This window comes from Mycobacterium sp. DBP42 (assembly GCF_005924235.1).
GTDB lineage: Bacteria > Actinomycetota > Actinomycetes > Mycobacteriales > Mycobacteriaceae > Mycobacterium > Mycobacterium syngnathidarum.
The window spans coordinates 56,776-170,892 of sequence record NZ_VCMY01000004.1; the positions used below are offsets into that span (position 1 = coordinate 56,776).

107 protein-coding genes, 1 other RNA gene and 2 pseudogenes (2 of these 110 cut by a window edge) are annotated in these 114,117 nt (G+C 67.6%); 67 read left to right on the forward strand and 43 right to left on the reverse strand.

What is annotated here, in order from left to right:
* On the forward strand, positions 1 to 805 hold the final stretch of the coding sequence (locus E0T84_RS06245) for a SulP family inorganic anion transporter (RefSeq protein ID WP_371725702.1). Its footprint begins 1,427 nt before the window's first position; only the last 805 of its 2,232 coding nucleotides appear in the window; the start codon falls outside the window, past its left edge; its stop codon occupies positions 803 to 805.
* A gap of 31 nt (positions 806 to 836) precedes the next feature.
* Here E0T84_RS06245 and E0T84_RS06250 read toward each other — a convergent pair whose 3' ends face one another.
* The 3 genes from E0T84_RS06250 to E0T84_RS06260 all read right to left on the reverse strand — a co-directional run bounded on the left by E0T84_RS06250 (position 837) and on the right by E0T84_RS06260 (position 3,412).
* Positions 837 to 1,610, reverse strand: coding sequence for a response regulator transcription factor (locus E0T84_RS06250; RefSeq protein WP_075909576.1), 774 nt, complete (start codon positions 1,608 to 1,610; stop codon positions 837 to 839).
* A 384-nt stretch (positions 1,611 to 1,994) separates the two neighbouring features.
* Positions 1,995 to 2,498, reverse strand: coding sequence for a hypothetical protein (locus E0T84_RS06255; protein WP_070188116.1), 504 nt, complete (start codon positions 2,496 to 2,498; stop codon positions 1,995 to 1,997).
* Positions 2,499 to 2,584: 86 nt separating this feature from the next.
* Positions 2,585 to 3,412 (reverse strand): oxygenase MpaB family protein, encoded by an 828-nt coding sequence (locus tag E0T84_RS06260; protein WP_138744052.1) that lies wholly within the window; start codon positions 3,410 to 3,412, stop codon positions 2,585 to 2,587.
* A 36-nt stretch (positions 3,413 to 3,448) separates the two neighbouring features.
* Here E0T84_RS06260 and E0T84_RS06265 point away from each other — a divergent pair, with 36 nt between their 5' ends.
* Positions 3,449 to 4,408 (forward strand): cobalamin biosynthesis protein, encoded by a 960-nt coding sequence (locus E0T84_RS06265; protein ID WP_138744053.1) that lies wholly within the window; start codon positions 3,449 to 3,451, stop codon positions 4,406 to 4,408.
* On the opposite strand, the gene E0T84_RS06270 is transcribed toward E0T84_RS06265, so the two are convergent.
* The 3 genes from E0T84_RS06270 to E0T84_RS06280 are packed head-to-tail and all read right to left on the reverse strand — an operon-like array spanning position 4,362 to position 6,382.
* Positions 4,362 to 5,192 carry an SURF1 family protein gene (locus E0T84_RS06270; RefSeq protein WP_070943361.1) on the reverse strand — a complete coding sequence of 277 codons (831 nt, stop codon included), beginning with the start codon at positions 5,190 to 5,192 and terminating at the stop codon, positions 4,362 to 4,364. The two genes, E0T84_RS06265 and E0T84_RS06270, sit on opposite strands and share 47 nt — an antisense overlap.
* A 4-nt stretch (positions 5,193 to 5,196) precedes the next feature.
* Positions 5,197 to 5,754 carry a low molecular weight protein-tyrosine-phosphatase gene (locus E0T84_RS06275; RefSeq protein WP_138744054.1) on the reverse strand — a complete coding sequence of 186 codons (558 nt, stop codon included), beginning with the start codon at positions 5,752 to 5,754 and terminating at the stop codon, positions 5,197 to 5,199.
* The gene (locus E0T84_RS06280; RefSeq protein WP_138744055.1) at positions 5,705 to 6,382 is read right to left on the reverse strand and encodes an HAD-IA family hydrolase; all 678 of its coding nucleotides are present in this window, start codon (positions 6,380 to 6,382) and stop codon (positions 5,705 to 5,707) included. Before E0T84_RS06280 ends, E0T84_RS06275 begins: the two co-directional genes overlap by 50 nt.
* 146 nt (positions 6,383 to 6,528) lie before the next feature.
* On the opposite strand from E0T84_RS06280, the gene cobC reads away from it, so the two are divergent.
* From cobC to E0T84_RS06300, 4 genes are read left to right on the forward strand one after another with little or no spacing between them, the layout of a single operon-like run.
* Positions 6,529 to 7,491, forward strand: coding sequence for an Rv2231c family pyridoxal phosphate-dependent protein CobC (gene cobC / locus E0T84_RS06285; protein ID WP_249383592.1), 963 nt, complete (start codon positions 6,529 to 6,531; stop codon positions 7,489 to 7,491).
* On the forward strand, positions 7,488 to 8,618 hold the full coding sequence (locus tag E0T84_RS06290; protein ID WP_070188122.1) for a Nif3-like dinuclear metal center hexameric protein: 1,131 nt from the start codon (positions 7,488 to 7,490) through the stop codon (positions 8,616 to 8,618). The genes cobC and E0T84_RS06290 overlap by 4 nt, the downstream gene beginning before the upstream one ends.
* A gap of 51 nt (positions 8,619 to 8,669) precedes the next feature.
* Entirely contained in the window at positions 8,670 to 9,398 is a 729-nt protein-coding gene (locus tag E0T84_RS06295) for a zinc ribbon domain-containing protein (RefSeq protein ID WP_070188123.1), read from the forward strand.
* Positions 9,395 to 10,468 (forward strand): bifunctional RNase H/acid phosphatase, encoded by a 1,074-nt coding sequence (locus E0T84_RS06300; RefSeq protein WP_070188124.1) that lies wholly within the window; start codon positions 9,395 to 9,397, stop codon positions 10,466 to 10,468. The genes E0T84_RS06295 and E0T84_RS06300 overlap by 4 nt, the downstream gene beginning before the upstream one ends.
* Position 10,469: 1 nt before the next feature.
* On the opposite strand, the gene E0T84_RS06305 is transcribed toward E0T84_RS06300, so the two are convergent.
* Entirely contained in the window at positions 10,470 to 11,051 is a 582-nt protein-coding gene (locus E0T84_RS06305; protein WP_070188125.1) for a helix-turn-helix domain-containing protein, read from the reverse strand.
* Positions 11,052 to 11,098: 47 nt separating this feature from the next.
* Between E0T84_RS06305 and E0T84_RS32670 the strand changes: the two genes are divergently transcribed.
* Positions 11,099 to 12,652 (forward strand): SAM-dependent methyltransferase, encoded by a 1,554-nt coding sequence (locus E0T84_RS32670; protein WP_070188133.1) that lies wholly within the window; start codon positions 11,099 to 11,101, stop codon positions 12,650 to 12,652.
* 37 nt (positions 12,653 to 12,689) lie between these two features.
* Positions 12,690 to 13,979 (forward strand): DUF222 domain-containing protein, encoded by a 1,290-nt coding sequence (locus tag E0T84_RS06315; protein ID WP_075909577.1) that lies wholly within the window; start codon positions 12,690 to 12,692, stop codon positions 13,977 to 13,979.
* A gap of 9 nt (positions 13,980 to 13,988) precedes the next feature.
* On the opposite strand, the gene E0T84_RS06320 is transcribed toward E0T84_RS06315, so the two are convergent.
* Both E0T84_RS06320 and E0T84_RS06325 read right to left on the reverse strand, forming a co-directional pair.
* Positions 13,989 to 14,408, reverse strand: a complete 420-nt coding sequence (locus E0T84_RS06320) for a VOC family protein (RefSeq protein ID WP_070943356.1) — start codon at positions 14,406 to 14,408, stop codon at positions 13,989 to 13,991.
* 9 nt (positions 14,409 to 14,417) lie between these two features.
* Positions 14,418 to 14,870 carry a helix-turn-helix transcriptional regulator gene (locus tag E0T84_RS06325; protein WP_070188128.1) on the reverse strand — a complete coding sequence of 151 codons (453 nt, stop codon included), beginning with the start codon at positions 14,868 to 14,870 and terminating at the stop codon, positions 14,418 to 14,420.
* A 29-nt stretch (positions 14,871 to 14,899) separates the two neighbouring features.
* Between E0T84_RS06325 and rnpB the strand changes: the two genes are divergently transcribed.
* Positions 14,900 to 15,294, forward strand: an RNA gene (gene rnpB / locus E0T84_RS06330) — RNase P RNA component class A.
* A 16-nt stretch (positions 15,295 to 15,310) separates the two neighbouring features.
* On the opposite strand, the gene E0T84_RS06335 is transcribed toward rnpB, so the two are convergent.
* Positions 15,311 to 16,801, reverse strand: coding sequence for a CYTH and CHAD domain-containing protein (locus E0T84_RS06335; RefSeq protein WP_138744056.1), 1,491 nt, complete (start codon positions 16,799 to 16,801; stop codon positions 15,311 to 15,313).
* A 160-nt stretch (positions 16,802 to 16,961) separates the two neighbouring features.
* Between E0T84_RS06335 and E0T84_RS06340 the strand changes: the two genes are divergently transcribed.
* Positions 16,962 to 17,660: a TetR/AcrR family transcriptional regulator gene (locus E0T84_RS06340; RefSeq protein WP_070943354.1), complete on the forward strand. Its 699-nt coding sequence runs from the start codon at positions 16,962 to 16,964 to the stop codon at positions 17,658 to 17,660.
* 10 nt (positions 17,661 to 17,670) lie between these two features.
* A complete protein-coding gene (locus tag E0T84_RS06345; RefSeq protein ID WP_070943551.1) occupies positions 17,671 to 18,456 on the forward strand; it encodes an enoyl-CoA hydratase/isomerase family protein in 786 nt (261 codons plus the stop codon).
* Here the strand turns inward: E0T84_RS06345 and E0T84_RS06350 are convergent.
* On the reverse strand, positions 18,453 to 19,316 hold the full coding sequence (locus tag E0T84_RS06350) for an oxidoreductase (RefSeq protein ID WP_070943353.1): 864 nt from the start codon (positions 19,314 to 19,316) through the stop codon (positions 18,453 to 18,455). The genes E0T84_RS06345 and E0T84_RS06350 overlap by 4 nt on opposite strands.
* Positions 19,317 to 19,404: 88 nt before the next feature.
* Between E0T84_RS06350 and E0T84_RS06355 the strand changes: the two genes are divergently transcribed.
* Positions 19,405 to 19,836, forward strand: coding sequence for a MarR family winged helix-turn-helix transcriptional regulator (locus E0T84_RS06355; RefSeq protein ID WP_070943352.1), 432 nt, complete (start codon positions 19,405 to 19,407; stop codon positions 19,834 to 19,836).
* 14 nt (positions 19,837 to 19,850) lie between these two features.
* On the opposite strand, the gene panB is transcribed toward E0T84_RS06355, so the two are convergent.
* Positions 19,851 to 20,708, reverse strand: coding sequence for a 3-methyl-2-oxobutanoate hydroxymethyltransferase (panB, locus tag E0T84_RS06360; protein ID WP_070943550.1), 858 nt, complete (start codon positions 20,706 to 20,708; stop codon positions 19,851 to 19,853).
* Between the two features lie 161 nt (positions 20,709 to 20,869).
* Here panB and E0T84_RS06365 point away from each other — a divergent pair, with 161 nt between their 5' ends.
* From E0T84_RS06365 to E0T84_RS06395, 7 genes are all read left to right on the forward strand, one after another.
* Entirely contained in the window at positions 20,870 to 22,261 is a 1,392-nt protein-coding gene (locus E0T84_RS06365; protein WP_070943351.1) for a wax ester/triacylglycerol synthase family O-acyltransferase, read from the forward strand.
* 65 nt (positions 22,262 to 22,326) lie between these two features.
* Positions 22,327 to 23,844, forward strand: a complete 1,518-nt coding sequence (locus tag E0T84_RS06370; RefSeq protein WP_207549519.1) for an alpha/beta hydrolase — start codon at positions 22,327 to 22,329, stop codon at positions 23,842 to 23,844.
* A gap of 89 nt (positions 23,845 to 23,933) precedes the next feature.
* Positions 23,934 to 25,445 carry an alpha/beta hydrolase gene (locus E0T84_RS06375; protein WP_138744157.1) on the forward strand — a complete coding sequence of 504 codons (1,512 nt, stop codon included), beginning with the start codon at positions 23,934 to 23,936 and terminating at the stop codon, positions 25,443 to 25,445.
* A 52-nt stretch (positions 25,446 to 25,497) separates the two neighbouring features.
* Positions 25,498 to 26,838, forward strand: coding sequence for a type I glutamate--ammonia ligase (gene glnA, locus E0T84_RS06380; RefSeq protein ID WP_070943349.1), 1,341 nt, complete (start codon positions 25,498 to 25,500; stop codon positions 26,836 to 26,838).
* A gap of 35 nt (positions 26,839 to 26,873) precedes the next feature.
* Positions 26,874 to 29,879 carry a bifunctional [glutamine synthetase] adenylyltransferase/[glutamine synthetase]-adenylyl-L-tyrosine phosphorylase gene (locus E0T84_RS06385; RefSeq protein WP_138744057.1) on the forward strand — a complete coding sequence of 1,002 codons (3,006 nt, stop codon included), beginning with the start codon at positions 26,874 to 26,876 and terminating at the stop codon, positions 29,877 to 29,879.
* Positions 29,880 to 29,967: 88 nt separating this feature from the next.
* On the forward strand, positions 29,968 to 30,597 hold the full coding sequence (locus tag E0T84_RS06390; RefSeq protein WP_138744058.1) for a PaaI family thioesterase: 630 nt from the start codon (positions 29,968 to 29,970) through the stop codon (positions 30,595 to 30,597).
* Positions 30,594 to 31,451 carry a TIGR03619 family F420-dependent LLM class oxidoreductase gene (locus E0T84_RS06395; RefSeq protein ID WP_070943347.1) on the forward strand — a complete coding sequence of 286 codons (858 nt, stop codon included), beginning with the start codon at positions 30,594 to 30,596 and terminating at the stop codon, positions 31,449 to 31,451. Before E0T84_RS06390 ends, E0T84_RS06395 begins: the two co-directional genes overlap by 4 nt.
* Here the strand turns inward: E0T84_RS06395 and E0T84_RS06400 are convergent.
* From E0T84_RS06400 to glnA (E0T84_RS06410), 3 genes are all read right to left on the reverse strand, one after another.
* Entirely contained in the window at positions 31,448 to 31,864 is a 417-nt protein-coding gene (locus E0T84_RS06400; protein ID WP_070943346.1) for a DoxX family protein, read from the reverse strand. The two genes, E0T84_RS06395 and E0T84_RS06400, sit on opposite strands and share 4 nt — an antisense overlap.
* A 31-nt stretch (positions 31,865 to 31,895) precedes the next feature.
* Positions 31,896 to 32,327 carry a D-aminoacyl-tRNA deacylase gene (gene dtd / locus E0T84_RS06405; protein ID WP_070943547.1) on the reverse strand — a complete coding sequence of 144 codons (432 nt, stop codon included), beginning with the start codon at positions 32,325 to 32,327 and terminating at the stop codon, positions 31,896 to 31,898.
* A 91-nt stretch (positions 32,328 to 32,418) separates the two neighbouring features.
* Positions 32,419 to 33,855, reverse strand: a complete 1,437-nt coding sequence (gene glnA, locus E0T84_RS06410) for a type I glutamate--ammonia ligase (RefSeq protein WP_138744059.1) — start codon at positions 33,853 to 33,855, stop codon at positions 32,419 to 32,421.
* A gap of 155 nt (positions 33,856 to 34,010) precedes the next feature.
* On the opposite strand from glnA (E0T84_RS06410), the gene E0T84_RS06415 reads away from it, so the two are divergent.
* A complete protein-coding gene (locus tag E0T84_RS06415; RefSeq protein WP_171054930.1) occupies positions 34,011 to 34,496 on the forward strand; it encodes an RDD family protein in 486 nt (161 codons plus the stop codon).
* A 7-nt stretch (positions 34,497 to 34,503) separates the two neighbouring features.
* Here the strand turns inward: E0T84_RS06415 and E0T84_RS06420 are convergent, their stop codons facing one another.
* Genes E0T84_RS06420 through lipB form a run of 3 tightly spaced genes read right to left on the reverse strand, consistent with a single transcriptional unit; the run spans position 34,504 to position 36,887 of the window.
* Positions 34,504 to 35,256: a DUF4191 domain-containing protein gene (locus E0T84_RS06420; protein ID WP_070943344.1), complete on the reverse strand. Its 753-nt coding sequence runs from the start codon at positions 35,254 to 35,256 to the stop codon at positions 34,504 to 34,506.
* Positions 35,257 to 35,260: 4 nt separating this feature from the next.
* On the reverse strand, positions 35,261 to 36,205 hold the full coding sequence (gene lipA / locus E0T84_RS06425) for a lipoyl synthase (protein WP_138744060.1): 945 nt from the start codon (positions 36,203 to 36,205) through the stop codon (positions 35,261 to 35,263).
* A gap of 4 nt (positions 36,206 to 36,209) precedes the next feature.
* On the reverse strand, positions 36,210 to 36,887 hold the full coding sequence (gene lipB, locus E0T84_RS06430) for a lipoyl(octanoyl) transferase LipB (RefSeq protein ID WP_070943342.1): 678 nt from the start codon (positions 36,885 to 36,887) through the stop codon (positions 36,210 to 36,212).
* 68 nt (positions 36,888 to 36,955) lie between these two features.
* Here lipB and E0T84_RS06435 point away from each other — a divergent pair, with 68 nt between their 5' ends.
* Entirely contained in the window at positions 36,956 to 37,447 is a 492-nt protein-coding gene (locus E0T84_RS06435; protein ID WP_138744061.1) for an STM3941 family protein, read from the forward strand.
* Here the strand turns inward: E0T84_RS06435 and E0T84_RS06440 are convergent.
* Both E0T84_RS06440 and sucB read right to left on the reverse strand, forming a co-directional pair.
* A complete protein-coding gene (locus tag E0T84_RS06440; RefSeq protein WP_138744062.1) occupies positions 37,444 to 38,349 on the reverse strand; it encodes a TIGR01777 family oxidoreductase in 906 nt (301 codons plus the stop codon). The genes E0T84_RS06435 and E0T84_RS06440 overlap by 4 nt on opposite strands.
* Before the next feature lie 25 nt (positions 38,350 to 38,374).
* Positions 38,375 to 40,120 carry a 2-oxoglutarate dehydrogenase, E2 component, dihydrolipoamide succinyltransferase gene (sucB, locus tag E0T84_RS06445; protein WP_138744063.1) on the reverse strand — a complete coding sequence of 582 codons (1,746 nt, stop codon included), beginning with the start codon at positions 40,118 to 40,120 and terminating at the stop codon, positions 38,375 to 38,377.
* A 216-nt stretch (positions 40,121 to 40,336) separates the two neighbouring features.
* On the opposite strand from sucB, the gene E0T84_RS06450 reads away from it, so the two are divergent.
* Both E0T84_RS06450 and E0T84_RS06455 read left to right on the forward strand, forming a co-directional pair.
* Entirely contained in the window at positions 40,337 to 40,690 is a 354-nt protein-coding gene (locus E0T84_RS06450) for an oxidoreductase (protein ID WP_138744064.1), read from the forward strand.
* A gap of 68 nt (positions 40,691 to 40,758) precedes the next feature.
* Positions 40,759 to 42,495 (forward strand): SDR family oxidoreductase, encoded by a 1,737-nt coding sequence (locus E0T84_RS06455; RefSeq protein ID WP_138744065.1) that lies wholly within the window; start codon positions 40,759 to 40,761, stop codon positions 42,493 to 42,495.
* A gap of 3 nt (positions 42,496 to 42,498) precedes the next feature.
* On the opposite strand, the gene E0T84_RS06460 is transcribed toward E0T84_RS06455, so the two are convergent.
* From E0T84_RS06460 to E0T84_RS06470, 3 genes are read right to left on the reverse strand one after another with little or no spacing between them, the layout of a single operon-like run.
* Complete coding sequence (locus E0T84_RS06460; protein ID WP_138744066.1) at positions 42,499 to 43,428, reverse strand: lytic transglycosylase domain-containing protein; 930 nt, start codon at positions 43,426 to 43,428, stop codon at positions 42,499 to 42,501.
* A gap of 26 nt (positions 43,429 to 43,454) precedes the next feature.
* On the reverse strand, positions 43,455 to 44,975 hold the full coding sequence (locus E0T84_RS06465) for a leucyl aminopeptidase (RefSeq protein WP_070943336.1): 1,521 nt from the start codon (positions 44,973 to 44,975) through the stop codon (positions 43,455 to 43,457).
* Between the two features lie 29 nt (positions 44,976 to 45,004).
* Entirely contained in the window at positions 45,005 to 46,087 is a 1,083-nt protein-coding gene (locus tag E0T84_RS06470; protein ID WP_138744067.1) for an adenylate/guanylate cyclase domain-containing protein, read from the reverse strand.
* Between the two features lie 66 nt (positions 46,088 to 46,153).
* Here E0T84_RS06470 and gcvT point away from each other — a divergent pair, with 66 nt between their 5' ends.
* Positions 46,154 to 47,260 (forward strand): glycine cleavage system aminomethyltransferase GcvT, encoded by a 1,107-nt coding sequence (gene gcvT / locus E0T84_RS06475; RefSeq protein WP_138744068.1) that lies wholly within the window; start codon positions 46,154 to 46,156, stop codon positions 47,258 to 47,260.
* A gap of 22 nt (positions 47,261 to 47,282) precedes the next feature.
* Entirely contained in the window at positions 47,283 to 48,389 is a 1,107-nt protein-coding gene (locus E0T84_RS06480; protein WP_070943333.1) for a branched-chain amino acid aminotransferase, read from the forward strand.
* A gap of 145 nt (positions 48,390 to 48,534) precedes the next feature.
* Here the strand turns inward: E0T84_RS06480 and E0T84_RS06485 are convergent, their stop codons facing one another.
* From E0T84_RS06485 to E0T84_RS06500, 4 genes are read right to left on the reverse strand one after another with little or no spacing between them, the layout of a single operon-like run.
* Positions 48,535 to 49,260: an adenosylcobinamide-GDP ribazoletransferase gene (locus E0T84_RS06485; protein WP_070943332.1), complete on the reverse strand. Its 726-nt coding sequence runs from the start codon at positions 49,258 to 49,260 to the stop codon at positions 48,535 to 48,537.
* Positions 49,257 to 50,327: a nicotinate-nucleotide--dimethylbenzimidazole phosphoribosyltransferase gene (gene cobT, locus E0T84_RS06490; protein WP_138744069.1), complete on the reverse strand. Its 1,071-nt coding sequence runs from the start codon at positions 50,325 to 50,327 to the stop codon at positions 49,257 to 49,259. Before cobT ends, E0T84_RS06485 begins: the two co-directional genes overlap by 4 nt.
* Positions 50,324 to 50,866 (reverse strand): bifunctional adenosylcobinamide kinase/adenosylcobinamide-phosphate guanylyltransferase, encoded by a 543-nt coding sequence (locus E0T84_RS06495; RefSeq protein WP_138744070.1) that lies wholly within the window; start codon positions 50,864 to 50,866, stop codon positions 50,324 to 50,326. Before E0T84_RS06495 ends, cobT begins: the two co-directional genes overlap by 4 nt.
* Positions 50,867 to 50,889: 23 nt before the next feature.
* A complete protein-coding gene (locus E0T84_RS06500; protein ID WP_070943329.1) occupies positions 50,890 to 51,579 on the reverse strand; it encodes a DUF3043 domain-containing protein in 690 nt (229 codons plus the stop codon).
* A 152-nt stretch (positions 51,580 to 51,731) separates the two neighbouring features.
* On the opposite strand from E0T84_RS06500, the gene E0T84_RS06505 reads away from it, so the two are divergent.
* The gene (locus E0T84_RS06505) at positions 51,732 to 52,085 is read left to right on the forward strand and encodes an iron-sulfur cluster assembly accessory protein (RefSeq protein WP_070185333.1); all 354 of its coding nucleotides are present in this window, start codon (positions 51,732 to 51,734) and stop codon (positions 52,083 to 52,085) included.
* Positions 52,086 to 52,105: 20 nt separating this feature from the next.
* Here the strand turns inward: E0T84_RS06505 and E0T84_RS06510 are convergent, their stop codons facing one another.
* Entirely contained in the window at positions 52,106 to 52,732 is a 627-nt protein-coding gene (locus E0T84_RS06510; protein WP_138744071.1) for a hypothetical protein, read from the reverse strand.
* 172 nt (positions 52,733 to 52,904) lie between these two features.
* Between E0T84_RS06510 and E0T84_RS06515 the strand changes: the two genes are divergently transcribed.
* The gene (locus E0T84_RS06515) at positions 52,905 to 53,879 is read left to right on the forward strand and encodes a carbohydrate kinase family protein (RefSeq protein ID WP_138744072.1); all 975 of its coding nucleotides are present in this window, start codon (positions 52,905 to 52,907) and stop codon (positions 53,877 to 53,879) included.
* Between the two features lie 30 nt (positions 53,880 to 53,909).
* On the opposite strand, the gene asnB is transcribed toward E0T84_RS06515, so the two are convergent.
* Positions 53,910 to 55,877, reverse strand: a complete 1,968-nt coding sequence (asnB, locus tag E0T84_RS06520) for an asparagine synthase (glutamine-hydrolyzing) (RefSeq protein ID WP_138744073.1) — start codon at positions 55,875 to 55,877, stop codon at positions 53,910 to 53,912.
* Between the two features lie 190 nt (positions 55,878 to 56,067).
* On the opposite strand from asnB, the gene E0T84_RS06525 reads away from it, so the two are divergent.
* The 4 genes from E0T84_RS06525 to E0T84_RS06540 all read left to right on the forward strand — a co-directional run bounded on the left by E0T84_RS06525 (position 56,068) and on the right by E0T84_RS06540 (position 59,181).
* Entirely contained in the window at positions 56,068 to 57,105 is a 1,038-nt protein-coding gene (locus E0T84_RS06525; protein WP_070185329.1) for a cytochrome c oxidase subunit II, read from the forward strand.
* Between the two features lie 12 nt (positions 57,106 to 57,117).
* Positions 57,118 to 57,537, forward strand: a complete 420-nt coding sequence (locus E0T84_RS06530) for a cytochrome c oxidase subunit 4 (protein ID WP_070185328.1) — start codon at positions 57,118 to 57,120, stop codon at positions 57,535 to 57,537.
* Positions 57,538 to 57,721: 184 nt separating this feature from the next.
* Entirely contained in the window at positions 57,722 to 58,600 is an 879-nt protein-coding gene (locus tag E0T84_RS06535) for an MmpS family transport accessory protein (RefSeq protein ID WP_070185327.1), read from the forward strand.
* A complete protein-coding gene (locus tag E0T84_RS06540) occupies positions 58,600 to 59,181 on the forward strand; it encodes a DUF2561 family protein (protein WP_070943325.1) in 582 nt (193 codons plus the stop codon). Before E0T84_RS06535 ends, E0T84_RS06540 begins: the two co-directional genes overlap by 1 nt.
* A 224-nt stretch (positions 59,182 to 59,405) precedes the next feature.
* Here E0T84_RS06540 and E0T84_RS06545 read toward each other — a convergent pair whose 3' ends face one another.
* The 4 genes from E0T84_RS06545 to E0T84_RS06560 are packed head-to-tail and all read right to left on the reverse strand — an operon-like array spanning position 59,406 to position 63,659.
* Complete coding sequence (locus E0T84_RS06545; RefSeq protein ID WP_070185326.1) at positions 59,406 to 61,043, reverse strand: cytochrome bc complex cytochrome b subunit; 1,638 nt, start codon at positions 61,041 to 61,043, stop codon at positions 59,406 to 59,408.
* A complete protein-coding gene (locus E0T84_RS06550; RefSeq protein WP_070185325.1) occupies positions 61,040 to 62,206 on the reverse strand; it encodes a ubiquinol-cytochrome c reductase iron-sulfur subunit in 1,167 nt (388 codons plus the stop codon). Before E0T84_RS06550 ends, E0T84_RS06545 begins: the two co-directional genes overlap by 4 nt.
* On the reverse strand, positions 62,203 to 63,036 hold the full coding sequence (locus E0T84_RS06555) for a c-type cytochrome (protein ID WP_070185338.1): 834 nt from the start codon (positions 63,034 to 63,036) through the stop codon (positions 62,203 to 62,205). Before E0T84_RS06555 ends, E0T84_RS06550 begins: the two co-directional genes overlap by 4 nt.
* A gap of 11 nt (positions 63,037 to 63,047) precedes the next feature.
* A complete protein-coding gene (locus E0T84_RS06560) occupies positions 63,048 to 63,659 on the reverse strand; it encodes a heme-copper oxidase subunit III (protein WP_003885537.1) in 612 nt (203 codons plus the stop codon).
* 123 nt (positions 63,660 to 63,782) lie between these two features.
* On the opposite strand from E0T84_RS06560, the gene trpD reads away from it, so the two are divergent.
* A complete protein-coding gene (trpD, locus tag E0T84_RS06565; protein WP_075909582.1) occupies positions 63,783 to 64,889 on the forward strand; it encodes an anthranilate phosphoribosyltransferase in 1,107 nt (368 codons plus the stop codon).
* Here the strand turns inward: trpD and E0T84_RS06570 are convergent.
* Positions 64,827 to 66,653 (reverse strand): annotated as a pseudogene (locus E0T84_RS06570) (DEDD exonuclease domain-containing protein); the annotation flags it as partial. The gene trpD and the pseudogene E0T84_RS06570 overlap by 63 nt on opposite strands.
* A 134-nt stretch (positions 66,654 to 66,787) precedes the next feature.
* Between E0T84_RS06570 and E0T84_RS06575 the strand changes: the two are divergent.
* From E0T84_RS06575 to pimB, 4 genes are all read left to right on the forward strand, one after another.
* A complete protein-coding gene (locus E0T84_RS06575; RefSeq protein ID WP_070185323.1) occupies positions 66,788 to 67,054 on the forward strand; it encodes a hypothetical protein in 267 nt (88 codons plus the stop codon).
* 152 nt (positions 67,055 to 67,206) lie between these two features.
* Positions 67,207 to 68,343, forward strand: a complete 1,137-nt coding sequence (ripC, locus tag E0T84_RS06580; RefSeq protein ID WP_070185322.1) for a peptidoglycan hydrolase RipC — start codon at positions 67,207 to 67,209, stop codon at positions 68,341 to 68,343.
* 53 nt (positions 68,344 to 68,396) lie between these two features.
* Complete coding sequence (locus E0T84_RS06585) at positions 68,397 to 69,194, forward strand: peptidase (protein ID WP_171054940.1); 798 nt, start codon at positions 68,397 to 68,399, stop codon at positions 69,192 to 69,194.
* Positions 69,195 to 69,242: 48 nt separating this feature from the next.
* Positions 69,243 to 70,385, forward strand: a complete 1,143-nt coding sequence (pimB, locus tag E0T84_RS06590; protein ID WP_138744075.1) for a GDP-mannose-dependent alpha-(1-6)-phosphatidylinositol monomannoside mannosyltransferase — start codon at positions 69,243 to 69,245, stop codon at positions 70,383 to 70,385.
* A 10-nt stretch (positions 70,386 to 70,395) separates the two neighbouring features.
* Here the strand turns inward: pimB and E0T84_RS06595 are convergent, their stop codons facing one another.
* The gene (locus E0T84_RS06595) at positions 70,396 to 72,213 is read right to left on the reverse strand and encodes a long-chain fatty acid--CoA ligase (RefSeq protein ID WP_070185320.1); all 1,818 of its coding nucleotides are present in this window, start codon (positions 72,211 to 72,213) and stop codon (positions 70,396 to 70,398) included.
* Between the two features lie 94 nt (positions 72,214 to 72,307).
* Here E0T84_RS06595 and E0T84_RS06600 point away from each other — a divergent pair, with 94 nt between their 5' ends.
* From E0T84_RS06600 to E0T84_RS06620, 5 genes are all read left to right on the forward strand, one after another.
* The gene (locus E0T84_RS06600) at positions 72,308 to 72,697 is read left to right on the forward strand and encodes a polyketide cyclase / dehydrase and lipid transport (protein ID WP_138744076.1); all 390 of its coding nucleotides are present in this window, start codon (positions 72,308 to 72,310) and stop codon (positions 72,695 to 72,697) included.
* 78 nt (positions 72,698 to 72,775) lie between these two features.
* Positions 72,776 to 73,213 (forward strand): SRPBCC family protein, encoded by a 438-nt coding sequence (locus tag E0T84_RS06605; protein ID WP_070185318.1) that lies wholly within the window; start codon positions 72,776 to 72,778, stop codon positions 73,211 to 73,213.
* Entirely contained in the window at positions 73,210 to 74,484 is a 1,275-nt protein-coding gene (locus tag E0T84_RS06610; RefSeq protein WP_110764911.1) for an ArsA family ATPase, read from the forward strand. The genes E0T84_RS06605 and E0T84_RS06610 overlap by 4 nt, the downstream gene beginning before the upstream one ends.
* Positions 74,481 to 74,894 (forward strand): hypothetical protein, encoded by a 414-nt coding sequence (locus tag E0T84_RS06615; RefSeq protein WP_070185336.1) that lies wholly within the window; start codon positions 74,481 to 74,483, stop codon positions 74,892 to 74,894. Before E0T84_RS06610 ends, E0T84_RS06615 begins: the two co-directional genes overlap by 4 nt.
* 125 nt (positions 74,895 to 75,019) lie before the next feature.
* Positions 75,020 to 75,763 (forward strand): 1-acyl-sn-glycerol-3-phosphate acyltransferase, encoded by a 744-nt coding sequence (locus E0T84_RS06620; RefSeq protein ID WP_070185317.1) that lies wholly within the window; start codon positions 75,020 to 75,022, stop codon positions 75,761 to 75,763.
* Here the strand turns inward: E0T84_RS06620 and E0T84_RS06625 are convergent.
* A complete protein-coding gene (locus tag E0T84_RS06625; RefSeq protein WP_138744077.1) occupies positions 75,760 to 77,073 on the reverse strand; it encodes a glycosyltransferase 87 family protein in 1,314 nt (437 codons plus the stop codon). The genes E0T84_RS06620 and E0T84_RS06625 overlap by 4 nt on opposite strands.
* An 83-nt stretch (positions 77,074 to 77,156) precedes the next feature.
* Between E0T84_RS06625 and E0T84_RS06630 the strand changes: the two genes are divergently transcribed.
* The 4 genes from E0T84_RS06630 to E0T84_RS06645 are packed head-to-tail and all read left to right on the forward strand — an operon-like array spanning position 77,157 to position 80,452.
* Positions 77,157 to 78,008 (forward strand): hypothetical protein, encoded by an 852-nt coding sequence (locus E0T84_RS06630; protein ID WP_070185315.1) that lies wholly within the window; start codon positions 77,157 to 77,159, stop codon positions 78,006 to 78,008.
* Positions 78,008 to 78,520 carry a polyadenylate-specific 3'-exoribonuclease AS gene (locus E0T84_RS06635; protein WP_070185314.1) on the forward strand — a complete coding sequence of 171 codons (513 nt, stop codon included), beginning with the start codon at positions 78,008 to 78,010 and terminating at the stop codon, positions 78,518 to 78,520. The genes E0T84_RS06630 and E0T84_RS06635 overlap by 1 nt, the downstream gene beginning before the upstream one ends.
* 40 nt (positions 78,521 to 78,560) lie before the next feature.
* Entirely contained in the window at positions 78,561 to 79,958 is a 1,398-nt protein-coding gene (locus tag E0T84_RS06640; RefSeq protein WP_070185313.1) for a class II 3-deoxy-7-phosphoheptulonate synthase, read from the forward strand.
* 29 nt (positions 79,959 to 79,987) lie between these two features.
* Complete coding sequence (locus tag E0T84_RS06645; protein ID WP_070185312.1) at positions 79,988 to 80,452, forward strand: hypothetical protein; 465 nt, start codon at positions 79,988 to 79,990, stop codon at positions 80,450 to 80,452.
* Here E0T84_RS06645 and E0T84_RS06650 read toward each other — a convergent pair whose 3' ends face one another.
* Positions 80,453 to 81,706 (reverse strand): protein kinase, encoded by a 1,254-nt coding sequence (locus E0T84_RS06650; RefSeq protein ID WP_070185311.1) that lies wholly within the window; start codon positions 81,704 to 81,706, stop codon positions 80,453 to 80,455.
* A 36-nt stretch (positions 81,707 to 81,742) separates the two neighbouring features.
* Here E0T84_RS06650 and E0T84_RS06655 point away from each other — a divergent pair, with 36 nt between their 5' ends.
* Positions 81,743 to 82,147 carry an Rv2175c family DNA-binding protein gene (locus E0T84_RS06655; protein ID WP_070185310.1) on the forward strand — a complete coding sequence of 135 codons (405 nt, stop codon included), beginning with the start codon at positions 81,743 to 81,745 and terminating at the stop codon, positions 82,145 to 82,147.
* Here E0T84_RS06655 and E0T84_RS06660 read toward each other — a convergent pair.
* The 4 genes from E0T84_RS06660 to E0T84_RS06675 form a co-directional block, all read right to left on the reverse strand.
* Complete coding sequence (locus E0T84_RS06660; protein WP_070185309.1) at positions 82,136 to 83,665, reverse strand: alpha-(1->6)-mannopyranosyltransferase A; 1,530 nt, start codon at positions 83,663 to 83,665, stop codon at positions 82,136 to 82,138. The two genes, E0T84_RS06655 and E0T84_RS06660, sit on opposite strands and share 12 nt — an antisense overlap.
* 31 nt (positions 83,666 to 83,696) lie before the next feature.
* Positions 83,697 to 84,785: a bifunctional (2E,6E)-farnesyl/geranyl diphosphate synthase gene (gene idsA2, locus E0T84_RS06665; protein ID WP_070185308.1), complete on the reverse strand. Its 1,089-nt coding sequence runs from the start codon at positions 84,783 to 84,785 to the stop codon at positions 83,697 to 83,699.
* A 114-nt stretch (positions 84,786 to 84,899) separates the two neighbouring features.
* Positions 84,900 to 85,616: a DUF3153 domain-containing protein gene (locus E0T84_RS06670; RefSeq protein WP_070185307.1), complete on the reverse strand. Its 717-nt coding sequence runs from the start codon at positions 85,614 to 85,616 to the stop codon at positions 84,900 to 84,902.
* 11 nt (positions 85,617 to 85,627) lie between these two features.
* A complete protein-coding gene (locus E0T84_RS06675; protein ID WP_070943541.1) occupies positions 85,628 to 86,248 on the reverse strand; it encodes an N-acetyltransferase in 621 nt (206 codons plus the stop codon).
* 227 nt (positions 86,249 to 86,475) lie between these two features.
* On the opposite strand from E0T84_RS06675, the gene E0T84_RS06680 reads away from it, so the two are divergent.
* From E0T84_RS06680 to E0T84_RS06780, 20 genes and pseudogenes are all read left to right on the forward strand, one after another.
* Positions 86,476 to 86,877 carry a DUF3040 domain-containing protein gene (locus E0T84_RS06680; protein ID WP_070185306.1) on the forward strand — a complete coding sequence of 134 codons (402 nt, stop codon included), beginning with the start codon at positions 86,476 to 86,478 and terminating at the stop codon, positions 86,875 to 86,877.
* 445 nt (positions 86,878 to 87,322) lie between these two features.
* The gene (gene mraZ / locus E0T84_RS06685; RefSeq protein ID WP_029108782.1) at positions 87,323 to 87,754 is read left to right on the forward strand and encodes a division/cell wall cluster transcriptional repressor MraZ; all 432 of its coding nucleotides are present in this window, start codon (positions 87,323 to 87,325) and stop codon (positions 87,752 to 87,754) included.
* A complete protein-coding gene (gene rsmH / locus E0T84_RS06690; RefSeq protein WP_234998179.1) occupies positions 87,729 to 88,907 on the forward strand; it encodes a 16S rRNA (cytosine(1402)-N(4))-methyltransferase RsmH in 1,179 nt (392 codons plus the stop codon). Before mraZ ends, rsmH begins: the two co-directional genes overlap by 26 nt.
* Positions 88,904 to 90,031: a hypothetical protein gene (locus tag E0T84_RS06695; protein ID WP_138744078.1), complete on the forward strand. Its 1,128-nt coding sequence runs from the start codon at positions 88,904 to 88,906 to the stop codon at positions 90,029 to 90,031. Before rsmH ends, E0T84_RS06695 begins: the two co-directional genes overlap by 4 nt.
* Positions 90,028 to 91,956, forward strand: a complete 1,929-nt coding sequence (locus E0T84_RS06700) for a penicillin-binding protein 2 (protein ID WP_138744079.1) — start codon at positions 90,028 to 90,030, stop codon at positions 91,954 to 91,956. The genes E0T84_RS06695 and E0T84_RS06700 overlap by 4 nt, the downstream gene beginning before the upstream one ends.
* Before the next feature lie 52 nt (positions 91,957 to 92,008).
* Positions 92,009 to 93,550 carry a UDP-N-acetylmuramoyl-L-alanyl-D-glutamate--2,6-diaminopimelate ligase gene (locus E0T84_RS06705; protein WP_138744080.1) on the forward strand — a complete coding sequence of 514 codons (1,542 nt, stop codon included), beginning with the start codon at positions 92,009 to 92,011 and terminating at the stop codon, positions 93,548 to 93,550.
* Positions 93,547 to 95,088: a UDP-N-acetylmuramoyl-tripeptide--D-alanyl-D-alanine ligase gene (murF, locus tag E0T84_RS06710; protein WP_070184802.1), complete on the forward strand. Its 1,542-nt coding sequence runs from the start codon at positions 93,547 to 93,549 to the stop codon at positions 95,086 to 95,088. Before E0T84_RS06705 ends, murF begins: the two co-directional genes overlap by 4 nt.
* On the forward strand, positions 95,085 to 96,164 hold the full coding sequence (gene mraY / locus E0T84_RS06715) for a phospho-N-acetylmuramoyl-pentapeptide-transferase (RefSeq protein ID WP_070184801.1): 1,080 nt from the start codon (positions 95,085 to 95,087) through the stop codon (positions 96,162 to 96,164). The genes murF and mraY overlap by 4 nt, the downstream gene beginning before the upstream one ends.
* Before the next feature lie 61 nt (positions 96,165 to 96,225).
* A complete protein-coding gene (murD, locus tag E0T84_RS06720; RefSeq protein ID WP_138744158.1) occupies positions 96,226 to 97,680 on the forward strand; it encodes a UDP-N-acetylmuramoyl-L-alanine--D-glutamate ligase in 1,455 nt (484 codons plus the stop codon).
* A gap of 14 nt (positions 97,681 to 97,694) precedes the next feature.
* Positions 97,695 to 99,323 (forward strand): putative lipid II flippase FtsW, encoded by a 1,629-nt coding sequence (gene ftsW, locus E0T84_RS06725; protein ID WP_249383594.1) that lies wholly within the window; start codon positions 97,695 to 97,697, stop codon positions 99,321 to 99,323.
* Complete coding sequence (murG, locus tag E0T84_RS06730; protein ID WP_138744081.1) at positions 99,320 to 100,510, forward strand: undecaprenyldiphospho-muramoylpentapeptide beta-N-acetylglucosaminyltransferase; 1,191 nt, start codon at positions 99,320 to 99,322, stop codon at positions 100,508 to 100,510. The genes ftsW and murG overlap by 4 nt, the downstream gene beginning before the upstream one ends.
* 38 nt (positions 100,511 to 100,548) lie before the next feature.
* Entirely contained in the window at positions 100,549 to 101,967 is a 1,419-nt protein-coding gene (murC, locus tag E0T84_RS06735) for a UDP-N-acetylmuramate--L-alanine ligase (protein ID WP_371725703.1), read from the forward strand.
* A gap of 89 nt (positions 101,968 to 102,056) precedes the next feature.
* Positions 102,057 to 102,875: pseudogene (locus E0T84_RS06740) on the forward strand (cell division protein FtsQ/DivIB); the annotation flags it as partial.
* Between the two features lie 200 nt (positions 102,876 to 103,075).
* Positions 103,076 to 104,236, forward strand: coding sequence for a cell division protein FtsZ (gene ftsZ, locus E0T84_RS06750; protein ID WP_070184797.1), 1,161 nt, complete (start codon positions 103,076 to 103,078; stop codon positions 104,234 to 104,236).
* A gap of 31 nt (positions 104,237 to 104,267) precedes the next feature.
* Positions 104,268 to 104,978, forward strand: coding sequence for a peptidoglycan editing factor PgeF (gene pgeF, locus E0T84_RS06755; protein ID WP_138744084.1), 711 nt, complete (start codon positions 104,268 to 104,270; stop codon positions 104,976 to 104,978).
* Positions 104,979 to 105,011: 33 nt separating this feature from the next.
* On the forward strand, positions 105,012 to 105,845 hold the full coding sequence (locus E0T84_RS06760) for a YggS family pyridoxal phosphate-dependent enzyme (RefSeq protein ID WP_138744085.1): 834 nt from the start codon (positions 105,012 to 105,014) through the stop codon (positions 105,843 to 105,845).
* A complete protein-coding gene (locus E0T84_RS06765) occupies positions 105,842 to 106,483 on the forward strand; it encodes a cell division protein SepF (RefSeq protein WP_138744086.1) in 642 nt (213 codons plus the stop codon). The genes E0T84_RS06760 and E0T84_RS06765 overlap by 4 nt, the downstream gene beginning before the upstream one ends.
* A gap of 170 nt (positions 106,484 to 106,653) precedes the next feature.
* Positions 106,654 to 106,944: a YggT family protein gene (locus E0T84_RS06770; RefSeq protein WP_019344110.1), complete on the forward strand. Its 291-nt coding sequence runs from the start codon at positions 106,654 to 106,656 to the stop codon at positions 106,942 to 106,944.
* A gap of 207 nt (positions 106,945 to 107,151) precedes the next feature.
* Positions 107,152 to 107,979 carry a DivIVA domain-containing protein gene (locus tag E0T84_RS06775; protein ID WP_070943308.1) on the forward strand — a complete coding sequence of 276 codons (828 nt, stop codon included), beginning with the start codon at positions 107,152 to 107,154 and terminating at the stop codon, positions 107,977 to 107,979.
* A gap of 71 nt (positions 107,980 to 108,050) precedes the next feature.
* Positions 108,051 to 108,425: a hypothetical protein gene (locus E0T84_RS06780; RefSeq protein WP_070188797.1), complete on the forward strand. Its 375-nt coding sequence runs from the start codon at positions 108,051 to 108,053 to the stop codon at positions 108,423 to 108,425.
* On the opposite strand, the gene E0T84_RS06785 is transcribed toward E0T84_RS06780, so the two are convergent.
* Together E0T84_RS06785 and E0T84_RS06790 are read right to left on the reverse strand one after the other, a co-directional pair.
* Complete coding sequence (locus E0T84_RS06785; protein WP_138744087.1) at positions 108,422 to 109,102, reverse strand: phosphoribosyltransferase; 681 nt, start codon at positions 109,100 to 109,102, stop codon at positions 108,422 to 108,424. The genes E0T84_RS06780 and E0T84_RS06785 overlap by 4 nt on opposite strands.
* 44 nt (positions 109,103 to 109,146) lie before the next feature.
* Positions 109,147 to 109,869 (reverse strand): type 1 glutamine amidotransferase, encoded by a 723-nt coding sequence (locus E0T84_RS06790; RefSeq protein WP_138744088.1) that lies wholly within the window; start codon positions 109,867 to 109,869, stop codon positions 109,147 to 109,149.
* 236 nt (positions 109,870 to 110,105) lie between these two features.
* On the opposite strand from E0T84_RS06790, the gene E0T84_RS06795 reads away from it, so the two are divergent.
* Positions 110,106 to 114,117 carry the 5' portion of a bifunctional nitrate reductase/sulfite reductase flavoprotein subunit alpha gene (locus tag E0T84_RS06795; protein WP_138744089.1) on the forward strand. Its footprint extends 50 nt past the window's final position, so the window shows 4,012 of its 4,062 coding nt (coding positions 1-4,012); it begins with the start codon at positions 110,106 to 110,108; its stop codon lies off the right edge, out of view.

Below are 114,117 nucleotides of genomic sequence, written 5' to 3' on the forward strand. Positions count from 1 at the left end.
GCAACGCCAACAAGTCGCGTCCGGCGGCAGCGTCGACATCCACGACGTCGGCGCGGTCGAGATGGACAGCGCGGTCGCCGGGCCGCCGATGCGCGGTTTCACCCCCATCGACAAACGCACCGGTGTGGTGCCCTGGAGTTCCTGGCAGCCGCAGCTGCGGCCGTCGGTGCTGCACGGGCTGGCGGTCTACCACCGCCGCACGGCGCCCTTCATCCGGCCGCACATGAAAGAGCTCGAGCACGAACAGCGTCCCGAGACGTTGTTCATCACCTGTGCCGACTCGCGGATCGTGCCCAACGTCATCACCAGCAGCGGCCCCGGCGACCTCTTCACGGTCCGCAACGTCGGCAACTTCATCCCGGCCGGGCGCCAGGACGTGTCGGTAGACGCGGCGATCGCATTCGCGGTGAAGGTCCTCGACGTGTCGTCGATCGTGGTGTGCGGACACTCCAGTTGTGGTGCCATGAACGCGGTATTGCGCGATGGCCCAGGCCAATCCACCGGCGATGAAGCGCTTGACGCCTGGCTGGAGTATGCCGGGCCGGCGCTGGCTGCCTTCGGCGGCGGCCGTCATCCGATCGCGAAATCGGCAGCCGCCGAGGGATTCGACACCGTCGATCAGCTGAGCATGGTGAACGTGGCGCTGCAAGTGCAGACGCTGGCCGAACATCCGCTGTTGCGCGAGCGCTACCAGCAGGGTCGGCTCGACATCATCGGGCTTTTCTACGACATCCCGAGCGCGGGGGTGCTCCGGGTGACGCCGACCGAGGTGTGCACCTTCGAGCTCGGCCACGCACAGTCGTAGCGGTGCGCTCGGATCGTCTTGTCGCGCTTCGTCACTCCTTCGGCCGCAGCATGTATCCGATGCCACGCACGGTGTGAATCATCGGCTCGTGGCCCTCATCGACCTTCTTGCGCAGGTATGAGATGTAGAGGTCGACGATGCTCGTCTTGCCGCCGAAACCGTAGTTCCAAACCCGCTCGAGTATCTCGGCGCGCGGCAGGGCCCGCCGCGGATTGCGCATCAGGTACCGCAGCAGTTCGAACTCGGTGACGGTCAGCGTCAGTTTCACACCGGCGCGCGTCACCTCGTGGGTGGCTCCGTCGAGCACGATGTCGCCGACCCGCAGCACCTCGTCGACGGGCGGTTCGGTATGGCTGGACCGGCGCAGCAAACTCCGCAGCCGGGCGATGAGCTCCTCCAGGCTGAAGGGTTTGGTCATGTAATCGTCCGCGCCGGCGGTCAAGCCGGTTACCCGGTCCACCACCGAATCACGCGCAGTGAGGAACAACGTCGGGGTATATGGCTCGGCCGCCCGTACCTGTTGCAGGATCTGCATTCCGTCGATGTCAGGCAGCATGATGTCCAGCACGATGGCATCGGGCTTGCTGTCGTTGAACATGGCCACCGCATCGCCGCCGTTGTGTGCGACGTCGACGGTCCAGCCTTCGTAACACAGGGCCATCTTGACCAGGTTCGTCAGCGCCGGTTCGTCGTCGACCACCAACACCCGGATCGGTGAACCGTCAGCACGATGCATTCGGGGTAGCTGACCGAGCATCGCTTGCCGGGGTGCTTGTTCACGAGGGGACACCGACATCGCCGCCATAATTCCCATTGTCCAAATACATAGTTTGGTGTCACATGGTTCATACCATATTCATATTGGGCCGGAACGGTGTGGCGGCTCCTTCTGCCCCAAACTCATGTCGATATTTCAATGTTGAAATGTTTGCGCCCTGAAAGGGTTGTCATAGTCGAACTCTGCGTTTTGTGGGCCAAAGATGTTGGAGTGCAACGAAACTAGACACCTTCGGTGGCGTGCGGACGGTAGTGGCGCCTGGCTGATGCCGTCGATGTTCGTCCGCGCCCGAAATAGTTCACAATGCAAGCGGATTGCCGCTATTGGCTGCCAGGCGAATTGTCGGCGATAGGGAAGAGGGGCTCGATTCATATTCTCTGTGCACCGCTCAGGCGGCTTTTCGTTCGAATCCTAAGACCACACCGGCTTCGCGCGTTTCAGCGCGAGTTGCTGGCCGCGCATGGCGGTATCGCCCCAGCACGACGGGCTGTCCTCGGAAAACTTCATGTTGACGAAACCCGTGAGATCCCGCCTGATGACGTACTTGAACGGAACCGGGGCGGTTTTCGGCGCGAGGCCGCCGGGTTCGCACTGCATGCCGGGGTTGACGCGCTCACCGACCCACGCGCCCTGGTGCCGATCAGCGGCGGAATCCCACGCCAGATCGAGCTGCCATTCGCCCTCGCGTGCAGGCGACTGCACGCGCAGGCATCGTGGCCCGCAGCTCGACAGTGTCCAGTCGTAGGGCTCGGGTGCGGCGTCGCCCGAGGTTTCGGTGACGGTGTAGACGCCCGGGCGGGGCAGCGGCGGAGCCGGAAGCTCAGGAGACGCTGCCGGCGGGGCGGATGACCTGAGGCCGCCGAGCGCAAATCCGATTGCCAGCGAAACGGCAACCAGGACAATGGCGTCTTTCAACGGGACCTCCGCGTCGGATCATATCCACGGAGTCGCCGATACTCGGCAGTACACCTGATTTCAGGCTCCGAGGCCGCTGTCCCCGGTCAGATCACTCGTTTGCCCAAGCGGTCCCGGATCCGCATGTCCCACAAGTAGAGCTGATAGCCGAACAACCACAGCTCGTGTGGGATCACCCGATCCGCGGCCCGCAAGCCCCTCAACAGCCACTCGAAACGCCGCTGCTGATCGGCTGTCCAGGTCATTCGCATATGGCTGCGGAACTCGGCGGGCAGGAAGCCGGTGGTGGCAAACAGGTTGAAGCGTCCGGCCAGCAGGCGGATCGGTGCGGGCAGGAACGCCATCGCGGCGACCCCGTGCAGGTGCTCACGCACCGGTGGGTCGATTCGCAGATCCTGCAGTGACTGCTTCCAATACGCGTCGAAGGCGTTGCGGTCCTGCGGCCACATCTCGTCGCGCACCTGCAAGGTGGTGCCCAGCGTGCGGGCATCGTCGTAGACCGCATCGGCGGATTCCTCGTCGAGCGGGCCGTAGAGGAACTCGTGCATGTCGACGTAGTAGCGGTACAGGCAGGCGGCCACCCACAGCTGCAGCTTGGGGTCGAAAGCGTTGTAGGACAACGGGCTTGACTCTCGCGAACGGACCAGCGCATGCACCTTGTCGATCTGGGTGCGCAGCATCGCCCGGTCCTCGTCGGTGCCCATGGTGGCCGCGGCCAGGTACGTGCCGGTGGTTCGGGCCCGTTTGAACGGATGCTTGTAGACGTTGCCGCTGTCCACCGGGCTCTCCAGGACGCCGTAACCGACGCCGGGGGCGGACAACTGCATGATCACGTTGGCCGCCGGCAGCAGGGCCGCCGCCGGGTTCAGCAGATCGGTGACCCGGCGCGGGCGTCGTGGCGGACCCAGCCTCATGAATTCGAGTAGACCACCTTGTGAGACGCTGCCGGGGTGTTTGCGCCGAGAAGTCGTGCCGGGGCCGCCGGTATTGCCGTCGGATTCCTGGCCGACCTGCTGCTCGGTGATCCGCGGCGCGGGCATCCGGTGGCCGGATTCGGCGCCGGCGCAGCACGGTTGGAGAAGCTCACCTACGCCGACAACCGTGGGTCGGGCGCCCTGCACACCGGGGTGCTGCTCGGCGGACTCGCCGGACTCGGTTGGGCCGTGGGCCGCGGTGACCGGGTCTGGGGGACGGCGGCGGCCACCTATGTCGCGCTCGGCGGCACCTCACTGAACCGGGTCGGAAATCGGATGGCGACACTGCTCGCCGCCGACGATGTGGCCGGAGCACGTGCCCTGTTGCCCTCCCTGTGCGGGCGGGATCCCGCCGCGCTGGACGTCTCGGGTCTGACCCGGGCCACGGTGGAATCGCTGGCCGAGAACACTTCGGACGCTCAGGTGGCGCCGCTGTTCTGGGCGGCGGTAGCCGGGGTTCCCGGCGTAATGGTGTACCGGGGTGCCAACACATTGGATGCGATGATCGGGCATCGCTCGCCGAGGTATCGCTACTTCGGCTGGGCTGCAGCCAGATTCGACGATGTGCTGAATTACCTGCCGGCCCGGCTGACCGGGGTGCTCACGGTGCTGTGCGCACCGGTGGTGGGCGGGTCACCGGGCGCGGCGCTGCGCGCCTGGCGACGCGATGCGTCCCGCCATCCCAGTCCGAATGCCGGGGTGGCCGAGGCGTCGTTCGCCGGGGCGCTGGGGGTACGGCTCGGCGGACCGACGCAGTACGCGCATCAGCTGGAGATCCGGCCGACCCTGGGCGACGGGCGCATCCCAGAGGTGGCCGATGTGGCCAGGGCGGTGCGGCTGTCGCGCGCGGTGCAGGCCGCGTCGGCGGCGGTGGCGGTGTTGCTGGCGGTCAGCGGCGCTTTCCGTAGCGGTCGGCGATCTTCTCTTCGGTGGTGAGTTCCCGGGCCGGTTCTTCCGACGAAGCCTGCGCGGCCGCGCGTTCGCGCCGCCGCTGCTGTAGCTCGGCGTAGACGAAGTAGCCCAGCCCCAGCGGGGCCACGATCCCGAAAGCGATCCACTGGATGCCGTAGGACAGGAACGGCCCGGCGTCGAGGTGCGGAAGGGAGATCTCTCCGAGCCCGCCGGGTTGATCGGCCACCAGCTGCAGATACGACCCGGTCAGGTCGACGCCGGTGAGCGAGGCGATCTGCTCGGGGTTGATCGAATACACCTGCTGCGCGCCGTCGTCGCCCCGAAACGGCTCCTTGCCCGGCAGGCGGGCTTCCGGATCACGCAACCGTGCGGTGATCGTCACCTGGCCGGTCGGGGCGGCCGCGTACTGCGGCACCTTGTTCCCGTCGACCGGCGTGATGAAGCCGCGATTGACCAGTACCGTCGGCCCGCCGTCGACGGCGAACGGAGTGAGCACTTCGAAGGCGGGTTCACCGTCGACCACCCGCAGGCGAACCAGCACCTCCGCCTCGGGCAGGTAATGACCGGTGGCGGTGACGCGTTGCCATTGGGAGTCGGGGGCGGCTGAATCCTGCTGCGGCAGAAGTGTGGTGACCGGAACCGGCTCGGCCTGCAGCGAATGGCTGATCTGGCTGTTCTCCCGCGAGGTCTTGGTGTTCTTGCCCAACTGCCACGGCGCCAGCACGGTGAAACAGAGGTAGGCGAAAGCGGCCACCACGATGAACAGGGCCACCCACTGAGGCCGCAGCAGGAACGTCAATCGGTGCATCAGACTACGATTTCTCGAGAACTCCGCGGCGCGTCAACGCCTCGTCGACCCAGGCGTGCAGCCCGGGCAGGGACGCCTCGATCACGGTGAACACGTCCTCGAAATCGGCCCTGTCGCCGTAGTACGGATCCTCGACGTCGAGGGCGTGCGCGCCCGAGCGCGGGTCGAACGACCGCAGCATCCGCAGCCGGTCGCCCGTCACACCCAGATCGGTCAGCATGCGCATGTGGTTGCGGCCGAGCGCGACGACCAGGTCGGCGCCGAGATGGTCTTCGCAGACCTGGGCCGCGACGTGCTCGCTGGGATAGCCGCGCTCGCGCAACACCAGGCAGGCCCGCTTGTCGGCGCCGTCTCCGGCATGCCAGCCGCCGGTGCCGGCGCTGCTCACCCGCACGACGCCGGCCAGGCCGCGCTCGCTGATCTGATGGGCGAACATCTTCTCGGCCATCGGGGACCGGCAGATGTTGCCCGAGCACACGAACGTGATGTGCAGAACGGGCTCGGTGGGCACCTCAGACACCCAGCACCTCCCGAAGTGCCGCAACGGTGTCGACGTGGGCATGCGCGGCGATGGCCGTGGGCCCGGTGAAATCGCTGGCGCCGTAGCCCCAGCCCACGACGACGGTGTCGATGCCGTGTCGGGCGGCCCCCTCGACGTCGTGCATCCGGTCACCGACCATCAGGACGCGTTCCGGAAGAGGCTGCAGTTGGGCCAGCGCATAGGCGACCACGTCGGCCTTGGCCGCACGGACGCCGTCCGGACTGGCTCCGGCGATCACCTCGAAGTAGCCGTCCAGGCCGAAATGCTCAAGGATGCGACGCGCGGTGGGCTCGGCCTTCGAGGTCGCCACAGCCAACCGCACCCCGGCGGCCTGCAGATCGGCCAGCACCCCCTCGACACCATCGAAAAGGCTGTTCATCGCCCATCCGCGGCTCGTGTAGTCGGCGCGGTAGGCCGCGATCGCGGCATCGGCGTCGAAGCTCGTCGCACCCAGGCTCATGGACTGCAGCGTTTCGTGCATCGGCGGACCGACGATGCGTCCGGCCAGGTCACCGTCGGGGACGCCGGCACCCACGTGGGTCAGCGCGTGGCGGAAGCTCGACACGATCCCGGCCGCCGAATCGGTCAGCGTGCCGTCGAGGTCGAACAGCACCAGCTGCGGTCGGGTGAGTTCCAGCGTGTCAGTCACGTGCCCATTCTCCCGTATGCCGCGGGCAGTCCTCCGGACGCCCAGCTGAGTGGTTCGACCACTAGGGTCGTGCTGTGCTGTGCCCACCCCACGGCCGGACCCGTTCCGGCGCCCGCTACCACGGCGACCAGGCCGCTTTGGCGGGCATGCTGGACTTCGCGGTCAACGTGCGCCCGGGCGGTCCGCCTGCCTGGCTGACCGACCGGCTGGCCGCCCGGCTGCCAGACCTGGGCAGCTACCCGAGCCAGGCCGATGAGCGCCGGGCAACCGGCGCGGTCGCCGCGCGCCATGGCCGTAGTGCCGAGGAGGTGGCGCTGCTGGCAGGCGGGGCCGAAGGCTTCGCGTTGCTGCCCGGATTGCGACCGCGGCTGGCCGCCCTGATCGCCCCGTCCTTCACGGAACCGGAAGCGGTGTTGGCCGCGGCCGGGGTGCCGATCCAGCACGTGGTGTTGCCGTCGCCGTTCACCCTGGCCGGGGCGGACGTGCCCGACGATGCGGACCTGGTGGTGATCGGCAACCCGACCAACCCGACCGGCGTGCTGCACCGCCGCACGGACATTCTGGCGTTGCGCAGGCCGGGCCGACTGCTCGTCGTGGACGAAGCGTTCGCCGACGGCATCCCCGGTGAAGCCGAATCGCTGGCCTCCGATCCGCTGCCCGACGTGGTGGTGCTGCGCAGCCTGACCAAGACCTGGGCGCTGGCCGGGCTGCGGGTCGGATACGCCCTCGGCGCGCCCGAGGTGTTGGCCCGGCTCACCGCCCCGCGCCCGCACTGGCCACTGGGCACGTTGCAATTGGAAGCCATCGCCGCGGCAGGCAGTCCTGAGGCCGTCGTCGAGGCCGGCGCCCGGGCCCAGAGCCTCGCCCGACTCCGGTCCGCGATGACCGCCGGGTTGGCGGGGCTCGGTCTGAGCGTGGTGGCCGGCGATGCGCCATTTGTCCTGTTCACCGTGCCGGACGCGGAGTTGATGCGAAAACATCTGGAAAGCAAGGGTATTGCGGTACGCCGTTGCGATACTTTCGTGGGCCTGCCGGAAAATTACCTGCGTGCCGCGGTGCGGCCGGAATGGCCCGCACTCATCGACGCCATGACGGAGGTACTGCAATGAGCGCGCGAGCCGGCGTGCCGTTGGCGGACGTGATCGCCACCCTGGACGCGGCATACCCGCCGCATCTGGCCCACGACTGGGACTCGGTGGGGCTGGTGTGTGGCGATCCCGGTGAACCGGTCGAATCGGTGACGATCGCCGTCGACGCGACTGAAGCCGTGGTCGACGAGGTGCCCGAGCGCGGCCTGCTGCTGGCCCACCACCCGCTGCTGCTGCGCGGCGTGGACAGCGTGGCGGCCGACACCGCCAAGGGTGCCCTGATCCACCGGCTGATCCGCACCGGCCGGGCCTTGTTCACCGCGCACACCAACGCCGACGCGGCCTCGCCCGGTGTATCCGATGCGCTGGCCGAGGCATTGGGTCTGAACGTCGACGCGGTGCTGTCGCCGGCGGCGACCGGTCCCGAACTGGACAAATGGGTTGTGTTCGTGCCGGCCTCGGACACTGCGACGGTGCGTGAGGCGTTGTTCGGCGCCGGCGCCGGGCGCATCGGCGACTACTCGCACTGCAGTTGGAGTGTGGGCGGAACCGGGCAGTTCCTGCCGCACGACGGGGCCGCCCCGGCCATCGGCGAGGTGGGCACGGTCGAGCAGGTGGCGGAGGACCGGGTGGAAGTGATCGCGCCCTCGCGGCTGCGTGCGGCCGTCCTGTCTGCCCTGCGCGCCGCACATCCCTATGAGGAACCCGCCTTCGACATCTTCGCCCTGGCGCCCATTCCCGGTGACGTGGGCATCGGCCGGATCGGCGAGCTCGACCGACCGGTCCCGTTGTCGGCCTTCGCATCCCAGGTCCGGGCCGCCCTGCCGGCCACCTCGTGGGGAGTGCGGACCTCGGGCGACCCCGACGCCTTGGTGTCGCGGGTCGCGGTGTGTGGGGGAGCGGGTGATTCACTGCTGGGCGCGGTGGCTCGCGCCGACGTACAGGCATATGTCACATCGGATTTGCGGCATCACCCGGCCGACGAGCACCGGCGGGCTTCTTCGGTCGCGCTCATCGACGTGGCGCACTGGGCCACCGAGTACCCCTGGTGTGCCCAGGCCGCCGAGATCCTGCGCGGGCAGTTCGGCGACGCCCTGGAGGTGCGGGTGTCTTCGCTGCGCACCGACCCGTGGAACGTCGAGTGCTGACGCCGCGAACGCAATGAACGCAAGTAAACACAGCTACATGAAAGTCAGGGCATGAAAGCCGAAGTAAAACAACAACGTTCGCTTCTCGCGCTGACCGAGGTCGATGCCGAGCTTGGGCGCCTCGCGCACCGCGCGAAGAATCTGCCCGAACAGAAGGAAGTCGACGAGGCGCAGGCCGCGCATGCTGCGGCCAGTGACGGTGTGGGCGTTCTCGGTATCGGGCTGGAGGATCTGGACGCTCAGGTGGCCAAGCTCGAGAGTGAGATCGACTCGGTACGCCAGCGCGAGGACCGTGACCGTGCGTTGATCGACGGCGGCACGGTGGGCGCCAAACAGGTCGCAGATATCCAGCATGAACTGGAAACGTTGCAGCGCAGGCAGTCCAACCTGGAGGACTCCCTGCTGGAACTGATGGAACGTCGCGAGGAACTGGCGGGCCGGCAGGCTGAGGCGCTGCAACGTATCGACGATCTACAGACCACCCTGTCCGCCGCGCAGCAGGCCCGCGATGCCGCCCTGGTCGAGATCGACCAGGCCAAGCACCAGGCCGTCACTCGGCGCGAGGGCTTGGTGAGTGTGATCGATCCTGAGCTCGTCGCCCTCTACGAACGCCTGCGGGCCCGCGGCGGCGCCGGGGCCGGGCTGCTCCAGGGCCGGCGTTGCGGGGCCTGCCGTATCGAAATCGACCGCGGTGAGAGCGCCCGGATCGCCGCGGCCGCAGAAGACGACGTGGTGCGCTGTCCTGAGTGCGGGGCAATTCTCTTGCGGATCAAGCAGTGAAAGTTTTCGTCGAAGCCGATGGCGGTTCCCGCGGCAACCCGGGACCGGCGGGCTACGGCGCAGTCGTGCTCGATGCCGGGCACGACGCAGTGCTGGCCGAGCGAAAGGAAGCGATCGGCCGCGCGACCAACAACGTCGCCGAATACCGTGGCCTGATAGCAGGTTTGGAGGCCGCAGCCGAGCTGGGCGCCACCGAGGTGGCGGTGTCGATGGACTCCAAGCTGGTCGTGGAACAGATGTCGGGACGGTGGAAAGTCAAGCATCCCGATCTGATTCCATTGCAGCGCCGGGCAGCTGAACTGGCCGCCGGCTTCCATCGGGTCAGCTACTCGTGGATCCCGCGGGAACGCAACAGCCATGCCGACCGCCTGGCGAACGAGGCCATGGATGCTGCTGCCGGGATCGTCGGGGACGGGCCCAAGGCCGAACTGTCGGCGCCCGGGTGGACCGGTGCCACCGGCGCGCCCACCCGGTTGTTGCTGTTGCGGCACGGCCAGACCGAATTGTCAGTCACCCGGCGGTATTCGGGCCGTGGCAACCCGGTACTGACCGAAGAGGGGCGCAGACAGGCCGATGCGGCCGCGCGTTATCTGGGTGCACGTGGCGGCATCGCGGCGGTGGTCAGCTCGCCGCTGGGGCGGGCATACGAGACGGCCACGGCCGCGGCCAACGTGCTCGGTGTCGATGTCCGCGTCGACGACGACCTGATCGAGACCGACTTCGGCGAGTGGGAGGGGCTGACCTTCGCCGAAGCGGCGCAACGCGATCCGGAACTGCACCGGCGCTGGTTGCGCGACACCAGCGTTGAGCCGCCCGGCGGCGAGAGCTTCGACGCGGTGGCCGGTCGGGTCCGCCGGGCGCGCAACCGGATCATCGCCGAGTACGGTCCGGCAACGGTTTTGGTGGTCTCCCACGTGACGCCGATCAAGACCGTCCTGCGGCTGGCACTCGATGCCGGCGAGGGCATCCTGTACCGGCTGCATCTGGATCTGGCGTCACTGTCGATCGCCGAGTTCTATGCCGACGGCGGATCTTCGGTGCGGCTGGTGAACCAGACCGCCTACCTGTAGTTCAGGCGTGCAGATGTAATTGCTCGCCGTGCGGGCCGAAGATGGTGATCGCCTCGACCGGGCCGTCGACCACTCCGAACCAGTGCGGTGTCCAGGTCGAGAACTCCACGGCCTCGCCGGGATTCACCACAAAATCCTGGTCGCCCAGGATCAGCCGGAGCTGTCCGGACAGCACGTACATCCAGTCGCGGCCTTCGTGGACGGGGAATTCGGCCGGTGGTTTGCGGCGTTGGGCACTGATGCGGATCTTGTAGGCGTGCAGGCCGGCCGCCGGGCCCTGCCGGGTCAACGGCCAGTAGGTGATGTTGTGGTGGGTGTGCGAGGCGCCGGTGACCCGGGGGTCCTCGGCTTGCGGTGTCCGCAGGAGCTCGTCGGTGGTCACCGACAGTGCGGCCGCCAACCGGGGCAGGTGATCCAGGGCCAGTCGGCGCTTGCCCGACTCCAGCCGGCTCAGTGTCGAGACGTCGATCTGTGCGCGGCGCGCGACGTCCTCCAGAGTGAGTCCGCGTTGTGCCCGCATCTCGCGTAGCCGGCTGCGGACCAGGGCGTCGATGTCGTCGGCTTGGGCAGCGTTTGCCTCCATGGCAAATCAGCTTGGCACTTTGCCATGTATTGGGCAAGCTCGACGGCATGGAGAACATCTGGGATTGCGTCATCGTCGGCGGCGGTGCAGCCGGCCTGAGTGCGGCGCTGGTGCTGGGCCGGGCCCGGCGGCGCGTGCTGCTCGTCGACTCGGGGAATCAGAGCAACCTCGCCGCACACGGAATCGGCGGCCTGCTGGGCAGCGACGGGCGCCCGCCCGCCGATCTCTATGGGGTGGGCCGCGCCGAGCTGGCCGCGTACCCCACGGTGGAGGTACGCACCGGCGAAGTCGTCGGCGGTGAGCCGGGATTCACCCTGGAGCTCGCCGACGGAACTCGTGAGCAGGCCAGGACGGTGTTGCTGGCCACCGGGATGGAGTACCGGGGGCCGAACATCGACGGACTCGAAGAGCTCTGGGGCCGTTCGGTTTTCCACTGCCCGTTCTGCCATGGCTGGGAGGTGCGAGATGCGCCGGTCGCCGTGGTCGCCCAGGGAGACCGTGCCGTGCACTCGGCGTTGATGATGCGCGGCTGGACCGAGGATCTGGTGGTACTCACCAATGGGGACAGCGGGCTGGACGAGGCGCAGGTCAAGCAATTGGACGCGGTCGGCATCGGTGTCGACGAGCGTCCGATCGCCCGATTCGTCGCGCACGACGGCGAGCTGACGGCCATCACATTCACCGACGGCACCCGGCTGGCCAGGCGTGGCGCGCTCGTGGCCGCCACACTGCACCAACGCTCACCGCTGGCCGCGCGCCTCGGCGCCGTTTCGGCTCCGGGCCCGATCGCAGCCGACGCGCTCGTCGTCGACGGGTTCGCCCGCACCTCGGTGCCCGGATTGTTCGCCGCGGGCGACCTCAGCGCCCAGATGCCTCAAGTGGCCGCCGCGGTCGCATCCGGCAGCCAAGCCGGCGCCGCCGTGGTGCAGTACCTGCTCGGTGAAGATGTCGGTCTCCCGGTGCCGCCGTGGCCCAGTCAAACGACCGTCACCGCCCAGTACTGGGAACGGCACTACGGGCAGCGCGGACGCATCTGGAGCGGACGCGTCAACGCCCAGCTGGCCAAGATCGCTGCGGATCTGCCCGCGGGCCGGGCGCTGGATCTCGGTTGCGGTGAGGGCGGCGACTCCGTCTGGCTGGCCGAACAGGGCTGGCAGGTCACGGGAGTCGACGTCTCCGACACCGCGCTGTCGCGCGCTTCTGCCGAAGCGCGGGAGCGGGGGGTGGCCGACCGCATCACGTTCGAGCGCCACGACCTGTCCGAGAGCCTGCCCGACGGGCCCTTCGATCTGGTGTCGGCGCAGTTTCTGCAATCGCCGATCTTCATGGACCGCGCCGACATGTTGCGTCGGGCGGCCGACGTGGTGGCGCCCGGTGGCCGGCTCGTCGTCGTCGATCACGGTGCCGCGCCCCCGTGGGCCCCGGAACATGTCCGGAAGTTCCCGTTCCCCAGCGCCGACGACGTAGTCGCCTCGCTGAACCTCGATGAAGCGCAATGGGAACGAGTCCGGGTAGGTACCGATGAGCGCGATGCGACCGGACCGGACGGGCAGCGCGGCACCCTGATCGACAACGTGATGGTGCTGCGGCGGTTGGCCTGAAATCGACCTGTCACACCCCGGTGGCATAATCGCATGTATGTTCGATATGATGGCGTTGGCGCAGGTCAACCCGCATGATGACGAGGCGGAGCTGCACCGGCGCATCGAGGAACTCGAACGGGCGAAGTCGGCGGCGGCAGCCGGCCAGGCCCGGTGTGCGGCCTTGTTGGAGGAGAAGCGCCGGGCCGCCGAGGCGGCGGCGGGCGTGCCGAGGGCAAAGCGGGGCCGTGGGGTGGCGTCGGAGGTCGCGCTCGCCCGCCATGATTCGCCGACGTGCGGCAATCGGCACCTTGGGTTCGCCAAGGCGCTGGTGCACGAGATGCCGCATACGTTGGCGGCGCTGGAGTCCGGGGTGCTCTCGGAATGGCGGGCGACCCTGATTGTGAAGGAGTCGGCCTGCCTGACGGTTGAGGACCGGGGCACGCTGGATGCCGAGATGTGCGCCGACGTCACCAGGCTCGACGGTATGGGGAACAAGCGGATCGAGGCGGAAGCCAAGAAGATCGCCTACCGACTGGATCCGCAGGCCGTCGTCGACCGGGCAGCGAAGGCGGCAGAGGATCGCGATGTCTGGATCCGGCCGGCACCGGACTGCATGGCCCGGCTGACGGTGTTGTTGCCGATGCCGAAGGGTGTCGGCGTGTACGCGGCGCTGAAGCGGACCGCCGACACCACCTTTGACGGCCGGACCCGCGGCCAGGTGATGGCCGACACCGTGGCGGAGCGGGTGACCGGCCGGCCCGCCGACGTGCCCGAGCCGGTGGCGGTCAACTTGCTGATGTCGGACCAGACCCTGTTCGGGGACGATGAGAACCCGGCCGTGGTCGAAGGTTACGGCCCCGTGCCTGCGAGCGTCGCCCGCAACCTCGTCAGTGACGCGGTGGCCGACGAGCAGTCGCGGGCGACGCTGCGCCGGCTCTTCCGGCACCCGAAGTCCGGTGCGCTGGCGGCGATGGAGTCGAGGTCGCGGCTGTTTCCTTCTGGGCTGGCCCAATTCATCGGACTGCGGGACCAGACTTGCCGGACCCCATACTGCGATGCGCCGATCCGCCATCACGACCACGCGCAGCCTCATGCCGGCGGCGGTCCGACCAGTGCGCTCAACGGTCTCGGTGAGTGCGAACGCTGCAACTACGTCAAAGAATCACCCGGGTGGGCGGTCACCACGAGCGACGAGAACGGTGTACACACAGCTGAATTCGTCACCCCGACCGGGGCGGTCTACCGATCGACCGCCCCGCCGCCGCCTGGGCCCATCGAGAGGTACGAAAGCGTGACCGAGCTGCGGGTCGCGATCGAATTCGCGCGGTGTGCACCTGCCGCGTAGCGCGGTAGCTCAGTCGGTGCGCTGGGTCAACCGCACGCTGTTGCCCGACGGGTCACGGAAACCGGAGTCGATGCCGTAGGGCATCTGGTTGGGCGGTTCGCTGAATTCGACGCCGCGGGCGGTCAGCTCCTCAAAGGTCTTCTGGCAGTCGTCGGTGGTCAGAAACACCGTGCCGGCGAAGCCTTTTGCGGTCAGGTCTTGGACTTGCTTGCGGGTCTGCGCATCCATCACCGGCTCGCCGGGCACGGCCATCAACACGATGCCCACGTCGTCCTGCCCTGGCGGGCCGACCGTCACCCACCGGAAGTCGCCCATCTCCTCCAGGAACGAAACATCTTCGCGCACTTCCATTCCCACCTTCTCGGTCCAGAACTTCAATGCGACTTCCTGATCGTGGACCCACAGGTGCGTGTAAGCGATTCTCATCATGAGCTGACGCTACGTCCGCTCCGGCCCGGCCGTCTTCTCCGTTTGTGCTGTCTTGGCACGGCCGGTGTGAGGCCGTCGGGTGTCGCGCGCCAGAATGCAGCTGGGCACCGGGGCGCGCAGCATGGCCGGCGGCAAGCCGGCCCGGTAGGCAGCCGGCGGCTTGCCATAGACCCGCGCGAAGTTCGTGGTGAAGGAACCGACGCTGTGCAGGCCGACCATCACGCAGATGTCGGCGACCGAACGGTCGGTGTTGCGCAGCAGCGCCGCGGCCCGCTCCAGGCGCCGGCTCTGTAGGTAGGCCCGCGGGGACTCGCCGAACGTGCGGGTGAACATGCGGCTGAAGTGGGCCCGGGACAATCCGGCGGCCGCCGCCAGGTCCTCGACGGTGATCGGGTCCGCATAACGGGCGTCCGCCAGGTCCTTCGCGCGGAGCAAATATCGTGCCGGTGGCACCTGTGCCATGAAAATAAGGGTACGGTGATCAGCGCGAACGAGTTGGCTGGGCGGCCGCGGCACCGGTGAGAACCGGGGTTCGAGGAAAGTCCGGACTTCACAGAGCAGGGTGATTGCTAACGGCAATCCGAGGTGACTCGCGGGAAAGTGCCACAGAAAACAGACCGCCAGAAATGGTAAGGGTGAAACGGTGCGGTAAGAGCGCACCAGCACCCCGGGTGACCGGGGTGGCTAGGCAAACCCCACCCGAAGCAAGGCCAAGAAGGCCGCAACCTGGTTGCGGTCGCGCAGGCGCCTGAGGGCTGCTCGCCCGAGCCTGCGGGTAGGCCGCTTGAGGCACCCGGCGACGGTGTGTCCAGATGGATGGTCGCCACTGGCCCTCCCGGAAACGGGAGAGCCGGCACAGAATCCGGCTTACAGGCCAACTCGTTCGCCCCAGCCCCAACCGCCTAGTGGGCCTTGCGAACCGCTTTGTCCAGTTTCTTGAGTGCGTCCTGCAGCATGGCCCGCGACTGCTGGGCGGTGTCGTGCTCCTGCTGATACAGCAGCCCGTAGGTGAAGGTGTCCTCGCCGGCGGCATGTGCGGCGTCGGCCTGGGTGCTCAGGTGCGCCTTGCTCACCACGCTGTCCTGATGGTCGCCGAGCAAGGACTGGATGTTCTTGGCGCGTTCGGACACCTTGTCGGCACCGGTAGCTGCTGCGGTGTACCGAAGTCGCTTGGCGCCCTTGCGAATTCGGTGCAGCGCCTCGTCCTTTTCGGTGGCGCCGGCCTCGTCGGCAGTCACCTTGGCCGCGGCCTTGGCGGCCTTACGAACCCGCTTGTACGCGGAGTCGATGTTGGCCGTGGGCTTCTCGCCGTCTGCGGGCTCCGGCGGCTCGGCCCGCACCAACTCTTCTAGCGCATCCAGCAGCCGGAAGTAGCGCTGTGAGCGCATCGCCAGCAGCGAACGACGCCAACCCGCCGTGTAGCGACGGTTGGCGCCTTCGACCAGGCGCTGGCGCACCGGCCCGCGGACCAACTCGGGGTCCATCTCGTCGAGCGCACTCTGATACCGCTCGGCCAACACCTCGGCATCACGGGCCACGCCCAGCACCGCGGCCAACGCCCGCAGCTCGTCGAGTACCCAGCCGTCGTCGTCGAGCCCGAAGGCCTGCTTCGACTCCTGCAGCAGGCTACGGATCTTGCGGGTGGTCACCCGCATTTGATGCACCGAGTCGTAGGCGTCCGCGCGCACCGCACGGTCCCACACCAGCAGCTCCTCGATCTGTTCGGCGATGGCCCGGTGTATCGGATCGGCCGGGGGAGCAGGCGGCGCAACGGTATCGGTTCCGAGCACCTTGGCCAGCTTCGAGGCATGCCCGGCCGGTTCCGCGCCGGCATCGGCCAGCCGGTTCGCCAGCCGATCCATCAGGTCGTCGGGAACATCGGCGGCGAGCAACTCCAGCTCCCATTCCCGCCAGCTCTGTTCGTCGCCGTCAATCGCCGAAGCGGTCACCCGGTCATCGCAGAACTCGGCGAGCGCGGTGCCGTCGGAGCCATGCAGCACCTGCACACTGCGCCGGGTGCTGATCCGTGCGACGGGCGAGACCGGACGGTCGCGCACGATGGCAAGCACGACGTCGCGCAGATCCTCGGGCACGGTGTCGGTTGCCGTGCCCAGCGGTGCGCGTATCTCGGTGCGGGTGTCGGCCCCGGCCGGAAGCTTCAGGTGCCAGCCCGCGTCCGAGCCGCCGGTGCGGCGCCGCAACGTGATGCGGTGCGCGGCAAGATCACGATCCGGGGTGTCGAAATACACCGCGTCGAGGCATTGGGTTTCGGTGCGGGCCACCTCGGCGACGGCCGAAAGCCCTTCGAACGACGGCGAGACGGTGTCCTCGGTGACAGCGAACTTCCGCTCGATTTCGGTGTACCTCGCGGTCTTCGATTTGCCGGGGGCCATAGTCACCTTCGCTGTGCACCGGAGGCGGGAGATCGGATGGCACCAGCGTGCCATATTCGGGTGGCAGCCACGACCGGTGCCTGGTCACAGCCGCATCAAGACTTGCCGCACGGCACGGCGCTGTCAGCCATGTCCCCGGACGTCTCTTAGTGTTGCTGACATGGCGGCTGAGACGACCCCGGCGAGCGCCGCCGGCGCGCGTGGACGCCCGCGGCTGGAGCGGCCACGCCGACCGGGCTCCACCGCCCGCGAGCAGATCCTCGATGCCGCTGCCGAACTGTTCACCACCCACGGCTATGCCAGCACATCGACCCGGCGTATCGCCGATGAAGTCGGGGTGCGCCAGGCCTCGCTGTATCACCATTTCGCCACCAAGGACGACATCCTCGACGCGCTGCTGACCGGCACCGTCGACGATGCCCTGCAGCTGGGCGTCGAATTGCTCGACGGCACGGGGCGCGCGACGCTGCGTCTGCACACACTCGCGGTCGCCGATGCCCACCAGTTGTGTGCCAGCCGCTGGAACTTGGGTGCCCTGTATCTGCTGCCCGAGCTGCGCACCGGCCGGTTCGAACCGTTCCGACGCCGCCGTGCCGAGCTACGCGAGGTGTATCGCAAGCTGTCGGCGGCGGTGATCGCCGAATGCGCAGGCCCGCCCGATGCCGCTGACCTTCCGTTCCGGTTGGTGGAATCGGTGGTCAACAGCCGCTCGGACGACGTCGAGGGCACGCCGGAGCGGCCCTGGGTGATCGGGGAGGGTGCGCTGCGAATCCTCGGGTTCGACGGCGACTTCGGCCCGCTGGTGGCCGCTACCGCGACCCGGCTGGGCGTGCGGCCCCCCGAAACCCCGGCCCGATAGAGTGCGGGCCGTGACCGAGCCCACGTATGAAGCCATCTCGTTCGAGCAGTCCGACGCCGTCGCGCGCATCACCCTGAACCGCCCGGACGCCGCGAATGGCATGAACGACATCATGACTCGCGAACTGGCCGACGCCGCCCGGCGCTGCGACACGCCAGGGATCAAGGCCGTGGTGCTGACCGGTGCGGGCCGGTTCTTCTGCGCAGGCGGGGACCTGAAATCCTTCGCCACCGCGCCCGACCGGGGACGGTTCATCAAGGGCGTCGCCGATGACCTGCATCAGGCCATCTCGTCGTTCGCCCGGATGAACGCCGTGCTGATCACCGCCGTCAACGGCACCGCGGCCGGCGCCGGATTCAGCCTCGCTGTGGTCGGTGACCTGGTCCTGGCCGCCGAACCGGCCACATTCACCATGGCCTACACCAAGGTCGGCCTGAGCCCCGACGGCAGTGCCTCCTATCACCTGCCGCGGCTGGTCGGCCTGCGCCGGGCACAGGAACTCATCCTGACCAACCGCACACTCTCGGCAGCCGACGCGATGGACTGGGGATTGGTCACCGAAGTGCTCGCGGCCGACGAGCTCGACGCCCGGGCCACGAAATTGGCCGAGCAGGTGGCGGCAGGCTCCGGTGGATCCAACGGAGCGGTCAAGTCGCTGCTGGTGTCGTCCTTCAAGAACAGCCTCGAAGAGCAAATGGCGGCCGAAGCCCGGTTCATCGCCGAGCGGGCCAACTCGGCCGACGGCCGCGAAGGCGTCGACGCGTTCCTGGCCAAGCGCAAGCCCGACTTCGCCTAGATCGCGAGGTCCGCCGGGAGCTCGATATCGGCGGCGGCGAGGTTCTCCTCCAGGTGTGCGATCGAGGACGTACCCGGTATCAGCAACACGTTCGGCGCCACGTTCAACGTCCACGCCAACGCGATCTGCGCCGGTGTGCGGCCCAGTTCGGCGGCGACCCGCCGGATCTCCGGGTGACCCAGGACCGGATTGTCCAGCGCGAATGCCGAACCCAACGGGAAGAACGGCACGAAGGCGATGTCCCGTTCGACGCACAGGTCGAGCACTGGCTGCGAGGTGCGATCGGCGAGGTTGTAGGCGTTCTGCACACAGACGACCTCGGTGCGCTCGAGCGCGGTTTCCAGGTGCTCGCGAGAGACGTTGCTCAGCCCGATACCGGCGATGAGGCCTTCGTCGCGGGCGGCGATCATGGTGTCCAGTTGCCGATCGAACAGCTCCCGGTCGACCTCGCCGGGGGCCCCGGCGTCGGCCCCGAACACGCGCAGATTCACAACGGCGAGCCGGTCCACGTCCAGGGTGCGCAGATTCGCTTCCAAGTCGCGGCGTAGATCATCGGGCTGTTGGGCCGGAAGCCAGTTGGCCGCCTCGTCGCGCTTGCCGCCGACCTTGCTCACCAGGGCCAGGTTCTCCGGATAGGGGTACAGCGCCTCGCGGATGAGTTCGTTGGCGACATTCGGGCCGTAGAGCTGAGCGGTGTCGATGTGGTCGACCCCGAGTTCGACCGCGCGCTGCAGCACCGCGATGGCCGCGTCGTGGTCGCGTGGCGGCCCGAACACCCCGGGTCCGGGCAACTGCATCGCACCGAATCCGATCCGCCGGACCGGGTGCGCGCCTAGTGAGTACGTCTGTGGGGAGGTCATGAACGAGCTTTCATTAGATCTCTAACTATATGAGATCGAACTATATGAGCGCTGATATCCTCTGTCAACCAATTGGAGGAGAACCGTCGTGAACGACGAACAACGGACCGCGGCAGAACTGGCCGACGCCTTCGGCCGTGCCGCCAAATCCGTTGTCCGCGCATTCGATGAGCGCCTCGGCGACCGCGGCGTGTCGACTCCGCGGTCCAAGCTGCTCGCCGAGATCGAAAGGCTGCAACCGGTCCGTTCGGCCGATGTGGCCCGGGCGGTCGGCATCACTCAGGCCACCGCGTCAACCCTCGTCGAGGCACTGGTGCGAGAAGGATTGGTAACCCGTGCGCCCGACGAAAATGACCGTCGGGCAGTACGGTTGACGACCACAGACCAGGGTCGGGAGCAAGCGCGCCGCTGGCGGGCCGACTACACCGCCGCTGCGCACGAGATGTTCGCCGGCCTCGGCGAAGACGACAAACGAGCGCTCACCGAGTTACTCGTCAAACTCGGTGACGCGCTCGCCTGAGGCCGAAGCCGAGATCAGTAGGAATGCTCCTCGGCCGGGAACACCCCGGTCGCGACGTCGTGCGCGTACTGCGATGCCGCGCGGTGCAGCTCGCCACCCACGTCACCGAAACGCTTGACGAACTTGGCGGTCTTGCCGCTGGTGAGCCCGGCCATGTCCTGCCAAACCAGCACCTGCGCATCGCAATTCGGGCCGGCGCCGATACCGACCGTGGGGATCGTCAGCTTGCCGGTGATCTGGGTGGCCAGCTCGGCGGGCACCATCTCCAACACCACCGCGATGGCACCGGCCTCCTGCACGGCGATCGCATCGTGGATCGTCTGCTCGGCGGCGTCGCCGCGGCCCTGAACCCGGAACCCGCCCAGGCCGTTCACGCTCTGCGGGGTGAAGCCGATGTGTGCGACCACCGGGATGCCGGCGGCCGACAGCATCGCGATCTGATCGGCCATCCGCTCACCGCCCTCCAGCTTGACCGCCTGCGCACCCGTCTCCTTCATGAACCGGGTGGCCGTGGCGAGGGCCTGCTGCGGGCTGGACTCGTAGCTACCGAACGGCAGGTCGGCGACCACCAGGGCGTGCGGGGCACCCTTGACGACCGCCCGGGCCAACGGGATCAGCTCGTCGATCGAGATCGGCACGGTCGTGTCGTAGCCGTACACGACATTTGCCGCCGAGTCGCCGACGAGCAGCACCGGGATCTCGGCCTCGTCGAAGACCCGCGCACTGGAGTAGTCGTAACAGGTGAGCATGGCCCACTTGTGGCCTTCGGACTTCCATTTCTGCAGCGTCAGGGTGCGGACCTTGGTGCGCGGCTTGGATACCACGGACTCGGCAGCCGAATCGGAAGCACCATAAACAGACTGTTCAGACATCATCGTCCCTTGTGATGGTCGGTTCGATCCTCGAGGCCGCTTCGGCGGTCCCCGGGTTCGTTGGACATCTGCCAGTCTGCCACCGCCGGGAATGAAGGCAAAAGCGACGTTCGAGTGGATTTCCTCACAGTTTGAAGGCGGCGCCTCTTAACATCAGCGGCATGCAACGGCTCAGCGGACTCGACGCCAGCTTCCTGTATCTCGAAACGGCCGCGCAGCCCATGCACGTGTGCTCGGTGCTCGAACTGGACACCTCGACCATGCCGGGCGGATACACCTTCGACCGGATGCGTGACGAACTCTCACTGCGTATCAAGGCGATGCCGCACTTCCGGGAGAAACTGGCCGACAGCCGGTTCAACCTCGACCACCCGGTCTGGGTGGAAGACAAGGACTTTGACGTCAACCGGCACCTGCACCGGATCGGGCTTCCGGCCCCGGGAGGGCGCGCCGAACTGTCCGAGATCTGCGGCCACATCGCGTCGCTCCCGCTGGACCGCACCAGGCCGCTGTGGGAAATGTGGATCATCGAGAACGTCGCAGGCACCGACGCGCACGAGGGCGGTCGGCTGGCGCTGATGACCAAGATCCACCACGCCGGCGTCGACGGCGTGACCGGGGCCAACCTGATGTCGCAGTTGTGCACCACCGAAGCCGACGCGCCGCCGCCCGATCCGGTGACCGGCGTCGGCGACGCCTCGGGAGCCGAGATCGCGATCAGCGGCGCCCTCAAGTTCGCGTCCCGCCCGCTCAAGTTCGCCAACGTGCTGCCCGCCACCGCGACATCCGTCATCGACACGGTGCGCCGAGCCGTCAACGGCAACGCGATGGCGGCCCCGTTCAACGCCCCCAAAACCGCGTTCAACACCAACATCACCGGCCAGCGCAGCGTCGCATTCGCCCAGTTGGACCTCGACGACATCAAGACCGTCAAGAACCATTTCGGCGTCAAGGTCAACGATGTGGTGATGGCGCTCGTTTCCGGCGTGCTGCGCACCTTCCTGCACGACCGCGGTGAACTCCCGGAGAGCTCGCTTGTCGCGATGGTGCCGGTATCGGTGCACGGCCGTTCCGACCGGCCCGGACGCAATCAGGTGTCGGGGATGTTCTCCAAACTCGAAACCAACATCGACGATCCGGCCCAGCGGCTCCTGGCCATCGCCGCGTCGAATTCGGTTGCCAAACAACACAGTTCCGCGATCAGTGCGACGCTGCTCCAGGATTGGACGCAGTTCGCGGCACCGGCGGTGTTCGGAGCGGCGATGCGGGTGTACGCGGCCAGCCGACTGTCCGGGGCCAAGCCGGTCCACAACCTCGTCATCTCCAACGTGCCCGGGCCTCAGGACCCGCTGTACCTGTTGGGCTGTGAGGTCAAGGCCATGTACCCGCTGGGCCCCATTTTTCACGGATCGGGTCTGAACATCACCGTGATGTCGCTGACCGGGATGCTCGACGTCGGCATCATGTCCTGCCCGGAATTGCTGCCTGACCTGTGGGACATGGCCGACGATTTCCACGTTGCGCTCGACGAGCTCCTGGCCGCTACCCGATAGCGTCCCAGCGCGTCGCGACCGGGCGCGGCCTGCGGCGATGTCGCGTCATGGCAGCATGGTCAGCCATGAAGTTCAGCATGAGGTTCGGCGCGCTGCTGGCGTTGACGGCGATTGCCGCGGCGGGCTGCACCCAGGTGGTCGACGGCGAAGCCAAGATCGCGGTCCCGCGCCCCGGCACGCCGCTGCAATGGCTGCCGTGCAACGCCGGTTCGGGGGACCACGTGCAAATCCCCGACAACGCCGAATGCGGCATGTTGTCGGTGCCCGTCGACTACTCCAAGCCTGACGGCGAAGTCGCGAGGCTGGCCATGATCCGGTTCCCGGCCGCGGGCCAGAAGATCGGCTCGCTGGTGATCAATCCCGGCGGCCCCGGCGAGTCCGGGGTCGATTCCGCCGTCTCCCTGCTGTCGGGCCTGCCGCAGTCGGTCAAGGACCGCTTCGACATCGTCGGGTTCGACCCGCGCGGAGTCGGATCGTCGACGCCCGCTGTGTGGTGTAACTCCGACGAGGACAACGACCGGCTGCGCGCCGACCCGACGGTCGAATACACCCCTGAAGGTGTCGAGCACCTGGAAAACGAGACCAAGAAGTTCGTCGAGCGCTGCGTCGAGAAGATGGGCAAGGAGTTCCTGGAGAACGTCGGCACCGAGAACGTCGCCAAGGATCTGGACGCGATCCGGGTCGCACTCGGCGACGACAAGTTGACCTACCTGGGTTATTCCTACGGCACCCGCATCGGCGCCACCTACGCCGAGCAGTTCCCGGACAAGGTCCGCGCGATGATTCTCGACGGAGCCGTCGACCCCAATGCGGACCCGGTGGAAGAGGACATCCGTCAGGCCGCGGCGTTCCAGAAGGCCTTCGACGACTACGCCACCGACTGCACCACCAAGAACCCCGACTGCCCGCTGGGCACGGATCCGGCCAAGGCCGTCGAGGTGTACAAGAGCCTGGTCGACCCGTTGGTGGAACATCCGGCGAAGACGCGTGATCCGCGCGGGCTCAGTTACAGCGACGCCACCGTGGGCACCATCCTGCCCCTGTACTCGCCGAATCTGTGGCGGCACCTGACCGAGGGCCTGACCGGGCTTCAGAACGGCAACGGCGACGTGATGCTGGCCCTGGCCGACCTTTACATGGGCCGAGATGCCAAGGGGCACTACAACAATTCGACCGATGTGCGCGTCGCGGTGAACTGCGTCGACAAGCCCGCCATCACCGACCGTGCCACCGTCGTCGAAGAGGACCGCCGGGCCCGCGAGGTGGCGCCGTTCATGAGCTACGGCGAATTCACCGGGCACGCACCCTTGGGCACCTGCGCTTTCTGGCCGGTGCCGCCCACCAGTAAGCCGCACGAGATCTCGGTGAAGGGCCTGCCCCCGACATTGATCGTCTCGACCACCAACGACCCGGCCACGCCGTACCAGGCCGGTGTCGACCTGGCCCGCCAACTCGGCGGCACGCTGGTGACCTTCGAAGGCACCCAGCACACCGTGGTGTTCCAGGGCAACAAGTGCGTCGACGACATCGCCGCGACCTACCTCGTCGACGTGACGGTGCCGGCGCCGGGGACTCGCTGCTGACCGGTCCGGCCCGCCAAGGTCACCGGATGATCTCCGGCCGATTGCCGCTCGGCCTCGGGCACAGACCCGGCGCGGTGCGCCGTGCGACCATGACTGCCGTGTGGTGGGCGGGCAGGGCAGGACGTGTGTTGGCGGTGGCGCTGTTCGGCCTGTCCGCCGTGGCCTGCCCCGTCGCGCAGGCCGCTCCGGAATCGGGGCCGGAATGGGGAAGCTGCGCCAACTGGGTGCAGAATCCGGCCGCGATCCCGACCGCGCAATGCGGCACTGTGGCGGTGCCCGTGGATTGGAGTTCCCCGGATCCGCAAGGTGCCCAAGCGCAGTTGGCAGTGATCCGGATTCCGGCCGGCGGTGAGCGGATCGGCGCGCTGTTCATCAACCCGGGCGGCCCTGGTGCCTCGGCGGTGAACACCGTCGCCGGTATGGGGGCCGCGTTGGCCGGCTCCCCGCTCACCGACCACTTCGATCTTGTCGGCTTCGACCCGCGCGGGGTCGGGCACTCCACCCCGCAGTTGCGCTGCCGCACCGATGCCGAGATCGACGCGTACCGCCGTGAGCCGATGGCCGATTACAGCCCGGCCGGAGTCGCCCACATCGAAAACCTTTACCGCCAGTTCGCCCAGCAGTGCCTGGACCGTATGGGCGCACCGTTTTTGGCCAACGTCGGCACCGCCTCGGCGGTACGGGACATGGACGCGGTGCGGGCCGCGCTGGGGGAGGAGCAGATCAACTATCTGGGCTTCTCTTACGGCACCGAACTGGGCGGGGCGTACGCCGAACAATTCGGCGACCGGGTGCGCACGATGGTGCTCGACGGGGCGATCGACCCCAGCCTCGATCCGATCACCAAGAACATCCGTCAGCTCGCGGGCTTCCAGAAGGCATTCGACACCTATGCCGCGGACTGTGCGAAATCGGCCGACTGCCCACTGGGCACCGATCCCGCCCAGTTCGTCGGCCGGTTCCAGCGCCTGGTCGACCCGTTGGTGACGACGCCGCACCCGACCTCGGGCCCGCGCGGCCTCGGCTACGCCGACGCCATCACCGGTACCGGCAACGCCCTCTACTCGGCTCGGTACTGGCCGTATTTGACCAGCGGGCTGCTCGGTCTGGCTCGTGGCACCGACGCCGGCGACCTGCTGCTGCTCGCCGACGACTATTGGCGCCGCGACCAATCCGGGCATTACTCGAACATGCAGGACGCCTTCACCGCGATCCGGTGCGTCGACACGCCGTTCCCCACCGACCCGGCGGTGTGGGCCGACGCCGACCGGCGGCTGCGGGCCGCGGCGCCGTTCATGGCCTACGGGGAGTTCACCGGATACGCACCCCGCGACGTATGCGCCCTGTGGCCGGTGCCCGCGACGTCGGCGCCACACCCGGTCACCGGCCCCGGACCGGGCAAGGTCGTCGTGGTGTCCACCACCGGCGACCCGGCCACGCCCTATCAGGCGGGCGTCGACCTGGCCCGGCAAATGGGTGCGGCGCTGATCTCCTTCACCGGAACCCAACACACCGTGGTGTTCAACGGGGATGCCTGCGTGGACACCGCGGTCCTGGATTTCTTCGTCAACCAGACCTCGCCGGGCAACCTTTCCTGCTAACTCCTTCCAGGCTCGTAACACAGAATTAACAGCCGATGCCTACGCTGCGCTCATGGACCGCCAGAAGGAATTCGTGCTGCGCACCCTGGAGGAACGCGATATCCGGTTCGTTCGGTTGTGGTTCACCGACGTGCTCGGCTACCTCAAGTCGGTAGCGATCGCGCCCGCCGAACTCGAAGGCGCTTTCGAAGAGGGCATCGGTTTCGACGGATCGTCGATCGAGGGCTTCGCCCGTGTGTCGGAGTCCGACACCGTCGCCCGGCCCGATCCGTCGACCTTCCAGGTGCTGCCCTGGACCACCAGCGCCGGCAAGCACTACTCGGCACGCATGTTCTGCGACATCACGATGCCGGACGGCTCGCCGTCGTGGGCGGACTCCCGGCACGTGCTGCGTCGCCAGCTGGCCAAGGCCAGCGATCTGGGCTTCACCTGCTACGTGCATCCCGAGATCGAGTTCTTCCTGCTCGAGGCCGGGCCAGACGACGGATCGGTGCCGATTCCGGCCGACAACAGCGGTTACTTCGACCAGGCGATCCACGATTCGGCCCCCAACTTCCGCCGCCACGCCATCGAGGCCCTCGAACAGATGGGCATCTCGGTGGAGTTCAGCCACCACGAGGGCGCACCCGGCCAGCAGGAGATCGACCTGCGCTACGCCGACGCGCTGTCGATGGCCGACAACGTGATGACCTTCCGCTACCTGGTCAAGGAAGTCGCCCTGGCCGACGGCGTGCGTGCATCGTTCATGCCCAAGCCGTTCGCCGAACATCCCGGCTCGGCCATGCACACCCACATGAGCCTGTTCGAGGGCGACACCAACGCCTTCCACAGCCCCGACGACCCGCTGCAGCTGTCCGACGTGGCCAAGTCCTTCATCGCCGGCATCCTGGAGCACGCCAGCGAGATCAGCGCCGTCACCAACCAGTGGGTGAACTCCTACAAGCGGCTGGTGCACGGCGGTGAAGCGCCCACCGCGGCCTCGTGGGGCGCCGCCAACCGCTCAGCTCTGGTGCGGGTACCGATGTACACCCCGCGCAAGGCGTCGTCGCGGCGCGTCGAGGTCCGCAGCCCCGACTCGGCATGCAACCCCTACCTCAGCTTCGCGGTGCTGCTGGCGGCCGGCCTGCGTGGCGTGGAGAAGGGTTACGTGCTGGGTCCGCAGGCCGAGGACAACGTCTGGAGCCTGACGGCCGAGGAGCGGCGTGCCATGGGGTACCGCGAGTTGCCGACCAGCCTGGGCAACGCGCTGGAGTCCATGGAGAACTCCGAGCTCGTCGCGGAAGCGTTGGGGGAGCACGTATTCGACTACTTCCTGCGCAACAAGCGCGCCGAGTGGGAGAACTACCGCAGTCACGTCACCCCCTATGAGCTGAAGACCTACCTGTCGCTGTAGTCGGCGCCGGTCCCGGCCATTGGTGCGCTACCGTCGTGAACGTGCCAAAGCCTGCAACCGATCGCCCGAAACTGCCCAGCGTCGGTCGGCTCGGTCTGGTGCATCCCCAGGCATCGGCCCACCTCGAACAGCTCGGCTGGAACACCGACGCGCACGTCGAACTGCTGTGGTCACTGTCGCGGGCACCCGACGCCGACGTGGCGCTGCTGGCCATGGTGCGGCTGACCGACGCGCTCGGGGCTGACGCGGACGAGCTCAACCGTCGACTGCTCACCGTCCGGCCTCTGCGAGGCCGGCTGTTCGGCATACTCGGATCCTCCCTGGCCCTCGGTGACCACCTCATCGCCCACCCGCAGTCGTGGCGCCTGCTGGACGGAGACGTCGTACTTCCCGGTGTCGCGGAGCTGCACAACATCTTCACCGCCGCCGCTCGCGATGCTGAGATCGACAGGGGCACAAGCAGTGCCGTGCCGGCCCTGCGAGATCTCTACCGCGACCACCTTTTGGTGCTGGCCGCGCTCGACGTGGCCTCCACGGTCGAGAACGAGCCGGTGCTGCCCTTCGTCGAAGTCGCCGCACATCTGTCCGACCTGGCCGACGCGGCACTGGGGGCCGCGCTGACGGTGGCCACCAGGGCCGTCTGCGAGGACGGGGTCGAGCCTCGCCTGGCGGTGATCGCCATGGGCAAATGCGGTGCGCGCGAGCTCAACTACGTCAGCGACGTCGACGTCATCTTCGTGGGCGAGGCCATCCCCGAGGGCGACGGTGACGACAACCTGGCCACCGCGACCCGGGTCGCCGGCGAGATGATGCAGTGCGCCGGTGAAGCCTTCTTCGAGGTCGATGCCGCGCTGCGTCCGGAAGGTAAACGCGGCCAACTGGTCCGGACCCTGGATTCCCACATCGCCTACTACCAGCGTTGGGCGAAAACCTGGGAGTTCCAAGCACTGCTCAAGGCGCGTCCCGCTGCCGGTGACGCCGAACTCGGCAAGGACTACATCGACGCCCTGATGCCCATGGTGTGGACCGCCTGCGAGCGTGAGGATTTCGTCCCCGAGGTGCAGGCCATGCGTCGGCGCGTCGAGGAACTCGTCCCGGCCGGGGTGCGGGCCCGTGAGCTCAAACTGGGTACCGGCGGCCTGCGCGACGTCGAATTCGCCGTCCAGCTCCTGCAACTGGTGCACGGACGCAACGACGATTCGCTGCATGTGGCCTCCACTGTCGACGCGCTGGCGGCGCTCGGCGAGGGCGGTTACGTCGGGCGCGACGACACCGCCAACCTGACCGCGTCCTACGAATTCCTGCGGCTGTTGGAACATCGCCTGCAGCTGCAGCGGCTCAAGCGCACCCACATGCTGCCCGACGACAGCGATGACGAGGCGTACCGCTGGCTGGCCCGGGCCGCGCACGTCCGTCCCGATGGCCGGCACGACGCGCAGGGCGTGCTGCGTGAGGAACTCAAGCGGCAGAGCATGCGGGTGTCGCGCCTGCACGCCAAGCTCTTCTACCAACCCCTGCTGGAATCGGTGGGCCAGCCCGCGGTCGGCATCGGCGCCGGCATGAGCACCAAGGCTGCCGAACGTCAGCTCGCCGCACTGGGTTACGAGGGCCCGCAGAGCGCACTGACCCACCTGGCCGCGCTCACCGCCCAGAGCGGGCGGCGTGGCACCGTGCAGCAGGTACTGCTGCCGACCCTGTTGGACTGGCTGTCGGACACCCCCGACCCGGATGCCGGCCTGCTGGCCTACCGCCGGATCAGCGAGGAACTGGCCGAGCAACGCTGGTACCTGTCGACCCTGCGCGACGAGGGTGCGGTGGCCAAGCGGTTGATGCGGGTGCTCGGAACTTCGGCCTACATCCCGGAACTGCTGATGCGCGCCCCCGAGGTGATCCAGCTGTACGCCGACGGCCCCAACGGGCCGAAACTACTCGACGGCGATCCCGACAGCGTGGCTCGAGCCCTGGTGGCGTCGGCCGGCCGGCACGCGGATCCGGTGCGCGGCATCGCGGCTGCCCGCACATTGCGGCGCCGGGAGCTGGCCCGCATCGCCTCGGCCGACGTGCTGGGCCTGCTCGACGTGACCGACGTGTGCAAGGCACTGACCTCGGTGTGGGTGGCGGTGCTGCAAGCCGCCCTGGACGCCGTGATCCGGGCCAACACTCCCGAATCCGGTGTGCCCGCGCGCATCGCGGTCATCGGGATGGGCCGCCTCGGCGGCGGCGAACTCGGATACGGCTCCGACGCCGACGTGATGTTCGTCTGCGAGCCCAGCTCCGGAGTCGAGGATTCGGCGGCGGTGCGCTGGTCGGTGAGCATCGCCGAACAGGTCAGGGCCCTGCTGGGGACACCGAGCGCCGATCCACCGCTTGAGGTAGACACCGGGCTGCGTCCCGAGGGGCGCAACGGACCCCTGGTGCGCACGCTGGCGTCGTATGCCGCCTACTACGAGCAGTGGGCTCAGCCGTGGGAGATCCAGGCGCTGCTGCGCGCCCACCGCGTGGCCGGCGATCTGGATCTCGGCGATCGGTTTCTGGTCATGGCCGACAAGACCCGTTACCCCTCGGGCGGGGTATCGGCGGAGGCGGTCCAGGAGATCCGTCGCATCAAGGCCCGCGTGGACGCCGAACGTCTGCCGCGCGGCGCCGACCCCAACACCCACACCAAGCTGGGGCGCGGCGGACTGGCCGACATCGAGTGGACCGTGCAGCTGCTGCAGCTGCGCTACGCGCACACCGTGCCCGCCCTGCACAACACCTCGACACTGCAGACCCTCGACGCGATCGGCGCTGCCGAGCTGGTCGCCGAAAGCGACGTGGAGCTGCTGCGCGACGCCTGGCTGACGGCCACGCGGGCACGCAACGCCCTGGTGCTGGTGCGCGGCAAGCCCACCGATCAATTGCCCGGGCCGGGCCGCCAACTCAACGCGGTCGCGCTGGCAGCCGGATGGGGCAGCGATGACGGCGGAGAGTTCCTGGACAACTATCTGCGGGTGACCCGGCGGGCCAAGGGCGTGGTCCGCAATATCTTCGGCGGAGAGTAGCCGGCCGGGCGGAACCAGGCCCCGCCTGCATGACGTCGCAGTGGGTGGTGTTAATAAGGGCATATAACCAAATTCACTGGGAGTCCGGATGAAGCACACGTTCGACGTCATCACCGCGGCCGAGCATGATCGGCTCGAAGCGCTCTACGAGCCGTTCGCCCGGGCGATGCGCGAACTCGTGGACGCCGGTGTGCGCACCGAGGTGGACCCGCAGACCATCGCCGAAGCCACTGCCGCCGTCGAGGCCATCACCGCCTCACTGCGCCGCGAACAGCGCGACGGGCCACACGCCATGCTGCATGCCGAGACGAACCGCCCGGTGGTGTGGGCCAACCCGGTCGTCGGATTGCGCAACGCGCTGGCCCCGCCGCTGGTGATCGAGCATGCCGAGGACGGCAGCTGCTGGAGTGAGTTCGTGCTCGGCGCGGCCTACGAGGGCCCGCTGGGATGGGTACACGGCGGTATCTGCGCACTGGTGCTCGACCACATCCTCGGCGAGGTGGCCAGCGGCGGACTCAACGAGCCGCGCTACACCGGGACCATCACGTGCCGCTACAACCGCGGCACGCCGCTGGGGCCGCTGCGCGCCGAGGCCTATATCGACCGGACCGAAGGTGTCAAAACCTTTGCGCGGGGCCATATCAGCGACGGTGACGGGATCACCGTCGAGGCCGAAGGCGTCTTCATCACCCCGGCCTGGGCCCGGGATGCCGGATGAAGTTCTACGTCAGCATGGCCTTCATGGACACCCGTGAGGCCGTCGAAGTAGCCAGGGCCGCAGATGAACTCGGCTATGACGGGATGGGCATCCCGGACCATGTGGTGAACCTGGAGACGCTGTCCACGCCGTACCCCTACACCAAGGACGGGAAGCGACGCTGGGAGGCTTTTACCGACTGGCCCGACCCGTGGGTGATGATCGGCGCACTGGCGCTGGTCACCACCCGGTGCAAGTTCGTCACCACGGTCTACCTGCCCGCGATGCGCGACCCGTACTCGGCTGCGAAAGCCATTGGCACCGCGGCTTATCTGGCCGACGGGCGGCTGGAACTGGGCATCGGGGTGGGCTGGTGCGAGGAAGAGTTCGAGCTGCTGGGCCAGCAGTTCGCCCGGCGCGGCAAGCGCACCGACGAAATGCTCGAGTTGATGAAGAAGCTCTGGGAGCCGGGCTGGACCGAGTTTTCCGGTGAGTTCTACTCCACCCCGCGCCTGGAAATGGAGCCCACCCCGCCGCCGATCCCGATATATGTCGGCGGCCTGTCCGACATCGCATTGCGCCGCGCGGCGCGCCACGACGGCTGGATCGGCGATCTGATCTCCACCGAGGCCGCACTGCAGCGGGTGAACCGGCTGCGTGAGCTGCGTGCCGAAAAAGGTTTGACGATGGATGATTTCACCATCATCACCCCACTCACCGACGCCTTCACGCCCGAACACTACGCACGCGCGGAAGCCGGCGGCATCCACGGCATCGTCACCATGCCGTGGATGTTCTACTCCGGCCCCGACGCCACCCTGGCCGAGAAGATCGACGGACTCAAGCGCTTCCGCAAAGACCTCGCGCTGGACTAAGTCTTACTCTTGCCGCGCACCGCATCCAACGCATAGGCGCCGCCGCCGATTGCCGCGAGCAGCAGGAAACCGAAGCAATACAGCACGGCGAGTTCGCCGCCGTTCTCGATCGGGAACAGGCCCTTGGGCTGGTGCTGGGTGAAGTAGGCGAACGCCATCTGGCCCGCGGCGACGATCGCCGCGATCCGGGTGAACAGCCCCACCATGATGAGCAGGCCGAGCACCAGTTCGAGAACGCCTGCGTACCAGTACGGCCAGGTGCCGACCGGCACGGCGCCGCTTCCCGAATCGACGGGCCAGGCAAAAAGTTTGGATGTCCCGTGGATGGTGAACAGGAGACCGAACACGACGCGGAACAAACTGATGACAGCGGGCGAGATCGAGGTCAGTCGGGTGTCCAGATTGGTCGTCATGGGCCGACAATACTCGTCGTTCGCCGAAAACTCACAGCTCCAGCAACACCGTTACCGGCCCGTCATTGACCAGTTCCACTTGCATATCCGCACCGAAAACCCCCGTTTCCACCACCGCGCCCAATGTTTTGAGTGCGTCGGCAAATTCGGCGACCAGCGGTTCGGCGACAGCACCCGGCGCCGCCGCGTTCCACGACGGGCGCCTGCCCTTGTCGGTGTTGGCGTACAAGGTGAACTGACTGATCACCAGGATCGGGGCCGCGACGTCTGACGCGGATTTCTCACCGTCGAGAATCCTCAACTGCCAGAGCTTTTCGGCCATCCGCTTGGCCTTGGCGGCGTCATCGCCATGCGTCGCCCCGACCAGGGCGAGCAGCCCCTGCGGGTTCGGTTTGATGGCGCCCACCACTTCGCCGTCGACCGTAACGCTGGCAGATGTCACCCGCTGCACCAGAACACGCATGCGATCCATTGTGCGGATCGACGGTGAGCAGACACAAAGCTGCCCCTCCTCCGCGGAAAAGGGGCAGCTTTGTGTCTGCTCGCGCTACGACTTAGACGTCGTAGTAGAGCGAGAACTCGTACGGGTGAGGCCGGATCTGGATCGGCATGATCTCGTTCTCCCGCTTGTAGGAGATCCAGGTCTCGATCAGGTCCTCGGTGAACACGCCACCCTCGGTGAGGTACTCGTGATCCTCTTCGAGCTTGTCGATGACCGCGGCCAGCGAGGTCGGGGCCTGCGGGATGTTGGCAGCCTCGTCCGGCGGCAGCTCGTAGAGGTCCTTGTCGACCGGAGCCAGCGGCTCGATCTTCTTCTTGATGCCGTCGATACCGGCCATCAGCATGGCCGCGAACGCCAGGTACGGGTTGCCCGAGCTGTCCGGGCAGCGGAACTCGAGGCGCTTGGCCTTCGGGTTGTTGCCGGTGATCGGGATACGGACACAGGCCGAGCGGTTGCGCTGGCTGTACACCAGGTTGATCGGGGCCTCGTAGCCCGGCACCAGACGCTTGTAGGAGTTCACCGTCGGGTTGGTGAAGGCCAGCAGCGACGGGGCGTGGTGCAGGATGCCGCCGATGTAGTGGCGGGCAGTGTCGGACAGGCCCGCGTACCCGGACTCGTCGTGGAACAGCGGCTTGCCGTCCTTCCACAGCGACTGGTGGGCGTGCATGCCCGAACCGTTGTCACCGAACAGCGGCTTGGGCATGAAGGTCACGGTCTTGCCGTTCTGCCACGCGGTGTTCTTGATGATGTACTTGAACAACAGCACATCGTCGGCAGCGTGCAGCAGGGTGTTGAACTTGTAGTTGATCTCGGCCTGGCCGGCGGTGCCAACCTCGTGGTGGCCGCGCTCGAGGGTGAACCCGGCGTTGATCAGGTTGGTCGACATCTCGTCGCGCAGATCCACGTAGTGGTCGTAGGGAGCGACGGGGAAGTAGCCGCCCTTGGGGCGAACCTTGTAACCGAGGTTGGGGGAGCCGTTGGCCTCGGCGGGCTCGCCGGTGTTCCACCACGCGGACTCGGAATCGACCTCGTAGAAGGTGCCGTTCATCCGGGAGTCGAACGAAACCGAGTCGAAGATGTAGAACTCGGCCTCGGCGCCGAAGTAACAGGTATCGGCGATACCGGTGCTGGCCAGGTAGTTCTCCGCCTTGCGGGCCACGTTGCGCGGGTCGCGGGAGTATGCCTCGCGGGTGAACGGATCGTGCACGAAGAAGTTCAGGTTCAGCGTCTTGGCGGCGCGGAACGGGTCGATGCGCGCGGTGTCGGGATCCGGTAGCAGCATCATGTCGGATTCGTGGATCGACTGGAAGCCGCGGACCGACGAACCGTCGAACGCGAGGCCGTCCTCGAAGACGCTCTGGTCGAACGCCGACGCCGGGATCGAGAAGTGCTGGACGACGCCGGGCAGATCGCAGAAGCGAATGTCGACGTACTCGACGTTCTCGTCCTTGATCAGCTTGAAGATGTCGTCGGACGTCTTTTCTGCCACTGAGTGTTCTCCTTTACTGGTAACCCGCGGGTTGACGCTAAGGACACGATGTTGCGCAGTCGTCAACCATATGTTGCGCGCAAGTTACGCGATGACCGTTCTTTGTGACGTGAGCTACTGACTGTCGCGCGACCGGCTCCGCCTATTCTGGCCCTATGGCGCGCACGATGGGAACTTGGCTGTCCGGACCCGGACCTTTCGATGCCGGGGACGGCGAAGACGGCCACGACAGCCAGGGCAAATACCCTGGTGAGCGCCTTGGCTTGCCCGAGAGCGGGCCTGGCTCGCTGGCCCGGATGGGCCGGCGACTGGGCGCGCTGTGCATCGACTGGCTGGTCGCCTACGGGCTGGCCGGCTTGGTGATGGCCCTGGGCTTCATCTCGTTGCCGATGCTGTCCACCGCCGTGCTGGTGATCTGGATGGTGCTGGGCACGGTCGCGGTGCGGCTGTTTTCGTTCACGCCGGGGCAGCTCGCGGTCGGCCTGGCCGTCGCGCCCGCCGACGGGCGCGACCGGATCGGCATCGTGCGGGCATTCCTGCGGGTGGTGTTGATCGCGTTGGTCATCCCGCCGCTGGTTTCCGACAGCGATTTGCGAGGTCTGCACGACCGGCTGACGTTCACCGCGGTGCTGCGGCGCTAGCGCTGAGTCAGCGCCGCCGCACGGTTCGCTGCACGCCGCGCATCTTGGCGCCGGCGGGCATCGGGCCCTTGGGCATCCCGGCCGGACCGGTCTTGGTGCCGAGCGCAGCCAGCCGGGACTCGATGGAGTCCATCTGCTTGACCGTGATGTTGGCCGGCAGCTTGTTCAGGTGCCGCTCGAGCTTGGACAAGGGCACTTCGTCCTCGCCGTTGCCGACCACGATGTCGTAGATCGGGATGTCGCCGACCAGGCGTGCCGTGCGCTTCTTCTCCTGAGCCAGCAGCGGCTTGACCCGATTGGCCGAGCCTTCAGCGACGAAGATCACACCGGGCCGGCCGATCACGCGGTGCACCGCGTCGAAATGGCCGGTTGCCGCGACGCCGGGGGTGACGCGCCACTTGCCGCGCAGGTTGTCCAGCGCCCAGGCGGCCGCACCCGTCTGGCCCTCGGCCTTCGTGTACACCGACTTCTGGGCGCGGCGGCCGAAGATGATGAAGGCGACCAGTGCGCCCAACACCACACCCAGCGGGATCATTGTGTACATCGTGAACCCGCCGATGAGCAGGCCGGCGACCACCGCAGCGGCCACGATCAGCACGAACGCGCCGATCATGTACGGCAGGAGGCGCTTGTCCTCTTTGCGTTGGATCTGGAATGCCTGCCAGAGCTGACTGCGCCGCTGCTTGGAGGCCGCCTTACGGGCAGCCTTCGCCTCGGCCTTTGCCGCTTTGGTCTCTGCGGCACCGCGGGTTTTCGCCATTACATCAGGATACGGGGGGCCGATCGGCAAACCGAACCCGTGCGGCCTGGGCATAGAGCCTGCCCGCGCGGTAGGACGAACGCACCAGCGGTCCGGCCAGTACGCCGGCGAAGCCGAGGCCCTCGGCATAGCTCGACAGCTCGACGAACTCGTCGGGATGCACCCAGCGTTCCACCGGGTGGTGACGTGGGGACGGACGCAGGTACTGGGTGATCGTGACGATGTCGCACCCGGCGTCGTGCAGGTCGCGCAGCGCGGTCTGCACCTCCTCGATGGTCTCGCCCATCCCGAGGATCAGGTTGGACTTGGTGACCAGACCGAAGTCGCGCGCGGACGTGATCACCGCCAGACTCCGGTCGTAACGGAAGGCCGGCCGGATCCGCTTGAAGATGCGCGGCACCGTTTCGACGTTGTGCGCGAACACTTCTGGGCGCGACTCGAACACTTCGGCCAACTGCTCGGGGTCGCCGTTGAAGTCCGGGGCCAACAGCTCCACACCGGTGTTCGGGTTCAGCGCATGGATCTGACGAACCGTCTCGGCGTACAGCCACGCCCCGCCGTCGGGCAGGTCATCGCGGGCCACCCCGGTCACCGTCGAATACTTCAATCCCATCGCCTGCACACTCTCGGCCACCCGGCGTGGCTCGTCCCGGTCCAGGTCGGCCGGCTTGCCGGTGTCGATCTGACAGAAGTCGCACCGCCGCGTGCACTGCTCGCCGCCGATCAGGAACGTGGCCTCCCGGTCCTCCCAGCATTCGAAGATGTTGGGGCAGCCGGCCTCCTCGCACACTGTGTGCAGGCCTTCGCGCCGCACCAGGCCCTTGAGCTCGGTGTACTCCGGACCCATCTTGGCCCTGGTCTTGATCCACGGTGGTTTGCGTTCGATGGGCGTCTGCGCGTTGCGCACTTCCAGACGCAGCAGCTTCCGACCTTCAGGCACCACAGTCACGAGTTCATCCTACGTTCAGGGCCACTTCCAGCCGTCCGTCCAGCGCATCGCCCACGGCGGCGGCGACTCGGTCGGTGACGTCCTCCACGGTGACGCGGCGGCCCAATTCGGCGGTCAGCGAGGTCACGCCGGCGTCGGCGATGCCGCACGGCACGATCGCGGAGAACGCCGACAGATCGCAGTCACAGTTCAGCGCGAACCCGTGCAGCGTCGTCGCCCGGGCCACCCGGATCCCGATCGCCCCCACCTTGCGGGCCGGCCGGAGCTCGTCGCCGGGAACCCATACGCCCGAGCGTCCCTCGACCCGATCGGTCTGCAGGCCCAGATCCGCGCACACGTTGATGAGCGCTTGTTCAAGGCGCCGAACGAAATTCACCACATCCAACGGCTCGGCCAGCCCGACGATCGGATAGCCCACCAGCTGTCCGGGGCCGTGCCAGGTGATCTTGCCGCCACGATCGGTATCGACGACGGGGGTGCCGTCCATGGGGCGTTCATGCGGTTCGGTGCGCTTGCCTGCGGTGTAGACGGCCGGGTGTTGCAGCAGCAGCAGGGTGTCGGGTCCACCGGCCACCCGGGCGTCGGCCACCTCACGCTGTAGGTCCCAGGCGGCTTCGTAATCGAGTGTGCCCAGGCGTCGCACCTCAAGGGGAGCAGCGGCTGAGCGGATGGATGCCGCCATGGCAGCCACGCTACTCGTGCCCAGGATTGCCGTCCGGTGCAGGGGTTGACGCCGAATAAGGTCGGATGATGCCGACGTTCTCTGCCCGATATTCGCCGTGGCGATTGTTGATGCTGACGGTGCTCGGCGTACTGATGAGCGCAATATCGGCTTGGATGGCAGGGTCGGCCGAGGCCTCCCTGCTACACAAGGCTGCCGGTGTCTGCGGCACCCTGCTCTTTCTTGGCGCAGCGGTCCTCGCCGCGGTCCGGTTGTTCGACCGCCGTGAGCAACTGCGGGTAGCACCCGACGGCATCTACTACAAGCAGTGGTCAGAAGCGGTGATCCCGTGGGGCGAGATCGTCAACGTGACGGTGTGGAAGTACCGCAGTCAGAAACTGATCATGCTGCACCTGGCCGACCCGCAACGGTTCCCGTCGACGACGCTGCTGGGCCGGTTGAGTCGGGCCAACCGGAGGCTGGCCGGCGGTGACATCGCGATATCGCTCACCCCGATGGACCGTGGGTTTGACGACGCGATGGCTGTGATCGAGGACTACCGGGCCACGTCCGGTCGCTAGTCGCGGGGCGCGGTGGCGTAAGCCAATGCCTCGCCCACGGTCTTGTGGTGGAAGTTGAAGCCGGCCCGTTCCAGTGCGGCGGGGATGGCGCGCTGGCCCACCAGCAGTCCCTCGTCGGCGATCTCGCCCAACAGGGTGCGCAGCGCGAAGCCAGGAACCATCACCGGGGTGGGCCGGTTGAGCGCACGTCCCAGTGCCGCGGTGAACTCGGCGTTGGTCACCGGGGCCGGTCCGGTGAGATTGACCGGGCCGGAAAGGTTTTCGTTCGACATCGCGAACAACACCGCGCGGACCTCGTCCTCCAGGCTGATCCACGGGATGTACTGCCTGCCGTTGCCCAGCCGGGCGCCGAGTCCCAGCGAGAACAACGGCTTCAGCCGGTTCACCATGCCCCCGGACGGCGCCATCACCAGCCCGGTGCGCAGCAACACCACCCGTGACCCGGCAGCTATGGCGGGCGCGGTCGCCGCTTCCCAATCCGCGCACAAACCGGCCAGGAAACCCCGTCCCTCGGGTGCGGACTCGTCGGTCACCCGGTCTCTGGTGTCGCCGTAGTAACCGACCGCGCTGGCATTGATCAGCACCGGCACGCCGGCGTCGGCCACAGCGCCGGCGAGTACCTCGGTGGGCCCGATCCGGCTGTCGCGCAGGCTCTGCTTGAAGGCGCCCGACCACCGCTTCTCTCCGACGCCGACGCCGCAGAGATTCACCACCGCGTCGACGCCGTGCAGCGCCCCGGCGTCGAACTCTCCGGTGTCGGGGTTCCAGAACAGCTCGTCGCCGTTCGATGGTGCTCTGCGCACGATCCGGAGTACCCGGCGATCGGCGGCGCGCAGCGTGGACACCAGCGCCGAACCGATCAGACCGGATGATCCCGCTATCGCGATGACGGCATCCGCCACAGTGGGGAGCCCCTCCTAACGGCCCTTACAGCCCGAGGTCGGCCTCGAATGCACCTTCTTCGAGCCTGCGCTTGATGGTGGTCACGAACCGGCCGGCGTCGGCACCATCGATCAATCGATGGTCGTAGGTCAGCGGCAGGTAGCACACCGACCGGACACCGATCGACTCGTTGCCGTACTCGTCGGAGATCACTCGAGGCCGCTTGACGATCGCGCCCGTGCCCAGCATCGCTGCCTGCGGCGGCACCAGGATCGGGGTGTCGAACAGCGCGCCCTGGCTGCCGATATTGGTGATCGTGAATGTGCCACCGGCCAATTCGTCAGGCTTGAGGTTGCCCGACCGGGCCCGTGCCGCGATGTCGGAGATGGCGCGAGCCAATCCGCCGAGCGACAGGTCACCGGCGTTGTGGATCACCGGCGACAACAGGCCCTGCTCGGTGTCGACCGCGAAGCCCAGGTGCTCGGCGTCGTAGTAGGTGATCTCCTTGGTGTCCTCGTTGTAGCTGGCGTTGACATTCGGGTGGATCTTGAGCGCGTCGATCACTGCGCGCGCGATGAACGGAAGGTACGTGAGGTTGACGCCCTCGCGCTCGGCGAAGTCCGTCTTGGCCCGGGCCCGCAGCGCCACGATCTTGGTCATGTCGACCTCGTGGGTCTGGGTCAGCTGAGCGGTCGCCTGCAACGATTCGCGGGTCTTCTTCGCGGTGATCTGGCGAATCCGGTTGGCCTTCTGCGTGGTTCCGCGCAGGTGGGCCAGGGCCGGAGCCGGGGCTGCCGAGGCAGCCGGTGCGGCCGCCGCGGGCGCTGCCGGTGCGGCAGAAGCGGCCGGCGCCGGCGGGGCCTTCTTGGCTTCCGCCGCGGCGAGCACGTCCTGCTTGCGGATGCGACCGCCGACACCGGTGCCCTTCACCGAGGCAAGGTCAACACCGTTCTCCGAGGCCAACTTTCGCACCAGCGGGGTGACGTACGGCGAGCCGTCCCCAGCGGCGGCGGACGGTGCCGGGGCAGCTGCGGGCGCGGGCGCCGACTCGGGCTTGGGCTCTGGTTTGGGCTCTGGCTTCGGTTCCGGTTTCGGTTCGGGCTTGGGTTCCGGCTTGGCCTCGGGAGCCGGCGCTGCCGGAGCCGGGGCGGCTGCGGGGGCGGCGGAGGCGTCGCCGATCTTGGCCAGTTCGCCGCCGACGGCCACGGTGTCGTCCTCCTCGGCGGTGATCTCCAGCAGGGTGCCGGCCACCGGGGACGGGATCTCGGTGTCGACCTTGTCGGTGGACACCTCGACGAGCGGCTCGTCGACGCCCACGGAGTCACCGACCTTCTTGAGCCACCGGGTGACGGTGCCCTCGGTGACCGACTCGCCCAGTTCGGGCATCACGACGGTGGTGGCCGGCCCGGACGCGGCGGCCGGGGCCGGCTCCGCGGGCGCTGCGGGTTCCGCGGCGGCGGTCTCGGCCGGGGCGGCCGACGGCTCGGTGGCCTGAGGTTCGGGCTCGGCTGCGGCTTGCGGTTCCGAGGACGGCGCTTCCGAGGCTTGTTCGCCGGATTCGCCGATCACCGCGAGCTCGCCGCCGATCTCGACGGTGTCGTCCTCCTGAGCGACGATCTTCGTCAGCACGCCTGCGGCGGGGGACGGGATCTCGGTGTCGACCTTGTCCGTGGACACCTCCAGCAGCGGCTCGTCGAGTTCGACGGTGTCGCCCTCCTGTTTAAGCCAGCGGGTGACAGTCCCCTCGGTGACGCTCTCACCTAGCGCGGGCATCTGGACGGAGATGGCCATGTGTATTGACTCCTCGGACGGTCACTTGTGACGACTCGAACTCTGGCTTACCACAGCAGGGTGCACTGGGTGCGGCACCTAGGTGGATTGTCGGAACCATCCTGTCACTGCAGCATCATTCGCACGCACTCAGGGTTGCTCAAGGCTCTGGCACTATCGAGTCAGGGTTTGCAGGGCTGTTCTCCGAACATCCCCAGAGCTGAGGAGACCGTTCCATTGGGGTTGTTCGACGCGTTTCGCCGGGGAGGTTCGGTGCGCGGATCCGGCGGCGCGGCGGCCGAGGATCTGCGTTATCTGCAGCGCTGGGTGGCCGAGCACACCGGCGTCGAGGCTTTCGTGGAGCCACGCACCACTGTCACCGACGTGACGGTGGTGCTGGTTGCCGCGGATGGGGAATGGACCCGTCGCCGCGCCGGTGGTGAGGCCGGCGCACGCCGGCTCAGCGACCGGCTGCAGATCCCGGTCTACGACGTGCAGAAGGTCGGGTATCCGCAACGCATGCGTGATCACGACGCGCGAAGGCGCATCGAACGGGAGCGCGCCATGCGTCGCGAGCTCGACGACCGCTAGAGTCAGAGCAACCGATACCTCCGGTATTGGATACTGATCGTTACAGGTACCTCGTGGAGGGGTGGACAATGCAGCGCTTCGTCGTCAGCTCGGACGGGACCCGCATCGCGGTGTACGAACAAGGGGACCGGCAGCGGCCCACTCTGGTGATGGCGCACGGCTGGCCGGACTCCCACGTGCTGTGGAACGGCGTGACCGGTGAACTGGAGGACCGGTTCCACATCGTGCGATACGACAACCGCGGCGCCGGCGCCTCGGACGTTCCCAAAGCCGTCCGGGCATACCGCATGGACCGGTTCGCCGACGACCTGTCCGCCGTGATCGACGCGGTCAGCCCCGGGAGCCCCGTGCACGTGCTGGCCCATGACTGGGGCTCGGTGGGGGTGTGGGAGTACCTCAGCCGGCCGGAGGCCTCCGAGCGGGTGGCATCGTTCACATCGGTGTCGGGACCCAGCACCGACCACTACGGGTCGTTCGTGCGCGGCCGGTTGGCCCAGCCGTACCGCCCCATCCGGTTCGCCAAGGCGGTGAACCTGGCATCGCGGTTCAGCTATTGGGTCCCGTTCTCCATTCCGGTTCTCGCACCGGCGCTGATGCGTCGCGGGGCGGCGCGCCGGCTGCAGGCCATCGACACGCCGGGTCCCAAGTTCCAGTCCGAGACGCTCGACATCGACGCGGCCAACTCGCTCAAGATCTACCGTGCCAACGCGATTCGATCGTTCACGACACTGCGCACCGACCACTACGTGACCGTGCCCGTGCAGTTGATCTGCAACGACCACGATCCTGTGGTGCGCGGGCACGGCTATGACGAGGCGTCCAAGTGGATGCCGATGCTGTGGCGCCGCGACCTCAAAGCCGGGCACTGGGCGCCGTTCTCGCACTGGCGCGCCATCGCCGAGGCCACCGCCGAGCTGATCGACCACATCGAGGGTGCCCCAGCCTCCCGGGCGCTGCGGCGTGCCCAGATCGGTCGGTCGCGTGAACCTTTCAGCGACACACTGGTTTCTGTCACCGGCGCGGGCAGCGGCATCGGTCGCGCCACCGCCCTGGCCTTCGCTGCGCAGGGCGCCGAGATCGTGGTCAGCGACATCGACAAAGATGCAGCAGCGGCGACGGTCGACGAGATCGCTGCCCGCGGCGGGTTGGCCTACGCCTACGGGCTGGACGTGTCCGATGCCGACGCCGTGGAGAGTTTCGTCGAGCAAGTGTGCAGCACGCACGGGGTCCCCGATGTGGTGGTCAACAACGCCGGAATCGGCCACGGCGGAAAGTTTCTCGATACGCCTGCCGATCAGTACGACCGGGTGCTGGACGTGAACTTCGGCGGAGTCGTCAACTGCTGCAGGTCCTTTGCCCGCCGCCTCGTCGACCGCGGCACCGGCGGTCACATCGTCAACGTGGCCTCGATGGCCGCCTACTCGCCGTCGGCGTCGATGAACGCCTACTCCACCAGCAAGGCCGCGGTGTTCATGTTCTCCGACTGCCTGCGCGCCGAATTGAACTCGGCGGGAGTCGGTTTGACCACGATCTGCCCGGGGATGATCGACACCAACATCATCGACACCACCCGCTTCGACGTGCCCGCCGACAAGCAGGGGCAGGTCGAGCAGTTGCGGGCTCAGACCAAGAAGGTTTTCGCTGCCCGGCGCTACGGGCCGGACAAGGTGGCCAAGGCCATCGTCGCGTCCGTCGTGAAGGGCAAGGCGATCCGCCCAGTGACCCCCGAGGCCTACGCGGCGTATGGGGTGGCGCGGCTGGTGCCGTCGGCGCTGCGCCGCGCGGCGCGGTCGGGCTCGCTCTAACCGCTACTGCGGGTGCGCCGTCAGATACTCGCCGACCGGTATCCGCGATTCTGCGGCGTACCCGATGGGCAGCAGCACGTCACCGGCCGTTGAGACGTAATAGACGTCCCAGCGGTAGAACGCGCCGAACGCCGCCGGATCGGCGGCCATCGCCGCGGCATAGTCGTTGACCGCCCGCACGTACGCGTCGGCGTTGTTGTAGCGGAACAGGGCGTGGTCGGGGTTGCTGGTAAAACCGTTGGCGGCCAGGTAGTTACCGGCTGCCATGATGCTGTCCCTCGGGGAGTGGACGTCGCCGCCCATGCCGTAGGCGGCAAACGTGGACGGCATGAACTGCATCGGTCCCTGGGCACCGGCCGAGCTGGTTCCGCTCACGCTGCCGAAGTGGGTTTCGATCAGGTTGATCGCGGCGAGGAAGTTCCAGCCCACGCCCGAGGCGGCTTCGGCGTCGCGATAGGCCGCCAGCAGTTCCCCAGGCGGGGGCGGCGGGTTGATCCGCCACGCGGGCAGCGTGTCCCGCGGTTCGGCCAGCGTGGCCAGCTGCCGCCGCGCGTCGACATTGCGGTCGTAGAACGCCACCAACTCGGCCGGGATCCGGGGGCGGATGATCCCGTCCCATTCGGGGTGCCGGCCGATCGCCCGGTAGGCCACCTGCTGACGGCGCGCGGCCTGCGTCAAGGCCGCCTCCGGCGTCGACGGGTCGCGCAGAGCCCGCTCGTCGGCCACAAGGTCTCGTGCCAACCGGTCCGGGTCGGGGGCCAGGCGCGGTTGTGCGCCGGCCGGGGCGGCCGGCGTGGTGGTGGGAGACGTCGCTGACGTGGCGCTCGGAAGGTTCGGAGTGCTCGGGCTCGCGGCGTCCTGCGATCCCGAACAGCCGGCGAGCGCCGCGCCCAACGTGAACAAGATGGCGAGATCGCGGGCAATCCTCGACATCTTGTTCACGTTGGGCGGGGACATGATCAGCCGTTCGCGGCGATGTCCTCCAGGACCGCGAACATCGTGCGGGTCGGCACGCCGGTGCCGCCCTTGGGTGTGTAACCCCATGGGCCGCCGGTGTTGTAGGCCGGTGCAGCGATGTCGATGTGTGTCCATTCGACCCCGTCTGCGACGAACTCGCGCAGATACGTCCCGGCCACCAGCATCCCGGCATAGCGCGACCCGCTGACGTTGGCCAGATCGGCCACCGTCGACTTCAGATCGTCCTTGAGCTCCTCGGGAAGCGGCATGGCCCAACCGTTTTCACCGACGGCCTGTGACAGCGTCGCGACCCGGTCGCGGAACTCGTCACTTCCCATGACACCAGGTGTGCGGGCACCGAGAGCGACGGTCTGCGCACCGGTCAGCGTCGACGTCTCGATCAGATAGTCCGGCTCGTCCTCGCAGGCCCGTACGATCGCGTCGGCCAGGATCAGCCGGCCCTCGGCGTCGGTGTTGAGCACCTCGACGGTGATCCCGCCGTACTGGGTCAGCACGTCGCCCGGACGCTGCGCGGTCGCCGAGGGCATGTTCTCGGCCATCGGCACGGTCGCGATCACCTCGATCGGAAGATTCTGCTTGGCGGCCAGCACCACGGTCGCGATCACCGCCGCCGCTCCACCCATGTCCGAGGTCATGTGATGCATGTTGGCGGCAGGCTTGATCGAGATGCCGCCGGTGTCGAATGTGATGCCCTTGCCGACCAGTGCGACGCGCTTGGGCTTCTTGCCCGTGCCACGGTGCACCAATCGCACCAGACGCGGCGGTCGCGAGGATCCCTTGCCCACCCCGACGATCCCGCCGTAACCGGCCTTGGTCAGGGCCTTGTCATCGAGCACCTCGACCTCAAGTCCGGCGGTCTCACCCAAAGCCTTTGCGCGCTTGGCGAATTCGTCGGGAAACAGGTGGCTGGGCGGGGTGTTCACGAAGTCCCGGGCAGTGGCGACCGCCGAGGCGATGTCCGCCGCGCGCTGAGCCTGGTTCTTCGTCGCCGCCTTGGTGTCGGCCGTCAGGGCCACGATCGCGGTGAGGCCGGCGTCTTTGGGTGCGGTCTTGGCGCTGCGGAAGTCGTTGAAGCGGTAGGAGCCCAGGATCAGGCCCTCGACGGCGGCTTCCAGATCGATGTCGGACAACGTAGTGACAGCCGTCTCGGTGCCGTTCAACGACCGTGCTGCCGTACCGGCGGCACGGCGGATCACGTCGGCAGGCCACTCGTCGCGGGGTTTGCCGAGGCCGACGGCCAGCACACTGGCGACCGGCAGTGACGGCGCGAGCACCCTGGTGACCTGGTCGGTGCCGCCCTTGGCACCGAGCGCGGCGAGTGCCACCTCGATTTCACCGACCGCCTCGGCATCGAGGAACGGGTTGCCGACAACGGCGGCGGTCGAATCGTCATCCGGCCCGCTGACCACGGGAACGATCAGCACGGCCTCGCTCTTGCGCTTGGGCAGCGACGCGCTGACGGTGACGTTGGGAACCTGGTAACCGGGATTTGCGGGGCTCACCCCGCCTACCCTAGTCAGGCCGCCGAGGCTCACGGCAGACGCAGCGGATACGCCGTCACCGGTGCGGTGAAACCCTTCAGTGTCAGCGTGCGAGCCGCAGTGAACGCCCGCCCGGTGAGGAGCTCACACAGCGGCTCGGACACCAGGATCTGGCTGGGTTCGGCCGCGGCGACCAGGCGGGCCGCGCGGTTGACCGGATTGCCGAAGTAGTCGCCGCCGATCGCCAGCACCTCGCCGAAATCGAGCCCCGCCCGCACCTGCAGGTTGGTCTCGGCTGCCCGGGGGTGAGTCACCAGGTCCACGGCGACCTGTAGCAGTTCAGCGGGTTCGGAGCCGACCCACATGATGGCGTCTCCGATGAACTTGACCACGCGGCAGTCGGCGGCGTGCACGATTTCGGTGCTGGTGGCGCTGAACTCGTTGAGCAAAGCCGACAGCTCGGTGGTGGTCAGCATCTGCGTGAGCGCGGTGAACCCCGACAGATCAGCAAACCCGATGCCGCACACCGCATTCGACGATCCGTCGTGGATCACCTGCTCGAAGTAGCTGCGCGCGCTCATCACGTGGTGGCGGTGCACGGCATCGACCATCGAGCCGATGCGGGGAATGAATCCCGCGGCCACCCGGTATGCCTTGGCGGTGGCGAGCTCGTCATGGGTGACGTTGAGCTGGATTTCAGGTGTTCCGGCCCGGCTCATCGACGACAGGGCTTCGGCCAGGCGAGCCATCCCCGAACCGATCACGCGCAGCAGACCGGTGGCCTCGACATCGCCGACCAGCACACGCAATTCCGCCCAGGTGCGCAGGGTCTCCAGATCGGCGCGGCTCAGGGTCTTCACCTCGCAGCCCGCCACCGTCAGGCCCAGCGCGGCCCACGCCCGCTGAACATCATGGAGCGGGACATCGAGCTCAGTGGCCACATCGGCCAGACAGTATTCCGGCGGCCCCGACCACTGCAGCACATCCCCGGCCAGCCCGAACAAGCGGCCGCGGGACTCGGCCTCGATCATCTGCTCGGCGGTGAAACCCAAGTCGTCGAGATACTCGATCAGCGGGGCGCGCTGTCGTGCGTCAGCGATCCCGGCGGCAGCCAGTGCATCGAAATCGACCACCAGACCAGTGTGCAGTCGGTGGGGCGATCAGGCTTGAAGTTCAGGCGTTCAGATTATGGTTGGCCCGTGACTGACGATCTGCTGCACGGACCGCTGGAAGACCGCCACCGCGAACTGGGGGCCAGTTTCGCCGAATTCGGTGGATGGCTGATGCCCGTGTCCTACGCCGGGACCGTCTCCGAACACAACGCCACCCGCGAGACCGTCGGCCTGTTCGACGTCAGCCACCTCGGAAAAGCACTGGTCAAGGGTCCGGGTGCGGCGGCCTACGTCAACTCCGCCCTCACCAACGACCTGAATCGAATCGGGCCGGGCAAGGCTCAGTACACCCTGTGCTGCAAAGACGAAGGAGGCGTGGCGGGAGTTATCGACGACCTGATCGCCTACTACGTCTCCGACGACGAGATCTTCCTGGTGCCCAACGCCGCGAACACGGCGGCCGTCGTCGCGGAACTGAAGAAGCACGCCCCCGATGGGCTGACCATCACCGACGAGCACCGCTCGTATGCGGTGCTGGCGGTACAGGGGCCCAAATCCGCCGAGGTACTGGAGTCGTTGGGGCTGCCCACCGAGATGGATTACATGGGTTACGCCGATGCCGAATACAACGGCGTGTTCGTGCGGGTGTGCCGCACCGGTTACACCGGCGAGCACGGCTACGAGCTGCTGCCGGCCTGGGACCGCGCCGGTGAGGTTTTCGACGCGCTGGTGACGGGCGTGCGTGCCGCCGGCGGCGAACCCGCGGGTCTGGGCGCCCGTGACACCCTGCGCACCGAGATGGGCTATCCGCTGCACGGCCACGAGCTGTCCCTCGACATCTCGCCACTGCAGGCTCGTTGCGGGTGGGCGATCGGGTGGAAGAAGGACGCGTTCTGGGGACGCGACGCGCTGCTGGCAGAGAAGCAAGCCGGCCCGACCCGAGTGCTGCGTGGCCTCAAGGCCGTCGGCCGCGGTGTCCTGCGCGCCGATCTCGCTGTGCTCGACGGGGACACCCAAATCGGCACCACGACGTCGGGAACGTTCTCGCCCTCACTGAAAGTCGGTATCGCACTGGCGCTCATCGACACCGCCCACGACATCGCCGACGGACAGCGGGTGAGCGTGGACGTGCGCGGGCGTGCCGTCGAATGCGAGGTGGTCAAGCCGCCATTCGTGGCCCCGAAAACACGCTAGCCTCGGGCGATACAATCGCTGCATGACTAGCGGCCATCTCGAGTTCACGGTTTCAGCCAATGCGAATCCGGCGACCGATGAGGTACGCGAGTCCATTCTGGCCAACCCCGGATTCGGCAAGTACCACACCGACCACATGGTGGCCATCGACTACACCGCCGGGCATGGCTGGCACGACGCGCGGGTGATCCCGTACGGGCCGATCGAGCTCGATCCCTCGGCCATCGTGCTGCACTATGCGCAGGAAGTGTTCGAAGGGCTCAAGGCCTACCGTTGGGCCGACGGCTCGATCGTGTCGTTCCGGCCCGAGTCCAACGCGCAGCGGTTGCGTGCGTCGTCGCGGCGTCTGGCCATTCCGGAGCTTGGCGAGGACGTGTTCGTCGAGTCGCTGCGCGAGCTCATCGCCGTCGACGAGAAGTGGGTGCCCGCGGCCGGCGGTGAGGAATCGCTTTACCTGCGGCCGTTCGTGATCGCCACCGAGCCCGGCCTGGGCGTGCGTCCGGCCAACGAGTACCGCTACCTGGTGATCGGCTCCCCGGCGGGGGCGTACTTCAAGGGCGGCATCAAGCCGGTCAGCGTGTGGTTGTCGCACGAGTACGTGCGTGCATCTCCGGGCGGCACCGGTGCGGCCAAGTTCGGCGGGAACTACGCGGCCTCGCTGCTCGCACAGGCCGAGGCCGCCGACAACGGCTGCGATCAGGTGGTGTGGCTGGACGCCCTCGAGCGCCGCTACGTCGAAGAGATGGGCGGGATGAACCTGTTCTTCGTCTTCGGCAGCGGAGGCTCGGCCCGCCTCGTCACGCCCGAGCTGTCCGGTTCGCTGTTGCCGGGCATCACGCGAGATTCGTTGTTGCAGTTGGCCACCGATGCCGGTTTCGCAGTCGAGGAACGCAAGATCGACGTCGATGAATGGCAGAAGAAGGCCGCAGCGGGCGAGATCACCGAGGTGTTCGCATGCGGCACCGCTGCGGTGATCACCCCGGTGTCCCACGTCAAGCACCGTGAGGGTGAGTTCACCATCGCCGACGGGCAACCGGGGGAGATCACCATGGCCCTGCGTGACACCCTGACCGGGATCCAACGCGGCACCTTCGCCGACACCCACGGCTGGATGGCTCGGCTCAACTAGCTGCACTGACCCGTTGCGGACCTCGTGTCTGCTTTGCCGCGCCCGCTTTGTCACGCCAGCCGGGTTGCCCAGGAAACCCGGACAACCCGGCTGGCGTGACACTCGCGGAGGGCGCGACGCTGCGGGCGGGCAGGGCCGTGACGAGTCAGCCGATCGCCATGCCGAGTGCGACGATCGTCGTCGTCACCTCGACGGAGGCACCGAGCACGTCGCCGGTGATGCCGCCGAACCGTCGCACGCAGTGAGCGACCAGCAGCGCCGAACACCCCACCGCGATCACCATCACGACCGGGCCCTGCCACATCGGAGGTCCCGCCCACGCGGCCAGGGTGGCGACTGCGATCACCCACGCCACCACGATGGTCGCCGGTTGGGTGCCCGCGACGGCACCGCCCAGCGCGCTGCCGGCCGCCGCCGGCACCGAACGTCGGCAGGCGACTACCGCCGCGACGCGGCCCGCCGCGACGGCGACGACGATGGCCACCGTGTCGAGTCGGGTGAATGCCATTGTCTGGCAACCGATCACGACGATCACCGCAGCGACGCCGAACGGTCCCGCCGAGCCGTCGCGCATGACCGCCAAAGCTCGCTCCGGTGGGCCGTAACAGCCCAGTGCGTCGACCGTGTCGCAGAACCCGTCGATGTGCAGCCCGCGGGTGGCCAACAGCAGGACGGCGACCGCCAGCAGGCCGGGCAGTGCGTTCTCGGTGCCGAATGCCCACTGGCCACCGGCCACCACCGCCGCGGCCAGCGCGCCGAGCGCCAGCCCGACCACCGGCAAGGCCGCGAGGGCACCTCGCCCGACACCGGCGGACGTTCGAACCGGCAGAACGGTGCCGAACGCGAACGCCCCGCCAAGTGCGCCGATCACGGTGTTGATTCGGGCAGTCCGGCCACTGCGGCTTCAGCGAACGTGGCCATCGAGGCCAGTGTGGCGATAGCGGCTTGCACGATCGGCAACGCCACTGCGGCGCCGGTGCCCTCGCCCAGGCGCATGCCCAGGTCGACGATCGGCTCCAGCCCCAGGTGTGACAGCGCCAGGCTGTGCGCCGGTTCCGTCGACCGGTGACCGGCCTGCCACCAGGCCCGCGCACCTGGTGCCAGCTCCTCGGCCACCAGGGCCGCCGCCGTCACCACCAGGCCGTCCAGCAGCACCGGGGTGCGCCGCAGCGCGGCCTGCGCCAGGAACCCGGCCATGGCGGCCAGGTCTGCGCCGCCGCACACCCGCAAAAGGCCCAGCGGGTCCCGCGTCACGGTGCGCGCCCGGTACAGCGCGTCACGCACCGCACCGGTTTTGCGCCGCCAACCGAGATCGTCGATGCCGGTTCCGCGGCCGACCACCACGACGGGTTCGGTGCCGGTCAGCGCGGCTACCAATGTCGTTGCCGCCGTGGTGTTTCCAATTCCCATATCGCCTGCGATGAGCAGATCGGCGCCGGCGTCGACCTCCTCGTCGACGATCCGGCGTCCCGCAGCCACGGCGGCGGCCGCGTCCTCTTCGCTCAGCGCATCCTCGATCGCGATGTTGCCCGAGCTGCGGCGCACCTTGTGCGCGCCGATCGCGGGGGACAGTGGTTCGTCGCAGTCGACGGCGATGTCGGCCACCCGCACGGTGGCCCCGGCCACCTCGGCCAGCACGTTGATCGCCGCGCCGCCGGCGTCGAAGTTGGCCACCATCTGGCCGGTCACCGCGGACGGGAACGCCGACACCCCGGCTGCGGTGACCCCGTGGTCGGCGGCGAAGACCACCACCCGCGCCCGGGTGAGCGGCCGCGGCGGGCACACGCCCTGACATGCGGCCGCCCATACCGAGAGCTCCTCGAGGCGCCCCAGTGAGCCGGGCGGTTTGGTGAGCAGCGCCTGGCGGGCCCGTGCCGCGGCGGCGACATCGGCATCCGGTGCGGCGACCGGGGCGAAGTCCGCGTCGAATTCGGTCATGACGGCTCCTTCACCGTGAGCGGTTGGCCGGCCACCACCAGCACCACGCGGTCGCACACCGCGGCCAGGCGCTGGTTGACGGTGCCGAGTTCGTCGGCGAACCGCCGCCCCGCCTCGGTGGCGGGGACCACGGTCAGCCCGACCTCGGGACTGACGAGGACCAGGGGAGCGGTGAACGCATCCACCGCCTCCACGAGCGCGTCGACCTCGGAAACCACGGGTGCGCCGGACCAGGCGCCGAGGCGGTCCATGGTTGCCGTCAGCCAGCCGCCGATGTCGTCGACGAATGTTGCGGTGTCGGTTGCGTGCGGATCCGTGGCCAGGGCCCCCACAAGATCACAGGTCTCCACGGTGTGCCAGTGCGCGGGCCGACGAGTCCGATGCGCATCAACGCGCCGAGTCCAGGCCGGATCGCTGTCGGCGGCGGGCCCGGTGGCCAGATATCGCACGGGAGCGCTCTCCCCGGCAGCGGCCGCCACGGCCGCCTCGGCCCACTGCGATTTCCCGGAGCGGATCCCACCGAGCACCAGAGTGCGCACCGCTCACCCCGCCTGACGCGGCATCAAGAGATCTTGGCGCCGCGCTCGACCATCGGCCGCGGCGCGCGCATCCGGCGCAGCTGCGACGCCCGGCTGGCCGCGTAAAGCCCTAGCTTCCAACCGCTTTCGGTGTTGTCGGGGAACTTGTCATCCACCATGTGGTTCACCTTGCGGCCGACGATGAACCCGTCGATCAGCATGACGACCACCAGGATCAGCATCGCGTAGGACAGGATCTGCTGGAACTTCAGCGACGGCAGCGCCAACATGAAGAAGATCATCGCCAGGGCAGCCGGCATGAACAGGCCCAGCACGTTGCGGCGCGAGTCCACGATGTCGCGGACATACCGGCGAACCGGACCCTTGTCGCGGGGCAGCAGGTAGGACTCCTCGCCGGCCATCATCTTCTCGCGGCGATCAGCCATGTCGGCTCGGCGGGAGAGCCGCTCGATCTTGCGCTCTTCCTTGGAAAGCTTCGGCCCGCGCAACTCCTTGCGGCGCTGACGAGCCTCGGCCGCGGTCAGGGGCGCGGGGGCGACCGGGCCGCGCCGCTTGGTGGCCTCGCTGCGTTTGGGGGTGGGCCTGCCCTTGGGGGCGGTGCCCGCGGTGGCACCGCCGGCGTCCGTCGGCGCGGCGTCCGCGGCACCCTTCTCGACTTGGTCGGTGCCGGCGGGTTCGCCTTCGTTGTCCTTCTTACGGCCCAGCAGCTTCACGCCAGCCAGGTTACTGCCCGCCGAAGGTGGCCTGGCCACACGCCCCGGCCTGTGGACAAGTCGGGAATAGCGCCGGAACAAGGTACCGTTGAAGTAGTAGACGCGCGGTACGTCCACGCGTCTTGATGCCCAGGGACGCTTTAGGGAGAGCTATGACTGTTCAGGACGCCACCACCGAAACCCACGGTGTGACCCTGTCCGACGCTGCTGCGACGAAGGCGAAGGCGCTGCTGGACCAGGAAGGTCGCGACGACCTCGCACTGCGTATCGCGGTCCAGCCCGGTGGCTGCGCCGGCCTGCGCTACAACCTGTTCTTCGACGACCGTGCCCTCGACGGCGACCTCACCGCCGAATTCGGCGGCGTCAAGCTGACCGTGGACCGGATGAGCGCGCCGTACGTACAAGGCGCCACCATCGATTTCGTCGACTCGATCGAGAAGCAGGGCTTCACGATCGACAACCCGAACGCCACCGGTTCCTGCGCCTGCGGCGATTCCTTCAACTGACGTGAGCTGACCGCCGGCGGTCAGTACTGACCGCCGGTGCGCAGCACGTACGAGCACACCAGGACCTGCTCGCCGTTTCCGTCTCTTTTCACCAGTAGCTGTGCCACGCCCTGTTGTTCGTCACTGATGGGGCGCTGTCCGCGTGCGGACCCACTGGCCGGTGCGACGCGCATGGTGAACAGCACTTGAGCCTGTGTGGTGGACCACGGCACGTTCGCGTCGATGCCGGTCACCTCGACCTGGCTGAACTGCTTCTGGAATGCGTCGCTGGCCAAGCCCGCCACCGCCAGATCCGCCTTGCGCTCCTTGACCCCGTCGTACAACCCGCACAAGGTGTGCCGCGCGACGGTCTCGTGATCCCCGTCCAGCAGGGCGTTGAGGTACTCCTGGACCGCGGCCTGGGCCCGGGCGTCCGAGAGCACCATCGGTGCGGCCGGACCACGGCGGCCGGCCACCAGCACTGCGGTCAACACGCCCACCAGCGCCACCACCGCCAACGTCGCCGCCAGGATCTTGGGCCAGCGCCGGCGGGTCGGGTAGGGCACCGGCGGCGGCAGCGTCCCTGGATAGGCGGACGGGGCGGACGACACCTGCTCGGGATACGGCTGAGGCGGAGTCTGCTCGGGGTACTGGTAGGAACCAGTCATTAAATGGCGCTCCCCGCGTGATCTGGAAGTTGGTCAGCCGTCTACGGTGACCGGGAATACGGTTATACGCAGGTTAGCGCAACCCGCGAAGTGCGACGGCGCGCGCCGATCGCCGATGGGCCGCCCGGGTACTGTTATGTAGCCGACTTAACGAAATGAGGGGTGACACCACGTGACCATCGCAGTTACCGGATCCATCGCGACCGACCACCTGATGCGGTTCCCGGGCAAATTCTCCGAGCAACTGCTGGCCGACCACCTGCAGAAGGTGTCGCTGAGCTTCCTGGTCGACGATCTGGTGATCCACCGCGGGGGCGTCGCGGGCAACATGGCCTTCGCGATCGGCATCCTCGGCGGCGACGTCGCGCTGGTCGGCGCAGCGGGTCAGGATTTCGACGACTACCGCACCTGGCTCGAAGGCGCCAATGTCGACTGCGGCAGCGTGCTGATCTCCGCGAGCGCCTACACCGCACGCTTCGTCTGCACCACCGACGAGGACATGGCCCAGATCGCGTCGTTCTACCCCGGAGCCATGTCGGAGGCACGCAACATCTCGCTGGCCGATCTGGTGGCCCGGGTCGGCGCCCCGGAACTGGTGATCATCGGCGCCAACGATCCGGAAGCGATGTTCCTGCACACCGAGGAGTGCCGCAAGCTCGGTCTGCCGTTCGCCGCCGACCCCTCTCAGCAGCTGGCCCGGCTTTCCGGTGAGGAGATCCGCAAGCTCATCAACGGCGCCGCCTACCTGTTCACCAACGACTACGAGTGGGACCTGCTGCTGCAGAAGTCCGAGTGGAGTGAGGCTCAGGTGATGAGCCAGATCGGCATGCGCGTCACCACACTCGGCGCCAAGGGCGTCGACCTGGTCAGCTCGGACGGCACCTTTGTGCACGTCGACGTCGTCCCGGAGAAGCTCCAGGCCGACCCGACCGGCATCGGCGACGCCTTCCGGGCCGGCTTCCTCACCGGACGCAGCGCGGGACTGAACCTCGAGCGCTCCGCCCAGCTGGCCTCGCTGGTCGCGGTACTGGTCCTGGAGTCGACGGGTCCGCAGGAATGGACCTGGGATGCGGCCGAGGCCGTGCAGCGCCTCACCGACGCCTACGGCCCCGAGGCCGGCGCCGAGATCGGCCAGGCGCTGGCCTGAGACCCGGCCGCAGCTCTGAGCCTGCTCGGCTCAGAGCTGCACCGGGTAGTGGGGCTCGGAGATCTGCGGGGTCACGCTGTGCTCGACGAAGATGGCGTGCCACAGCATGAAGATCAGCACGGTCCACAGCCTGCGACTGTGATCGCTGACGCCGTTGCGGTGCTCGTCGAGCATGGTGCGGACCGCGCCCAGATCGACGTACTCGCCGGCACCCGAGGATGCCGTCATCGAGTAGGCCCAGTCCATCAGCTCACCGGCGCGCAGCCAGTGCCGGATGGGCACCGGAAAGCCCAGCTTCGGCCGGTTCAGCACGTGCGCCGGAATGATCGGCTCGAGCGCACGCCGCAGCGCGTACTTGGTCGTCGAGCGGGTGATCTTCTGATCGACGGGCAGCTTGGACGCCACCGCGAACACCTCGGGGTCCAGGAACGGAACCCGCAGCTCCAATGAGTTGGCCATGGTGATCTTGTCCGCCTTGACCAAGATGTCACCGCGCAGCCAGGTGAACAGATCGATGTGCTGCATCCGGGCCACCGGATCCCAGCCCTGGGATGCGGCGTACACCGGTGCGGTGACGTCGGTGTGGGTCCACTCCGGCCGGAAGCCCGGCAGGACCGCCCGCAGCTGATCATCGGAGAAGCTGCGGGCATTGCCGTAGTAGCGCTCTTCCAGCGTCAGCGAACCGCGATGCAGCAGGCTCTTGCCGCGCATGCCCTCCGGCAGCGGCTTGGATGCCTTACCCAGCGACTTGCGCACCGGCCGGGGGAGATAGTCGAACGGCCGCAGCGACAACGGCTCCCGGTAGATCGTGTACCCGCCGAACAACTCGTCGGCACCCTCGCCGGACAGCACCACCTTGACGTGCTTGCGGGCCTCGCGGGCGATGAAGAACAGCGGCACCAGGGCCGGGTCGGCCACCGGTTCGTCCAGGTACCAGACGATTTCCGGCAGCGCCTCGACGAACTCCGCCTGGCTGACCACCTTGGTGACATGCCGGGCGCCGATGGCCTCGGCGGACGCGACGGCCACGTCCACCTCGGAGAAGCCCTCCCGCTCGAAGCCGGTGGTGAACGTGATCAGCCGCGGATTGTGCCGCATCGCCAGCGCCGCGGTAGCCGTCGAGTCGATACCGCCGGACAGGAACGCGCCCACCGTCACATCCGCGCGCATGTGCTTGGCGACGGAATCCTCGAGGGCGGCGGTGATCTCGTCGTAGCGGGACTGCTCGGCATCCTTGAGGAACGGCACCGGGGTGAACTTCGGGACGAAGTAGCGCGTCACCTCGGGGCGGCCGCCGGGCTTGAGCCGCGCGTAGCTGCCCGACTCCAAGCGCCGGATGCCGCGATGCAACGTCTCTGGTTCGGGCACGTACTGCAGCACCGTGTAGTGCTGTACCGCCCGATCGTCGATGCCCAGGTCCAGCCCGAGAACGTCGGCCAGGTCGAGCAGGCACTTCTTCTCACTGCCCACCGCGGTGCCACCCGGCCCGGTGGCCATGAACAGCGGCTTGATGCCGAACGGGTCCCTGGCGCAGAACAATTCACGCTCCACGGTGTCCCACACCGCGAACGCGAACATTCCGCGCAGTCGATGCAGCGCGTCGGCACCCCAGTGGTGGTAGGCGGCGACGATGGCCTCGCCGTCCCCGTCGGTGTGAAATACCGCACCGAACTCCGCCCGCAACTGCTCGCGCAACTCCAGATAGTTGTAGATCTCGCCGTTGAAGACGAGCGCGTAACGGTCCGGCGCATCGGCAGGCCCCCACCGCAACGGCTGGTGACTGTGCGCGATATCGATGATCGACAGCCGGTTGAAGCCGAGCACCACAGTGCCCTCGCCACTCGTATCGGCCCATGTGCCCGGCTCGTCCGGGCCCCGGTGACGCATCAGGTGGGAGGCTCCCGCCACCGCGTCGACCAGCCGCGATCCGGCTTCAGCAGAGGCCTCAGCCTGGGAGGATTCGGAGGGGTCAGTTACCAACGCGAGCAGTCCGCACACCGCGCCAGTATGTCTGATCCGGCGGTTCGCCGAGACCACCACCCGGGGGGTCGCGCCCGTCGCTGCAGGGCCTTCGCAACCGCATTCCCGAGTCGCTTCGCTCGCGTGGACCGGCGTGGTCTACGCTGCGTAGTATTCGCAAAACAACGACCGGTCGCGGTCGCGAAATACCGATCTAGGAGGCGCCAACGTGACACCTCGCGGGCTTAAGGCGGTGGCCCGAGCGGCGTTGTTGACCATTGTCCTGGGTGGCTCGGCACTCTTGCTGAGCGGCTGCAGCTGGCAGGACGCACTCGCGCTCGGCTGGCCGACCGGGATCACCCCGGAGGGCAAACTCAACCGAGAGCTATGGATCGGCTCGGTGATTGCGTCGTTCGTGGTGGGCGCCATCGTGTGGGCCCTGATCTTCTGGTCGAGTGCCTTCCACCGGAAGAAGAAGGGCGATACCGAGCTGCCGCGCCAGTTCGGCTACAACATGCCGCTGGAGCTGGTGCTGACGGTCATCCCGTTCCTCATCATCTCGGTGCTGTTCTACTTCACCGTCGTGGTCCAGGAACGGATGCTGCACAAGGATCCGAACCCTGAGGTCGTCATCGACGTGACCGCCTTCCAGTGGAACTGGAAGTTCGGCTACCAGAAGATCGATTTTGCCGACGGCTCATTCGATTACAACGGGGCCGATGAAGAACGCAAGGCCGCGATGACGTCCAAGCCGGAGGGCGAGGACGCGCACGGACATGAGCGCGTCGGCGCGGTGCGCGGCTTGAACCCCGAAGATCGCACCTACCTGAACTTCGACAAGATCGAGACGCTGGGCAGCTCCACCGAGATTCCGGTGCTGGTGCTCCCGGTGGGCAAGCGCATCGAGTTCCAGCTCAACTCCGCGGACGTGATCCACGGATTCTGGGTTCCCGAATTCCTCTTCAAGCGCGACGTGATGCCCGATCCGGTGGCCAACCACTCGGATCACATCTTCCAGGTCAGCAAGATCGAGCAGACCGGCGCGTTCGTGGGGCGCTGCACCGAGATGTGCGGGACCTACCACTCGATGATGAACTTCGAGGTCCGGGTCGTTGAGCCCAACGACTTCAAGGCCTACATCGATCAGCGCAACGCCGGCAAGACCAATGCCGAGGCGTTGGCGGCCATCAACCAGGAGCCGCTGGCCATCACCACGCACCCGTTCGACACCCGACGCGGTGAGCAGGCACCGCAGGCGAGCAAGTAGGGGCTACACGCAATGCATATTGAAGCTCGACTGTTCGAGATCCTCACGGCGTTCTTCGCCTTGTCGGCGGTGGTTTACGGCGTGTTGACGGCGATGTTCGCCAACGGCGGTGTCGAGTGGGCCGGTACCACCGCGCTCGTTCTCACCACCGGCCTGACCCTGATCACCGGAACGTTCTTCCGCTTCGTGGCGCGTCGTCTCGACACCCGCCCGGAGGACTACGAGGACGCCGAGATCAGCGACGGCGCTGGGGAACTGGGCTTCTACTCGCCGCACAGCTGGTGGCCGATCCTGATCGCGCTGTCCTTCTCGGTCGCTGCTGTGGGCGCTGCCCTGTGGCTTCCCTGGCTGATCGTGGCAGGCGTCTGCTTCGTGCTGCTGGCTGTCAGCGGCCTGGTCTTCGAGTACTACTGGGGTCCTGAGAAGCACTGATCCGTCGGAACGTGCCGATTGTGACCTTGCCCAAGGTCACAATCGGGCCGTAACTTCATCTGCCACCGGCAGCGCCAGACCCGCCGGCATCATCTCGTTCGGTAATGTTGCCGGGGCACTGTCACCAGCGAACGTCCTCGTTCGCTCCGCGTGGCAGTGAAGTTGTCGAGAAGGATAGGCGTAGATGAGCGGGCCGAATCCCCCGGAACCGGGTGCCTCCGGTTCTGATTTGCCGGATCAACCCGGAAAACACTCTGCACCCGAGGAGCCGACTCAGGTGACCGGCGCCGACGCGGACGGCGGCGAGACGGAGTTCTACTCGCAGGCGTATTCCGCGCCAGAGTCGGAGCAGTTCACCAGTGGGCCATACGTGCCGGCCGATGTGGCGCTCTACGACTACGACGACTACGACTCGGCTACCGAGCTGGTCGACACCGCCCCGCCGCCGCGCTGGCCCTGGGTGGTCGGCGTTACGGCCATCATCGCAGCCGTCGCCCTGGTCGCGTCTGTGGCCGTATTGGTGACCCGGGACGAAGACACCACCAACCTGGCGACCCCGCAGCCGAGTACCACCTCGTCGGCGCCGCCGGTGCAGGACGAGATCACCACGACGACTCCGCCTCCGGCGCCGCCACCGCCCCCTCCGACATCGGAGGCGCCGCCTCCGCCACCACCGGAGACCGTGACGGTCACCGAGCCGCCGCCGCCTGCCCCGGCACCGCCCAGTGAGGCGCCGCCCCCGGCTCCCAGCACCCCGGCGGCACCGCCGACCACCACGACGACGCATGCCGGGCCCCGTCAGGTCACCTATTCGGTGACGGGTACCAAGGCACCGGGTGACATCATCACGATCACCTACGTCGACGGCAACGGGAACCGGCGCACCCTGCGCAATGTGTACATCCCGTGGACCTTCACGATGACCCCGATCTCCAACTCGGACGTCGGATCTGTCGAGGCGTCCAGCTTGTTCCTGGTCAGCAGGCTGAACTGCTCGATCACTGCCAGCGATGGAACCGTGCTGTCGTCGAACGCCAACAACTCCGCACAGACTGCCTGCTGATGTCCCGGCCGATCAGCGAACTCGACAACACCGACCGAGTTTTGCTGGGCGCGTGCGCCGCGGTATGGCTCGCTGCACTGGGTGCTGGGGTGGCCGCTGTCGTCGCGCTGGTGGATCTGGGCCGCAGTCATCCGCAGGGCGTAGAGAGTGCTGACACTCCATGGGTGCTCTACACCGTGATGGGCTTGTCGGTCGTGGTGATCGCCGGGGCCGTGCCATTGCTGCTGCGGGCGCGAGCCCAGGCGGACCACCCCCAGCCCGGTCGCAGACCCCAGCCGCCGGCTCGGTCACCACGCCCGATCGGTGGTAGCTACCGGGCCGCACCGCCCGCGATGAGTCGCTACACCGCCGGCACCGGCGCGGCCGCCGCGGCGGTCGAGGCGTTATGGCTGCGATTTACCCTCTCTGTCGTCTGCGCCATCGGCCTGGGAACTGCAGCCGTCGGCCTGGCCACCTATCTCATGGCCACCGGAAGCAATGTGGCGGCCTGGTGTCTGTATGGCGTGGCGGGCCTCGCCACCGCCGGTCTCGTCGGCCTGTTGGTCGTCGCATTGCGCCAGCTGGACGCTCTGCCCTCCTGAACCCTGACTGTCTGCGCCCGCAGCGTGCGTCGTGGCGGGCTCTGGGAGCCGTTGCCTGGGCCAATGTCACGCTGGCGTGGCTCTCGGGCTCGACGGTTGCGCTGGCGTGACACAGCCCGGCACCCGTCCCCAGATGTGGCGGGCCGAAGAGATCCACCTGCACACAAAACAATCGCCGCAGCCTCTCGATGAGGCTGCGGCGATTGTTTGGGGTAGGGGAGTGGTCAGTGGTGACCGTTGGTCTCCCCGTTGCCGTCTTGACCCTGGTATTCGCGCAGGGCGGTCAAGGCCTTGTGCTCCGAGGTGTGTGCGGCCTCGGTGAGCGCATCGTGCTCGACAGCCGGATCGGCGAACAGGAAGCTGCCGGTGCCCGGTGAGCCGGCCGAACCGAGCTTGTTCATCCGCTTCGGCAGGGCAGCACCCTGGTACTCCAGCGGAATCGGGTGGCCGTGATCGTCGACCGGTCCCAGCGGCTGGTGCAGCTCGACGTAGGCACCGTGCGGCAGGCGCTTGATGATGCCGGTCTCGATGCCGTGCTCGAGCACCGCACGGTCACTGCGCTGCAACGAGATTGCCCAGCGGTAGGCGACGAAGTACACGATGGCCGGCAGCACGACCATGCCGATGCGGCCGATCCAGGTGGTCGCGTTCAGCGAGATGTGGAACTTGAGCGCGATGATGTCGTTCATCGCGGCCAGGGTCAGCACCATGTAGAACGCGATCGCCATCGAACCGATGGCGGTCCGCACCGGCACATCACGCGGACGCTGCAACAGGTTGTGGTGTGCGTCGTCGCCGGTCACCTTCTTCTCGATGAAGGGGTAGGCGATCAGCAGACCGAAGACACCGCCCATGATGAGCGCGACCCAGACCACCGCCGGGATGGTGTGGCCGAACGGGTAGAACTCCCACGCCGGCCAGATACGCGCCAGGCCCTCGGTCCACATCATGTAGAAGTCGGGCTGGCTACCGGCCGACACCTGAGATGGCTTGTAGGGGCCCAGATTCCAGATCGGGTTGATCGTGAGCAGGCCGCCCATCAGGCCGAGCACACCGGTGATCATCGCGAAGAACGCACCCGACTTCACCGCGAACACCGGCATGACGCGCACGCCGACGACGTTGGTCTCGGTGCGGCCGGGGCCGGGGAACTGCGTGTGCTTCTGGAACCACACCAGCGCCATGTGGGCACCGATCAGGGCGAGGATGATGCCCGGGATCAGCAGGATGTGCAGCGCGTAAAGGCGCGGGATCAGGATCTCGCCGGGGAAGTCACCACCGAACAGCGCCCAGTGCAGCCAGGTTCCGATGATCGGCATACCCAGCGTGATCGAGGACAACGCGGCGCGCAGACCGATACCGGAGAGCAGATCGTCGGGCAGCGAGTAGCCGAAGTAGCCCTCGAACATCGCCAGGATCAGCAGCAGCGAGCCGATAACCCAGTTGGCCTCACGGGGACGGCGGAAGGCGCCGGTGAAGAAGATGCGCGCCATGTGCACCATGATCGACGCGGCGAACATCAACGCGGCCCAGTGGTGGATCTGGCGGACGAACAACCCGCCGCGCACCTCGAAGCTGATGTCGAGGGCGGACTCGTAGGCCCGCGACATCTGCACACCGCGAAGCGGTTGGTAAACACCGTCGTAGGTGACGTGTGCCATCGACGGATCGAAGAACAGCGTCAACCAGACACCGGTGATCAGCAGCACGATGAAGCTGTACAACGCGATCTCACCCAGCAGGAAGGACCAGTGGGTGGGGAACACCTTGTTCAGCTGCCGGCGTACCGCAGCCGACGGGTGATAACGGGAATCGATCGCATCGCCTTGGGCGGCTGCGACCTTGGCAAGGTCAGGGCTCATGATTTGCGCTCCCAGAATGCCGGTCCGACGGGTTCGACGAAGTCGCCGTTGGCGACCAGGTAGCCGTCTTTGTCAATGGTGATGGGCAGCTGCGCCAAAGCGCGCGCAGCCGGACCGAATATGGGCTTTGCGAAGTGCAACGCGTCGAACTGCGACTGGTGGCACGGGCAAAGGATGCGGTAGGTCTGCTGCTCGTAGAGCGAGGACGGGCAGCCCAGGTGCGAGCAGACCTTGGTGTAGGCGAACAGCTCACCGAAGTTGAAGCTCTCCTGGCCCTTCCGCTTGACCACGCGAGGCATGTCGGCCGGCTTGATGCGGATCAGCATGACCGGATTACGCACACCCATGGCGATCTCGGTCAGGTGATGCTCCGACTCGACCGTGGTGCCGTCGCCGTCGGACTCACGCCAGGGGAAGACGGTTTCCATGCCGCCGGCGTCGAGATCCTCGGGTCGCATCTTGACGAACGGTGACGAGCCGGGCCGGCCGGTTGCGCGGGCCAGGTAGATGGTCTCGCCGTGGAACCGGGGAGTCCACCCCGACGTCCACAGCACGGCCTTCTTGCCTTCGGCGGTCGGAACCACCGGCTTCCACGGGTTCTTGATCAACCCGCCGATGAACGCGACCAGGGTGCCGGCACCGAATGCGCCGAGGCCGATGCCCAGCGACAAGCCGATCAGCTTGCGGCGCTTGACGGTCGAGCCTTCCAGAGCGTCACCGAGGTTGGCCGCGATGGTCTTGCGGGCCAGCTCGGGGGAGCGTCCGTCGTGGCGATCCTGGACCGAGATCTCCTCGGGGATGAACTTCTTCTGGAACAGGACCGCGCCGATGCCGATCGCCAGGATCGAAAGCCCGAACGTGAGGCCGTACAGCGGGGTGGCCAACGAATAGAGGAACTCGCCTTCCGACCCGAAGGGCTGGTACTCCCACGGCCAGAAGATGAAGATCAGCAACAGTGCCAGGCCCGAAAGCCCGCCGAGCAGAAGCCAGTACGCGACCAGCCGCTCGGTGCGCTTCTCGGCCTTGGTGCCGGGGACCGGCCAGCGCGGCTCCTTGAAGATCGTCTCGACGCCGTCGATCTTGCCGCCGAGCTCAACGAGATCCTCACGCGACATCGAAGCCAGCTCGTCGTCGCTGGGAATCTTCGGTGTGTTGTCGGTCATGCTCGTGCCCCGATCCACATTGCCACGCCGATAGCGGCGACCATTCCGATAATCCACATCGCCATGCCCTCGGGAGCCGGCCCGAAGCCGCCGAGCCCGTAACCGCCGTAGCTGGGTGTCTCAGCCGACTCGCGGACGTAGGCGACGATGTCGCGCTTCTCTTCCGGCGACAGCTGCCGGTCGGAGAACTTCGGCATGTTCTGCGGGCCGGTCTGCATCGCGGTGTAGATCTGGGCCGGTTCGGCGTCCCCGAGGTCCGGCGCGTACTTACCGGAGGACAGCGCGCCGCCCTTACCGGTGAAGTTGTGGCAGGACGCGCAGTTCAGCCGGAACAGGTCGGCGCCGCGGGCCACGTCGGACCCGATCAGCGATTCCTGGGCGACGCCGCCGTGCTCGTCGCGGATCACCGTCGGGCCGCCGCCGTTGGCCTGAACGTAGGCACCCAGCGCGTCGATCTGGTTCTCGTCGAAGTGCTCGGGCTTGGACGGTGCCTGGGCCTCACCGCGCATCGCGGGCATACGACCGGTCGAAACCTGGAAGTACACGGCGGCCTCGCCGGTACCGATCAGGCTGGGCCCGCGATCGGGCACACCCTGCAGGTTGGCGCCGTGGCACGAAACGCACGACGTCTCGAACAGTTGCTCACCCGTGCGCAGCAGTGCCGACTGCGATTCGTCGGCGACTGCGACCTGCGGTGTGGGCGTCAGCGTGGCCGCAACACCACCTGCGACTGACAGGCCGACCAGCAGCAGTAGGCCTGCTGACAGTCGTCGGCGCAGTCGTCGGCGCGACTTGCTGGTCATCGAACCCCTTCTCATCGAGTCGATCATCGGCCAGCCGATCATCGGACAAAGTAGATGGTGGCGAACAGCGCAATCCAGACGATGTCGACGAAGTGCCAGTAGTACGAGACGACGATCGCCGCGGTGGCCTGCGCGGGCGTGAACTTACTCATCTTGGTGCGGGCCAGCAGCAAGATGAACGCAACTAGTCCGCCGATGACGTGCAGGCCGTGGAAACCGGTCGCCAGATAGAAGACCGATCCGTAGGCGCTGCCCGGGATGGTGGTGCCGTGCTCGACCAGGTGGATGTACTCGTATCCCTGGCCCAGTACGAAGAACAGGCCCATCAGGAACGTGATCACATACCACCGGCGCAGCCCGAACACGTCGCCGCGTTCGGCGGCAAACACGCCCATCTGGCAGGTGAAGGATGACGCGATCAGAACCAGCGTCACCGGAACAGCAAGGGCCAAATTGAGTTCGGTCGGCTCGGGTGGCCAGTCGCCACCGGCTTGTGCGCGCGCCGTGAAATACATCGCGAAGAGTCCAGCAAAGAACATGAGTTCACTGGAAAGCCACACGATGGTGCCGACACTGACCATGTTCGGCCGGTTCAGCGAATGAACGCGCGACGTGATTGCCGTTCCCGAGGTACCTACAGCGCTCGTCACATCCGCAAGTATGACGCTTTGTAGTTGTCGAACTCCACCCGGGTCGAGCAATTGACCCCAAACGTGTCGCCTTCTGGTCGGCGTGGAGCGGGCCGCAGACGGGCGCGGAGATAGCATTCGGCGGTGGCTCCTGCATCTTCTCCTCAGTTCCCGCCGGGCGACCAGTCCTCCGCACGCGCCGGGGCGGCGCCGTCGTGGCCGCTCATCCTCGGGCGGCTGACCACCGAGCAGACCCTGCCCAACGGTTATGCGGGGTGGGCCATGGACCAGATCATGACCGGTGTGGCGACCCCGGCTCAGATCGCGGGCTTCGCGGTCGCGATGAAGATGAAGCGCCCGACCTCCGCGGAAGTCGGGGAGTTGGCGGACATCATGTTGTCGCATGCCCGCCGGGTGCCCACGGCTCAGATCGGCCACGAAACCGTCGACATCGTCGGCACCGGCGGCGACGGGGCCAACACGGTGAACCTGTCGACCATGGCGGCCATCGTGGTGGCGGCCTGCGGTGTGCCGGTGATCAAGCACGGTAACCGCGCGGCGTCGTCGTTGTCGGGCGGTGCGGACACCTTGGAAGCGCTCGGGGTGCGGATCGACCTGGGCCCCGATGAGGTGGCCCGCAGTGTCGCCGAGGTCGGTATCGGGTTCGCCTTCGCCCCGCAGTTCCACCCGTCGTACCGGCACGCCTCGGTGGTGCGCCGCGAGATCGGTGTCCCGACGGTCTTCAATCTGCTTGGACCGTTGACGAATCCGGCCGCCCCCCGGGCCGGCCTGATCGGCTGTGCGTTCGACGACCTGGCCGAGGTGATGGCCGGGGTGTACGCAGCCCGCGGCTCCAGCGTGTTGGTCGTGCACGGCGACGACGGCCTCGACGAGCTCACCACCACAACCACCAGCACCATCTGGCGCGTGCAGGCCGGCACCGTGGACCGGTTGAAGTTCGATCCCGCGGCCTTCGGCTTCAAGCGTGCCGACATCAGCGAGTTGATCGGCGGCGACGCCACCGCCAACGCGGCCTCGGCGCGCGCCGTCCTGAGCGGGGCCAAGGGGCCCGTGCGTGATGCGGTGGTGCTCAACGCGGCGGGTGCGATGGTGGCCCATGCCGGCCTAGCCAGCGACGCCAAGTGGGTGCCTGCGTGGGAAGACGGTCTGGCGCGCGCCACCGAGGCCATCGACTCGGGTGCGGCCGAACAGCTGCTCGCGCGTTGGGTGCGGTTCAGCCTGCAGTTCTGAGTGCTGCTGGGCCGCCGCCAGCCGGGCCGAGCGCGCGGTTGCGGCCCACTGCGCATAGCGGCCGGCCGCGCCGATCGGCGTCGAATAGCCACTGTCGGCGTCGCCGCCCGTGCGCACGATGCGCACCCCGGGGGCGGCCAGCCAGCGGGCGATGAGCGCGGTCTCCTCCACCAGCGCACCACCCAGAGGCGTTGCGGTGGGCAGGATTACCTGTGCAGCCGTGCAGATCGCATCGACCACGGGCATGGGCGGCACACCGCGCGGGGCAGTGCCGGCCCCAGCCAACTGGCCGTGGCGGATCACCGCGAAATGCCAGCCGCCATTGCCGTCACCGCGCGCAGCCACCAGCTCGGGCACTTCGGACAGAGCGCGAAGCCGCTGCCCGCGCCACAGCGCCTCGATGGCGACCGCGGCGTGGTCGCGCAGTCGGGCGGCCGTCTCATACCGCCGGGCGGCCGCCAGCTCGCCGATGTGGGCCAATGTCGCCGACAAGGCGTCGTGGTCGGTGCCGTTGAGCAGCGCGGTGGCCCGTTCCACGGCGGCCGCGTACGACGCGGCGGCAACATCCTGCGGGGCCGGGCACGGTGACAGTTCGACCTCGGGGCAATGGTGGGTCGCGGTCGCGCCGAAGCGGGCCGTGCAGGTGCGCACACCGGTGAATCGGGCCAGCACAAGAGCCGACTGTACGGCGTCGGCCCGGGCCGAGAACGGCCCGAAAGCGGTGCGGCGACCTGGGTTTCGCACCGCCGACAGCCGTGGGAAGGCCTCGTCGGTGAGGGCCACCCACCACCAGCGCTGCGGGAATTTGGATCGACGGTTGTACGGCGGTGCGTGAGCCGCGAGCATTCGCAGCTCGCGGACCCCGGCCTCCAGGTCGTGGGCGCATTCGACATGGTCGACGGCCTGCGCCAGGGTGGCCATCTCCTTCATCCGGGCCCGCGGATCGGCGCCGGTGAAGTACTGCCGGACCCGGCGTCGCAGATCGACCGCGGTACCCACGTAGAGCACCTCGCCGGAGGGCCCGCGGAACAGGTAGACGCCGGGCCGGTTGGGCAACCGGTCGGCCAGTGAACGGTTACGGCGCTGCGCCGGGGTGACATCCGGCAGGTAGTTCTTGAGGTCGGCGAAGGTGTGGATGCCCTGGTTGCCGACTCGTTCGATCAGGCCGTGCAGGACGTCGACGGTGGCGCGGGCGTCGTCGAGCGCGCGGTGCGTAGGTGTCGTGGATGCGCCGAACAGCCGGGCCAGTGCGGACAGCTTCACGGTCGGCGCTTCGTCCCGGGTCAGCACACGACGGGCGAGTTTCACCGTGCACAGCACCGGCGGGCGCGGCCAGTTGAGCCCGGCCCGCTCCGATGCCGCGCGCAGAAACCCGATATCGAACCCGGCGTTGTGGGCGACCAACACCGCGCCCCGGGAAAACTCGAGGAAGGCGGGCAGCACGCTCTCGATCTTGGGCGCGTCACGCACCATCGCCGTGGTGATGCCGGTGAGCTCGACGATCTGGGGCGGGATCGCGCGGCCCGGATCGATGAGCGTGGCCAACTCTCCGAGCACCTCGCCGCCGCGGATCTTCACCGCACCGATCTCGGTGATGGCGTCGTAGCCATCGCCCGGCGCCTTCGCGGTGGCGCGCCCACCGGTGGTCTCCAGATCCACCACCACGAAAGTGGTCTCGGCGAGGGACAGAGCCGCATCGGGGTCGACGGCGGGGCCCAAACTCAAGGTCAGCTGCTCGGCTTCGGCGGTGATGCGCTGGCCCATGGCGATGACGGTAGGCACTGCCCCCGACAAACGCCGACAAGCTCGCCGTCCTTCGCTCCGCTACTTGTCGGCCCCGCTACTTGTCGGTGCGCGGCGATAGCGTGCGCCCAACACCGATCGAAAGGACGGTCAAGATGAGCGGAGTGCGGCAGGACAACTGGTCCTATGCCGACGAGCCTCGCCCACACGAGCTCGACAGGGGCAGCGTGACCATCGACTGTGACGATTGCGCGGTACGCGGGCCCGGCTGTCAGGACTGCGTCGTGAGCGTGTTGCTCGGCGTCCCCGAAACTTTGCTGGATGACGAGCGTGCGGCACTGGAAGTGCTCGCTGACGTGGGTCTTGCTCCGCGGCTGCGGCTCGTGCCGATTCACCGAGACGGCCGAACGGGAGTCGCCTGACGACACGCAACGCTTCCCGCACAGGAAAATTCCCAGGGAGGGCTGTTAAATTTGCAGCTTCTGTTGGACAAGCCCGATGCCGTTTCGTAACCTATCTGAGACCTAAGAGCAGTTCGAGGCGGCTCGCCATCGCCAGTTGTGAGGACGAAAACTTGAGGCACGAGCGCGCGCACCGGCCCACAAGTCGTGTCAAGCGACCCATTGCAGGTGCAATAGCGGGCTTGCTCTTGATATCCGGATTGCTGGCCACCAGTTCGCACGCCGACCCTGGTGACGATGCGCTGGCAAAGCTCAACGAGCTGTCCCGCCAGGCCGAGCAGACCACTGAGGCGATGCACTCGGCGCAGCTCGATCTCAACAACAAGCTTGCCGCACAACAGAGCGCGGAAAAGAAGCACGCCGACGACACCGCGGCGGTCGATCAGGCCAAGTCGCAGCTGGCTATCTTCCAGTCATCGGTCAACAAGGTAGCTGCGGCTCAGTACATGGGCGGCCGAACCTCCGGTGTCGATGCGATCTTGACCGCCGGCTCGCCGCAGCAGCTGATCGAGCAGCTCGCCGTGCAGCGGGTGATGGCGACCGAGATGTCGGCGCAGATGAAGAACTTCCGCTCGATGGGCGAAAAGGCCGCGTTGGCGGAGAAGGAATCGGCGAAATCGGCCGCAGACGCCAAGACCGCCGCCGAGCAGGCCGCCGCAGTGCGCGCCGACCTGCAATCCAAGCAAAGTCAACTGCAGGTTCAGATCGCCATCGTCAAATCGCAGTACCAGGCGTTGAGCCCGGCCCAGCGGGACGCGATGAACGCCTTGCCGCCGACGCCGCCGGTGCCTGCGCCCGAAGCGTTGCCGCCGGCGCAGGATCCCGCCATATTGGCCGACCCGCCGAACGGCATACCGCCCGGTGATGTTGCCCCGCCGGAGGGGGCTCTGCCAGACGGGGGCGGTGGCCATTCGGGCACTGTCATCCAGGCGGCGTTGAGCCGGATCGGCTCGCCGTACTCCTGGGGCGCGGCCGGTCCGAGCTCCTTCGACTGCTCAGGTCTGGTGATGTGGGCGTTCCAGCACGCCGGGGTCTCACTGCCGCATTCGAGCCAGGCCATGGCCCGCGGGGGTCAGCCGGTGTCGACGGATTCGATGCAGCCCGGCGACGTGGTGACCTATTACTCCGATGCTTCCCACGTGGGCATCTACATCGGCGACGGAATGATGGTGCATGCATCGACCTACGGCACCCCGGTTCGGGTCGCCCCGGTCAACAATGCGCCGATCTACAACGTTCGCCGCTACTGAGCCGGCCCGACAGCGGTTCGCTTCTGAGTACCCGCAGGCGGCTGGTGGCCGCACTGCTGCTGGTGGAACTCGCGCTGGCGGCGGTGCTGCTCTGGACGGCCGCATCGCCGCCGCAGTTGCCCTCGCCGGCGGCGCCGTCTCGGAGCGCGGCCGCTCCGGCCGTCCCAGTACCGCCCGACCCCGTCACGTCGGTGGTGTTGCCCGACGGGCGCACCGCCCAGCTACTCGCCCTCGAAGGCTCTCAGTCCTCGGACCTGCCTCAGCGGCTAGCCGCGGAGCTTCCCGCCGCTGCCGCTGCGGTGACCGCGTTCTGGGGGCCGGATTGGCGGCAGGACATCGAGATCGCGGTCGCAGGCTCCGATCAGCAGTTCCGGGTTTTGGCCGGCGGAGCCGCCGACATCGCCGCAACCACAACTGCACAACGGATCATGTTCGCCCCCGGCGCAGCCCACATGAGTCCGGCGGCGTTGCGAATTGTGTTGCGTCATGAGCTGTTTCATTACGCGGCCCGGTCAGCGACGGCAGCCGATGCACCGCGGTGGCTGACCGAAGGGGTGGCCGACTATGTCGGCCGCCCGCCCACGGCGGTACCGGCGCAGGCCGGGCTGCCGGTGCAGCTGCCTTCCGATGCGGACCTTGACACCCCCGGGCGCGTCCGCAGCCTGGCCTATGACCGGGCGTGGTGGTTCAGCCGTTATGTCGCCGACGTGTACGGCGCACCGAAGCTGCGTGAGCTCTATCTGCGCGCCTGCGGACCCGGCCATCCGGATGTGGCCACCGCCGTGCGGGAGGTCCTGGGCGCCGACCTCGACGTCGTGGTCGCCGGTTGGCGTCGCTGGCTGACCGGATAGCCTTGCGGCGATGGACACCAGACGGGTCGCAGAGGGCAGTCAACCGCGATGACGCGGGTTTTGTTGGTCACCAACGACTTTCCACCGCGACGCGGCGGCATCCAGTCGTACCTGGAGGCGTTCGTCGGTGAATTGGTGCGCGACGGCTCGCACGAGCTCACGGTGTACGCACCGAAATGGAAGGGCGCACCGGATTTCGATGATCGGGCCGTAGCGGCGGGATACCGGGTGGTGCGCCACCCGACGACGCTGATGGTGCCCGAGCCGACCGTCGCGTCCCGCATGCAGCGGTTGATCGCCGAGAACGACATCGAGACGGTGTGGTTCGGGGCGGCCGCACCGCTGGCCCTCCTGAGCCCACTGGCTCGCAGAGCCGGGGCCCGGCGCATCGTGGCGAGCACCCACGGCCACGAAGTCGGCTGGTCGATGCTTCCGGTGGCGCGAGCCGCACTGCGCCGTATCGGCGACGATGCCGACGTCGTGACGTTCGTCAGCCGCTACACCCGCGGCCGGTTCGCCTCGGCCTTCGGCCCCCGGGCCGCGCTGGAGCATCTGCCGCCCGGCGTGGACACCGATCGTTTCGTGCCCGATCCGGTGGCCCGGGCCGAATTGCGTGCCCGTTACGGGCTGGGCCGGCGTCCGGTAGTGGTGTGCTTGTCGCGTCTCGTGCCACGCAAAGGGCAGGACATGCTGATCCGTGCCTGGCCGGCCATCCGGCGTCGCGTTCCCGGCGCCGCGTTGGTCGTCGTCGGTGGGGGACCGTACCTGGGCAAACTTCAGCAACTCGCGCACGCGCACGACGTGGCCGCTGACGTCACCTTCACCGGCGCGGTGCCCGGCGCGGAACTGCCCGCTCACCATGCCATGGCCGACGTGTTCGCCATGCCTTGCCGAACCCGCGGCGCGGGCCTGGATGTCGAGGGGTTGGGCATCGTCTACCTCGAGGCCTCGGCGTGTGGCGTCCCGGTGGTCGCCGGAACGTCAGGCGGGGCACCCGAAACCGTCCTCGACTGCCGGACCGGCACCGTCGTGGACGGTACCGATGTGGCGGCGGTGGCGACGGCCGTCGGCGACGTGCTGGCCGATCCCGGCCGTGCCGCCGCGATGGGGGCGGCAGGACGCCACTGGGCAGTCGACAACTGGCAGTGGCGCGCCCAGGGCGCCCGGCTGACCGGGCTGCTCTCGGGCTGAGCCGGCGCGATCAGCCGTAGAGCGCGGCGATGTCGGTGGCGAACTTCTCGGCCACCACCTTGCGCTTGACCTTCAGGGTCGGAGTCAGTTCACCGGTGTCCTCGGTGAAGTCGACCGGCAGGATCCGGAACTTGCGGATCGATTCGGCGTGCGACACCGCCTGATTGGCTTCCTTGACCGCGAGGTCGATCTCGGCCAGCAGATCGGGGTCGTCGGCGAGATCGCCCACCGATGCGGCCGTGTCTTTGCCGTTGCGCTGCTTCCAACCCGGGAACGCCTCGGGGTCGATCGTGATGAGCGCGGCGATGAACGGCTGTTGATCGCCCACCGCCATCGCCTGGCTGATCAGGGGATGGGCCCGCAACCGATCCTCGAGCAGCGCGGGGGCGACGTTCTTGCCGCCGGCGGTGACGATGATCTCCTTCTTGCGTCCCACGATGGTCAGGAAGCCGTCGTCGTCGATCGAACCCAGGTCACCGGTGTGGAACCAGCCATCGGTGAACACCGCGTTGGTCTCGGTCTCGTTGCCCCAATAGCCGCTGAACACCACACCGCCCTTGACCAGCAGCTCGCCGTCTTCGGCGATGCGCATGCTGTTGCCCGGCATCAGCTTGCCGACCGAGCCGACCTTGAGCTCGTTGACCCGGTTGACGGTGATGGCCGCGCTGGTCTCGGTGAGGCCGTAGCCCTCGTAGATGCTCAGGCCCACGCCGCGATAGAAGTGGCCCAGCCGCGCGCCCAGCGGCGCGCCGCCGGAGATCGCCGCCCGGCATTCGCCGCCGAGGGCTGCCCGCAGCTTGCCGTAGACCAGCTTGTCGAACAGTGCATGCTTGGCGCGGAGGATCAAGGACGCGCCCGCTGTGCCCTTATTGTCCTGGGCCTTGCTCCACTCGATCGCGGTGTCGGCGGCGATCGCGAAGATCTTGCCCTTGCCGTCGTTGCGGGCGTTCTGCTCGGCGGTGTTGTAGACCTTCTCGAACACCCGGGGCACCGAGACCACCAGTGTCGGCTTGAAAATGCCGAAGGTCGGGACCAGGTTCTTGATGTCACTGGTGAACCCGAGGGTGACCTTGTTGGTGAACGCCGCGATGGTGATGGCCCGGGCCAGCACGTGGGCCAGCGGCAGGAACACCAGCATTCGTTCGCCTGGGGCCAGTTGAGTGGGGAAGCAGGCCTTGGCGCCCCGGATCTCGTAGAGCAAATTCGAGTGGGTCAGCTGGCAGCCCTTGGGCTGGCCGGTGGTTCCCGAGGTGTAAATCAGGGTGGCCGGGTCGGCCGACCGGATCCCGGCCAGTCGCTTGTCGAGCTCGGCAGCGTCGGCCGATTTACCCGCTTCGGCCATGGCGTCCAGTGCAGGCGTGCCGGTGCCGTCGATGGTGAGCACCTTGTGTAGTTCGGGCAGCTGGCCGCGGAGTTGCTCGACGGTCTCGGCGTGCGCGTCGGTCTCGGCGAAGACGATCTTCGCCGCGGAGTTGTCGAGGACGAACCGCACCTGTTCGGCCGAGGAGGTCTCGTAGATCGGCACGGTCACCGCGCCCACCGACAGGATCGCGAAGTCGATGATGGGCCACTCGTAACGGGTGGCGGACAGAACCGCCACACGATCGCCGGGCTGGATGCCCTCGGCGATCAGGCCCAGGGCCACCGCTCGGATCTGGCCGGCCGCTTCGGCGCAGGTCACGTCGGTCCACTCGCCGTCGACCAGGCGCCGGAAGATGACGTGGTCGGGGCTGTCGGCGGCGTGCGTGGATACCGAATTGACGATGCTGTCGTGCTCGCCGACGGTAAAAGACGCGGGCACGCTGTATTCCCGCTCTGACTCACGCACGATCTTGCCCTCCAGGCTTGTGGTACCGGCTTTGCGGGTCAGCCTAGTCGGCCGCAGTAGGCAGACGATCAGGCATGTGTGAAGCTAGTCCGCGATGAACAGCATTCAGATCGCTGACGAGACGTTCGTGTGCGCCGATCCGGTCGCCGTGGGCGCCGCGGTCGCCGACCCGGCCAGCTGGCGGCGGTGGTGGCCCGACCTGGTGCTCAAGGTTGTCGAGGACCGTGCCGAGAAGGGCCACCGCTGGAATGTGACCGGCGCGTTGACCGGCACGATGGAGGTCTGGCTCGAGGAGGTGATGGACGGTGTGGTGCTGCATTACTTCCTGCACGCCGAACCGTCGGGCGCCACGGCCAAGCAGTTGGCCCAGATGGATCTGGCAAAGATGAACCACGAACGCCGGGTCGCGGGCAAGGCGATGTCGTTCGGGATCAAGCAGCGTCTTGAGGCCGCTCGCCCGGTCGGGGTATCCCGACTGGCCTGACCGGGTCCCTCGACAGGAGGGTAGATTTCTCTCCCGAGAGCCAGGGCAGCCCCGTGGGGCGGGGAGAAGGGCGACGCGGTGGCCGACAAGACGACACAAACCATCTACATCGACGCTGAGCCGGCGACGGTGATGGATGTCATCGCCGATATCGGCTCGTACCCGCAGTGGGTCGCCGAATACAAAGAAGCCGAGGTCCTCGAGACAGACCCGCAGGGAAATCCCAAGACCGCGAGGCTCGTGCTCGATGCCGCGGTGCTCAAAGACACCATGGTGCTGGCCTACGTGTGGCCGGCCGACCGCAAGTCGGTGACCTGGTCGCTGGTATCCAGTTCGCTGTTGCGGGCGCTGGAGGGGACATACCGGTTGGCGCCCAAGGGATCTGGCACCGAGGTGACGTATGAGCTCTCGGTCGACCTGATGATCCCGATGATCGGTCTGCTCAAACGCAAGGCCGAGCGGCGGCTCACCGACACCGCACTCAAAGACCTCAAGAAACGAGTAGAGGCTGAGTGACTTCGCCGGACGGAAGCGCACCTTCTCCCGCGAGGATCAGCCTGTTCGTCGGCAAGGGTGGGGTAGGTAAGTCGACGCTGGCGACGGCAACCGCGGTCCGTGACGCCGCGTCGGGACAGCGGGTGCTGATCGTGTCGACCGATCAGGCGCATTCCACGGGCGATGTACTGGGGATCACGCTCGCCCCCACAGGTCTGCGGGCCCCCACTCGGGTGCTCTGCGATCTGGACGCCGGATCGGCCGAAGCGGGCGGCGTGCTCGACGCCCTTGCGCTCGACACGCTGGCCCTGCTGGGTGCCCGCTGGGTTGAGACGGCCGGCCCGCTGGCAGCTCGCTTCCCCGATTCCGATCTGGGAGATGTTGCTCCTGAAGAACTTTCGGCGCTACCGGGAATTCAGGAGGTGCTCGGGCTGCACGAGGTGGGGGAGCTCGCCGATTCTGGTCGCTGGGATCACGTGGTCGTGGACTGTGCTTCGACCGCCGATGCGTTGCGGATGCTCACGTTGCCGGAGACGTTCGGCCTGTATCTCGAGCGGGCCTGGCCACGGCACCGCCGCCTCTCGGGTTCGCCGGACGCGGTCAGCGCGGCCATCGTCGCCTTGATCGAGCGGGTGGATGCCGGCATCCGCAAACTGGGTGCCCTGCTCACCGACGGATCCCGGGTGAGCGCCCATCTGGTGCTCACCCCCGAGCGGGTGGTGGCGGCCGAGGCAGCGCGAACATTGGGTTCGCTTGCCCTGATGGGCGTCGAGGTTACCGAGATCATCGTCAATCAGATTTTGGTGCAAGATGATTCGTTCGAGTATCAGAATCTTCCCGCCCATCCCGCCTTCGACTGGTACACCGAGCGGATCGCCGAACAGCAGTCGGTGCTCGACGGTCTCGATGCCGGCATCGGTGACGTGCAGTTGGTGCTCGTGCCGCATGTGCCGGGGGAGCCGATCGGCCCCAAGGCGCTGGGAGAGTTGATCGACCGGGCGCGACGGCGCGACGGGTCGCCGCCGCCGGGCCCGTTGCGGCCCATCGTCGACCGAGAGTCGGGGTCTGGACTCGAAGCGGTGTACCGGATGCGGCTAGAGTTGCCGCAGATCGATTCGGCCGACCTCACGTTGGGTCGTGTCGATGACGACTTGATCATCGGTGTTGCGGGCATGCGGCGCCGGGTGCGGTTGGCCTCTGTCCTGCGTCGTTGCATCGTGACAGATGCGCAATTGCGCGGTAGTGAGCTGACGGTACGTTTTCGTCCGAATCCGGAGGTGTGGCCGGCATGACGGGACCTCATCCCGAGCTGGGTTCGGAGCTGCGGCAATTGGCGCAGGAGATTCTCGACCGGCTTGACCCGGCGGTGCGGTTGGCCGCGGCCAGCTTCGCGGCCTCGGCCGACGGCAGCCCGGGCAAGTGTCAGCAGGTGTGGTGTCCGGTGTGTGCACTGGCCGCGGTGATCAACGGTGAGCAGCATCCGCTGCTGTCGGTGATCGGTGAGCACAGCGTGGCCCTGCTGACGGTGATCCGTGCGGTTCTCGACGATGGACGAGCCGACGGAACCGACGGGCCAGATGACGGCCCAGGCGGGGGTAGCCCGCCACCCGGCGGCGGTCCCGATACACCGCCACCCGACGACTATCCGTCCCCGCCGTCGCCCGGCCGCTACCAGCACATCCCGGTCACCTTCGAAGATTGAGCGGATTGAGCAATTTGCTGTACTGCTGAGACACAGCAGGCATACAGGGCTTGCTGTGGTAGCCACAACATGGCCTGGGTACAGTTGTCGCAGAGCATTGCGCAGTGCGCACAAGTGGAGGGTCCATGTGGTATTGGCTGTTCAAGTACATCCTGTTGGGCCCCTTGCTGGCCGTGTTGGGTCGCCCCAAAATCACTGGGCTGGAACATGTTCCGGCCGACGGTCCAGCCATCTTGGCCAGTAATCACCTGGCGGTGATGGACAGTTTCTATCTTCCGCTGGTGGTCAGCCGCCGCATCACATTCCTGGCCAAGCAGGAGTACTTCACCGGCACCGGGATCAAGGGCCGGTTCCTGGCCTGGTTCTACACCGTCGTGGGCCAGGTGCCCATCGACCGCACCGATGCCGATTCGGCGCAGGCGGCGCTGATCACCGCCAAGCGCATCCTGGGCGAGGGAAAGCTGCTCGGGATGTATCCCGAGGGCACCCGCTCACCGGACGGCCGACTCTACAAGGGCAAGACCGGGCTGGCCAGATTGGCGCTGGAGACCGGTGTGCCCGTGATCCCGGTGGCCATGGTCGGCACCGACGTGGTCAATCCGCCGGGGTCCAAGGGGCTTCGGTTCGGCCGGGTCGAGGTCAGGTTTGGTGAGCCGATGGACTTCAGCCGGTTCGACGGCCTGGCGGGCAACCGTTTCATCGAGCGCGCCGTGATCGACGAGGTGATGTACGACCTGATGGATCTGTCCGGTCAGGAATACGTCGACATCTACGCGGCAGCGGTCAAGGAGAGCGCGCAACAGACCAACGGCCAGCCGGTCGACGCGAGCAAGCCGGCTTCCCGGCTGCCGCACGCCGCTGCGGGTTAGGCGCTTTCGCCGCCGCTGAGGTGAACCAGCGGGGTGGCGGGCGCCGCAGCAGTCTTGCCCGCCCGGGGAGTGGAGACGACTCCGATCACCGCGATGACCGCGAGTGCCCACCAGAGGTAGGAATCGGCGGCCAGTTGCCGGACGACTGACGCCGCGGTCTCGTGGTGTGGGGTCAGCAGTGCGATCGGTGTCCACACCATCAAGGCGAATCCGATCAGCGTCACCGCGGCCAGGCGCAGCGCGGCCAGATGTGTCTGGCGCATCCGGTAGGCGAGGACGCCGGTGACCACCAGGGCAGGCAGTGACCACACCCAGTGGTGTGACCACGACACCGGCGAGACCACCAGGCCGAACATCGCGACACAGATCAGCGCGACCACCGGCCCCTCGTCGAGGCCGGAGCGCAGGACACGCCGAACCGCCCAAACCGTCAGAGCCAGCACCGCGAAGCAGGCGATCACCCACAACGCGAACCGCGGCCCCTCGGACAGGCCGAGCCGCGCCAGCGTGCCCGCGATGTTCTGATTCGTGTTGAGGGTGGCCGTTCCGATCCGGTCGGTGTTGCGCACCGTCTCCGTCCAGTACTCGATCGAGTCCGTCCAGGCCAGGACGAATCCCGCTACGGTCGCCACCACCGCGGCGGCTCCGGTCCGCAGCAGTGTGCGGAAGTCGCGACGCAGCAGGAAATACAGAACGAACACCGCGGGAGTGAGTTTGAGCGCGATCGCCAGGCCCAGCAGCATGCCGCGGGGCCACGGAGTCCGGCGCGGTACACAGTCGGCGATCACCAGCGTCATCAGGACCACATTGATCTGACCGAATTCGAAGTTCGACCGGATCGGCTCCAGCCAGATGACCGCGGGTGCCACCAGCGCGGTCGCCAACCAGCAGCGACGCAGCCAGGCCGGCTCCGGGGTGATCGTGGTTTCGGGCCAGATGTTCAGGCGCGTCAGCACGATGACCATCGAGATGATCAGGAGGACCAGGGTGGTGGCGGTGATCGCCACGCTGGCCGCAGGCAACGACAGCCAGGCGAACGGCGCGAACAGGATTGCCGCGAGCGGTGGATAGGTGAACGGCAGATCGAGGCCGCCCTGGGTGTGGAAGATGGCGCCGTCGGCATACAGCGGTTGGTTGTCCAACCAGGCCCGCCCGCCCATCCGGTACACGTCGATGTCGATGCGATAGGGCACGTGGCCCAGTAGCCGCCAGCCAACCAGGATCAGCCCGGCCACTGTGAGCAACTGAAAAAGCCGCCACCCGATCGTCGGTGCCCAACCAGCTGCGCCGGGCGACTGCCGCTTACTCATGTTCTGAACAGACTATCGGGGGTAGCCCGCGGACTGCGCAACCGCACTCGCGACGCGCGCAGGTCGGCGTAAGTTCTTTGGGCGTGCACGCGACCGTTCATCTCGATTTCCTCGCCCGCGATCGCCTGCCTTTGCTGTGCTGCCTGGTGGCGTTCATTCTCACGTTCTTCGTGACCCGCATCGTGGTGCGCTACATCCGCCGCAATGCCGGCAGCGACCGTCCGCCCAGGTGGTGGCAGCCGCGCAACATGGGGCACGGCTCGGTGCACATCCACCACATGGTGATCGGGGTCGTTTTGGTGATGGTGTCGGGCGTGACGATGGTGACGCTGGCGGTCAGCGGCGGGGTGGCGGAGTTCACCGTGGCAGCGGTGTTCTTCGGCATCGGAGCGGCCCTGGTGCTCGACGAGTTCGCGCTGATCCTGCACCTTTCGGACGTGTATTGGGCCGAGGACGGCCGTACCTCGGTAGACGCGGTGTTCGCCGCGGTCGCGGTGGCGGGGCTGTTGATCCTCGGTTTCAATCCGCTGTCATTCTTTGATATCGGTATCTGGCGTGAGGACCAGTCGCCGGCCGTGCGAGCACTCGTGGTCGCGATGGCGGTGCTGACCTTGCTGCTGGCGGTGGTGGTCCTGCTCAAGGGCAAGGTCTGGACTGGATTGGTGGGTATGTTCATAACCCCGTTGTTGTTCGTCGGAGCGGTCCGGCTGTCGCGGCCGCATGCGCCGTGGGCGCGCTGGCGCTACACCAGCCGTCCTCGCAAGATGCACCGCGCGCTGGAACGGGAGCGCTGGCTGCGCCGGCCCGTGGTGCAGGCCAAACTGTGGCTACAGGACGCGATCACCGGGATGCCGAAGTTCCCCGACGACGCTGCCGTCGACGCCCAGCTGGACCGGGAGATCCATGCCGCCCCGGCCCCGGGACGGACCGCCTGATGCGCTATTTCTACGACACCGAGTTCATCGACGACGGTCGCACCATCGAGTTGATCTCGATCGGCGTCGTCGCCGAGGACGGACGCGAGTACTACGCGATCTCGACCGAATTCAACCCGGACCGAGCGGGTCGCTGGGTGCGCAAGCACGTTCTGCCCAAACTGCCGTCCCCGTCCTCGCAGCTGTGGCGGTCGCGGCGGCAGATCCGGTCCGAGCTGGAGGACTTCTTCGACATCGACGGCGACGAGCCGATCGAGCTGTGGGCCTGGGTGGGTGCTTACGACCATGTCGTGCTCTGCCAGCTGTGGGGTCCGATGACCGATCTGCCTCCGGCGATGCCGCGATTCACCCGTGAGTTGCGGCAGTTCTGGGAGGACCGCGGATCGCCGCGAATGCCACCGCGCCCGACCGAGGCGCATGACGCCCTGGTGGACGCGCGGCACAACCTGCACCGGTTCCAGTTGATGACGGGCTTGGGGCTGGCGCCCGCGCGCGATCCCGGCACCGCGTAACCGGCGAAAACGGTTGTTCACCGGTGGTTACCATGAACGGGTGAACTGGACCGTTGACATCCCCATCGACGAGCTGCCGCCACTGCCTCCGCTGAGCGACGAGCAGCGTCATCGGCTCGACGCGGCCCTTGCCAAGCCTGCCGTGCAGCAGCCCAGCTGGGACCCGGAAGCGGCGAAGGCGATGCGCACCGTGTTGGAGAGCGTGCCGCCGGTCACGGTGCCGTCGGAGATCGAGAAGCTCAAGGGCCTGCTGGCGGACGTGGCTCGGGGTGAGGCGTTCCTGCTCCAGGGCGGCGACTGTGCCGAGACGTTCGTCGACAACACCGAGCCACACATCCGGGCCAACATCCGCACGCTGCTGCAGATGGCCGTCGTGCTGACCTATGGCGCCAGCATGCCGGTGGTGAAGGTGGCCCGTATCGCCGGCCAGTACGCCAAGCCGCGGTCGGCCGACCTGGACGCGCTGGGCCTGCGGTCCTACCGCGGTGACATGATCAACGGCTTCGCCCCGGACGCCGCCGTACGCGAGCACGATCCGTCACGGCTGGTGCGGGCTTATGCCAATGCCAGTGCGGCGATGAACCTGGTGCGAGCACTCACGTCATCGGGGTTGGCCTCGTTGCACCTGGTGCACGACTGGAACCGCGAGTTCGTCCGGACATCGCCCGCGGGCGCCCGCTACGAGGCGTTGGCCGGTGAGATCGACCGGGGCCTGAAGTTCATGTCCGCCTGCGGGGTGGCCGATCGCAATCTGCAGACGGCCGACATCTTCGCCAGTCACGAGGCACTGGTGATCGACTACGAGCGGGCGATGCTGCGCCTGTCCGACCCGGCCGAGAACCCGGACGGACCGCGCAAGTTGTACGACCAATCCGCGCATTACCTGTGGATCGGTGAGCGCACACGCCAGCTCGACGGTGCCCACGTGGCGCTGGCCGAGGTGATCGCCAACCCGATCGGAATCAAGCTGGGGCCGACCACAACTCCGGAGCAGGCCGTCGAGTACGTGGAACGGCTGGACCCGAACAACGAGCCGGGCCGGCTGACCCTGGTGACGCGGATGGGCAACAACAAGGTCCGCGATCTGCTCCCGGCGATCATCCAGAAGGTCGAGGCCACCGGTCACAAGGTGATCTGGCAGTGCGACCCGATGCACGGCAACACCCACGAATCGTCGACGGGCTACAAGACCCGGCACTTCGATCGCATCGTCGACGAGGTGCAGGGTTTCTTCGAGGTGCACAATGCGCTGGGCACCCATCCCGGCGGTATCCACGTCGAGATCACCGGCGAGAACGTCACCGAGTGTCTCGGTGGGGCACAGGACATCTCGGATACGGATCTGGCCGGGCGCTATGAGACCGCGTGCGACCCGCGACTCAACACGCAGCAGAGCCTGGAGCTGGCATTCCTCGTCGCCGAGATGCTGCGCGAGTAGGGCAGCGACGGTCTGGGTACCCGATTGGCATGGGTACCGCAACCACGTGGGCGATCGTCGGCGCCACTTCTGCGTTGCTGACCGCGGCGTGTTCCGAAACGGCTGACTTCACACCGGACAACCGCGGTGAGGACACCGAGACGCCGCTGACGTCGGTGGACAACGCATACATCGTGCCTGCCCACATGCCGGGCAACTGCGCGGTCCAGGTCGGCAGCGATGCCGAGTTGCGGTTCACCGCGACCAACGGCAGATCGACCGGATCCGAAAGCCTGTTGTCGATCACCACCGACGCGGCGAATGCGGTGCGGATACCGGCCGAAGGCGCAGTGGACATCGGACCCAAGTCCTCACAGGAGATCGTCGCGGCCGTCCAAGGTCTGCGGGAAAAGGTTCGCCCGGCGATGTCGGTGGAGGTCACGTTCCGGTTCGATCAGTCGGGGGACATCGAGATGCGGGTGCCGGTCGAAGCCTGTCCCGCCCAGCAGACCTAGCTAGAGCAGTGCGCCGATGTTGCTGCCGATCGTCCAGGCGGCGGCGGTGACGAGTCCGGTGAATGTGATGACCGCGATGACCCAGAACGCCAGCGCCCGTTTGGCGCGCTGGCGAGCCCAGTAGAACTCGCTCATCTCGACACCGGCGAATTGTGCGGCCCCGAAAGCGTATTCGGGGTCGGCGGGGATCGGTGCCCAATCGTGCTGGTCTCGGGTGAGTTCGCGGGTGGGCTGGCGCGGCGCGGGCGCCACCGCCGGCGAGGCCAAAGGTGCGGCCGTCGCCACGGTGGCGGCCTCGGCCCGCGGATCGTCAGGCTCGGCGAGCTCGTGCACGCGGGTGGCGGCCAGGTGCTGTGCGGACTGCTGCGGTGCGGGCACCCGGAACGCAGGCAGGTCGAGGTCGTCGACGATCTCGTGCAGTTCGGCTCGCATGTCGTCGGCGTCGGTGAACCGGTGCGCGGCGTCACGGGCGGTGGCGCGGCGTACGAATTGATCGAATTGTGTTGGCACCCCGGCGATTACCGTACTGGGTGCGGGCACGTCGTTGTCCATGCGCTGGTAGGCGACCGTGAGGGCGGAGTCACCGGTGAACGGTGTGAAGCCGGTGAGCAGTTCGTAGGTGAGGATGCCGACCGCGTACACGTCGCTGCGTGGGTCGGCGTCACCGGTACTGACCTGCTCGGGAGACAGATAGGCCGCGGTGCCGAGGATCACGCTGGTTGAGGTGATCTTGGCCTCGGCCACGGCGCGCACCAGACCGAAGTCGGCGATCTTGACCTCGCCGTCGTCGGAGATCAGCACGTTCTCAGGTTTGATGTCGCGGTGTACGAGTCCGGCGCGGTGTGCCACCGCGAGGCCGCCCAGCACCGGCTCGAGCACTGCGGCCACCGCATGCGGGGGCATCGGGCCGCGCTCGGCCAGCAGCTCGCGCAGCGTGCCACCCTCGATCAGCTCCATCACGAGGAAAGGCGGCTCCTGGGCGTTGCCTCCACCGCCCTGGTCGTAGACCGCCACCAAGCCCGGATCCTTCAATCGGGCCACGGCCTTGGCCTCGCGGCCGAACCTGGTCAGGAAATGGCTGTCGCCGCTGTAGCGGGAGTCCATCACCTTCAGGGCCACGGGGCGGTCCAGCCGGACGTCGAGGCCGCGGTAGACGGTGGACATGCCGCCGGTGGCGATGGGCGTGTCCACGCGGTAGCGCCCGTCCAGCATCGTGCCGACGAGTGGATCCGATTGCTGCCCCACCGGACACATGTTACGAGTTGCGGCTGAGGACCTAGAATCGATGCGGTGAGCAGCATTCCAGCGGCCGATGACGTTCTGGCCCCCGACGAGGCCGTCTACGACCTACCCACGGTGTCGGATTTGCTCGGCATCCCGGTCACCAAGGTGCATCAGCAACTGCGTGACGGGCAGTTGATGGCCGTGCGGCGCAACCGCGTGCTGGTGGTCCCGCAGATCTTCTTCGACGGCAATGGCCACGTGGTCAAGCACCTGCCCGGGTTGCTGGTCGTGCTGCGTGACGGCGGCTACCGCGACAACGAGATCATGCGCTGGCTGTTCACCCCGGACGAGTCGCTGACGATCACCAGTGACGGCCGCGCCGAGCAGATTTCCAACGCCCGCCCGATTGACGCACTGCACTCCCACCAGGCGCGTGAGGTGCTGCGTCGCGCGCAGGCGCTAGCTTACTGACGGTCGGCTGTCGGTCTCGACGGGCGCCTCGGGGGCGTGGTAGAGCGCGTACCAGGCCGCCGCGGCGCAGGCCGTGGTCAGCAGGACATGTGCCCACGAGTACATGCCGTGCGCCCCATCGGGTTTCCACATCACCATGATCCAGGTGGACAACCCGGCGGTGACCGCGATGGCGGGCCGGGTCTGGATCAGGGCGGCGGCCACCGCCAGCGGCCAGGTGTAGTACCACGGCAGCGCGGCGGGAACGAAGAGTACGACCACGGCCATGGCCAGCGAGATACCGATCAGGGCCTCACGGTCGGTGTGCCGGTAACGCCACCACAGCAGCGGCAGGGCGATCACGATGGTGAGGATGCCGATGATCCGGGTGATCTCGAGCACGCCATAGAAGTTGACCGGAAACAGCAGTCCGCCAATGCCGTTGATCAGGTTGGCCGCGGCGGTGGGCACGGTCAGCCAGTTGATGATCTTCACGTTGCCTGCGGCGAGGGCGGACAACCAGCCCAGGCCGACGCCGGCCAGCCAGGACATCACCGCGAAAACCGCGGCCAGTATCGCCATGGAGGCGGCGGTCGCCAGCGCGAATGCCCGGACCGGTGGGTGGCCGTGACGGTCGCGCAGCTGCCGTGTCCAGACCCATACGACGAACGGAAGTGCAAGTCCCGCGGTCGCTTTGACGGCAACGGCCATGGCGATCAGGCCGACGCCCCAGACCGGGTGTCGTCGGAACGCCAACGCGATGCCGGCCATCATGAGCCCGACCATCAGCATCTCGTTGTGCACGCCGCCCATCAGGTGGATGATCACCAACGGGTTGAGCACGCAGACCCACAGGGCAGTGGCGGGGCTCGCACCGATGTGCCGTGCGACGCGCTGCGTCGCCCAGATCAACAACACCAGCCCGGGCAGCATGCACAGGCGCAGCAGCATGGTGCCGGCGACCACGTCGTCGCCCACCAGCATCGTGACAAATTTCGCCACCAGGATGAATGCCGGGCCGTAGGGTGCGGTCGTCGTGGTCCAGATCGGACTGACGTTGTCCAGCAGGATGTTCGGATTCTGTACCGGCCCCACCACGTACGGGTCGAAGCCGTCGCGCAGCAGAGCGCCCTGGGCCAGGTATGAATAGGTGTCCCGGCTGAACAGCGGCACGCTGAGCAACAGTGGCGCCAGCCAGAAACCGGTGGTGGCCACCATGGTGTACTCGCCGGCGGTGCGGTCGATCACGCGCCGGCCCAGCCACAGCCAGGCGATCAGCATCGTCGCGACGCCGGCCCACAGCAGGATCGAGGACAACACCAGCCCGTGCCCGAATCGCAGCCAGGACAGGTGCAGTGACTCCAGGAGCGGATCGTGCAACCGGGTGCTGCCCGCGCCGAGCCCGCCGATGGTCAGCAGGGCTGCCCCCAGGAAACCCAATCGGGCCGGGCGGGCGTCGGCAGACACCGCGAACCCGGCCAGGCGTGAGAGATGTTGCGCGACCCCGGTATTCGTGGTGTCGGTCGGCAAGCGTGTCATGAGGGCGTGATCATGTCGTTGTGACGGTCTCCTACGCCGACCGGTTCGCCGCGAACCGGGCGATCTCGGCAAGGCCGGTCTTTGCCTGTTCGTGGATCGGTGCGGCGGCCAAGGTGTCCAGGGCGCGGTGGGTGAGAAGTTCGATGTGGGCTTCGACTGCGGCCAGCGCGCCGACCGACTCGATGGCCCGGCACAGATCGCCGACTTGCGCGTCGGACAGTTCGCTACCCACGGAGGTGCGCAGCAGCTCGGCGGCTGCGGGGTCGGACTTGTCTGCCAGCTCGAGTGCCTCGGCCAGCAGCACGGTGCGCTTGCCCGATCGCAGGTCGTCGCCGGAGGGCTTACCGGTGACCGCCGGGTCGCCGAAGACTCCGAGGACGTCGTCGCGGAGTTGGAACGCGACACCGAGGTCGTTTCCGACCTGGTGGAAGATCTGCTGGATGTCGGGCCGATCGGCAGCCGCGGCGGCACCCAGCTGCAGCGGCCGGGAGACCGTGTAGGACGCGGTCTTGTAGGTGTTGACGTTCATCGCGGAGGCGACCGATTCGGCACCGCTGGACTCCGCGACGATGTCGAGATACTGGCCGCCGAGCACCTCGGTGCGGATATGGCGCCAGACCTGTTGGACCCGTTTCTGCGCGTCGGCCGGGATGTCGGCGGCGGCGACGATGTCGTCGGCCCAGGCCAGCGCCAGGTCGCCGGCCAGGATGGCCGCCGACAGGCCGAACTGCCGAGAGGATCCGTGCCAGTTGCGGTCGCGATGCCGGTCGGCGAACAACCGGTGCACGGTGGGTAGTCCGCGGCGGGTGGCCGAGTCGTCGATGACGTCGTCGTGCACCAGGGCACAGGCCTGCAGCAACTCCAGCGCGGCGAACAACCTCAACACGTCGGGGTCGGCGGGGCGGTCGGCCGGGTCGATCACCGCGCGCCAGCCCCAGTAGGCGAAGGCCGGGCGCATCCGCTTGCCGCCGCGGAGCACGAATTCCTCGAGGGCCTCGGTCAGCTCGGCGTAGTCGGTTCCGATGTACTCGCTGTCGCGGCGGCGCTCACGCAGATAGTCGCGCAGTTGGTCGGTGACGGCCCGGGCCAGCTCGACGGTCGACGGTGCCGAAGTTTGCACGCTCAGCGCCCGCCCCTTTCTGTCGTCAACGATGTGCCCCCGAGTGCATTCAGAGTAGAGCGTGCCGCGCGTTTTGTACCAAGCGAGGGCGTAGCTGTGAGTGCGGCGGTGAGGTCAGTCGCTGCCTGCGACCGGGTCACCCGGCTTGGCAGAGGTGTCGCGGCTCATCCAGGCCAGCGCGCCGATCACACCGGCGACCAGGAATGCGCCGACGACGAGCCAGATGGCCGCCGTGGTGAACGACCGGGCGCTCGGGTCGGTGTAGCGGGCCTGGGCGTTCATCGTGCTGACGATTCCCGGCCGCAGTTTCCATTCCACGATCGAGGAGCTCACCTGGTCGCCGTTGGTCGAGGTCACTTCGCCGGGGAAGGACACGGTCAGCAGAACGTCGGCGTCGGGGTCCGACAGCGAGGTGAGGTCGACCCGCCCCTCCAGGATCACCAGGTCTCCGGCGCGGCGCAGGGAGATGTCGACTCCTGCGGCGTCGCGGCTCATCCCGGCCAGCTGAGGCAGTTCGGCGAAGCTGAGATCGGAGAACACGGCCTGGGAGCCGACGTAGTCGTCGCGGCTGTACTCGGAGACCGCGACCTTCTTGGCGAACGGCAGATTGTTGAGTAGTTGCGGGCCCTTGTCGTCGGCGTCCCGTGGCTTGGCCGCCGCGATGATCTGGCCGGACACCCGGTCGTCGGGGGAGACGGTGATCGAGGCGCGGACCCGAACGCAGCCCACCACCATGGGCAGGATCAGCACCAACATCACCAACGTCAGGAAGCGGGTCCGTCGGCTACGTCTGGGAAGGCGGCTCGGTGGTCGGACATGCACGCTGGTCATCGTGCCAGATGTCACAGCGGCAGTGGGCGACCGAGGATGGCGAATGGCCGGGGATCGCCGGCGAAGTGGTAGCCGCGGATCACGTCGGTGAAGCCGAGCCGGCGGTACAGCCGCCATGCGCGGTTGGCCTCGCCGTTGATCTCAGGGGTCGACAACAACACGTGGGATTCGGCGCGGCCGGCCAACAGTCGCCTGGTCAGGGCCTCGCCGAGGCCCTGACCTTGCGCGCGGGGCGCGATGTGGAGCTCGGTGAGTTCGAAGTAGCTGGCCATCAGTTCGGCGATGTTTCCGGGGCTGGCGCCGACCCGCTGCAGGCCGGAGATGACCTGCTGTTGCCACCACTGATCCGGCGCTCCGCGGTAGCCGTAGGCGATCCCCTGCAGCGGGGCGTCGAGCAGGCCGGCGGTCTCAGGGCCGGGTGGTGCGTCGGTGCTGGATTCGGCGCCCGCGCCGGTGACCTCGACGGCGGCCACGCATTTCCAGCCCGCGCGCCGCGTGTGTTCGAGCCAGAGGGCGGCGCGCTGTTCCTCGGTTCCGCGCGGGTAGCGCATCGCGTCGACGTACACGCGCAACGCCTCGGGAAGCCGGCGCTTCATGTCGTCCGGCGACAGATCGATGAGATACGTCGCCAATGCCTCGCCTTTCGCCCGCCCGGTGTCCACCGAGCTCATTATCTTCAGCATTATCCGGTTGCGAGGCCGTCGGTCCCATCGACCGGTGTGATCCCGGAACCGCTTACAATCGACGCCGAACAAGGTGGTACGGCTCGGATCGACCTCGTATCATTAGGCTTAGGTGCCCGTAATTGCGGGCATGTGAAATTTTGAAAAGCGACGGCGGCGTCGGCAAGGAGGGACGAATGCCACTCTCCGATCATGAGCAGCGCATGCTCGATCAGATCGAGAGCGCGCTCTACGCCGAGGACCCCAAGTTCGCCTCGAGCGTTCGCGGTGGGACCTTGCGCGCGCCATCGGCTCGGCGGCGCTTGCAGGGCGCGTTTCTGTTCGTGCTCGGTTTGGCGTTGTTGGTCGTCGGCGTCGCGGTGAAGTCGCTGTGGCTCGGCGGCTTCCCCGTTCTTTCGGTTTTCGGCTTCGTGGCGATGTTCGCCGGTGTGGTGTTCGCCGTCACGGGTCCCCGCGTCGCCGGAGGCCGTGACCGCGCGGCTCAGGGGTCCGGTAGTGCGCCGCGTCAGCGTCGTCAGCGTGGAGGTTCGTTCACCACGCGGATGGAGGACCGGTTCCGGCGCCGGTTCGACGACTGAGCCGGCTGACGGTTTCAGGGGGTAGCCCGTAACGGGCTGCCCCCTTTTTTTGTGCGTCGCTCCGAGTTCCCCGCCGGATGGATGTCCGGGTGGTCCGGGTGGCCCCAGCGACACGCCGAGTAGTTCGGTGGCGCCCCGGTGTGGGGCGGGGTGGGGGAACGGTGCGCTACCTGCAGGGATTTTCGCCCCACAACGCCCCACCTCGTCTCGGCGGCCATCTACCTGGGATTTTCGATCGCCTGGCGGTGACAATCGTTGGTCGAGTCATGCGTTTTCGCCGTGTCCTGGGGGCGAGGGTGGGGAGAATGTTCAAACTCGAAGGACCAAATGGAGCAAAGTGGGGGATCGTGGGGTAAAGTGGCGGCCAACGGGGAAACGGAGCCCCGTTCGGAGGGCAGAAGGCGAAGCGACCCGGGATCCGAACCGGGTGGCGGGAGGTGTCCAGATGTTTCTGGGTACCTACACGCCCAAGCTCGACGACAAAGGGCGGCTCACACTGCCCGCCAAGTTCCGCGACGCACTGGCAGGAGGGTTGATGGTCACCAAGGGCCAAGATCACAGCCTTGCCGTGTACCCGCGTGACGAGTTCGAAAAGGTGGCCCGGCGCGCTGCTGACGCGTCGCGCAGGAACCCCGACGCACGGGCGTTTCTGCGAAACTTGGCCGCCGCCACCGATGAGCAGCACCCCGACGCTCAGGGTCGGATCACCCTGTCGGCGGATCACCGGCGCTACGCAAGCCTGTCCAAGGAGTGCGTGGTGATCGGGTCGGTCGACTACCTGGAGATCTGGGACGCAGAAGCCTGGCAGTCGTATCAGCAGACCCACGAAGAGAACTTCTCCGCGGCCACCGATGAAGCTCTGCGCGACATCCTGTGATGCCGCCCAACAACCGGCGGCTGGCCCGGACCTAGCCCGTGCAGCGAGGCCTCTGCCCGAATTGGCCCTGGCGTACTTCCCCAACGCCAGGTCCGTGAATTCGGACAGAGACCCCGGTGCAGGGGCGATTCCGAGCGGAGGTGTTTCAGCGGTGCCAGATTCCCCAGATCACTCAGATGCCAAGGGGCACGGTCACATCCCGGTACTGCTCGACCGCTGTGTCGAGTTGCTCGCCCCCGCTCTGATCCGCCATCACGACGACGGGACCGGCGCGGTCCTGGTGGATGCCACCCTCGGCGCGGGCGGACATTCCGAGCGCTTTCTGACCGAATTTCCCGGCCTGCAGGTGATCGGCCTCGACCGCGACCCCAACGCGCTCGGCATCGCCGGTGCCCGTCTGGCACCTTTCGGCGACCGAGTGCGGCTGGTGCGGACCCGCTACGACGGAATCGCCGGCGCGATCACCGAATCCGGATTCCGACAGATCGACGCGGTGCTGTTCGACCTCGGCGTGTCCTCGATGCAACTCGATCAGACCGATCGCGGCTTCTCCTACTCCGCGGACGCGCCGCTGGACATGCGGATGGATCCCGATGCTCCGCTGACCGCCGCGGACATTCTCAACACCTACGACGCCAAGTCGATAGCCCGGATCCTGCGCGATTTCGGCGAGGAGCGCTTCGCCGGCCGAATCGCCGACAAGGTGGTCAAACGGCGTGCCCAGCAACCGTTTTCCACCACCGGAGAGCTGGTGGAGCTGCTCTACGAGGCGATTCCGGCGCCCGCCCGCCGAACCGGAGGGCATCCGGGCAAGCGCACCTTCCAGGCGCTTCGGGTCGCGGTCAACGGCGAACTGGATTCGTTGCGTGCCGCGCTGCCCGCCGCGCTGGCCGCGTTGGTCGACGGTGGCCGGATCGTCGTGATGTCCTATCAGTCGTTGGAGGACCGGATCGTCAAGCAGGCGTTCACCGCAGCCACCGCATCGCGCACACCACCGGGCCTGCCCATCGAGCTGCCCGGTCACGAACCGGAATTCGTCACGCTGACCCGCGGCGCCGAGAAGGCCCGCCAAGTCGAGATCGACCGCAATCCGCGTAGCGCCCCGGTACGGCTGCGGGCACTGGAAAAGGTTGGGGAAGGGGGGAACTCATGAAGGTGAAGCGACCCGAGCAACTGCGTGAGTCAGATCGCAGGCGTCCGGTGCGCCAACCCGCGCGAGGCGGTGGGCGACGCACCGAGCAGGCTCCGCCGCGCAAGCGCCGGCCGGGTTCCGAGCAGCGCCCCACGCGGACCGCACCCGGTACCGGGCCGATTCGGCGTCCGGGCACCCGACCGGCGCGGCCCAAGAGCACCAGTCAAGCCAAGGCCCGGGCGAAGGCACGTAAGGCCAAGGCTCCCAAGGTTGTCCGGCCACCGCTGCGGGTGCGCCTGCGGGAACGTCTGCTGGTGCGGCTGTCCTCGATCGAGCTCAATCCGCGCGCCCTGATCTCCCGGGTTCCGTTCGTCGTCCTGGTGATCGCCGCGCTGGGCCTGGGACTCGCGGTGACGTTGTGGCTGTCGACCGGTTCGGCCGAGCGGTCCTACCAGCTGGGCCACGCGCGCGAGGTCAATCAGGGTCTGCTGCAACAGAAAGAGGCGCTGCAACGCGACGTGCTCGAGGCACAGGCCGCACCGGCGTTGGCCGAGTCTGCCCGCGATCTGGGCATGATCCCGTCACGTGACACCGCGCACCTGGTGCAGGACGCTGCCGGCAACTGGACCGTCGTCGGAACCCCCAAGCCGGCCGAAGGGGTGCCGCCGCCTCCGCTGAACACCCCGCTGCCGGAGGAGGCACCTCCGGCTCCGCCCGCACCTCCGGCCCCGCGGGTGGTCGACCCGCGCGAGTTGATGGTGCGTACCCCGCGTTCGGGTCTGCCTGCGGTGCCGGGCATTCCGATTCCGCAAGCAGACGCGCCCCACGGCGTCCCGGGGGAGCTTCCGCCGGTGCCGGGCCCGGTACCGGCGGTGCCGTCGGCCGCTCCTGATGTGCTCGCGGCGCCCGTGCCCGGTGCGGTTCCCGGGCCTGTCGCCGGCGACCCCGCACAGGTTGCACCGCAGCAGGCCACCGCCCCGATGCATCTGCCGGGCGTACCTACCGCGCCGGGTCCGGTGGCGGCACAGCCCGCTGCGCCGGTGGCCCCCGCCCCCGCCACGCCCCTGGAGCAGTTCAGCCCACCCACGGCGCCGGCGGTGCATGCCCCGGCCGTCGCGGTCAGCGCCCCGGTGCCCGCCGCATGAGCCGCCGCCCGGGCCGCCAGGGTCAGACGCCGAAGCCGCAGCGGGCGAAGAAGGCCTCACCGGGGCCGGGGCACGAGGCCGGGGTCCGCCGTACTCGCGTTGCCGCTGCCGAAACCGGTTTGGCCAGCTCGTCTTTCGTGTTCCGGCATCGTGCCGGAAACGCTGTCATGGTGGCGGTGCTGGTGATCGCGGCCGCGCAGTTGTTCACCCTCCAGGTGCCCAGGGCGGCCGGCCTGCGGGCCGAGGCGGCCAGCCAGCTCAAGGTCACCGATGTGAACCCCGCCATGCGGGGTGCCATCGTCGACCGCAACGACGACAAGCTGGCGTTCACCATCGAGGCCAAGGCACTGACGTTTCAGCCGGTCCGAGTCCGCAAGCAACTCGCCGAGGCCAAAGCCAAATCCAGTGAGGCGCCAGATCCGGACCGCCGGCTCACCGAGATCGCCAAGGAGGTCTCGACTCGGCTCGACAATCGGCCCGATTTCAAGACAGTGCTCAAGAAGCTCAGGAGTAACGAGACTTTCGTCTATCTGGCTCGTGCGGTCGATCCCGCCATTGCCAGCGCGATCATGGACAAGTTTCCGGAGGTCGGTGCCGAGCGGCAGGATCTTCGGCAGTATCCGGGTGGTTCGCTGGCGGCCAACATCGTCGGCGGAATCGATTGGGACGGCCACGGTTTGCTGGGGCTGGAGGACTCGCTCGATGCGGTGTTGGCCGGTTCCGACGGCTCGGTGACCTACGACCGCGGTTCAGACGGCGTCGTGATCCCAGGCAGCTACCGCAACCGCCACGACGCGGTCGACGGGTCAACGGTGCAGCTGACCCTTGACGACGACATCCAGTACTACGTCCAGCAGCAGGTGCAGCAGGCCAAGGACGCCTCGGGTGCCAAGAACGTCTCGGCGGTGGTGCTGGATGCGAAAACCGGTGAGGTGCTGGCGATGTCGAACGACAACACGTTCGATCCCAGTCAGGATCTGGGGCGGCAGGAGAGCCGGCAGATGGGCAACCTCCCGGTCTCCTCGCCGTTCGAGCCCGGTTCGGTGAACAAGATCATCACGGCCTCCTCGGCAATCGAGTTCGGCCTGGCCAGTCCTGACGAGGTCCTGCAGGTGCCGGGCTCTATCGACATGGGCGGCGTCACGGTCCGCGACGCGTGGAATCACGGCGTGACGCCCTACACGATGACCGGGGTGTTCGGGAAGTCGTCGAACGTCGGCACGCTGATGCTGGCCCAGCGGGTCGGTCCGGAGCGGTTCTACGACATGATCCGCCGGTTCGGGCTCGGTCAGCGCACCGATGTCGGCCTGCCCGGTGAGAGCTCCGGACTGGTGCCGCCCATCGATCAGTGGTCGGGCAGTTCCTTCGCCAACCTGCCTATCGGGCAAGGTCTTTCGATGACGCTGCTGCAAATGACCGGCATGTACCAGACAATCGCCAACGATGGCGTACGGATCCCGCCGCGGATCGTCAAGTCCACCATCGCGCCGGATGGCACCCGTACCGATGAGCCGCGCCCGGAAGGTGTGCGGGTGGTGACGCCGAAAACCGCACGTACCGTGCGAAACATGTTCCGCGCCATCGTGCAGCGCGACCCGACGGGCGTGCAGCAGGGGACCGGCCCGCAGGCCGGGGTCGAGGGTTATCAGATCGCGGGGAAGACCGGTACCGCTCAGCAGATCAATCCGGCCTGCGGTTGCTATTACGACGACGTGTACTGGATCACCTTCGCCGGGATGGCGCCTGCGGACGATCCTCGCTACGTCGTGGGCATCATGATGGACGCGCCGCACCGCGCGGCCGACGGATCTCCGGGATCGTCGGCGGCACCGCTGTTCCACAACATCGCGTCGTGGCTGCTGCAGCGTCACAACGTCCCGCTGTCGGCCGATCCGGGGCCGCAGTTGACCCTGCAGGCGACCTGACCCCGATAGTCGTGGGTGATGCGGTCGGCGGACCGCAGATGGGTACTGTGGCATGGCCATGAAGCTGCGTCCCAGCCGTCCCGCCGGCCAATACCTCGTGCCGCTCGCCGATCAGGTCCAAGCGGTGTCCGCTACCGGAAATCCACTACCGGAACTTCGGGTCACCGGGGTGACCCTGCGCGGTCAGGACGCCCAGCCGGGAGATCTGTTCGCCGCGCTGCCGGGTGCGGCGGTGCACGGCGCGCGCTTTGCGCCCGACGCGGTCGCCGCCGGGGCGGTGGCGGTGCTCACCGATCCTGCCGGTGCCGGAGAACTGGGTGGCCTCGACGTCCCGATCCTGGTCCACCCCGAACCCCGGTCGGTACTCGGCGAGGTGGCGGCCGATGTGTACGGGCGCCCGTCGGAGCGGCTCACGGTCATCGGGGTCACCGGAACCTCGGGTAAGACCACCACGACATACCTGGTCGAAGCCGGGCTGCGGGCTGCGGGCCGGGTGGCGGGGTTGATCGGCACGGTCGGGGTGCGCATCGCGGGCCGCGATCTGCCGAGCGCGTTGACCACCCCCGAGGCGCCGGATCTGCAGGCGCTGCTGGCCGTGATGGTAGAAAGCGGCGTCGACACCGTGGTGATGGAGGTGTCCAGCCACGCGCTCACGCTGGGTCGCGTCGACGGGATCGGATTCGCGCTCGGCGGATTCACCAACCTGTCGCGTGACCACCTGGATTTCCACCCGACCATGGAGGAGTACTTCGAGGCCAAGGCCCGGCTGTTCGATGCCGCGTCGCGCAACCATGCCGTCGCGGCGGTGGTGTGTGTCGACGACGATGCGGGCGCGGCGATGGCCCGTCGCGCCGACAAGGTGACAACGGTGAGCGTCACCGGTGTCGCGGCGGACTGGCAGGCGCGCGACATCACCGCGGTCGGTGTCGGATCCCAGGAGTTCACCCTCGTCGACCCCGCTGGGGACTCGCATGAGCTTCGGATCGGGCTGACGGGCGGATACAACATCGCCAACGCCGCCCTGGCGACCGCATTGCTGGACGGGGCCGGGGTGCCCCCGGAGCAGGCGGCTCCGGGACTGCGCACGGCGACCGTGCCCGGCCGGCTGCAGCCGATCGATCGCGGACAGCCGTTCCTGGCCCTGGTCGATTACGCACACAAACCTGGCGCACTGCAGGCGGTGCTGGAAACCCTGCGCGCGTCTGGCCCGGGGCGCATCGCAGTGGTTTTCGGTGCCGGGGGTAATCGGGACACCGGCAAGCGCGCGCCGATGGGGCGGGTCGCGGCGGAACTGGCGGACCTCGTCGTTGTCACCGATGACAATCCCCGCGATGAGGACCCCGCGTTGATTCGGGCGGCGATCGTGGCAGGCGCGCGTGAAGCAACCGCGGGTGCCGAGGTGGTGGAAGTCGGTGACCGGCGTGCGGCGATCGAGCATGCGGTGGCCTGGGCCGGGCCCGGCGACATCGTGCTGATCGCCGGCAAGGGGCATGAGAGCGGGCAGACCGCCGCCGGCCGCACCCGGCCGTTCGACGATCGTGACGAGTTGGCGGCGGCGTTGGAGGCACTCAAGTCAGGGGAGTCGGGCACGTGATCGAGATGACCATCGCCAGGATCGCGGAGATCGTCGGCGGCGAGTTGGCCGACATCACTGCCGAAGAGGCCGCCTCGACCCGCGTCACCGGCTCCGTCGAATTCGACTCTCGCGCGATCGGCCCCGGCGGATTGTTCCTGGCCCTGCCCGGCGCCCGCTCCGACGGCCACGACTTCGCCGGGGGCGCAGTGGCGTCCGGGGCTGCCGTCGTGCTGGCCGCGCGGCCGGTAGGGGTGCCCGCGATTGTGGTGCGTCCGGAGCCGGGGGCCGCCGATGCCGCTTCCGGCGCTTTGGAATTCGACACCGACGGGTCCGGTGCGGCGGTGCTGGCCGCGCTGGCGAAACTCGCGGCGGCGGTGGCCGCCGAACTCGTCGCAGGCGGGTTGACGATCATCGGGGTGACCGGATCCTCGGGCAAGACCTCGACCAAGGATCTGCTTGCCGCGGTGCTGGACCCGCTCGGGCAGGTCATCGCCCCGCCGGGCTCGTTCAACAACGAGTTGGGCCATCCGTGGACGGTGTTGCGTGCCACGCCGGATACCGATTACCTGATCTTGGAGATGTCGGCCCGGCATCCGGGCAACATCGCGGCCTTGGCCGCGATCGCGCCGCCGCAGATCGCGGTGGTGCTCAACGTGGGTACCGCCCATCTCGGTGAGTTCGGCTCACGTGAGGCCATCGCGAACACCAAAGCTGAATTGCCGCAGGCTGTTCCGGCCGGAGGTGTGGTGATCCTCAACGTCGACGACACGGCCGTGGCGGCGATGGCCGGCAAGACAGCGGCGCGCGTGGTGCGGGTATCGCGCGAGCCTGGCTCCGAGGTCGACGTGTGGGCCGGCCCGGTCACCTTGGACGAACTGGCCCGTCCGCGGTTCACCTTGCACGCCGGCGGCGACCGGATCGACGTGGCGTTGGCGGTGCACGGTGATCACCAGGTCGGCAATGCCTTGTGTGCGGCGGCGGTCGCCTTGGAGTGCGGCGCCGGACTGGATCAGGTGGCCACCGCGCTGGCGGGCGCCGGCCCCGTGTCGCGGCACCGGATGCAGGTCGCCGGCCGAGCCGACGGTGTGACGGTGATCAACGATGCCTACAACGCGAACCCGGATTCGATGCGCGCCGGCCTGAAGGCGCTGGCCTGGATGGCGCGCCGGGGCGGCGGTGAATCCGCCGGTGAAGTGGGTGGAAAGCGCCGCAGCTGGGCGGTGTTGGGGGAGATGGCCGAACTCGGTGAGGACGCCATAACCGAGCACGACGCCATCGGACGGTTCGCGGTGCGCTTAGATGTGTCTCGGTTAATCGTCGTCGGAACCGGGAGGACTATGAACGCCATGCACCATGGCGCGGTGATGGAGGGTTCGTGGGGATCTGAGTCCACGATGGTCGACGATGCCGATGCCGCGCTTGCCCTTTTGCAGGCTGAGCTGCAGCCGGGGGACGTGGTGCTGGTGAAGGCATCCAACTCGGTGGGGCTGGGTGCGCTCGCCGATGCGCTGCTTGCCGCGGCCGGCCCGGCCGCAGACGGGGATGCCGTTCGATGAAGCTCATCTTGATCGCCGTCGGTATCGCCCTGACGGTATCTATCCTGCTGACACCCGCGTTGATCCGGCTGTTCACCAAGCGTGGGCTGGGCCATGAGATCCGTGAGGACGGTCCGGCCAGTCACGCCAAGAAGCGCGGCACGCCGTCGATGGGTGGCGTGGCCATCGTGGCCGGCATCTGGGCGGGCTACCTGGGCACTCACCTGGTCGGGCTGGCGCTGGGCGGGGAGGGCCCGTCGGCATCGGGGTTGTTGGTGCTGGGCCTGGCCACCATGCTCGGCCTGGTCGGTTTCGTCGATGACCTGATCAAGCTTCGGCGCTCACGCAACCTGGGGCTGAACAAGACCGCCAAGACTGTGGGCCAGCTGACCGCGGCGGTGTTGTTCGGTGTGCTGGCCCTGCAGTTCCGCAACGGCGACGGGCTCACACCCGGCAGTCCCGAACTCTCGTACGTCCGCGAGATCGCCACGGTGACGTTGGCGGGCTGGGTGTTCGTGTTGTTCTGTGTGGTGATCGTCAGCGCGTGGTCCAATGCGGTGAACTTCACCGACGGCCTGGACGGGTTGGCGGCCGGCGCGATGGCGATGGTCACCGCGGCCTACGTCCTGATCACGTTCTGGCAGTACCGCAATGCCTGCGCCACGGCGCCGGGACTGGGCTGCTACAACGTGCGTGATCCGCTGGACTTGGCGATCATCGCGGCCGCGACGGCAGGCGCGTGTATCGGCTTCCTGTGGTGGAACGCCGCACCGGCCAAGATCTTCATGGGTGACACCGGCTCGCTGGCCCTGGGCGGCATCATCGCCGGCCTGTCGGTGACCAGCCGCACCGAGATCCTCGCGGTGGTCCTGGGCGCACTGTTCGTGGCCGAGGTTACCTCGGTGGTGGTGCAGATCCTGGCGTTCCGCACCACGGGCCGCCGGGTGTTCCGGATGGCGCCGTTCCATCATCATTTCGAGCTGGTGGGTTGGGCCGAGACCACGGTCATCATCCGGTTCTGGCTGCTGACGGCGATCGCCTGCGGTCTGGGTGTGGCCCTGTTCTACAGCGAGTGGCTCACCGCAGTCGGGGCCTGACGTGGCCGGCCCGGTGGACGGGGACGACCAGGGGCTGCCCGCACGCGAGGCGGACCCGAGCCTGTTGTCACTGCTGACCCCCGGAACGCCCGTGTTGGTGACGGGTGCGGGGGTCACCGGACGCGCGGTATTGGCTGCGCTGGCGCCCCTTGGTGTCGCTGCGACGCTGTGCGACGACCGGGCCGAGGCCCTGCAGGCTTACGCCGCGCAGGGCACCGCGGTCATCGATCCGGCCGACGCGATCGCCGGTGTCGCCGACTACGCGCTGGTGGTGACCAGCCCGGGGTTCCCGCCCAGCGCCGCCGTGCTGGCCGCTGCGGCCGAGGCCGGTGTCCCGATCTGGGGCGATGTCGAGCTGGCCTGGCGGCTGGATGCCGCGGGTCGTTATGGTCCGCCTCGGCGGTGGCTCGTGGTCACCGGCACCAACGGCAAGACCACGACCACCTCGATGCTGCACGAGATGCTGTTGGCCGACGGCCGACGGAGCGTGCTGTGCGGCAACATCGGTGACCCGGTTTTGGCGGTACTGGATCAGCCCGTTGAGTTGCTGGCAGTCGAGTTGTCGAGTTTCCAGCTGCACTGGGCGCCCTCCCTGCGCCCGGATGCGGGTGTGGTGCTCAACGTTGCCGAGGATCATCTGGACTGGCACGGCTCGATGGCCGCCTATGCCGCGGACAAGGGCAGGGCACTGGCCGGGCGGGTGGCCGTGGTGGGTCTCGATGATCCGGTGGCGGCGGGTCTGCTGCCCACTGCGAAGGCTGCGGTCCGGGTCGGATTCCGGCTCGGCGAACCGGCCGAGGGTGAGCTCGGTGTCCGCGCCGGCAAGCTCGTCGACTGCGCCTTCGGTGCCGACGTCGAGTTGGCTGATGCGGCCACGATCAGCGTGGCCGGGCCGGTCGGCGTGCTCGATGCTCTGGCGGCCGCGTCGCTGGCCCGTGCGGTCGGGGTGGCCCCGGGTTCGATCGCAGCCGCGTTGGCGTCGTTCCAGGTCGGCAGGCACCGGGCGGAGTTGGTCGGGGAGGCCGACGGGGTGCGCTATGTCGACGATTCCAAGGCCACCAACCCGCATGCGGCGCAGGCTTCGATCACCGCCTTCGACCGCGTGATCTGGATCGCGGGAGGCTTGCTGAAGGGCGCTTCGGTCGACGAGTTGGTGCGCCAGGTGGCGAATCGGCTGGTCGGGGTGGTGCTGATCGGCCGGGACCGGCAGATGGTTGCCGATGCGTTATCGCGACACGCCCCGGATGTCCCCGTCGTCGAGGTTGTGACGGGGGAGGATTCTGGGGTGCTTGAGACAAATGAGTCTATTGGTGACCATGTGACTCGTGTGATCGAAGTCGGCGACCGTCCGGTCTCCGACGCGGTCATGGCGGCGGTCGTCGATGCCGCCCGCGGCCTCGCCGGCTCTGGGGACACCGTATTGCTGGCCCCGGCAGGCGCGTCCTTCGATCAGTTCAGCGGCTACGGCCAGCGCGGCGACGCATTCGCCGGCGCGGTCCGTGCCGTGATCGGGTAGGCGCGGTGGCCGGCATCCTGGCCCGGTTGCGCAGCCGTGGCGGCGACGCGACCGGCGCTACCGCCGCTGAGGGCGGATCGGCTGAGACGGCTTCCACCTCGACGGCCGCCACGCCGCGCACCCGGTTCGGCGCGTGGCTGGGCCGCCCGATGACGTCGTTCCACCTCATCATCGCGGTCACCGCTCTGCTCACCACGCTGGGCCTGATCATGGTCCTTTCGGCGTCGGGGGTGTACTCCTACGACTTCGACGGATCGCCGTGGGCGGTGTTCGGCCGCCAGGTGATGTGGACCGTGATCGGGTTGATCGCGTTCTACGCAGCCTTGCGGATATCGGTGCGGACCTTGCGCCGGCTGGCGTTCCCCGGGTTCGCCTTCACGATCGTGTTGTTGATCCTGGTGCTGATCCCGGGAATCGGCAAGGTGGCCAACGGTTCCCGCGGTTGGTTCGTCGTCTCCGGATTCTCGATGCAACCCTCGGAGCTCGCCAAGATCGCCTTCGCCATCTGGGGTGCGCACCTGCTGGCCGCCCGACGCATGGAGCGGGCTTCGCTGCGCGAGATGTTGATCCCGCTGGTGCCGGCCGCCGTCATCGCGCTGGCGTTGATCGTCGCGCAACCTGACCTCGGGCAGACCGTTTCGCTGAGCATCATCCTGCTGGGCCTGCTCTGGTACGCGGGCCTGCCACTGCGGGTGTTCCTGTCCTCACTGCTGGCCGCGGTGTTGGCGGCGGCCGTGCTGGCGGTATCGGCCGGCTACCGGTCGGATCGGGTGCAGTCCTGGCTGGACCCGGCAGCTGACAGTCAGGGCATCGGCTATCAGTCCCGGCAGGCCCGGTTCGCCCTGGCCAACGGCGGCATCTTCGGTGACGGGCTGGGCCAGGGCACCGCCAAGTGGAACTATCTGCCCAACGCACACAACGACTTCATCTTCGCCATCATCGGCGAGGAGCTGGGATTCGTCGGCGCGGTGGGCCTCCTGGCGCTGTTCGGGCTGTTCGCGTACACGGGAATGCGGATCGCCCGCCGGTCGGCGGATCCGTTCCTGCGCCTGCTCACCGCGACCACCACGCTGTGGATCGTGGGCCAGATGTTCATCAATGTCGGCTACGTGGTGGGTCTGCTGCCGGTCACCGGCCTGCAGCTGCCGTTGATCTCCGCGGGTGGATCTTCGCAAGCCACAACGCTTCTGATGATGGGGCTGATCACCAACGCGGCCCGGCACGAACCCGAGGCCGTGGCGGCGCTGCGGGCCGGGCGCGACGACCGGATGACCCGGCTGCTGCGGCTGCCGTTGCCCGAGCCCTACGTCCCGACCCGTTTGGAGGTCGCCCGCAACCGGCTGCACGATCGCAGGAGGTCGGCGCCGCGCAGCGCGGGCAAGCCCAACGGGAAGGCCGGTGTGAAGCCGGCCGCCAAACAGAAGGACAAACACAAGGACAAGCAGGCCAGGGCCAAACAAGCCAGGGCCAGACAACCGGGCTCGCGCCGGTCGCCGCACAGTGCCGACCGTCCGGTGCGCCGGTCGGGTCGCGCTACCGGTCAGCAGCCGGCCGGGGGCGGCAGGTCCTCGGTCAGATATCCTGCAGGCCAGCGGAAACAGGGGCAACGGGCCCGGACTTTGGAAGGTCAGCGTTACGGGTGAGCGAAGGTAAGACGGACCGCGGGGTACCTGGTCCTCGGGGGCAGGAGCGCAGCGACCGGGGGATTTCCGTCGTTCTCGCCGGTGGCGGCACAGCGGGTCACGTCGAGCCGGCCATGGCGGTGGCCGACGCACTCCGTGAACTCGACCCGCAGGTGCGGATCACGGCCCTCGGAACCGCCCGCGGGCTGGAAACCCGGCTGGTGCCGCAGCGCGGTTATGACCTCGAGCTGATCACCCCGGTGCCGCTGCCACGCAAGCCGTCGGGAGATCTGGTGCGGCTGCCGCTGCGCGTGCGTACCGCGATCCGCCAGACCCGTTCGGTGTTGGCCGGCGTGGAGGCCGACGTGGTGATCGGTTTCGGCGGCTACGTGGCGCTGCCCGCCTATCTCGCCGCCCGCGGCGGCTTCGGTTTGCACGGTCGTCGTCGCGCCGTCCCGGTGGTGGTCCACGAGGCCAACGCCAGCGCCGGGTTGGCCAACCGGGTCGGCGCGGTATCGGCGCGCCGAGTGCTCTCGGCGGTGCCCGAGCCGGGGTTGCGCAAGGTCGAGGTGGTCGGGGTGCCCGTGCGCGCGGCGATCACCTCACTGGACCGTGCCGCCTTGCGGGCCGAGGCCAGGGCTTTCTTCGGATTCGCGCCCGACGCCAAGGTGTTGTTGGTGTTCGGCGGCTCGCAGGGCGCCCAGTCGATCAACCGTGCGGTGTCGTCGGCGGCCGAAGCCCTTGGCGCTGCGGGTGTTTCGGTGCTGCACGCCCACGGGCCGAAGAACTCGCTCGACCTGCCGCCGGCCGCGGCGGGTGCGCCGCCGTATGTCGCGGTGCCGTACCTGGACCGGATGGACCTGGCCTACGCCGCGGCAGACCTGGCGATCTGCCGCTCCGGGGCGATGACCGTGGCCGAGGTGACCGCCGTCGGGCTGCCGGCGGTCTACGTCCCGCTGCCGATCGGCAATGGCGAGCAGCGGCTCAACGCGCTCCCGGTGGTGTCGGCCGGTGGGGGCATCGTCGTCGACGATGCCGAGCTCACCGGCGGGTTCGTCGCCGATACGGTCGCGAGCCTGATGACCGATGACGCGCGCCTGGCGGCGATGACGTCAGCCGCGTCGTTGTCCGGTCACCCCGACGCTGCCCGGCGGGTGGCTCAGGTTGCCCTCGAAATCGCCCGCACTCAACGAAAGAGGCTGCAGTGAACGGTAATTCACTTCCGGCCGAACTGCAGCGGGTGCACATGGTCGGGATCGGGGGAGCCGGGATGTCGGGTGTGGCCCGCATCCTGCTGGACCGCGGCGGCCTGGTGTCCGGATCGGATGCCAAGGAGTCGCGCGGTGTGGTGGCCCTGCGGGCCCGCGGAGCCGAGATCAGAATCGGTCACGACGCGTCGTCGCTGGATCTGCTGCCCGGCGGACCGACGGCGGTCGTCACCACCCATGCCGCGATCCCCAAGACGAACCCGGAGCTGGTCGAGGCCCGGCGCCGCGGCATCCCGGTGATCCTGCGTCCGGTGGTGCTGGCCAAGCTCATGGCCGGCTACACCACGCTGATGGTGACGGGCACCCACGGCAAGACCACCACCACGTCGATGCTCATCGTGGCGTTGCAGCACAGCGGGTTCGACCCGTCCTTCGCCGTGGGCGGCGAGTTGGGCGAGGCCGGGACCAACGCTCATCACGGTAGCGGGAAGTGCTTTGTCGCCGAGGCCGACGAAAGCGACGGCTCGCTGCTGGAGTACACCCCGAACGTCGCGGTGGTCACCAACATCGAGGCCGACCACCTGGATTTCTTCGGCAGCGAGGAGGCCTACACCGCGGTGTTCTCCGCGTTCGTCGACCGTATCGCCCCGGGTGGCGCTCTGGTCGTGTGCACCGATGATCCCGGTGCGGCTGCGCTCGCCGAACACACTGCCGCACTGGGGATTCGGGTGCTGCGGTACGGCAGCACGCCCGGTGTCGATCTCGCCGGCACCTTGCTGAGCTGGGAGCAGCAGGGGACCGGCGCGGTTGCCCATATCCAGCTGGCCGGTGAGCCGTACCCGCGCGCGATCCGGCTCGCGGTGCCCGGTCGGCACATGGCGCTCAACGCCCTCGCTGCCCTGCTGGCGGCGATCGAGGTGGGTGCACCCGCCGAGGCCGTTCTCGACGGGCTGGCCGGATTCGAGGGGGTGCGGCGGCGTTTCGAGCTGGTGGGCGCACTCGGCGGGGTCCGGGTTTTCGATGACTATGCGCACCATCCCACCGAGGTGCGGGCCACGCTCGAGGCGGCCCGGACCGTGGTCGACCAGACCGGTGGCCGGGTGATCGTCGCGTTCCAGCCGCATTTGTACTCGCGCACAGCGACTTTCGCGACGGAGTTCGGTGCGGCTCTGAGCGCTGCCGACCAGGTCTTCGTGCTCGACGTCTACGCTGCGCGCGAGCAACCGCTGCCCGGTATCAGCGGCGCAACTGTCGCTGAGCACGTGAGTGCCGCAGTCACCTATGTTCCGGACTTCTCGGCGGTCGCCGCCGTGGTGGCGGCCGCGGCGCGCCCCGGCGACGTGGTGCTGACCATGGGGGCCGGCGACGTGACCATGCTGGGCAAGGAGATCATCACCGAGCTCGGTATCAAGGAGAATCGCAGCGCCCCGGGCCGTCCGCCGACGGAGACGCCGTGACCGAGACGGGTTCTGACGGTCCCGAGGACGTGACCGAAGTTCCCGGCGAGGCTTCCACCGAGGCTTCCGCGTCCGGCGTGGCCGACCCTGACTACGAAGGGCCCCGCCGCCGCGCCCGGCGCGAGCGGGCCGAGCGTCGCGCCGCGCGGGACCGGGCGGTGGCGATCGAGAATGCCCGCCGTGAGGCCAAACGCAAGGTCGTCGGGCAATCGGCAGATGCTCCTAAAACGGTGGCCCGCAGCACCATTCGTGGTCTCAAGGTGTTGCTGTGGTCGGCGCTGGCGAGTGTGGTCGCGGTGGCGTTGGGCCTGGTTCTGTACTTCACACCGGTGATGTCGGTGCGCAATGTGGCGGTCAATGGTGTGGCCGCGGTGCCTCAGGAACAAGTCCTTGCCGTCGCAGCGGTGGCGCCGGGAACACCGCTGTTGCAGGTCGACACGGATGCCGTCGCGGAGCGGGTGGCCACGATTCGGCGGGTCGCGACGGTGCGGGTTCAGCGCGAGTATCCCTCGACCCTGCGGATCACCGTCGTCGAGCGGGTGCCGGTCGTGGTCAAGGACTATCCCGACGGCCCCCATCTGTTCGACCGCGACGGGGTGGATTTCGCGACCGAACCGCCGCCTCCGACCCTGCCGTACCTGGATACCGACAATCCCGGCCCCACCGACCCGGCCACCAAGGCCGCGCTCGAGGTGATGCTGGCGCTGCCGCCGGACGTCGTGGCGCAGGTGGGCCGGATCGCCGCACCGTCGGTGGCCTCGATCGCCCTGACGCTGACCGACGGCCGGGTTGTGGTGTGGGGGACTAACGATCGGACCGAGGAGAAGGCGCTGAAGCTGGCTGCCCTGCTGACCCAGCCGGGGCACACCTATGACGTGTCCAGCCCGGATCTGCCGACCGTCAAGTAGGCCGTCGCGGCCATCTGGGGAAATTGCCGCGTGGCGCGTCGGCGCGCCTGCCGCGATCACCGGCGTCGGCGCCCTACCGTTCTGTTTGCGCGGAACTACTTGACATAACTCTAAGCCTATGGTTGAGGTTGAGGGTTTGCCCCAGGGAAGATTCGGCGCCAGGAACACTGTGAACACCCGACTTGGGAGGAAGACGATCCATGACCCCCCCGCATAACTACCTCGCGGTAATCAAGGTGGTTGGTATCGGCGGCGGCGGTGTCAACGCCGTCAACCGGATGATCGAACAGGGCCTGAAGGGCGTCGAGTTCATCGCGATCAACACCGACGCACAGGCACTGCTGATGAGCGACGCCGACGTCAAGCTCGACGTGGGTCGCGATTCCACTCGCGGACTCGGTGCCGGCGCGGATCCCGAGGTGGGCCGTAAGGCCGCCGAAGACGCCAAGGACGACATCGAGGAACTGCTGCGCGGCGCCGACATGGTGTTCGTCACGGCAGGCGAGGGCGGCGGCACCGGAACCGGTGGTGCACCCGTCGTCGCATCGATTGCACGCAAGCTCGGCGCGCTCACCGTCGGTGTCGTGACGCGGCCGTTCTCGTTCGAGGGCAAGCGGCGAAGCAACCAGGCCGAGAACGGAATTCAGGCCCTACGCGAAAGCTGCGACACCCTCATCGTCATCCCCAACGACCGGCTGCTCCAGATGGGCGATGCCGCGGTGTCGCTGATGGACGCCTTCCGCAGTGCCGATGAGGTGCTGCTCAACGGTGTTCAGGGCATCACCGACCTGATCACCACACCTGGCCTGATCAACGTCGACTTCGCCGACGTCAAGGGTGTGATGAGTGGCGCGGGAACGGCGCTGATGGGCATCGGCTCGGCACGCGGTGACGGGCGTGCGCTCAAAGCCGCCGAGATCGCGATCAACTCGCCGCTGCTGGAGGCTTCGATGGAAGGCGCCCAGGGCGTGCTGCTGTCGGTGGCCGGCGGCAGTGACCTCGGTCTGTTCGAGATCAACGAGGCCGCCTCCTTGGTCCAGGACGCCGCGCATCCCGAGGCCAACATCATCTTCGGCACGGTGATCGACGACTCGCTCGGCGACGAGGTGCGGGTCACGGTCATCGCCGCGGGCTTCGACAGCGCCGGTCCCAGCCGAAAGCCGGTCGTCAGCCCCAGCGCGGCGCAGACCCAGCCGATCGCCTCGGGGCGCGCAGGCAAGGTCACCACCTCGCTGTTCGAGCCGACGGACGCAGTGAGCGTGCCGGCACACACGAATGGCGCCACCGTCAGTGTCGGTGGCGACGGAGACGGCGGGATCGACGACGATGATGTCGACGTGCCGCCCTTCATGCGGCACTGAGTCGGGCCCCGCGGGTTCGGATACTGGAAACGTGAGTGTTCGTATTCGGCGCGTAACGACAACCCGCGCCGGTGGCGTCTCGGCGCCGCCCTTCGATTCGTTCAACCTCGGAGACCATGTCGGTGACGATCCGCGGGCGGTGGCCCAGAATCGGCGGCGGCTGGCCTCCGCGATCGGCGCCGATGCACTGGTCTGGATGAATCAGGTGCACAGCGATCACGTGGTCACCGTGGACGGCCCGCGCGACACCGCGGTCGATAATGCCGATGCATTGGTGACATCGACGCCGCGTTTGGCATTGGTGGTGGTGACTGCCGATTGCGTCCCGGTATTAATGGGCGATGCGCGCGCCGGAGTCATCGCGGCCGTCCACGCCGGACGGGTCGGTGCGCAGAAGGGCATCGTGGTGCGGACCGTGGAGGCGATGCAGGCCGCCGGTGCGCACGTCGGGGATATGTCGGTGCTGCTCGGGCCCGCGGTCAGCGGTGCCAACTACGAGGTGCCCGAACAGATGGCAGCCGAGGTCGAGGCGGTGCTGCCCGGGTCGCGCACCACCACCTCGCGCGGCACCTCAGGCCTGGATCTCCGAGCTGGAATCGCCCGGCAATTAACGGCTTTGGGTGTCACCGCGATCGACGTGGACCCGCGGTGCACGGTCGCCGACCGTGCGCTGTTCAGCCATCGCCGCAGTGCACCGACCGGACGCCTGGCGAGCGTGGTGTGGATGGAGCAGCCCCGGTGAACAACCCCCGAATGAGCCTGGAGTGAGTGCGAGATGAGCACCGTGCAGCGCGGGCGTGATGCCGACCGGACGGCTGAGTTGACCGCCGCGCTGGGTGCGGCGCGAGCGCGGCTGGCACATGCCGCGGAATCGGTCGGGCGAAATGTAAATGAAATCGAATTGCTTCCGATTACGAAATACTTTCCGGCCACCGATGTCATTATTCTCAATCAATTGGGGTGCCTCGCATTCGGTGAATCCCGCGAACAGGAAGCAGCCCAAAAAGTCGAGACTGTTCGCGCGGAATTACCGGATGTGCCGATTCGCTGGCACATGGTGGGACGCATCCAGCGCAAGAAGGCGCGCGCCGTCGCCGGCTGGGCTCATACCGCGCATTCGGTCGACAGCAAGCGTCTGCTGACCGCACTGGACCGGGCCGCCGGCGAGGCGCTGGCCTCCGGTGCCCGGGCGCAGCCGCTGCGGGTCTACATCCAGATCAGTCTCGACGGGGACACCGAGCGGGGCGGTGTCGATGTGAACGCCCCCGGCCTGGTCGACGAAATCTGTGGGTCAGCGAACACCGCCGAGGCACTGGAGTTCGTCGGCCTGATGGCAATCCCGCCGCTGCAATCCGATCCCGACGACGCATTCGCGCGGCTGGCCGCCGAGCGGGACCGTGTGCAACGCGACTACCAGCACCGGCTCGAACTGTCGGCGGGGATGTCCGGAGATCTCGAAAGCGCGGTCAAACACGGATCGACGTGTGTGCGTGTCGGTACCGCGCTCATGGGGCAACGCCCGCTAACGTCACCGGCAGTAGTCACACCAGTCACATCTTCATCACAGACACCACCACCCCCATCGTCAGCAGAAGGGTCGCCGAGATGAGCACACTGCATAAGGTCAAGGCCTACTTCGGCATGGCGCCGATGGATGACTACGACGACGAGTACTACGAGGACGACGACCGCCCGGCTGCCCGCAGCTACGCGCGGCGCCCCCGTGACGAGCGCTTCGAAGACGACGGCTACGGCTACGAGGCCCCGGAGTACGACGAGGGCCCGGCCTACCGAGGCGGCTACCCGGGTGGCGGTTTCGCCGACGAGCAGCGGTTTGATGCCCGGATGCGCGCACCCCGTGAATTCGACCGTCCGGCACCGCGTCTCGGTGCGCTGGCCGGATCCACCCGCGGCTCGCTGGCAATGGATCCCCGCCGGATGGCCGAGTTGTTCGAGGCGGGCAGCCCGCTGGCCAAGATCACCACGCTGCGGCCCAAGGATTACAGCGAGGCGCGCACCATCGGCGAACGGTTCCGCGACGGCACCCCGGTGATCATGGACCTGGTCTCGATGGACAACGCCGACGCCAAGCGCCTGGTCGACTTCGCGGCCGGTCTGGCGTTCGCGCTGCGCGGTTCGTTCGACAAGGTCGCCACGAAGGTGTTCCTGTTGTCGCCCGCTGACGTCGACGTCAGCGCCGAGCAGCGCCGCCGGATCGCCGAGGCCGGCTTCTACGCCTATCAGTAAGAGCGGTCAGTAGGACTCGACGCTGCCGCACGTACCGGACATCCGGTACGTGCCCGGTAGGCTGGCGGCGTCGCACTAGCGGCTGACCACGTCGTCTGTGTGGGACGTGTCCGGCCCACGGCGACCTGTATCCAATGTCACACAACCTGTGCGTAGTGAGGTCGGCTCAGTTGTCGCTGTTCTTCGAAATTCTCGGTTTCGCGCTGTTCATCTTCTGGCTCCTGCTGATCGCGCGCGTCGTCGTCGAGTTCATCCGGTCCTTCAGTCGCGACTGGCACCCCAAGGGTCTGACCGTCGTGGTCCTTGAGCTCATCATGACCGTGACCGACCCGCCCGTGAAGCTTCTGCGGCGGCTCATTCCCCAGCTCACGATAGGCGCCGTGCGGTTCGACCTGTCGATCATGGTGCTGCTCCTCGCGGCGTTCATCGGCATGCAATTGGCGTTCAGCGCGGCGATGTAGTCCGTGGATGCCGGCGGCGGGCGAAGAGTCGATCTCGCCGTTTGCCGAATGGTCCACAATTGCGTAAGAAGATTGAAATTCGTTCTTAAAAATAGGCCTCCACTGCAACCGCCGGGTCTGGTGTGACAGGATGGACTCCAGTTGCGATCAAGCAAGGCTTTACACTTTGAGATCGGTTGACGGTCCAAGACTTCAAGGGGGCAGACAATGCCGCTCACACCAGCGGACGTCCATAACGTCGCGTTCAGCAAGCCGCCCATCGGCAAACGTGGCTACAACGAGGACGAGGTCGATGCCTTTCTCGATCTGGTTGAGAACGAGCTGACGCGGCTCATCGAGGAGAACGCCGATCTTCGGCAGCGGGTGTCCGAGCTCGATCAGGAGCTGGCATCGGCTCGCGCCGGCGGCGGTGCCCAGTCCTCGTCCTCCCAGTCGATCCCGATGTACGAGCCGGAGCCCGAGCCGACCCCGGCGCCCCAGCCGGTGTACGAGGCCCCCGCGGCGCCGGCCGCCCCCGCCGCGGCGCCCAGCGAGGACACTGCCGTGCGTGCCGCCCGGGTGCTCAGCCTGGCGCAGGACACCGCCGACCGTCTGACCTCCACGGCCAAGGCCGAGTCGGAGAAGCTGCTCTCGGATGCCCGCGCGCAGGCCGACGCCATGGTCAGCGATGCCCGCAAGACCGCCGAGACCACGGTCTCGGAGGCGCGCACCCGTGCCGACGCCATGCTGGCCGACGCGCAGACCCGCTCGGAGACCCAGCTGCGTCAGGCCCAGGAGAAGGCCGACGCCCTGCAGGCCGACGCCGAGCGCAAGCACTCGGAGATCATGGGCACGATCAACCAGCAGCGTACGGTCCTTGAGGGCCGCCTCGAACAGCTGCGCACGTTCGAGCGTGAGTACCGGACACGTCTGAAGACCTACCTGGAGTCTCAGCTGGAAGAGCTGGGCCAGCGTGGTTCGGCAGCACCGGTGGATTCCAGTGCCAACAATGACTCGGCTGGTGGTTTCAGCCAGTTCAACCGCGGCAATAACTGACCGGCAAGACCCACGTCCTCGCACTGTCGGGAATCGGCCCGATCCGGGGCCACCACACTTAGGGTTGAACGATGTTGATCATTGCGCTCGTGCTTGCCGTCATCGGCCTGGCTGCGCTGGTGACCGCGGTCGTCACCAGCAATGAGCTGATCGCCTGGGTCTGTATCGGCGCCAGCGTGATCGGTGTGCTGCTGTTGATCGTCGACGCACTGCGGGAACGCTCACGAGGGACGAAGTCCGGCGACGACGAGGACGCCTTGGCGGGTTCCGGCTCCGCCCCTGAAGCTGACGCGACCGCGACGACGGACACCTTCGACGCAGTGGACGCGCCCGTCGACTATCCCGACGAGGTGGTCGCCGAGCCCGAGTCGGACGTCGCCGTGGAGCCCGACGCCGCGGATGCAGACGTCGAGGCCGACGACTCCGCAGAGCAGCACAAGAACTAGTCCTGGCCTGGCCCGACGGTTGGCTGGGCCAGTAGGCGGCGCACCTCGTCGTCGCTGACCTGATGGAAATCCACGAACGCCTGGCCCACGGCTTCGAACATGGCCGGGGTGCTGGTACACACCACCTCGTCGGCCTCATCCCGTAGCTGGCTGCTCAGCGTGGCCGGACCGACCGGCACCGCCACCACCACCCGCTTGGCCGCCCGGACAGCGCGGACCGCGGCCAGCATCGTGGCTCCGGTGGCGATCCCGTCGTCGACCAGGATCACCGTTCTACCGGCGAGATCAGGGGCCGGCCGCCCTTCGCGATAGGCCTGCTCTCGGCGCTCGATCTCGGCGGTTTCGCATCGGATGGTCTCGGCGATGGTGTCCTCGTCAATGCCGAGGCGAGCCACCAGGCCGTCGTTGAGCACCAGACCGCCTCCTGAGGCCACCGCACCCATGGCGAGCTCCTGCCACTGCGGCACGCCCAACTTGCGGACCACGAAGACATCCAGCGGTGCGTGGAGGTGGGAGGCGACTTCGGCGGCGATCGGGACTCCGCCACGGGCCAGGCCCAAGACGAGCACGTCGGGCAGATCCCGATAGGACACCAGTTGGTCGGCCAGGACCCGGCCTGCTTCGTGGCGGTCCTGGTAGATGCGATCTCTGCTGGTTCGAAGGCTCCAGGCGTTCATCAGACTGCTGCCGGCACTCGACGATTCTGCCGGCTCCTGCCAGCCTACGTCGAAGGGTTGGGCCGGGCCACCCGGTGCAGGAAGCCGCGGACCAGTGCCCGCAGCCGGGCTGCTGCGTCGTCGGTGAATTCCTTTGTTTGCAAGCGCAATTCATCATGGCTGCGGCCGATGCCGGCTACCGAGCCGTCGCGGTCGTGGGTCAACCACACTTCCAGCAGTTCCGGGTCGAGCTCGGGGTGAAACTGCAGCGCCAGCGCCGTGCCCAGGACGAATGCTTGCGAGGCGTCAGGCGTGCGGGCGATCTCGGTGGCCCCGGCAGGCAGGGTCCAGCGGTCGAAATGCCACTGGAACCATCGGCCACCGGGGACCAATTGCCTGTCGCTGGTGGCCACGTCGTACCAGCCGATCTCGGGCGCGGGGGACCTGCCGACTGTTCCGCCGAGAGCTTGCGCGATGAGTTGTCCACCGAAGCACACCCCGAGCACACCCACCCCGGACTGCACAGCACGACGCACCATCGCCATCTCGGTTCCCACCCAAGTGTCGACCAGTGCATCGTCGTACACCGCCCAGCGGGCCCCCAGCGGGACGATCACGTCGTAGTGAGTCGGGTCGGGGAAGGTCACCTCACCGGCCGGGTGGTCGTCCCGCTCGGGCGTCACAACCTCGAATGTGTCGATGTCGAATCCGCATCCGCTGAACGCGTCGGCCAGCATGGCCTCGGTGGCCGTGCAGTCGTTGCGGAGGAACAGAACCTTCGGTGTCACAACCGTCATTATTTCGGTATTTTTCGACGGCGGCAGTTCAGGTCTACTTTTTGAACCTTCACGCTGCCCTCAAGATCACCGCCAGCTGGGATGGCCGGCGGGCCAGAACCTCACTATTGCGCTCTGACCTGGGGTTATTGTCCTCACAACGGGACGAGGGGTCCTGTGAGGATCAGTTTTCGTGGCGATAACGTCGCCGGAAAGATCCGACAACACCCTCACCACACGATGGGGGCATGGCGGACGGCGCGGGCCTGGGTTCTGGCCCGGACAGTACACAGCGAACGGGGTGTTCGTACTGTGGCGTCGGATGCGGTATCGAGGTCACTACCAGGGTCGATGACGGTCGCACGGTGATCGCCCGGGTCAGCGGCGACAAGCTGCACCCCACCAATTTCGGCCGGTTGTGCACCAAGGGGGCGATGCACGCCGAGATGATGGCCGCCGCCGACGACCGGCTCACGTCGGCTTTGCTGCGGCCCGCCCGTGGCGATGAGCTGGTACCGACGCCGGTGGACGACGCGGTCGCTGAGGCGGGACGCCGGCTGCGGGCCATCGTCGACGAGCACGGGCCCGACGCCATTGCCCTCTATGTCTCGGGCCAGATGACACTGGAGGCGCAGTACCTGGCCACCAAGCTTGCCAAGGGCTTCCTGCGTACCGTCCACATCGAGTCGAATTCACGGCTGTGCATGGCGAGCGCGGGCACGGGCTTCAAACAATCGCTCGGATCGGATGGTCCGCCGGGTTCCTACACCGACTTCGACCGGGCCGACCTGTTCTTCGTCACCGGCGCGAACATGGCCGACTGCCATCCGATTCTGTTCCTGCGCATGGCAGATCGGCTCAAGGCCGGCGCCAAGCTGATCGTGGTGGACCCGCGCCGGACCGCTACCGCCGAACGTGCCGATCTGTTCCTGCAGATCAAACCGGGCACCGATTTGGCCCTGCTCAACGGCTTGCTGCACCTGTTGGTGGAAAACGGTGCCATCGACCACGAGTTCATCGCCGAGCACACCGAAGGATGGGACGGACTGCTGCGGCTTCTACCCGACTACCCGCCGGCCCGGGTCGCCGAGATCACCGGCATCCCCGAAGCCGACATCCGCACCGCCGCAACGATGATCGCCGAAGCCGGCGAGTGGATGAGCTGCTGGACCATGGGGCTCAACCAGAGCACCCACGGCACCTGGAACACCAACGCGATCTGCAACCTGCATCTGGCCACCGGCGCGATCTGCCGCCCGGGCAGCGGGCCCATGTCCCTGACCGGTCAGCCCAATGCGATGGGCGGACGCGAAATGGGTTACATGGGGCCGGGACTGCCCGGTCAGCGGTCGGTACTCGCCGCTGAGGACCGAACCTTCGCCGAGACCCGATGGGGCATCGAACCCGGCAGCATCCGCTCCGATGTGGGCCCGGGAACCATCGGCCTGTTCGAGCAGATGGCGCAGGGCCAGATCAAGGCGTGCTGGATCATCTGCACCAATCCGGTTGCCAGCGTGGCCAACCGGAAGACTGTGATCAACGGTCTGGAAGCCGCGGAGCTCGTTGTCGTCCAGGACGCATACCGGTCTACGGCGACCAATCACTACGCCGACATCGTGCTGCCCGCGGCGTTGTGGGCGGAAGCCGAAGGCGTCATGGTCAATTCGGAGCGCAACCTGACCCTGCTGTCTCCGTCGGTCGCTCCGCTCGGGCAGGCGCGGCCCGACTGGCAGCTGATCTGCCAGGTCGCGGCGCAGCTCGGCTTCGCCGAGCACTTCGACTACCAATCCCCGGCCGAAATATTCGACGAGATCCGCGGATTCGCCAATCCGAAGACCGGATATGACCTGCGTGGCGCCGACTACGACAGGCTGCGTCGAACGCCCCTGCAGTGGCCGGTCCCGCCCGTCAGCGACCGCGGCGGTGAGGATGATCGTCACCCCATCCGGTACCTCAACGACGGCGTGAGCCAGGACCTGTTCGTCGACGCCGACGGCTACCGGCCCCGGCTGGCCTTCGCGACGCCTTCGCGGCGGGCCGTCTTTCACGCCCGTCCGCACATGGACGCCGCCGAACTACCCGATGACGACTATCCGATGGTGCTCAACACCGGTCGGCTGCAACATCAATGGCACACCATGACCAAGACCGGCAAGGTGGACAAGCTCAACAAGCTCAATCCCGCGCCGTTCGTCGAAATCCATCCGCTCGACGCTCTGGAGCTCGACATCGTCGAGGGGCAGCCGGTCGAGTTGACGTCCCGGCGCGGTCGCGCCGTGCTGCCGGCCAAGGTGTCGGACCGTGTGCGCCCCGGCAACTGCTTCGCACCGTTCCACTGGAACGACGAACACGGTGAATACCTCACTGTCAACGCCGTGACCAACGACGCGGTCGACCCGGACGCGCTGCAACCGGAGTTCAAGGTATGCGCGGTGAGCCTGCGCCCCGTCCGAACGGTTGACGGCTCGCCCGCCTTGCACCCGCTCGCAGCCGAGGTGGGGTTGGGCGCTGTGCCCAAGCCGGCCCTCAGCCAAGACGAAAAAGTCTATCTGGCAGGTTTTTTCACCGGTCTGCCGGATGAGCCCGTGGGCGTACCGGTACTTCCGGCCGCAGCGCCGGTCAGTGCCAAGGTGCGCTTGTGGCTGGACGGGGTGCTGGCCGGTCGCTACTCGCGGGCCGGCGACGGTGCACCGATCCGGCGGCCGGTACCGGGTGGGGCAATGGTGCTGTGGGCCTCGCAGACCGGTACCGCCGAGGAGTTCGCAGCCGGACTGGCGGGCCGCATCGATGGGGCCTCCTTGGTCAACATGGACGACCTCGCCCTGGCCGACCTCGCTGCCGCACGCGACATCCTCATTGTCACCAGTACGTTCGGCGACGGCGGGCCGCCGGACAACGGTGCCGACTTCTGGAACCGGCTGCAGGCCCCGGATGCCCCGCAGCTGCACGGGCTGCGGTACGCGGTGCTCGGTATCGGCGACAAGTCCTACGACAACTTCTGCGGGCACGCCAAATCCCTGGATCAGCGGCTGGCAGATCTGGGGGCCACCAAACTGCTCGACCGCACCGACTGCGAGGCCTACGACGACGAGCCGATGCGGCGCTGGGCCGACACGGTCACCACGGCGCTCACCGGTGCGGCGCCCGTCCCGGCGGTCATCGGCGGCGGTATCCGCACCGTCATCCCCACCGAACCCGACGAATTCACCAGGGCCAAACCGATTTTGGCTGCGCTGGCGCGCAATGAACTGTTGACGACACCGACCGCGGCCAAGGAGGTGCGCCAGTTCGGTTTCGACGTCTCCGAGTACGAGGTGAGTTATTCGGTCGGTGACTCGCTGGGTGTCTATGCCTGCAACGATCCGGAGGTGGTGGACACCTGGCTGGCGGCCACCGGGCTCAACCCGGACTCGGTGATCGAGGTCGACGGTGTGGAGCAGGCGCTGCGCGACGCCCTCATCTCGTCGTACGACATCTGTCGGGTGACGCCGGACCTGTTGCGGTTCGTGGCGGATTCCTGCGCCGATCGCTCCGCGGCCAAGATCCTGCGCAATTCCGGTGGGCGGCGCAGCAACTGGCTGCGCAACCGCAACGGCCTCGACGTGGTGACGGAGTTCGCGGTGCGGGCCGAGCCCGAGCAGTGGCAAGAGGTTCTGGTCCGGCTGACCCCGCGCAATTATTCGATCTCGTCGAGCCCGCTGGTCAGTCCGCACGAGGTTCAGCTCACGATATCGGTGGTGCGATACCGAGGGCCGGGCGGCGCGCACCGGGGTGGGGTGTGTTCGACATTCCTGGCCGACCGGGCCGCGGCGGCGCCGGTATTCCTGCAGCGCTCACCGCATTTCCGCCCGCCCGAGGACGCGGATACCCCGATGATCATGATCGGGCCGGGCACCGGCATCGCCCCATTCCGGGGATTCCTGCAGGAGCGTCGCGCGTTGGGACACGGTGGCCGGAACTGGTTGTTCTTCGGCGATCAGCACCGCAACGAGAACTTCTACTATCGCGACGACTTGGAGGACATGGTCAGCGACGGATTTCTGAACCGGCTGGATCTGGCGTTCTCCCGAGATCAGCCAGACCGGGTCTACGTGCAGCACAAGCTGCTCGACCGCGGAGCCGAGGTGTGGCGCTGGCTGGACGACGGTGCCCACTTCTACGTCTGCGGTGACGCCGGCCGGATGGCCAAGGACGTGGACGCCACGCTGTCCACGATCCTGCGGACCCACGGCGGGATGTCCGACGACGCCGTCCGGGACT

Bases quoted from the DNA above. Each gene is read 5' to 3' on its own strand.
- mraY (WP_070184801.1), top strand. From the start codon at position 95,085: ATGAAGCTCATCTTGATCGCCGTCGGTATCGCCCTGACGGTATCTATC.
- E0T84_RS06365 (WP_070943351.1), top strand. From the start codon at position 20,870: ATGCAACGGCTCAGCGGACTCGACGCCAGCTTCCTGTATCTCGAAACG.
- E0T84_RS06600 (WP_138744076.1), top strand. From the start codon at position 72,308: ATGAACAGCATTCAGATCGCTGACGAGACGTTCGTGTGCGCCGATCCG.
- E0T84_RS06635 (WP_070185314.1), top strand. From the start codon at position 78,008: ATGCGCTATTTCTACGACACCGAGTTCATCGACGACGGTCGCACCATC.
- E0T84_RS06545 (WP_070185326.1), bottom strand. From the start codon at position 61,043: ATGAGCCCTGACCTTGCCAAGGTCGCAGCCGCCCAAGGCGATGCGATC.
- E0T84_RS06375 (WP_138744157.1), top strand. From the start codon at position 23,934: ATGACTGCCGTGTGGTGGGCGGGCAGGGCAGGACGTGTGTTGGCGGTG.
- E0T84_RS06620 (WP_070185317.1), top strand. From the start codon at position 75,020: ATGTGGTATTGGCTGTTCAAGTACATCCTGTTGGGCCCCTTGCTGGCC.
- E0T84_RS06705 (WP_138744080.1), top strand. From the start codon at position 92,009: ATGGCCATGAAGCTGCGTCCCAGCCGTCCCGCCGGCCAATACCTCGTG.
- E0T84_RS06350 (WP_070943353.1), bottom strand. From the start codon at position 19,316: ATGACCTCCCCACAGACGTACTCACTAGGCGCGCACCCGGTCCGGCGG.
- cobC (WP_249383592.1), top strand. From the start codon at position 6,529: ATGCTGGACTTCGCGGTCAACGTGCGCCCGGGCGGTCCGCCTGCCTGG.
- glnA (WP_070943349.1), top strand. From the start codon at position 25,498: ATGGACCGCCAGAAGGAATTCGTGCTGCGCACCCTGGAGGAACGCGAT.
- E0T84_RS06700 (WP_138744079.1), top strand. From the start codon at position 90,028: ATGAGCCGCCGCCCGGGCCGCCAGGGTCAGACGCCGAAGCCGCAGCGG.
- E0T84_RS06290 (WP_070188122.1), top strand. From the start codon at position 7,488: ATGAGCGCGCGAGCCGGCGTGCCGTTGGCGGACGTGATCGCCACCCTG.
- E0T84_RS06335 (WP_138744056.1), bottom strand. From the start codon at position 16,801: ATGGCCCCCGGCAAATCGAAGACCGCGAGGTACACCGAAATCGAGCGG.
- ftsZ (WP_070184797.1), top strand. From the start codon at position 103,076: ATGACCCCCCCGCATAACTACCTCGCGGTAATCAAGGTGGTTGGTATC.
- E0T84_RS06420 (WP_070943344.1), bottom strand. From the start codon at position 35,256: ATGGCGAAAACCCGCGGTGCCGCAGAGACCAAAGCGGCAAAGGCCGAG.
- dtd (WP_070943547.1), bottom strand. From the start codon at position 32,327: ATGCGTGTTCTGGTGCAGCGGGTGACATCTGCCAGCGTTACGGTCGAC.
- pimB (WP_138744075.1), top strand. From the start codon at position 69,243: ATGACGCGGGTTTTGTTGGTCACCAACGACTTTCCACCGCGACGCGGC.
- panB (WP_070943550.1), bottom strand. From the start codon at position 20,708: ATGTCTGAACAGTCTGTTTATGGTGCTTCCGATTCGGCTGCCGAGTCC.
- E0T84_RS06505 (WP_070185333.1), top strand. From the start codon at position 51,732: ATGACTGTTCAGGACGCCACCACCGAAACCCACGGTGTGACCCTGTCC.
- E0T84_RS06555 (WP_070185338.1), bottom strand. From the start codon at position 63,036: ATGATCGACTCGATGAGAAGGGGTTCGATGACCAGCAAGTCGCGCCGA.
- E0T84_RS06670 (WP_070185307.1), bottom strand. From the start codon at position 85,616: ATGACCAGCGTGCATGTCCGACCACCGAGCCGCCTTCCCAGACGTAGC.
- E0T84_RS06550 (WP_070185325.1), bottom strand. From the start codon at position 62,206: ATGACCGACAACACACCGAAGATTCCCAGCGACGACGAGCTGGCTTCG.
- E0T84_RS06270 (WP_070943361.1), bottom strand. From the start codon at position 5,192: ATGCACCGATTGACGTTCCTGCTGCGGCCTCAGTGGGTGGCCCTGTTC.
- E0T84_RS06510 (WP_138744071.1), bottom strand. From the start codon at position 52,732: ATGACTGGTTCCTACCAGTACCCCGAGCAGACTCCGCCTCAGCCGTAT.
- rsmH (WP_234998179.1), top strand. From the start codon at position 87,729: ATGAAGCTCTGCGCGACATCCTGTGATGCCGCCCAACAACCGGCGGCT.
- E0T84_RS06435 (WP_138744061.1), top strand. From the start codon at position 36,956: ATGCCGACGTTCTCTGCCCGATATTCGCCGTGGCGATTGTTGATGCTG.
- E0T84_RS06400 (WP_070943346.1), bottom strand. From the start codon at position 31,864: ATGACGACCAATCTGGACACCCGACTGACCTCGATCTCGCCCGCTGTC.
- E0T84_RS06295 (WP_070188123.1), top strand. From the start codon at position 8,670: ATGAAAGCCGAAGTAAAACAACAACGTTCGCTTCTCGCGCTGACCGAG.
- E0T84_RS06260 (WP_138744052.1), bottom strand. From the start codon at position 3,412: ATGAGGCTGGGTCCGCCACGACGCCCGCGCCGGGTCACCGATCTGCTG.
- E0T84_RS06370 (WP_207549519.1), top strand. From the start codon at position 22,327: ATGAAGTTCAGCATGAGGTTCGGCGCGCTGCTGGCGTTGACGGCGATT.
- lipB (WP_070943342.1), bottom strand. From the start codon at position 36,887: ATGGCGGCATCCATCCGCTCAGCCGCTGCTCCCCTTGAGGTGCGACGC.
- E0T84_RS06650 (WP_070185311.1), bottom strand. From the start codon at position 81,706: ATGTGTCCGGTGGGGCAGCAATCGGATCCACTCGTCGGCACGATGCTG.
- E0T84_RS06680 (WP_070185306.1), top strand. From the start codon at position 86,476: ATGCCACTCTCCGATCATGAGCAGCGCATGCTCGATCAGATCGAGAGC.
- E0T84_RS06395 (WP_070943347.1), top strand. From the start codon at position 30,594: ATGAAGTTCTACGTCAGCATGGCCTTCATGGACACCCGTGAGGCCGTC.
- E0T84_RS06315 (WP_075909577.1), top strand. From the start codon at position 12,690: ATGTTCGATATGATGGCGTTGGCGCAGGTCAACCCGCATGATGACGAG.
- E0T84_RS06275 (WP_138744054.1), bottom strand. From the start codon at position 5,754: ATGCCCACGTCGACACCGTTGCGGCACTTCGGGAGGTGCTGGGTGTCT.
- E0T84_RS06785 (WP_138744087.1), bottom strand. From the start codon at position 109,102: ATGAACGCCTGGAGCCTTCGAACCAGCAGAGATCGCATCTACCAGGAC.
- E0T84_RS06540 (WP_070943325.1), top strand. From the start codon at position 58,600: ATGTCCCGGCCGATCAGCGAACTCGACAACACCGACCGAGTTTTGCTG.
- E0T84_RS06575 (WP_070185323.1), top strand. From the start codon at position 66,788: ATGAGCGGAGTGCGGCAGGACAACTGGTCCTATGCCGACGAGCCTCGC.
- E0T84_RS06760 (WP_138744085.1), top strand. From the start codon at position 105,012: ATGAGCACCGTGCAGCGCGGGCGTGATGCCGACCGGACGGCTGAGTTG.
- E0T84_RS06780 (WP_070188797.1), top strand. From the start codon at position 108,051: ATGTTGATCATTGCGCTCGTGCTTGCCGTCATCGGCCTGGCTGCGCTG.
- E0T84_RS06775 (WP_070943308.1), top strand. From the start codon at position 107,152: ATGCCGCTCACACCAGCGGACGTCCATAACGTCGCGTTCAGCAAGCCG.
- E0T84_RS06390 (WP_138744058.1), top strand. From the start codon at position 29,968: ATGAAGCACACGTTCGACGTCATCACCGCGGCCGAGCATGATCGGCTC.
- mraZ (WP_029108782.1), top strand. From the start codon at position 87,323: ATGTTTCTGGGTACCTACACGCCCAAGCTCGACGACAAAGGGCGGCTC.
- E0T84_RS32670 (WP_070188133.1), top strand. From the start codon at position 11,099: ATGGAGAACATCTGGGATTGCGTCATCGTCGGCGGCGGTGCAGCCGGC.
- E0T84_RS06765 (WP_138744086.1), top strand. From the start codon at position 105,842: ATGAGCACACTGCATAAGGTCAAGGCCTACTTCGGCATGGCGCCGATG.
- E0T84_RS06615 (WP_070185336.1), top strand. From the start codon at position 74,481: ATGACGGGACCTCATCCCGAGCTGGGTTCGGAGCTGCGGCAATTGGCG.
- E0T84_RS06305 (WP_070188125.1), bottom strand. From the start codon at position 11,051: ATGGAGGCAAACGCTGCCCAAGCCGACGACATCGACGCCCTGGTCCGC.
- E0T84_RS06455 (WP_138744065.1), top strand. From the start codon at position 40,759: ATGCAGCGCTTCGTCGTCAGCTCGGACGGGACCCGCATCGCGGTGTAC.
- E0T84_RS06325 (WP_070188128.1), bottom strand. From the start codon at position 14,870: ATGGCACAGGTGCCACCGGCACGATATTTGCTCCGCGCGAAGGACCTG.
- E0T84_RS06460 (WP_138744066.1), bottom strand. From the start codon at position 43,428: ATGTCGAGGATTGCCCGCGATCTCGCCATCTTGTTCACGTTGGGCGCG.
- E0T84_RS06530 (WP_070185328.1), top strand. From the start codon at position 57,118: ATGCATATTGAAGCTCGACTGTTCGAGATCCTCACGGCGTTCTTCGCC.
- E0T84_RS06480 (WP_070943333.1), top strand. From the start codon at position 47,283: ATGACTAGCGGCCATCTCGAGTTCACGGTTTCAGCCAATGCGAATCCG.
- E0T84_RS06625 (WP_138744077.1), bottom strand. From the start codon at position 77,073: ATGAGTAAGCGGCAGTCGCCCGGCGCAGCTGGTTGGGCACCGACGATC.
- sucB (WP_138744063.1), bottom strand. From the start codon at position 40,120: ATGGCCATCTCCGTCCAGATGCCCGCGCTAGGTGAGAGCGTCACCGAG.
- E0T84_RS06535 (WP_070185327.1), top strand. From the start codon at position 57,722: ATGAGCGGGCCGAATCCCCCGGAACCGGGTGCCTCCGGTTCTGATTTG.
- E0T84_RS06250 (WP_075909576.1), bottom strand. From the start codon at position 1,610: ATGGCGGCGATGTCGGTGTCCCCTCGTGAACAAGCACCCCGGCAAGCG.
- E0T84_RS06695 (WP_138744078.1), top strand. From the start codon at position 88,904: ATGAAGGTGAAGCGACCCGAGCAACTGCGTGAGTCAGATCGCAGGCGT.
- murC (WP_371725703.1), top strand. From the start codon at position 100,549: ATGGTCGGGATCGGGGGAGCCGGGATGTCGGGTGTGGCCCGCATCCTG.
- cobT (WP_138744069.1), bottom strand. From the start codon at position 50,327: ATGACCGAATTCGACGCGGACTTCGCCCCGGTCGCCGCACCGGATGCC.
- E0T84_RS06340 (WP_070943354.1), top strand. From the start codon at position 16,962: ATGGCGGCTGAGACGACCCCGGCGAGCGCCGCCGGCGCGCGTGGACGC.
- E0T84_RS06660 (WP_070185309.1), bottom strand. From the start codon at position 83,665: ATGACACGCTTGCCGACCGACACCACGAATACCGGGGTCGCGCAACAT.
- E0T84_RS06645 (WP_070185312.1), top strand. From the start codon at position 79,988: ATGGGTACCGCAACCACGTGGGCGATCGTCGGCGCCACTTCTGCGTTG.
- E0T84_RS06415 (WP_171054930.1), top strand. From the start codon at position 34,011: ATGGCGCGCACGATGGGAACTTGGCTGTCCGGACCCGGACCTTTCGAT.
- E0T84_RS06320 (WP_070943356.1), bottom strand. From the start codon at position 14,408: ATGATGAGAATCGCTTACACGCACCTGTGGGTCCACGATCAGGAAGTC.